Consider the following 115,343-nt stretch of genomic DNA (forward strand, 5'->3'; position numbering starts at 1 on the left):
CGCACTTTTTGCGTTGGCATATCCATTTCAGCCCCGATTTCTTCCGGAATTGGTTCACGACCAAGATCTTGGAGCATTTGCCGTTGAATCCGGATCAGTTTATTGATTGTTTCAACCATGTGAACCGGAATCCGAATCGTCCGTGCTTGATCCGCAATTGCCCGCGTAATAGCTTGCCGGATCCACCAGGTTGCATAGGTTGAGAACTTGAATCCTTTGCGGTAATCGAATTTTTCAACCGCCTTCATCAATCCCATGTTTCCTTCTTGAATTAAATCAAGAAATGACATTCCACGGCCTACATATCGTTTAGCAATTGAAACAACCAACCGTAAGTTGGCTTCTGCCAATTTCTTTTTCGCTTCTTCATCACCCTGTTCAATCTTTAAAGCCAAATCGATTTCTTCGTCAGCGGTTAACAAGTCTACCCGACCAATTTCCTTTAAATACATCCGAACCGGATCATTGATCTTAACGCCAGATGGAGCTGAAACGTCCTTTTTCGCTTCTTCAGCAGTATGATTAGCTGCTTTCAAACTGGCCTTGCTTGGTTCACCATCTTCATCAACGACCGAAACTCCAGCATCTTCGACCCGTTCGATCAACTTATCCATTTGATCAGCATCAAGGTGCATCGGTTCAGCAATCCGTTTGCTTAATTCATCATATTGAATTTGGCCTTTTTTCTTATATTCTTTAATTAAAGCATTAACTTCTTTTTTAAATGTCTTTTCATCAAATGCTGGTTCTTCAGCTTGAGCTTTCTTTTTTGCAGGCATTCTCAATTCCTCCTATTGGTCTCCTGATTTCATTAAATCTTTCTGCCGCAAAAGATTCGTTTTTTCCATAATTAATGACATTAGATTATCGCTATCATTCATCCGTTTGGCTTTCTTGATTTTTTCATCAAGACGGTTAATTTTCTCCTCAAGCGGGTACTCATTCATAATTAACGAAATACAATCTTCAATTTCTTGATCAGTTGCCATTCCCTGATACTCTTCCATCAAAAGCTCAGTTGCCAGTGAATGTAATTGATCATCGCTTACCATTTCCAAAAATTTTGCATCATCAAATTCTTCATCATGATTAAAATACTCTTCAGCTAACAAATAAAGGGTTTGGTAACTTTGATGAATGAAATTAAAATCTTCAAGTTCGCGGACCTTAAACCACACATCGCGTTCATGCAGCATCCGATAGAGCAATAACCGTTCAGCTCGTTCAACGCGCGAATACTTCGGTTTTTCAAAAGACTCGGTAACTGTTGTGATTGTCTTTTGATAATTGGCAAATTCCGATTCCGGTGTTTGTTGATTAGTCTTTTCACGTGTCTGTTGTTCAGCCATCAGCGATTGTAATTGACTTTCAAGGTTGCGGTATTCAACGCCAAACTTTGATGCCAACCGGTTCAAGTACAAGTCACGTTCGATTGGATCCTTGACCGTTACCAGTTCCTTCAAAATATCAGAAATATATGCTAACTGGTCGTTTTCATTTTCAAGATTCCGATTGCGTGCATAAAAGTGCATGAAAAAACTTAATGGTGTTTCATGCTGATTTTTCACAATTTCACGAAACTTTTCTTCACCGTACTTTTTAACGACTTCATCCGGATCAAGTTTATCCGGTAAACTAACGACTTCCAGATCAAACCGGTCACTTGGACGAATGATTTCTAATGCGCGTTTCGTCGCGTTTTGCCCGGGATCATCGCCGTCATAGCAAATTGAAAGCTTTCGCGCCTGATGCGCTAGAATTCCAATTTGTTCATCCGTTAAACTCGTTCCCATTGACGCAACGCCATTCTTAACTCCAGCGCGATATGCCGCTAAAACATCCATAAATCCTTCAAAAAGAATTACCGATTTTGTTTGGCGAATCGTTGCCTTCGCCTTATCCAAATTAAAGAGAACCCGTCGTTTATTAAAAATCGGCGTTTCAGGCGAGTTCAAATATTTAGGAACCGTCTTATCTTCAGTGTGCATTGCTCTTCCTGAAAAAGCAATTGGATGCCCATTGGCATCGTTAATCGGGAACATTACTCGGTCTTTAAAACGGTCGTTTAAATTATCAACCGGAGTGTCAGCGTTGGCCGATCGCTCAACAAATAATCCAGATTTACGTAAAACCTGATAGTTAATTTGTTTTTCCTTTACAAAATTTTTCAAAATATCCGTCGTCGGTGCAAATCCTAGATTAAACTCATTGATCATGTCATCTTGCAATCCCCGCTGATGCAAGTAATCCAACGCCTCCTGCCCCAACTCTGTATTTACCAAAATATGGTGATATAACTGGGTTGCTTGGGCATATAAGCTAATAATTTTTCCATTTTCAGATGACTCCGTTGCATTTAACGTGCCAAGTTGCGTGTACTTTGGATCAAGGGTGATTCCACTCATTTCCGCAACTTTTTGAAAAGCTTCCGGGAAGGTTAAACCTTCTGTTTCCATCACAAATTTAAAAACATTGCCACCTCGATGACATGAAAAACAATTAAAAATTTGTTTTTGTTCATTAACCGAAAACGATGGTGTTGTTTCCGGATGGAAAGGACAAAAGCCGAACCAGTTTTTGCCGGACTTATGCAACTGCACTTTCTGACTAACAATATCCAAGATATTGACCTCTGACCGCACCTGATCGATCAGCTCTGGTGGAATCCGCATTTTGACCTCTCCTCTCTAAAAAAGGGTAAAAAACACCCGCTGTTTATAGTCAAATAAAATGATACCGCGAATTGTTACAAGTTGCAAATTTAAAGCATTTCTGTACAAAAAAATTCCAATGGCCATCGCCATCGGAATTTCAAATTTAATGATCAATTCACTATTTGACGTTCAAATTATCCAATTCACCAAAGTCTTTCGTCAAATCAGCAATTTGCTTTAATTGCAAGAGCCGGTTTTGCTTTACATCTTCATCCTTTGCCATGATCATGGTTGAATCGAAGTAATCGGTGATTGGATCTTTCAATGAAGCTAATTGACTGAACTTTTCTTCCAAGTCAGCTTGTTCAAAGGCCGTTGCTACTTTCTTAACAGCTTCTGCAAGTTTCTTTTCAGATTCATTTTCAAATAATTCAGTTTTCAAAATAGCATCATCTTCAAAGTTCGGAGCCTTCTTGGCCATCCGGCCGACCCGGGTCAAGGCTTCGATCGTTTCCTTAAAGTCATCGTCTTCAAGGTGCTTACCAAGGATCTTAGCGGCTTCTTCAATGTCAACAAATGCATTTTCAGGGTTAGCAACCACCGTATCAAGCACATCATGACGGAGTTGCTTATCGCCATTCATGATTTGAGCAAGCCGATCGATGATAAATTGTTGCATATCTTTTTGTTCATCGCCTGGCATGATGTTCTTATATAAATCTGGGCGATCGTTCATTGCATTTTCAATAAACTTCAACATCATTGGAACAGATAACTTCCAGTTGCGAGCAAGGGCAATGCGAACGATTCCTAAAGCTTGACGCCGCAATGCATATGGATCATTTGAACCACTTGGAATCATTCCAGCAGCGAAGAATGCTTGGATACTATCGATCTTATCTGCAATTGATAATACTGCTCCAACCTTTGTAGCTGGTAGTTCGCCTTCCGCACTGGTTGGCATGTATTCCTCACGGATTGCAGCTGCGACATTGTCATTTTCGCCTTGCAAGCGGGCATAGATTTCACCCATGACCCCTTGCAATTCAGCAAATTCACCAACCATGCCGGTTACCAAGTCAAACTTGTAAATTTGTGCTGCCCGATCTAAATCAGCTAATTCTTGGTCATTTAAGCCAACAAACTTTCCAATTTGACTTGCAAGCAAACGCACCCGCGCCATCTTTTCGTAAATTGTACCGATTTTATCGTGGAACATAACCTTCTTCAAGCGTTCAACGTAATCCGCAATTGATTGTTTTTGATCTTCTTCATAGAAGAACTTCGCATCTTCAAGCCGAGCGGTTAACACCTTTTCGTTCCCTTGAACGACGTTTTCTAAGTATTCCGTGTTTCCATTCCGAACTGAAACAAAGTTTGGCAATAATTTGCCATTTTGATCAGTTACATAGAAGAACCGTTGGTGATCCTTCATTGAAGTGATCAAAACTTGGTCTGGAACACTTAAGTATTTTTCATCAAATGATCCGGCAAAAACTGTAGGATATTCGACTAAGTTATTAACTTCTTCAAGCAAATCTTCGTCAATCACGATCTTCCAATTATTCTTTTGAGCAAGATCATTGATCTGCTTGCGAATCATCGATTTTCGTTCAGTTGCATCAACAATTACTTTTTCTGACCGCAATGCTTCAACATAATCATCAGCATTCTTCAGTTCAACTGGTTTTCCAAGGAATCGGTGACCTTGAGAAACGTTACCGCTTTCGATGTTCAAAATCTTGAATGGAATAACTTGATCGTCTAACATCGCAACAATCCACCGAATTGGGCGAACATATTGGAAATCGTTGGTTCCCCACCGCATCATTGTTGGAAATTTCAAATCCATTGCAACGTCTCGCATGCCCTGCATTACGTCGGCAGCAGCCTTTCCTTCAATAAACTTCTTAACATAAACATATTCTGTACCTTTAAGTTCTTTGAAGAAGATATCATCAACTGAAACGCCTTGGCCACGAGCAAATCCTTGGGCAGCCTTTGACCAGTTACCATCCTTATCATAGGCAATCTTTTTAGCAGGACCCTTAGCCTCTTCTTGAATGTCTGGTTGTTTGTCAGCCAATCCAGTAACCTCGATCGTCAACCGCCGCGGGGTTGAATATGTTTGGACTTCATCAAAATCCATCCGTTGCTCTTTCAAGAATTTTTCTGTTTTTTCAACTAATTGGGCTGCGCTTGGAGTGACAACATGCGCTGGAATTTCTTCCAAGCCAATTTCCATTAAAAATGTATGTGACATGTTATTTATCCTCCTTCAATAATTTTTGACGTAATTCTTCATCCTTGATCAATGGGAAGCCTAACTTCTTCCGTTCTTCAACGAAGACCTTTGCAATCGCTTTTGCCATATTCCGGATCCGCGCAAGGTAACCGGCCCGTTCCGTTACTGAAACGGCTCCGCGAGCATCCAATAAGTTAAATGTGTGACTGCATTTCAAAATGTAATCATATGCGGGGTGAACAAGCCCTTCCTTGATCAACCGCTTAGCTTCCTTTTCATACGTATCAAAAGCATCTAAAAGCATTTCTTGGTTGCTTTCCTCAAAGGCATATTTTGAGTGTTCATATTCAGGTTCCTTGAAAATGTCACCATACTTTACGCCATCAGCCCATTCCAAATCAAAGACTGAATTAACGTCTTGAATGTATGATGATAACCGTTCAAGTCCGTATGTAACTTCTGAAGCAACTGGTTTAACTTCAAGACCGCCGACTTGTTGGAAGTATGTAAATTGGGTAACTTCCATCCCGTCAAGCCAAACTTCCCAACCAACACCGGCGCATCCCATTGAGGGATTTTCCCAGTTATCTTCAACAAATCGAATATCGTGTTCTTTAGGTTCGATTCCTAATGCCCGCAAACTATCCAAGTATAAGTCTTGAATATTATCTGGATTTGGTTTCATCAAAACTTGGAATTGGTGGTGTTGATATAACCGGTTGGGGTTTTCACCATACCGTCCATCAGCTGGCCGGCGTGATGGTTCAACATACGCAACGTTCCATGGTTCTGGTCCGATTGCCCGTAAGAATGTATATGGACTCATCGTTCCAGCACCTTTTTCAGTGTCATACGATTGCATGATCATGCAACCCTGCTTTGCCCAAAATTGTTGCAAAGTTAAAATAATATCTTGCATTGATAACTTCTTTGCCATTTCAATGCTCCTCCATTCAAAATTTTGAAGAAACGAATCAGCGCACAAAAAGTCCCTATGTAACGCCAATCCGGTTACATAGGGACGACTTCTTCAAATCGCGGTTCCACCCTATTTCTAGGAGATCCTAGCAGCTTAATTCGTAAGAAACTCCGAAAATGCCAATCATTAAAGTTCGCATGTCTGCTTTCACCTGCCAGACTCGCTGTCTTTTGAACTTAAACGACCCTTTCTCATCAATGCTTCTCTTATATTCTGTGGCTATCATAGTCTAATTCCGATAGCTTGTCAAATCTTACTTACAGAACATTAAAACTGCTTCATAAATAATTGGTCCTAAAAGCGCAGGTAAGAAATTTGCGACTTTAAAATGTTTAATCTCTAAAATATCACATGCCAACGCAACAATCAAAAGCGAACCAACCGCACTGATTTCGTTAATTGTACTTGCATTTAATAACGGTTGAATAAATGCTGCACAGCCGTAAATGATTGCTTCATAAAGGAAAACAAACGGTCCCGAAAGAAGAACGCTATAACCAAAAATTGCACCGTAAACAAGTGAAGTAATCAGGTCTAGAATAACTTTAAAAAGCATCAAACTTGTTTTCCCAGCAAGGGCAACATTTAACGGTCCAACGATTGACATCGAACCAACACATTCGATCATAAAAACGGTAATAAAGCCTTCCGCGAAATGCGGATCGGAAGTTTTAAACTTCGTTTTCATCCAATTCCCAAAATGATTGAACTTACCATCAATATCAAGCCAAACTCCAATTACTGAGCCAATTACCAGGCTGACTAGCATCAATAATGGTTTTTTAGTTACAATTGCACCTTGAATTCCAATTATTCCAACACATAAGGTTGCAATCTCCATCATCGAATTGATTTGTTTATCCGATAAAAAACGTTGTAGCGGTTTACTTAATAATCCGCCGACCGTAATTCCAACTAAATCCAGAAAAACATAAAACATTTATTTCACCTAAATCATTTTTTATTTCTTAACAATTATCAAATTAACTACAGATAAATGTCAAGTTAATTTCCAATTAGTGAGTAAAACCATATGTTTTTTTCTTTTGTACATCATCATGATGTGTCAAAACATGTGCATTATCCAGTTCTTTCAAACATGCTTTGAAATCTTCAATAAATTCAATGGCAACGTTCATTCCCAAATCTGCGCGGCAAACAATGCGTTGAACAATTAAATTATTTAAATTATCAGGCATTGGATAAGTTGGAACTTGCCAGCCGCGCATCCGTAAACGATCTGACAAATCATATAAATTCCATTGTTGTGCCTGATCATCTTTTAATGCATAGCATAAAATTGGAAGATGCTGAGCATCATTGACGACCTTAAACCGACCAGTCTTCTTAATTTCTTTTATAATATATTTTGCAACTTCATGTGTCCGCATATGAATTTCACGATAACCTTCAAATCCATAACGTACAAAATTATAATACTGTCCAATAATTTGTGATGCACTGCGTGAAAAATTAATTGCCATCGTTGGCATTTCACCACCAAGATAACTTACATTAAAAATTAAATCTTTAGGAACAAATTTTTCATCACGCCATAAAACCCATCCGATTCCTGGATATACTAAACCATACTTATGACCAGATGAATTAATTGAGACCACATTTTTCAATTTAAAGTCCCACTCAATCTCCGGCTCAACAAATGGTGTGTAAAAGCCACCGGAAGCAGCGTCAACATGAATATACACTTTGTAATCCGTATGTTTATTATATTCTTCGACCAAGTCATTTAATTTCTTGATATTGTCGTACCGACCTGTATAGGTAATTCCCATAATTCCAACAATTCCAATCGTATATTCATCAACATAATCCATAACTTTATCCATATTTAACGAAAGGTTATCTTCATCAAGCGGAACTTCCCGTAACTCTATATCCCAATATGTACAAAACTTTTCCCAGCAAACCTGATAGCTTGAGGAAATTACTAAATTAGGCTTATGTGCATTTAAATCAAGTCCTAATTTCTCTGCCCGTTGACGCCAAGCAAACTTCATTGCTAAACCACCAAGCATACATGCTTCAGATGAACCAACCGTTGACGTTCCAAGATAATTGCCATCTTTTGGAGCATGCCATAAGTCAGCTAAAATATTAACACACCGATTTTCGATTTCTGTGGTTCGCGGGTATTCCGATTTATCGATTGCATTCTTTTCAAGTGTTTCAGCCATTAACTTCGTTGCTTCTGGCTCCATGTAAGTCTGACAAAAAGTTGCTAAATTTTGGCGCGCATTCCCCTCATCTTCTAGTTCATCTTTAACCATTCGGTATGCAACATCCGCTTGCATTGATTTAGAAGCAAGTTTATATTTGGGTAAATCTGCATCCTCATTTGGATTTCCAAAAATTGGATCTAAATACTTTGATTCTTCCTGATTTTTCTTTCCAAATAACATAAAATATTCCTCCTACTTTTTTAGATTACGCTTTAATTTTACATCATGTTCTGTTAAAAATTCACCTCGTCCGATTGGATGAATAAATCGGCTAACATCGTCACTACGAACATGGCGCAACTTGAATTGATGATTGGGCTCGCCAAAACGATGACGCAACGCATAAATTACAAATGGAATAATGACTGCAGTCACAAAACTTATGATCAGCACAACTTGATATTTCCGTCCCTGAAGTGGTGTCAATGATGCCGGTGTAACAAACGAAACGATCAGTGCGAAAATCGACAATGCCAGCCCCGAAAAAGCAAGGATCGTTTTTCCAATTTTACCGCCTGGTGCATTATATGTGCGTTTTTTATTTGAATAATGATAAATCAATATAAAATAACTAATAAAAATTAAAATATAACATAATAAATAAATTACAACAGTCAACGAAACGGCCGCTAAAAATGAAACATTGTCCGCTCCACCACCAAATGTTAAAATTGCATCCCAACAAGTCACAATTATTCCTTGGACAATCAAAACCGGAACAGGAACTCCATCCGAATTTAACTTTCGAAAAGTAGCCGGCAACATTCCTTTTTGCGCGGCCACATACATTCCTTTAGATGGACCGATGATCCATGATGCAATTTCAGCTGCCACACCAAAGGCAATCAAAAATGCCATAAGCTTTACCAACCATGTCATTTGGTTTGTAAAATGCTGTATCAAAGAATTAAAAGCCTGAATTACTCCCGCGCTTAACGACAGGTCTTTTTGCGGTACAACCATTGCAACACTTAATCCGCCTGTCCCGTCAAGGAAAATTGTTAAAAATACAAGCATAATAATAACTAGCGGATAATTCCGTTGTGGATTCTTTAATTCATTAACGTGTGGTGCTGAAGCCTCAATCCCGCCAAAGGCTAAGATAAACGAAGAGGCAACCACTAATGTTGATAATTGAGTAAAATTAGGAATCAAAGCATGCCAACTAATTGTAATTTGATTTTGACCGCCTTTTAGAAGGTACAAAACTGCTAATCCTAAGAAAATAACTGACGGAATTAAAATTCCTGCAACAAATCCAATTTGTGCAATTTTGGCTGTTCTTTTGGTTCCTTTAAGTTGCGTAATCGTTAATCCCCAAAAAATTATCAAAACGCCAATAAATTTAATTAATAGATTGCTGTTAAGTGCTGACCAGTTTAACATATACGCTAAAGCCCCAAGAACAAAATAACTCATTGTAACAAAGCTAACGGTCACTTGAAACCATTCAAAAAAGATGGCGGCAAACCCCCATCGCTGGCCTAGCGCGTTACTAACCCAGCCATAGACGCCACCATCTTCCCAACCTTTCACACTTGCCATTTCTGCTGCAGCCAGTGAAATTGGCAAGAACCAAAAAATTCCGAAAATGATTACAAAAAATAATAAATGTAATTTAGCCGTTGCAAAGGTCGGGTACTCGTAAACCGTTAGTACCATCAATGCTGTTAACGAAAGAAAATCAAACAGCGATAATTTTCGACTTTTTCTCATATTAAAATACTTCCCCTAGTACTTAATTATTTCTTTATCTTTAGATATTTATTGTAATATTCTTCTAGCACTTCATTGATTTTTTCAGCAATGATTCGATAAGATTTTCTTGGTAGATTGGCCTCTGAGACCCGAATGATTCCTGGCTGAGTTCCAAAACCTACCCCATCCATTAAAACTACTCCATTATTTTCAGAAAGCTTCATTAAAAAATCTATTTGAGCAAACGACTTCACAAAATACTTTCGAAACTGTTTACCATATTTCTCTTCAGCAAGTTTATAAATATCAATTAATGTGTAATACTTTGCATTGGTTCGCGAATTATCGGCTTCAATTCCTAGTCCTTTCACTAAGTCAGTGTACCGCCGGTTAACAACATAGCGACATTCATCAATATAAGAATCGGTTGAGCCATTTGCATATACTAAGTGAGTCAATGCAAAAAGTACTTCCATCATTTGTTGCGGGGTTGATAACCCAGAAGTATGATAAAGCCCAATTGAACGACTATCAGCAGCAATTCGTTCAATAAATGGAAGTTCACTAGGATTAGTTTCAACAATTCGATAACGATTATTGACTTCCTTTTGTTCTGCCGGTGGCAATTCATGAATCAAACGATCAAAAATGTTATTTTCATTCATCGCAAGTAATCCTAACCGCCAACCAGTTGCACCGTAAAGCTTTGAAAACGAATAAATTAATAACGTATTTTGAGGAGCAACACTATAAACTGTTTGAAAACCGTCAACGAATGTTCCATAGACATCATCAGTAATAATCATTAAGTTAGGATTTTCCTTTATAACCTCACGAATCTTGTCTAAAATGTCATCGCCAAATGCTCGTGAAGCCGGATTAGTTGGATTAACGATAAATAATGCCTTAATTGAAGGATCCTTTAATTTATCCAATTCATCTGGATTAACTTTCCAATCGTTATCCGGATCAGCTTGAAGTTTAACTTCAACTAATTCGTAATCGTTTAACTTTGGAATTTGCAAGTATGGCGTAAAAATCGGTGTATTAATTGCAATTTTATCACCCGGTTTGATCAAATGATTTTCAGCCAATGAGTGGAAAAGATATACAATCGCGGCCGTCCCACCTTCTGTTGCTAATAATTTAGTTGAGTCTGCAAGTTGAACGCCATTATACAATGTTGATTCAAGGTACTTATTTAAAATAATTTCAGTATTTTTCAAAATTCGATTTGGCGTTGGGTAAGTATTTCCCATAATCCCGTTTGTTAATTCGGCGACAAAGTCATCCAAATCCAAGTTTAGCTTTTGTGAAACATAGTCTAAAATATCTAAAATAAATTGATCATTTTTATGCAATTGCGGATCAAGAAAATCTTTTAACCGCTCAGTAATTCCTTTCTTTTCAATAAATCCAGCTAAATCACGGCGATCAATTGTCCGTTGAGATTCACCAACTCCAAATTCCGTTAGGCGCGCAAATGCTAATCGCGCTTTAGTATTGATCCAATTCGGATTTCCCTTTCCTGCATTCAAAAATTTATGATTATTTTTCTTTGCTAATTTGAGCATTAGACTACTGATTTCAAAAGCCCCGAGTTTTTCTAAAGCTTTTTCTTGGCCAGCATCCATATTAATATCTATCCCTTCTGCCTTTTTAAATACATATGACGATTATACCAGTATTCAAAATAAAATAAATAATTTTCAATCACTTTTATCTTTAAGAATTTTATCCCATGATTCCATTTGATCAATAAACTTTTTTGCTTTGACATAAACCCCGACTTGGCTATTATAAATTTCATCTAGTGCACGTCGCAAATTTCTTTTTGTCACTTTCTTTAAATTAATTGAATTTAATTTTGTCAAGTCAACAACACTAAATTGTCGCAAAAAATAAATCGTTCGCTTATCCAAATGCAGTCGGTGCTCATCCAAAGGCCAATGCTTCTGACAAAGCAATCCACCATATATTTCAGAATAATCAAACGGAAGAACATCTCTGCCGCAAACTGCACATGCCTGCCAGTTCGGCTGAACCCCAAAACATCCAAGCAACTTAACTTCAATAATATTGGTAATAATTGCCGGATCATAGTCTTCATCAATTAATTGTAACGCAGTGGCAATTTGAGTAAACCATAAGCTCGCCAAGTTTGGCTGATTGCCAAATGCTTGGCGAGCTAATCCAAGAATATATGAAGCGTAGGCGTTAAGCTCAATATTTTGCGAAATTTCCTGGTACTGCGCAACTTCCTTCGTCGTCGTAATGAATGACAATCCATCATCATTGATTTTTCCAATATAAGTTCCGTGAGTAAACGGTAAAATTGCCGCTTGCATTCGAAAACCGCGTTTCCGCGCTCCGCGAACAAAAAACGTCTTAAAGCCAAAGCGGTCAGTTAAAATCGTCACTAACATGTCGCGTTCACGATAATCTTGCCGACTGACAACGATTCCTGTAAACTCTTCATCTGAATAACTTCCCACTGATTCACCTGCTTACTATTTCAAAAGTAAAATAACTCCACCAATAGCAACGACCACAATTGCAACGGCAAACCATTTCTCAAACCGGGTGAAAATCGGTTCTCCAGGAGCCTGTTCTTTTCGTGCCTTGATAAACAACGGAATTCCAATTACATATGCAATAAACGCAATTGTCACGTAATTGATTCCCGCTGAAATTCCCATGATCAAAGTAAACAAAGCAGCCAAAATTCCAGTTACTAATGCACTGATTCGGCCCTTTTGACCTGGATAATTTGCTTGCTTAATTGAAAGCTTAATCAAATATAATGCACTAATAAAATATGGTGGAACCGTCATCGTTGCTACGATCGTATACGCCATTTGGAAAGCGTTACTAGCAAAATGGGACAATAAAATGATCAGTTGCATCACAACTGTCGCTACAAAAAGCGAGAAGACCGGAACATGCTTCTTATTTTCCTTTGCGAAAATCTTCGGAAATGCTCCATCCTTTGCAGCAGCAAATGGCATTTCGGCTAACATCATCGTCCATGATAACCAGCATGACAAAACTGAAACGATCAACCCGGCTGCAATAATCAGCCGGCCTGCTGAACAGTGCATTGCCAATGTCAATAATTGAGCTGTTGATGGTGATACCATCCGGGCAATTTCACCATAGGATAAAAGTCCTAACGGCAACAACGAAACAATAATATACAATACAAGGCACATAAAGTAGCCGATCGCCGTTGCCCGCTTAACTTCAAGCTGTGATTTGGCCCGGTCTGATAAAACGACTGCCCCTTCAATTCCACCGAACGCCCAAAGCGTAACGGTCATAGTTCTCAAAACTTGGTGCGGGATGCTTCCCAGCGATTGATCATGCAACGCAGGAATTAATTGCGATGCACTGAAGTTAGTTGTAAATGTGACCCATTTAAAATGGATTGCCAATGCAACGATAATCAATGCAATTACTGCCATCCGGACAACCGTTCCAACAACCGTTACCCAACCGGCTTGTTCAATCCCGTATGCAATAATAAACGTCATTCCCCATAAAATAATCGTTGCGCCAATCACTGACGGCCAATTATTTCCGCCGCTAAACTTTTCCGGGAAGAAATAATTCAGCGTACTCATAATTAAAACCGCATATGCAACGTTTGAGAAACATTCACAGATCCAGTAACCCCATGAAACAAAAAAACCTGTAAATTTTCCAAAACCAGCTTCACCGTATTTATACAATCCAGTCGTCAAATCTGGTTTCAATTCAGTCAACTTCAAAAACATTGAGGTTACAAACCACATTCCAATTCCGACAACGATCCAGGCAATAATTTGGGCTTTTGCCCCCGCAACCGATGCCATATTTTTCGGTAAATCAAAAATTCCGCCCCCAAGCATCGCACTCAAAACGACACTTGCCAGGCTTAATAATCCGAGTTTCTTTGTTTTGTTGTTTTTCATTTAACTTCGTCCATTCTTTCAAATTTTTCTTTCTGATTCATTATTTTTCAATTTTACGCATCCGTGGATGTCGATGGGCGAAAATAAGTTGTTTTGTTTGAATTTGTTGAAGAAAAATTTTCATGTCATCCACGGTCCTTTCAATACTTTATTTCAAATTATACCAATTATTAATCAAGATTACACCTATTAATTTCGAAACCAGCCGAATTATTAACCTTCATCTCGCAGTTATGCTAGACTTATTCGATAGAAAACAACAATTATTGGAGTGAATTAAATGACTTATCTGTTATACGGAATCTTAATTATTATTGGTTTGATTACTGGCGGAATCACCAGTCTTGTTGGTGCTAGCGCAGTTACGCTAATTGTGCCGACCCTTTCAATGCTTTTCCACGTTGATGTTCACACGGCCATTGGAACCAGTCTTTTCGTTGATATTGTGACCTCAATCGTTGTATCGTACAATTACTACCGAAAAGGCCACGTTGAACTAAAATCTGGACTTTGGATTGCGGTTGCATCAATTATCGGAGCTCAAATTGGAGCAAATATTGCCAATCAAACAAAAGGAGTTACCCTTTCCGGACTTTTCGGTGTGTTACTAATCTTCTCCGGCATCAGTCAACTGCGCAAAACTAAAAAAGGAAAACAAAAACCAAAGAAAAAAATCAATTTCAAACATCAATGGACTGAAATTCTAACCGCAATCCTAATTGGTATCGGCATTGGAATTATCAGCGGGATTTTCGGTGCTGGCGGTGGTGTAATGATTCTCCTTGCCTTAGTTATCATTCTTGGATACCCAATGCATACCGCGGTTGGAACATCGACCTTAATTATGGCCATCACAGCTTTCTCATCTGACGTTGGATATTTTACTCATGGGCACATTAATTTTCTTTACGGAGTCTTACTGGCAATCGGAGCTGTCATCGGTGGGATGCTCGGATCAAAATATGCCAACAAGATTAATGACCAAAAGTTGGCTGTTTTCCTCGATCTTTTCTTCATCATTATTGGAATTATCATGCTTTTACAAATGGTAGGTTAATCCAATGAAACAAATTACATCTGATCTCTATTTAATAAAAATGGCTCAAACAAATCCATGTGCCCCACAAGTTAATGTTTATTTTTTGAAAAATGAAAAACTGTTAATTGATGCAGGCCCTAATAATTACCCATGTTATTTAAAATTAAAGCAAAACTTGGAAAACATTGGGATCGATCTCAAACAGATATCTGTGGTTGTAACTCATCACCATCCAGATCATGTAGGATTGTTAAAATACTTTCCTAAAGAAATTACGGTCTATGCTAGTCCAGAAATTCGATACTACGGAACATCCGCATATTTGAATGCGATTGATGAGCAAATCCGTCAGCTACAAATTCTTGGTATTCCAGCGCATGCCATTGACCAGGTAAAGTCTCAACTTCAACAACGATTTTTACCTTTCTTGGAAACCATTAATTTTGAAGATTTAAATCGACTACCTGTTTCTTCCATTCGGATTCACCGTTTATGTGGTCATTCACCGGCCGATATTGTTTTCCAAAAAGATAATTGCTTTTTTGGCGGTGATCTGATTTTAAAAGGCATTTACTTTAACATTCTTTTAGACATTAATCCGGTTAATCAAAAGTTATGCCTTTTAAACCAAGAATACAAACAGAGTATCAAGAAGATTTTAACGACATTTAAAGTCCAAACATGGTATCCGGGCCATGGCGACCCAATGAATTTTTCAAGTTTAATTAAGATTAATAAAAAATATCAAAAACTTAGTCAGTTGATTCATCAGCGAATTGTTCAATCTTTTTCATCTTCTGATTATGACTTAGCAATGCGTGAAATTTACAGTTACTTTCCGCATTTAAACGATTATTTTTATTTATCTGACATTTTAACGGTCCTTAAATAAAAACACGACACTTAGCACATTTATTTTATGACTCAATTATGCAGATATAGCAAAGAGACTGTGGCTTATATCACAGTCTCTTTATTTATAGCGGATATTCTTGTTTAATTTTAAAATAGCTGCCGCGAATCGTCCCAGCCAATTTGGAGTGCATCTTAGCAAATTTAAACTTGCCTTCAAATTCTTCTAGAATCTCCATGTGATCGCTTAGTTTAAAGCCAACTGCCCGCTTTTGCGGATCAACTAAATCATACATTACATTGATTGATAACCCATTTTGGTAAAACACATATAAGTGACGAACCCGTTCAATCGTAAAATCGGCCACTTCAAGTGGTTTGGATTTAAATTTTAAATCTCGTTCAGCAACGATTTGATCCATCATTTGAACTACATCTGGGCGTTCAGATGCCGGAAAAGTAATAAATTTCGTTTTAAAATGATTCCAGTAATACCGGGCTTCATTAGCCCGCAATCCAGCAAGTTCTGTAGCATATGGTGAGCTTTCCAAACCCGAAGGAGTAACATTTTTGAAATCAATTTCCATCATTTTTTACCTCCATAATTAAATATTAACTAAATTAATTTGCCTTTTAGTTAAGAAATAAGTGTCCGCAAATAACTGAAGCCGTTTTCTTATACTTTAGATTCAATTACTATTACAATAAACTTGTAAAGAGAATTTTACAAATAAACTAATTGTAAGGGGTTATCACTTATGGATTACGCAAAAGCAGAAGCAAAGTTACTGACGAAAATCAATGATCAAATTGAAAAACTTGATATCAACTTATCTAAAATGGGAAGTGCTGAGAATAAACTTATCCACTTTGCTGACCAAGAAAAAGCACTGCATGATCTGCACAACATTATTCGTGACGGAAAGAAAATCGACCGCGTTGAAGAACATGCTGAAAAACAATCCGAAAAAGAAGCTCAAAATTGGATTAACGACGAAAACAGCACCGTTAATAAAATTGAACGCAAAGTTGATGATTTAATTGGGACGCTTTCAAATGTCAGCGACGATGATTCAAAAATCAAAAGTTATGTCGAACAAAAGAAAGTTATTGGCGATATCAAGTCAATTATTAAAGAATTTGATAAGTAATTGAAAATTAACGAGATTGTGACATTTGTTGCAATCTCGTTTTTTATATTTCTGACCATTTAATTTCTAATAAATAAATTTCGGGAATGAATCTTCCCCACTATCCGTTTTAATCGTGCGCTTGGTTACACATCAACATCGAATACGTTCCATACGCGTTTAGAAAATCATCAATCATCACGATTGCTTGAGTGTTCAACTCTTTTGCCCAGTAAAAATGAAAGGTTTCAGTTTGCAAAGCAGTAAACAAACATGGATATTTACTTGAAAAATCACATAGAAACCCTGTCATCGTTCATTGGTTAACAACACAAATGATTATCTGCTTTTTCATTATAAATCACTTCACGAGTAAGTTAATCGGCATAATTATTGTAATAGGGCCTGGACAACCTTAACCGAGATGAGCAATCAAAAAATCGACAATCCGTTTTGTTGAAAGAAAAATCGTTTCTTGATCATTAATCCCGTTTATATTCTTTTGAGATCGATTTGGCACCTTACCTACGTCACGTAACGTTTTAAAACCTTAAGTTGGCTTCCACGCATCAAGATAATTCGAATAAATTCTAAGAATTCGTCCTCGCCGAACTGCATAATACTTTATTCTTTCTTACCTCGCATTCTTATTTTATTATAAACAAAACATACGTTTGATAATAACATACAAAAAAAGCTGATTAATATCAGCTTTTACTCTTCATTTTCATTTAATAAAGCTTGCTTCAGCGCCTTTGTCTTGCTTAACGAAAAGACTTCCTCATCACCATTTTTAAAGTAGATCACACGCATTTTATAATCAACGCGTTCGATATTTTTAGGATTAACCAATAGTGAACGCGAAACTTTCAACAAGCCTGTTTTCTTCTCTAAATTAGCAATGTTATCGAAAAATTCATATTGCCCATCTTGAGTAACTAAAATTACCCGATGGGCTTTATCTGATGAAGTAATATAAATAATTTTCTTTTCTTCAAAGTTTAATACTTGATTACCGATTGAAAATGAGTACATTTTGTCATTTTCAAGAGCTTTTTTCTCGATCCGTTCATATGCTAAATTCAGCGTATTAACGATTTCGATGCGCATTTGCTCATATCCCATATCTTTTGTGATAAATCCAAGCGGTTCAACCTGGCGTTGAAGAGTCAGCGGTGCCATTTCCGTATGCGTTGTTACAAAAATAATCTTTCCGCTAATATCGTGATTCCGAACCCATTGGGCCAAATCAATTCCATTTATGTCTGATCCAAGGTCAATATCAAAAAAATAAACGCCCTTTTCAATTGAATTATCCTTAATATAGTCTTCAACCGCATGCGGATCAGATGACTTAAATGCTAACTGATATTGATTTGGATGAAACATATTAAAATCATTGATAACCGAAGTTAAATTTGCTAACTGTTCGGAATTATCTTCACAAAGAATAATTGGATACTCCATGCTTTCAAATACGCTCCTCTTCATTTCTAATTCAAATGACAAAGGCTATTGTACAAAATAATTTATAAGAAAAGATTAAGACTTTTAAAATTCTTGAACTAAAAAGGGATGACAAACTGTAAAAAGCAAGCGTAATAATAGCAGCATATGAAGTTGTAGCTCATTTATTTTGAAAACCAGTTGTGTGTAAATCAAAAAGAGGTTATGACGTTCATGTCACAATCTCCTTTTAATTAGACTGATATCAAAATTTTTCTGTTATCCTTTGCCTTCTCCAGTTTCATCTTTTAAAATACATTCAGCATGCATTACATTCCCTTGCGTTTCAGTATCTAAAACAAATGAGCCGTTTGAATAGCGATCACTTAGCGAATGATCGGCAGGATCAATTGAAACGATTTCGTTATGATCAGTGATTACATAAATTTCTTGACCCGGTTTGATCGTAACAACCGCTGCAACGCGGTGCGGATTGCGTTTTAATTCGCGCAAAACTTGAACTCCACGCCGTGCTCGGGTCGTTTGTGGAATTTCGCTGACCTTCATTTGCTTAAATGCTCCGCGATGAGTAATGATGCCGATTACTGCATCATTATTTACTAACTTAACTGCGCTCAAATAATCATCTCGTAGATCCATGTTCTTAACCCCAGCAGCCTTAGCTCCTAAAATAGAAACTTCGCTCAAGTCATAACGCAAACCATAACCACCGTGAGTAATTGCAAGAACCTGCCGTGGCTGGTCATCGTTAACAAATTCAACGGTCAAAACTTCATCCGTTGGGGTCTTTAATTTGATATACATGCTGGCTCGTGAACGATATGTTCGCCCTGGTTGCAAGTCAGATAACTTAGTCTGTTTGATCAAGCCTTCCTTAGTTGCAATTACAAACTTACCATTGGCTTTCAGGAATTTCAAAACTTCAACGTGTAAAACGAACTCATCTGCATCCAACCCAATCGTTTGGGAAAGATGTTCACCCGTATCTTTCCAGCGCATTTCCGTAATTTCGTGGACCGGTCGATAAATCATATTTCCTTTGTTTGTAAACATTAAAACGTGACTTAAAGTATTAACTTTCCCTTGGAAAACAGGCTGATCTTCATCACGCAACCCATTATCTTGTTCACCTGAAGCTGTGTATGACCGGATCGACGAACGCTTGACATAGCCCTGCTTTGAAATCAAGACCATTACGTCTTCTTCAGCAACCGTAACCTTGGTGTCGATCTTCAATTCTGAAATTTCATCCTGTATTTCGGTCAACCGCGCAGAACCATACTTTTTAGCCACTTCTTGTAATTCAGTTTTAATAACCCCATCAAGTTCTTGCGGGTCGTTCAAGATTTGTTGGAACCGCGTAATCTTTTGAGTTAATTCAGCGGCTTCCTTTTCTAACGCTGTCACGTCAGTGTTGGTTAAGCGATACAATTGCAACGAAACGATCGCTTCCGCTTGTTTTTCAGTGAAATCATACTTTGAAACTAAATTATCCTTTGCATCCTTCTTATTTTCGGAATGCCGAATTGTATGGATCACTTCATCAAGAATCGACAAGGCTTTGATCAATCCATCAACGATGTGTTTCCGTGCCTGAGCTTTATCAAGGTCAAACTTGGTCCGGCGACCAGTGACTTCCCGTTGATGATCAACGTAGGCACTTAAAATTTGCTTCAAGCCGACATGTTCCGGCCGCTTATTATTGATTGCCACCATGTTGAAGTTATACGAAATTTGCAAGTCAGTGTTTTTAAACAGATAATTTAAAATTCCTTGAGCTTGCGCATTCCGCTTTAACTCGATCACGATTCGCAACCCTTCACGGTCACTTTCATCCCGGACTTCAGCGATTCCTTCAACCTTCTTCAAAAGGCGAATTTCATCGATTTTCTTGACTAACAATGACTTATTGACTTCATATGGAATCTCAGTGATAACGATTTGTTGCTTGCTACCTTTAATTTTTTCGATCGAAGTCCGTGAACGAAGAACCACTCGTCCCCGGCCCGTCCGATAAGCCTTTTTAATCCCATCAATTCCTTGCAAAATTCCCCCCGTTGGAAAATCAGGGCCCTTAACGAATTGCATCAGATCTTCAAGGGTTGCATCGGGATGATCCATTAAATAGATCGTTGCCTGAATCGTTTCGGTGAGATTGTGAGTTGGAATTTCAGTTGCATAACCGGCAGAAATACCGGTTGCCCCATTAACCAATAAGTTTGGAAAACGCGCTGGCAAAACAGTTGGTTCATATTCGGTATCATCGAAGTTCAAAACCATTTCAACGGTATCTTTATCAATGTCTTTCAACATTTCAGATGCAATTTCAGATAATCGTGCTTCGGTATAACGCATTGCAGCCGCCGGATCACCGTCCATTGAACCGTTATTTCCGTTCATTTCAATTAACGGTTCTCGCAATTTCCAGTCTTGACTTAACCGAACTAAGGCTTCGTAAATTGAAGAATCACCATGCGGATGGAAATTTCCCATAACATTTCCAACCGACTTTGCTGACTTGCGGAAAGCTTTGTCATAGGTATTTCCATCTTCATTCATTGCATATAGGATTCGGCGCTGAACCGGCTTCAAGCCATCCCGAATATCAGGCAGTGCCCGTTCTTGGATGATATATTTTGAATATCGGCCAAATCGTTCACCCATAACCGCTTCAAGCGATAATTCCTGAATGTTACTTTGTTTACTCAAATGCTAATCCTCCTTTTCACCTGGATTGTTAAGAAAATCATCATCAAAAAGTGACTCTGAATAGTATTCTGCTTCCTTAGCCGAATCTGCATTTCCAGTTCCGTGAGCTCCCTCAGCAGCAACCGTATCTAACAGACTGCCATCTTCTTCAAGTGAAAACTTAACGTTGCGTTCAATCCACTTCCGTCGGGGTTCAACTTTATCACCCATCAGCGTAGTTACCCGCTTTTCGGCAACTGCTTCATCGTCGATCTTCACCCGTACTAAAGTCCGGGTTTCAGGGTTCATGGTCGTTTCCCATAACTGATCAGCATTCATTTCACCAAGTCCCTTAAACCGTTGCAACGTATAGCCTTTACCGAATTCTTTCGTTACCTGTTGTAATTCATCTTCTGTCCATGCATATTGAACCTTTAACTTCTTCTTAATTTTCTTTTGCAACTTATACAATGGCGGCAACGCAATGTATACCCGGCCAGCATTGATCAACGGTCGCATGTACTTATAGAAGAATGTCAGCAATAGCGTTTGAATGTGCGCTCCATCGGTATCCGCATCGGTCATAATAATGATTTTATCGTAATTGGCATCTTCAAGTTTGAAATCAGCACCAACGCCTGCCCCAATCGTATAAATCATTGTATTGATTTCTTCATTTTTAACAATATCTTGCAACTTGGCCTTTTCAGTATTCAAAACCTTGCCTCGAAGCGGAAGAATTGCTTGGAACTTACGGTCACGACCTTGTTTAGCTGAACCGCCGGCAGAATCCCCTTCGACAAGAAATAATTCATTCTTCTTCGCATTTTTCGATTGAGCAGGCGTCAGTTTTCCTGAAAGCAATTGATCTTTTTTCCGTCGTTTCTTTCCGTTCCGACTTTCATCCCGCGCTTTCCGCGCCGCTTCACGGGCATCCCGCGCTTTCATTGCTTTCCGAACAAGATCTTGGGCAAATTCCCCATTTTCCATCAAGTAGTATTGCAATTGTTCATTGACAACACCATCGACGATTGACCGGGCTTCGGGAGTTCCTAATTTTCCCTTCGTCTGGCCTTCAAATTGCAATAACTCTTCTGGAATCCGAACCGAAACGATTGCTGAGAGGCCTTCGCGAACATCACTGCCGTCCAAGTTCCGCGCACGTTCCTTTAACAATCCCACTTTGCGGGCATATTCATTAAATGCCTTTGTCCACGCCAATTTCATCCCGGCTTCATGAGTTCCGCCATCCTTCGTCCGCACGTTGTTAACAAACGACATGATCGTTTCTGAATAGCCGTCATTGTATTGGGCCGCAACTTCAACTTCAACGCCGTCCTTTGATCCTTCAAAGTACATGACATCGCCTAACGTATCCTTATCTTCATTTAAGTACGCAACGAATTCTTTGATTCCTTCTTCGAAATGGAAAATATCCTGTTCCCCGCCGTCGCGTTCGTCCGTTAACGTGATCTTAACGCCCTTCAATAAGAAAGCTGATTCACGCAATCGTTCAGCAAGCGTATCATAATTGTAATGGGTCGTTGAAAAAATCGTTGGATCCGGTTTGAAAGTAACGGTTGTCCCGCTTTTCTTTGAAGTTTTACCGATCTTTCGCAAAGTTCCAACTGGTTGACCGCCATTAACGAAGTCTTCTTCGTATTCGACTCCATCACGCACCGTATTGACCGTTAACTTTTCTGACAACGCGTTAACAACCGAAGCCCCAACACCATGTAACCCACCGGATGTCTTATATTCGCCTTGACCAAACTTTCCGCCGGCATGCAAAACGGTAAAAATAACTTCGACAGTTGGGATCCCCATTTCATGCATTCCAACCGGCATTCCCCGACCATAATCTGAAACGGTAATCGATTCATCAGCATGGATCGTCACATCGATTTCTTTTCCGTATCCTGACAATGCTTCGTCAACCGCATTATCAACGATTTCGTAAACTAAGTGGTGCAGCCCCCGTGAATCAGTTGAACCAATGTACATTCCGGGACGTTTCCGAACAGCTTCAAGTCCCTTTAAAACTTGAATCGAGTCGTCGCCATAGTTATTATTTGCCATGCGTTTCAACCTTTCTTTAATGGTTTCAGTTTTTTTAATCTTCAAATTCTAATAAATTGTTAAATTGACACGCTAAAAATTATAGCACATTCGCTGTCATTCCGGGATACTGATTCAAATTCTAATTTTTCATTTTTTATTAAGATAATTGTTTTCAACATAATTGCTGGACGTGTTGGAAAGTGTTAAAATCGAGATTGATATTCTTAAAAGGAGGTTACCGAATGAGCTGGAAAATTCCTGTAATGCTCGTAATTGGATACCTTTTAGGTTCGATTCCTTCGGGAGTGCTGATCGGTAAGATTTTTTATGGTAAAGATGTCCGTGATTACGGCAGCGGAAACATGGGCACAACTAATACTTTCCGAGTTTTAGGTAAAAAAGCCGGAATCGTTGTTCTATTAATGGATTCATTAAAGGGGACCCTTGCGGCATTACTACCGTACTTCTTTCATTCAAATGCCAATCCAATGCTGATTGCTCTTTCAGCGATCATTGGTCACGTTTTCCCAATCTTTGCCGGTTTCAAAGGAGGAAAAGCCGTTGCAACCAGTGCGGGAGCCCTGTTAATTTATAATTGGAAATTCTTCCTTTTAGCATGGGCAATTTTCTTAATTACAATTTTACTTACAAGTATGGTTAGCATGGCAAGCATGGTTGGCTTTACGATCATTACCATCGTTTCATTCTTCTTTGGCGATCCAGTCTTGATCGGCGTGGCAATTGTCCTGACAATTTTTGTTTTCATTCGTCACTGGAAAAATATCGAACGCATCAAAAATGGAACGGAAAACATGGTTCCGTTTGGCCTTGGATATTGGTTGCGTCAACGCAAAGAAAAGGAAAAATAAAATAAATAATTACATAAAAAGCGGTTGTGTTATTTAGCACAACCGCTTTTGTTGTCTTTAAAAGACATCAACTTCATATTCAGTTTTAAATGTTTGATGAGCTCCCAAATGATTATTAGCAAATTTATGCTTAAAGTCTTGGTCTGAATCAACCGTATCAGCAATACTCCACCATGGTTCAAGACAAACATATTGACCTTCTTGCGGATAACATGACCATACACCAACATACTTCGCGTCCTCAGTCTTTAATTGAACTCCATGCCGCTGATCGTTATCGGTTAGCGTTATCGTTGTTGGTTCTTCTCCAAGATCTAAAATAACCGCATCATCTTTGAAACGTTCACGACTCACTTCAATTTCAGATGTCCGTTCTTCTTTCAAATGATCAATATCAGCATACGAGCCATTCAACGGGATAACGTTCCGAACCGTTTGCGGTTTGAGCTTAACAACATAGTCATCATAAAAATGATTCCTATCCATTGGAACTTTGAAAGCTGGATGACCGCCGATTCCAAACCACATTTCTTCATCAGCCGGGTTTTCAACTTCATAGCCAACTTGAATTCCATTATTCGTTAATTTAAATGTTAATCTTAAAATAAAATCATACGGATATAGCTGTTTCGTTTGAACGGATGAATGCAATTCTAAGATAACCTGATCATCTTCAACTTTTAAAACATCAAAATCCATATCACGTGCAAACCCATGCTGGCCCATATGATATTCCTTACCGTCAACCTTATAAGTGTCATCCTTTAATCGTCCAACCGTTGGGAAAAGAACCGGAGCGTGTCGTCCCCAATACTTTACGTCGCCACTCCACATATATTCTTTTCCGTTTGTTTTATTAATTAAACTAACTAATTCCGCACCATGTTCATTGATGGTTGCTGCCATCTTTTGGTTTTCGATCATAATTGCCATTTTTTAGCCTCCGCCTTAATTACAGAATGTAGCGTGACAAATCTTTATCAGCTGCAATTGATCCAATCTTGTCTTCAACATATGATTCAGTGATTGTAATTTCACCCATTTGCATATCTGGGCCTTCATAAAGCAAATCTTCAAGCAGTTTTTCCAAAATCGTATGCAACCTCCGGGCTCCAATATTTTCATTTTCATGGTTAACGCGGTATGCAATTTCAGCAATCTTTTCAATTGCTTCGATCGTGAAGGTTACTGAAATGTTATCCGTTCCAATCAGTGCAATATATTGCTTGATTAAAGCATTCTTCGGTTCCGTTAGAATCTTCACGAAATCTTCCTTCTTCAATTCGTCAAGTTCAACCCGAATTGGGAACCGTCCTTGAAGTTCAGCAATCAAATCGCTTGGTTTACTTTCCGCAAATGCCCCGGAACCAATAAACAAAATATGATCGGTTTTTACAATTCCGTATTTTGTTTTAATTTGTGAGCCTTCAACAATTGGCAAAATGTCCCGCTGAACCCCTTCACGTGAAACTTCACCGCTATTTTGTTTACCCGTTGATGCAATCTTATCAATCTCATCAATGAAAATAATGCCGGAATTTTCAGCCCGTTTAATTGCCGCAGCCCCAATATCAGCTGAATCAACTAACTTTTCAGATTCCTCACGAATAAAAACTTCCCGGGCTTCCTTAACAGGTAAAGTCCGCTTTACCCGTTTTTTCGGCATCATTGAACCAAGATCATTCAAATCGATTCCCATTTGACCAAGCATGCCTGATTCATTATTAAACTGTTGCCGTGGATCATCCATTTCGATCGTGACTTCTTGATTTTCTAAGAGGCCGCGTTGAAGTTGATCCTTAACATTCATCCGTTTGCCTTGCGTTTCAGCATCAACCGGTTCTTCCTTAGTTGGATCTTCAAAGTTTGGTAACTTACCTTGTTGTAGATCCTGCATCATCTTCATGAAATCGGCCTGTTGATTTTGCCGCTTTTCCTTTCGCCGTGCTGGAACAATAATCTTTGCTAAGCGTTCGTTAGCTTTTTGCACTGCCTGACTGCGAACCCGTGCGTACATTTCATCCTGTTCCATCTTGTATGAAACTTCAACAAGGTCTCGCACCATTGATTCAACATCTCGACCTACATAACCGACTTCCGTAAATTTTGTTGCTTCTACCTTAACAAACGGCGCATTAACGATTTTAGCAAGCCGCCGTGCAATTTCAGTTTTCCCGACCCCAGTTGGTCCAATCATCAACAGGTTCTTCGGTTTGATTTCTTCTTGCATTTCGGCGTTTAATTGCATCCGCCGGTAACGATTCCGTAACGCAACCGCAACGGCTTTTTTAGCTTGCTTTTGCCCGATAATATACTTATCAAGTTCACTCACAATTTGACTTGGGGTCTTTTCGCTTGTTTCCATTCTAATTCCTCTATTCTTCTGGTTCTTCAACAATTACATTGTGGTTCGTAAAGATATCGATATCCGCTGCGATATCAAGGGCAGCATGTGCAATTTCAGCTGCTGACATCTCTGGTGAATACTTTGTCATTGCAATTGCCGCTGCCTGAGCAAAATTACCACCAGAACCAATTGCAAGAACATCATCATCCGGTTCAATAACTTCACCGCCACCAGAAACGATCAATAAGTTATCTTTGTCACTTACGATCAACATTGCTTCAAGTTTTTGAAGAGTTTGATCTGACCGCCATTCTTGCGCAAGTTCTACGGCTGCGCGTTTCAAATCGTTAAATTCATTCAGTTTCTTTTCAAACCGTTCTTCAAGATTAATTGCATCAGCAACTCCGCCAGCAAATCCAACGGCAACCTTATTATCATAGATTCGTCGAACTTTCCGCGCCTGTCCCTTTGCAATTACCTTTTCACCAAGTGTTACTTGACCGTCACCTGCAATTGCAGTCTTTCCGTTATGCTTCACAGCACAAATTGTTGTCATCGTAACTCCTCCTTATTCTTTATTATTTTTCAGTTCATATTTTTATTTATAACAGATATTTTCAACTAATGGTCAAATTTAGTCAAGAATAAATCAATCACCACTGATACCAGTATTTTAACAAATTCCCTTCAAAAAAGCGATTTACAGATTTTTTCACTAAAAAAGAGGTCCCGATGGTCTATCGAAACCTCTTTTAAATTTACTTTTCAATTGGTTCTTCATAATCACCATTTGGACATACAACTTGCCGGCCTTTCCGGCTTTTCTTGTATACCAAATAATGACCGTCTTTCGGACAATTACGTCCAACTGGCATATCCCATGAAACGAAATCACAGTCTGGATACCGTGAACATCCATAAAAAATCCGATTCTTCTTCGATTTCCGTTCAAGAATCTCGCCTTGCTTACATTTCGGACATTTAACTCCAATTTCCTTTGTAATGGCTTTTGTATTTCGACATTCGGGGAAACGACTGCAAGCATAAAACTTACCATAACGGCCCATCTTAATAACCATTGGTGCGCCGCAAATTTCGCAATTAAACCCGGCTGGCTCATCTTTAATTCGAACCTTTTCAATTTTAGCTGAAGCGCTATTGAGTTCCTTTTCAAATGGCTTGTAGAATTCATCAACCACCTTAACCCATTGACGTTTTCCTTCTTCAATTTCGTCCAATTGATCTTCCAAATCAGCCGTGAAATCAATATTCAAAATATCAGGGAAACATTCCTTGATCATTTGATTTACAATTTCACCTAGTTCAGTCGGTTCAAACTTCCGTGCAACTAATTTTACATAATACCGTTTTTGAATGGTATTTAAAGTTGGCGCATAGGTTGATGGTCGGCCAACACCGTTGCTTTCCAACGTCTTGATCAAAGTTGCTTCAGTATATCGTGCAGGTGGCAACGTGAAGTGCTGATTAGGTTGATTCTTAACCATTTTAACTTCTTCGCCAACTGCTAGATCAGGCAACTTATTATCCTTCTTTGAAGCATCTTGATAAACCTTTGTAAATCCTTGGAACTTCATTTGCGAACCATTTGCCCGGTAAATAATTCCATTTTGCTCAAGGTCAATCCGTGCGGTATCGTAAACTGCCGGAGTCATTTGACTTGCAACAAATCGTGACCAGATCAATGAATAAAGTTTCATTTGGTCCGGAGTTAGATACTTCTTAAGGGACGCAGGAGTTCGCATTACAGAAGACGGCCGAATCGCTTCGTGAGCATCCTGAGCCCCTTCCGGTAATTTACCAACTCGCGGTTTAAGGGCTGCATATTCTGCACCGTACTCATCATGAATAAACTTTGAGGCTTCATGCTTAGCAACGGCTGAGATTCGAGTTGAATCCGTCCGCATGTAAGTAATTAATCCGACGGACCCGCCACGTCCAATATTGATTCCTTCATATAACTGTTGTGCAACCATCATTGTCTTTGACGTTCTAAACTTCAAAGAGTTGTTTGCAACCTGTTGCATCGTTGACGTCGTAAACGGCAATGGTGGTTGTCGCCGCCGTTCCTTCTTCTCAACATTTGCAACCGTAAACGGCTTCTTTGAATCAAGGTCAGCCAGAATTGCTTGCACTTCATTGTTATTTTTCGGTTTGATCTTCTTACCGTTCTTACCATAAAAATCAGCATTAAACTTTGAACGTCCCTTTTGGAATTGACCATCAATTGTCCAGTATTCTTCCGGAACGAACTTTTTAATTTCTTCTTCCCGTTTAATGATTAAATTCAAGGCAATCGATTGCACCCGACCTGCAGACAGACCTTTTTTGATCTTGGCCCATAAAATCGGAGAAATCGAATATCCAACTAATCGGTCAAGCACCCGCCGCGCTTGTTGAGCATCAACCAAATTCATATCGATTGATCGCGGAGTTTTAAACGCGTTTTTAACTGTATCCTTAGTAATTTCATTAAATACAACCCGATTTTTATCCCGCGGATCAAGTCCTAACAAGTATGAAAGGTGCCATGCAATTGCTTCCCCTTCACGGTCCGGGTCAGATGCAAGGTACACATGGTTTGCTTTCTTAGCTTCTTTGCGAAGTTCTTTAATAACATCGCCTTTACCACGAATTGAAATATAGTGTGGTTCATAGTCATTTTCAATGTCGATTCCCATTTTACTTTTAGGTAAATCACGAATATGGCCTAAACTTGCCATTACCTTATATCGCGATCCTAAGTACTTTTGAATCGTTTTAGCCTTTGATGGCGATTCCACAATCACTAAATTCTTTTTAACTTTTCTCGTGGTTTTCTTTTTCGTTTTTCGACCTGTTTTTTTCGTTTTGGCTGCAGGCATCCAACCACTCCTTAACATTCTCTAAAATCGGTATACATGTTAGGACAAACGAATAAACCTTGTCAAGTTATTGTATTAAAAATTCTTCGAGAATGTCTTGACTTTCCAAAATTGGTTTTGCTCCTTCACGAATTAAAAGATTGCACCCCCGTGAGAGTATCGCGTTGATTTTCCCGGGAACTGCTAAAACATTGCGGTTCTCTTGCAATGCAAGATTTGCCGTAATTAAACTACCGCTGCGCTCCTTAGCTTCTGTAACCATTAATGAATCACATAAGCCCGCAATGATCCGATTTCGTTCTGGGAAATGCCAGGCTCGTGGTTCTTCATCATAAACATATTCCGAAATCACTAAATGATTTTGCATCATTTCGTGCTGAAGTTCCTGATTGCATCGCGGGTAAACTCGGTTCATTCCTGTCCCAATCACTCCCACCGTATACCCGCCAGAATTAATCGTTAGCCGGTGGCACAAACTGTCAACTCCTTGAGCCAATCCGCTGATCGTTATAATTTTATTTTGAACAATTGATGGAATCAGTCCCTGCAATACCTCATTTGAATATGAACTATGCTGACGAGCTCCGACAATTGCCAACATTTTTTTCTGAAGTAATTCAAGGTTTCCCCGATAGAACAAAACAAGCGGCGGATGATAAATTTCACGCAACTTTGGCGGATAAGCTTGGTCAAAAATCGTAATAAATTTTGAAAATGCTAAGGTTCGTTGCAAAAGATCTGTAGTTTCCTTTGAAAAGATCCGCATGTACACATCACTTGCAATTGCATATTTTTTGTCCATAATTTGAATCAAATCATTTAAATTTGGAATCCGTTTATTTCGCTTAATAAATTGATAAATTTTAAATTCCGTTGCCAATCCGATTCCAATACATGCCCGCACCCGTAAAATAAATTCTTCAAATGACATAAGAAAACTCCTTTCACGTCCATCTACTATTAGCTACGCAAAAAGAGTTTAATTTTATTTAAATTTACTTACAGGTTCAAATGATTTGCGATGGATCGGAGTGATTCCAAGTTTCTTCAACCCTGCAAGATGAAGTGCCGTTCCATAACCAACATTATGCGCAAAATCATATCCCGGATAAATTCGATCATAAAACCGCATTAAATGATCACGAAATTCTTTCGCAACAATACTGGCAGCCGAAACCGATGCCGATTTGGCGTCCCCTTTGATCAACTTTAGCTGCGGAATTGAAGTATCGATCTCCATTGCATCAATGATTAACTGTTGGGGGATAACTTGAAGATTTTGAACTGCTTGCAACATTGCCTTTCGCGTTGCTTGATAAATATTCAATTCATCAATTTCAGCGGCATCTGCGATTCCAATTCCAACCGCAACAGCCTGTTCAAGAATCACTTGATACAGTTTTTCTCGTTTCTTTTCAGAAAGCTGTTTTGAATCATTCACATCAATAACATGAAAATCATGCGGTAAAACCACTGCTGCTGAAACAACTGGCCCAGCCAATGGTCCACGACCGACCTCATCAATGCCGGCAAGCAAATCGATTCCCTGATTCCAAAATGAATGTTCATACTGTAATCGTTGTTCAAACGCTGCTTCTTTTTCACGTTCCCGTTTTTTCCGACGAAAATAGCTTTGAAGTGCTTGTTGAACTCCTTTGCGCGGGTCATCTTTCAATTCATCAATGAAACTTTCAGTCGGATTTTCATTTAATTGTGCTTTAATTTCACTAATTTTCATTTGAATCTTCCTGGTTTTCACCGGGCAACCGGTCAAGCGTATATCGCCCGAGTTTATTCTTTCGAATTTCAAAGATCAGCCGTTCACTTGCCCGGTCATAATCTTCTTTAAAGCCCATCTTCTTGGTCAAATTCAGCAACAAATTAACGGTCGTATCATGAATTTCATCTTTGGTTAAATGATAACGGTCCATAAGTTCTGAAGGATGATTTTCAACAAAGTACTCCAATGCATATAATGCAACATCATCTTTAGCATACAACGTGTCCTTAATTGCTCCGGTCAAAGCCAATTTTTTACCAACTAACGGATCTTCAAATTTCGGCCACAAAATCCCAGGAGTGTCAAGCAATTGCAACGTCTTTCCTGCCTTTAACCACTGTTGTGCCTTGGTTACCCCAGGTTTATTCCCTGTTTGGGCAATATTCTTTTTAACAAGGTGGTTAAGCAACGTTGATTTCCCAACATTGGGAATTCCAATACACATTACTTTGACCCGCTGGTTGATAATTCCTTTTTCTTGCCGTCGAGCCAACTTATCAGCCATAACCTCTTTGATTTTCTTTTCAATAATTTTCAATGATCCTTGATTACTATTGATTGCAATTGCCGGTTGTCCATGGTCTTCATAATACTTGACCCATTCACGATTTAACTTCGGATCAGCCAAATCCGCTTTCGTTAAGACTCGAATTGTCAATTTATTTTGTAAAATTTCTTCAAGTTGCGGATTACGAGATGATTCCGGCAACCGTGCATCAACCAATTCAAGCACAATGTCAACGAGTTTCAAGTTTTCCTTTACTTGCCGAACCGCTCTCGCCATATGTCCGGGATACCATTGAATTACTGTCATATCATTCTCCTTAATTATCCATTTTATCTGTATATCCTTGCCAAACTTGATCAAAAATACTCATCGAAGGCAAGTAAGATGCATTCATTTCTAGGTAATCCGATACTTCATGATAATCATCTGTTTGTTTCGGAAATCCTTGATCGTAAAACGCATCATTAGCAAACTGCGTGATCTCGTCATGCTTATTTGGATCGCGCAGAGACATTAAATACCGATAAAAACTTTGCCGTCGCATATTTTCCTCCTATTTGTTTGGAATTAGAACTGAAAAATCGATTTGATTATTGTCAAGATCCATTTTATTTGCTTTAATTCGTAACCCATCCTTCGCCGTAAGTTTATCAAGTCTAAGTGTGATCACTTTTTGAGTTGAATTGATTGCCACAATTCCCTTCAAGTCATAATTCTTCTTGATATAACTTAAAACAAATGCTGGCGGAGCATTCAAAGATCCGACTCCCACAGATTTGATCTTTAATCGAATATTTCCATTTGAATCTAAACTTGGTTTTGCATACACAGAAAAGGTGATCTTCTTTCCCAAAACACTTGTTGTTCCCATCAAGACAGCTGATTTATTCAAAATAAAACGATACTTGATGCCGCTTCCTTTTTCAACATTTCGAAGCAAATAATTAATCGCTGCGCTGAAATTTTGTTCATTCATCGTCACGTTAACCTTGGAATAGTCCTTAGAATCAACTTTAACAACTTGAGGTTCGCTTTCCTGTTGGGTACTTGGAACCATAACTTTTAATGTAATGAAGACTACAAAACTTAACACCGCAACAAGTAAAATTGTAAATGCCCATTTCCACGGGTTAAATTCACATTTTGATGCCGCTTGATCCGTTCTTTTCATTCTTTTACCTCTTTGTCGTTTCTGAATTGAGCCATGTTGTTCGATGAGCCATCATAACCTTATATAACTGGTCAGTCATATACCGGTATCCTTTCAAATCAGGATGAAAATGATCGTTAGACGAAAGATATACATTTTTTTCATGATGATCATTTAATGTTTGCTCAATTTCTTGACTAGACAGATTTTCAAGATTCATTTTGCTTTGTTTTTTCAATTCAGTTTGATTTTTTCCTAAATACTGCCCCTGCGATAAACGTTGGTTGACATTTACAAAGTATACGCGCGGTTGAGCGGTCACCATTTTTTTAGTCAATTCAACCCATTGATCAGTATATTTTTGAAGAGCAGTCACCGTTGGAAAATAGACATAAAATGGATTATAGACACTGATCACAAAAATCGGTACCGCTGGATTATAATGTCGAACAGTTTGCATTAAAGATTCAACTTTTTGCTGGTACTGTTTTTCCCTTTGAGGCATAATCGATGAAAGTTTATTGTTAAACAAAAGCTGAAAATTATTTTGCAAAACCTGCATCAAATCATTTCCACCAAACGTCATCGTAATGACATCTGCTTCGCTAACTTGTTTTTGCATTGCGGGATCATTTTCTAACCGTGCCTGAATCTGATCCGTTCGATCCCCAGTCTTTCCGTAATTATGAGTTGTGACTTTCACGTCATAATTTTTTTGCAATTTTTGTTTGATTAAATAAACATATCCACCACGATTCGTTGGATCTTGCTGACCAAACGTTAACGAATCGCCTAAACCGACAAGACTAATTTTTTGAGAATGGGCCTTACGGGTTTGACGAGAAATCGATTTTGATACGGTTGATTCATTTTTTAAATGACCTGAACGCGAAGCAAGAAAAAAACCGCTGCCAATCAAGAATGCTAAACAACATACTCCGAGAATATACCGAATTATCTTCTTTCCGTTAATCCGCACAAAATCACTCTTTCAATTAATTGTAATATACATTTATCAATAAAATTCAGCCACGTAATTTTGGACGATAACATTGCTAAATCAACAAATTGAATATTACATTTTATTTCGTTTATACGTTATAAACTCATACTTTAATTTTGAATCATCAAAACATTGATCTTCGACTTTTTCAAAGTTTGCATAGTCAATTGCCGGCATTTGAGTATCCGTTTGAAAATTATCTTTAACAATTGTTTGATATAGGATATCGACCTGATCACGGTATAGTTTAAACAACGTTGCCCCGCCAATAACCACATTCAGTTGGTTCTTATCTTGAGTTGCAAGCCATTCATCCAGTTCTTCTTTCGAATGAACAACCTTCACGTTAGGATCAGAAATATTCAAATTTGAATGCGTCAACACGATATGCCTTCTCCCAGGTAAAATTCCCGGTAAGCTTTCAAACGTTTTTCGTCCCATGATCATTGGATGATTCATTGTTTTTTCTTTAAACCGTTTCAAATCAGCTGCTAAATGCCATGGGAGATGACCATCAACGCCAATCCCACCAGTTAGATCTTCTGCCCAAATATATGCTAACATCGTCCGTCAATCTCCTTAAACAGCAACTGGCGCCTTAATTGCCGGTTCTGGATGATAGTCAAGGACCTTAATGTCATCCATTTCAAAATCTTCAATGTGTTTCTTTTCAGGATTCAACCACAATGTTGGTGCCTTGTGCGGTGTCCGGTTAATTTGTTCTTTAACCTGATCAAAGTGATTACGGTAAATATGTGCATCACCTAACGTATGAACAAAGTCCCCAACTTCAAGACCCGTTTCTCGTGCAATCAAATGCGTTAATAATGCATAACTTGCAATGTTAAATGGTACTCCTAGGAACGTATCACCGCTTCGTTGATACAACTGACAGCTTAATTTACCATCAACCACATAAAATTGGAATAAAGTGTGGCATGGCGGTAACGCACTTGACGGAACATCTTCCGGATTCCATGCCGTTACAATCAATCGCCGTGAATTTGGATTCGTTTTGATTTGTTCAATTACGTTTTTAATTTGATCGATCGTACCGCCGCGACGAGTCTGCCAATGCCGCCATTGAGCACCATAAACATTTCCTAAATTTCCATATTTAGCAGCAAATTCATCGTCATCGAGAATTCGTTGACAGAAATCTTTTTTTACTTCACGATAAACCTTTTTGAATTCTGGGTCTGATTGAGAACGCAATCCAAAATCAGTCATATCTGGGCCTTGGTATTCATCACTTTCAATCCAGTTTTTAAAAGCCCATTCATCCCAAATATGGTTTTTATGTTGAAGAAGAAAACGAATGTTAGTATCTCCTCTTAAAAACCAAAGCAATTCACTCTTGATTCGATTAAAAGCAACTTTTTTCGTTGTCAGCAATGGAAAACCTTTACTCAAATCAAATCGCATTTGATAGCCAAAAAGACTTTTAGTCCCCGTTCCGGTCCGGTCATCTTTCATATGGCCGTGGTCTAAAATATCACGAATCAATTGCAAGTATGGTTCTTCGACAATTTCTGTCATTTTTCATTCTCCTTTGCTCTAATCAATATATTGTGCTAATTCTTCCCAACGTTCCATTTTTGCCATTGATTTTTCATCAAGGTCATCAATTTCGCGTTGTAAATCACCAAGTTTAGTATAATTCGTTCCCGGCGTATTTTCCATCTCATGTTGAAGTTCAGAACGCTTTTCATCAAGCTCGTCAATTTCCTTCTCAAGTTTCTCATACTCAAGCCGTTCGGCATACGTTAACTTGATCTTTTTCTTTGGTGCATCAATCTTCTTCGATTGAATTTCACAATTTTTCTTTGAATCTTTGACCGGTTTTCTCTTTGACGAAGACTGAACGTTTACTAGATAATCAGTAAATTTTCCTGAATAGCGATCGATTTTTGCATTTCCTTCAAAAATATAAAGCTGATCAGCAACTTTATCAAGGAAATACCGGTCGTGTGAAACAGTAATTACCGTTCCGTCAAAGTTCTCAAGATAATCTTCTAAAACCGTTAACGTTCCAATATCCAAATCATTTGTCGGTTCATCGAGTAATAAAACATTCGGTTGCTGCATCAAAAGTTTCAGCAAATACAACCGTCGTTTTTCACCACCGGATAGCTTTCGAATCAATGTTCCATGCATAAATCTTGGGAAAAGGAATTGTTCCAGCAGTTGCGTTGTGCTGATTCGTTCGCCTTCCTTATTAACAACACTTTGACCAACTTCATTCAAATAATTGATCATGCGTTTATCGTCCGGAATTGGTTCAGTTTGCTGCTGGTAATATGCGATTCGGACGGTTTCGCCAGTGATCAGCTCACCTTGATCCAATGGAATTTTATTAGCAAGAATATTTAATAAGCTCGACTTTCCGGCACCATTCAAGCCCGTAATTCCAATTCGATCGCCCGCGTTGATCATCATATTAAAATCTTTAATAATTTGATGTGATCCTAACTTAGCAGACGCATCTTTTAATTCAAGGACTTTCTTCCCCAGGCGTTTTGATCCTAAATTAATTTGAACGTTTTGATCAACTTGTACCTTATGATCAACTGATTTCTGTAACTCGTTAAAGTGATTGATCCGTGCTTGCTGCTTGGTCGTCCGAGCCTTTGCACCCGTTCGCATCCATGCTAATTCTTTTTTATACAACTGCTGTGTTTTATGTTCTTGAACCAGTTCACGCTCGACCCGTTCAGCTTTTTGATGAACATAGTCTTCATAGTTGCCTTCATACGCATACAACGTTCCAAATGAAAGTTCCATGATCTGGGTTGCTACTTGATCAAGGAAATACCGGTCGTGGGTAACAACTAAAAGCGCACCCTTATATGAAGCAAGGTATTTTTCAAGCCAACTGATCGAATCAAAATCCAAGTGGTTTGTTGGTTCATCAAGAATCAAAAGATCTGGTGCCTGAATCAAAACTTGGGCTAAGCCGACCCGCTTCTTTTGGCCACCTGATAACGTGCCGATTTTTTGATTTAAATCTTTAATCTGCAGCTGCGTCAAAATTGTTTTGACTTCGCTATCCGCATTCCACGCATCTTCTTGATTCATCTTTTTTTCAGCTTGATCATACCGTCGCTGCAACTTCTCATCTTCAGGGTGTTCAGCATATTTCGCTACCGCATCTTCATACTGCCGAATCGTTTGAAAAACAGGAGCTGCCCCATCAAAAACCGCATCCATAATCGTCTTAGTTTCATCAAGATCCGGTGTCTGCTTTAAATATCCGATTCGATAATCATTTGGCATAATCAATTCACCATGGTCCGCAGGATCGATGCCAGCAACTGCGTTTAATAAAGTCGTCTTCCCCGATCCATTCGTCCCAATCAATCCGATTCGATCATGCTCATTGATAATAAAATTAGCATCCTTAAACAAGATCTTTTCGCCGTACGTTTTCGTTAAATGTTCAACCCTTAAAGTCTGCATTCAACTCACACTTTCTACATAAAATTTTCACGAACAAACGCCAATAATTGATCATGGTCGTTTGCTAATTTACCATCTAAAATTTGGTCCTTAATTGCCGTTAAAGCCTTACCAAATTGCGGTCCCGGTTTCATTCCGAGCTCCTTGATCAAGGCTGAACCATCCACTGCAATGTCGGCATTACCCTTAATTGGTAATTCTTCATATGCAGTCTTGATTGCTTCGTCCGTAACCGTTGACTGATTCAAAATCTTAAGAATATGGTTTGCTGCTAACGTTAACTCTTTTCCCGTTTCAAATAAAACATGCGGATCAGTCAGTCCTGACTGACATTCAAGCGCTGTTTGGGCTAATTCGACCTGATTGATCAAATCATTTGATGATTTCCAATCCCGCATCAATTTGGCAGTCTTTTGCGGTTTCAAGCTAAACATGTGTCCCATTAAGACCCAACATTCAATTTCTGAGTCAAGGTGTAACTGGTCAAGCTTGCTCATGGCTATTAATCCATCTTTATAATCAGCAAAATCTGGACAATACTGATACAGTCCCGTTGAAATAAATTTTTGAATTCCAAGTTGCGGCCGTTGACCTAGCAATGTCTTGATCCATTCAACGTGAATTCGTTCAACCGCAATTTTTTCAAGTAAATGAGCATTGTCTTCAATTGCCTTTTCAGTTTCGCTTTCAAGGTTAAAATCCAACTGGCTCATAAAACGAATACTACGCATCATCCGTAATGCATCTTCGTGATACCGTTCATGCGGATTACCAACTGCCCGAATGATTTTATTTTTCAAATCGTCAAGACCATGGAAAAGATCAACGACATTTCCATCGGCATCCATCGCCAACGCATTGATCGTTAAATCACGTCGTTTTAAATCTTCGTCTAATGAACGAACAAAGGTTACATGATCTGGCCGCCGAAAATCTTGATACGTTGATTCAGTCCGGAAAGTGGTTACTTCATAACCTTCCCCATGATCAAGAACCATAACTGTCCCATGTTCAATTCCAGTATCAACTGTCCGGTTGAAAATCTCCTTAATTTCTGCTGGATAAGCACTGCTTGTGATATCCACATCATGAAGTGGAATACCAAGAAGCGTATCCCGAACACAACCGCCAACAAAGTAAGCTTCAAAGCCGGCCTTTTCAATCGTTTTTAAAACTGGAATGGCATTGACAAATTCGTTTGGAAACTTAGTAATTTTCACAGTTATCATCTCTCATTGTAATTTCTAATTTTCATTTTACCAAATCAATTAGACTGTGACTATTAAATAATATTCTTAATAAATGATTGCTTTTAATAAATCTTAATCCGCATTGGTAGCATCCCATCCTATTTTCTGATACTCTTTAAATAGTAATGTTTTTAGGAGGTGGAAAGGGTTTGACACGAAATAAAAATCAACGAGTTCGATTGATCGACTTTTTAATGATTACGATTGGAACAGCGCTTTACGCATTTGGTTTTGTAACGGTCAATATCGCTGATCGATTAGCGGAAGGTGGAATTGCTGGGATTACTTTATTACTAAAATTTTTAGTTGGCGTTAACCCTGCTTTTTCAACAATTTTGATCAATATTCCGCTTTTAATCATCGGTTATCGTTATTTGGGAAAACGTTCTTTAATTTATACAATTTATGGAACACTAGCCCTTTCATTTTGGATTTGGTTATGGCAATTGCTCCCGGTTTCATTAAACGTTCACCATGATTTATTTATTGCAGCGATTCTTGCCGGCATCATCGGCGGTTTCGGATTGGGCTTAGTTTATCGCTTTAATGGAACGACAGGTGGAACTGATATCATTGCCCGAATCTTTGAAAAGAAAAAAGGCGCTCCCATGGGTCAATCTCTATTTGCCCTTGATGTCTGCGTTTTAGTTGCATCATTGACTTACATTGATCTACGGCGTATGATGTATACTTTAGTTTGTTCTTTTGTTTTCTCACGGGTCGTTAACTTTATTCAAGACGGTGGATACTCGGCTCGTGGAATCATTATTATGACCCAACATCCAGATAAAATTTCAAATGAAATCATGAAAACGATGGATCGCGGCGTGACGTATTTACAAACTCAAGGAGCCTATTCGAAAAAAGAAGGCAAAGCCCTTTATTGTGTTGTTAGTCAAAGTGAAGTTACCGAAGTTAAACGGATCATCGCAAAATATGATAAACGCGCTTTTGTCTCAATTCTTGATGTCAATGAAGTCATCGGCGAAGGCTTCACGTATGATAAAATCAATTAATTAAACTAAGGAAGGTACGATATTGATTGTATCTTCCTTTTTTTGTTATACTTTTTGTAGTTAAAATAACAATTTATACTTGAGGAGACAAAAATGGATTTCCCATATAAGGAGCGCTTTATCAATTATCTAAAAAGTAATCGTTTACTTGCTGATTCAACGGTCAAAGATCTAACTGAAGATGTACAGCGTTTGTTCAATTATCTGCGCGAAAATAACCCGACATACCAATCATCTGCCGATTTAAATCAAATCACTGAACTTGAGATTAAAGAATATCTTAGTTGGCTTCAGATCCAACGCCAAATTAAAAATTCAACTTACAATAAAATCCTGACCCATTTAAACAGCTACTTTATTTTTCTTTTTCAAAACGGATTAGCAACAACCCTCCCAACGGTTGGAATGAAAGGAATGAAAAAGGGAAAATCGACACCGCCTGCGAGTGCAACCATTAATTGGACGAAGAAGCTTCCTGATTACCTTGCAAATGAACAGCTAGCATATTACACCCGAATGATATTGCTTTTAACGGCCCATTACTTCACAACTGCCGAATTCATCCAGCCTGACTTTTATCAGCTACTTCCAGAAGTTGACTGGCAACCGTTTGAAACGGAATTTTTAAAACATTTTGCAAAAGAACATGAAGTTGCTGTCAACCGTCAGCATTCACAGGATATTTTTCTTAAAGAACGAATCAATCTTACAAATCCGACTCTTAGTCTTGCTGGATTACATAAAATATTAAAAAAAGACCAACCCAAAGTTGATCTCCCATTAAAGCCATCGGTTCTTTACCAAAATGCAATTTTAAATTACATTCACCATCATCAAAATCTTTCAGATGAACGATTGATGCATGACTTGCGGCTTTCACGCGAATCATTAAATTATTATCGGGGATTATAAAGAAAGTGCGGTAAATTTCCGCACTTTCTTTTTTTAATCCATTAATTCTTCTTGCAACTCAACCATTTCACCGTCATTTGGTTCATGGATAAGATAACGATTGACACAATCCAGTGCCAGATCCCGTAATCCGGCCGTTCGGAAGAATTGCGCTGCGTCGCGTAAAAAGTCATCTGAGTCGCCAAGATCCTTCAGCGCTGCGCGATAATCATCAATTGCATGGTCATAATCTTCCAATGCAGCATATGATTGCCCGCGTAACCAATAAAACGAAGGATCAACTTCATTATTCTGAAGATAGTCATTCAACAGCTTGATATTTTCTTCATGTCGCCGTTGTGCTACAAATAATCGGCTTAATGAAGAAACAATCGTTGGGTTATCAGGATCTTGCTGTAACGCAGTTGTCAGATAACGTTCAGCCTGATCATCTTTCCCAAGTTTTTGGGCAATTTCTGCCGCTTTAACGTACAACTCCAAGTTGAATTCGTCAACACCCATCCCTTCTTGTAAGGTGATTAAGGCATCGTTCAGTTTTCCTTGTTGCTCATATGCTTCAGCAAGTGCTGGATAAAGCGTTGCGTAATCCGAAGAAGTTTCCTTTAAATCATTCAATTCTTTAATTGCATCGTCATATTGGCCGAGTTTTAGCTTCGTAAAAGCCCGCTGGAACCGTGTATCGTCATCCAGATCTTCATCATGAATTTGTTCCAGGTAGCCTAACGCCTGCTCAAACTTTCCACTTTCCGCATATGAAATCCCCAATCGCTGAACCAAATTCACCCGTGAAAGTTCAGTAATTCCCTGTTTGATCAATCCAAGATACAGCCGAATTGCTTTTTGGTATTCTTTAGTATCAAAATATAATTCAGCTAACGCAAACTGGATGACTGGTTCATCTGGTGCCAATTCATATGCCCGTAAAAGCTTTTGTTCGCTGACATCAAACATCCCTTGAGTTTGATACAAATCAGCGGCAACCAAAAGACTTTCAAGGTAAGCATCTGAATCCGGCTTGATTTGTGCAAGATAATTTAATGCTTCATCATCATTACCTTCGCCAATCGCAATATCCGCTAATGATGTTCGAAATTCATCAGCATCCGGATGGCGTTCAAGCAGCTTCTCGTACGCGCGTTTTGCCCATTTAGTGAATCCTAATGAATACAGTTCCTCTGCAAGGCTGTACACCATGTCATCGCTATCTTTGCGCAATGACCATCCAAATTCTTTATGTGCCTCATCAATTTGACCTTTACTAATTAAATCGAGTGTTTTTTCTGCAAATGTCATTCAGATTTGCTCGCCTTTCTTTTGAAATCGTTAACGTAAACATACTTTAACAAAATAAAAAGGTTGTGACAACAATTCGTCACAACCCTTAAAATTCATTTACAGGAAGATTATTTAACAGCATCCTTAAGAGCCTTACCTGGCTTAAATGCTGGAACCTTGCTTGCAGGAATTTGAATTTCTGCACCTGTTTGTGGGTTACGGCCTTTCCGAGCAGCACGGTTACGTACTTCGAAGTTACCAAAACCGATTAATTGAACTTTTTCACCGTTTGCTAAAAAGTCTTGGATTGAACCAAATACTGCATCAACTGCTGTAGTTGCGTCCTTCTTTGTTAAACCTGTCTTTTCAGCAACCTTTTCGATTAATTGTGCTTTGTTTGCCATGTGTTTCCACCTCCTCGAATAGATAACAGTTGTACAACTTGTTATTGAATATCAAATTAATGATTGACACAATGACTAACAAATCATTGCTCAATAATTAAGATAGCATACAAAACCTAATATAACAAGCCTTTTCAGTGTAAATTAAACAAAATTAGAATGTTTGTAATCGTTTGATTGTTAATCTATTTACGTCGCCGAATAATTAAATGAATCGGTGTCCCGGTAAAGTCAAATGACGCCCGAATCTGGTTTTCAAGGAACCGTTCATATGAGAAGTGCATCAAATCCGGATCATTGACAAAGACAACAAATGTCGGCGGTTTAACTGAAACTTGGGTTGCATAGTAAATTCGCAACCGTTTACCGTTGTCAGTTGGAGTTGGATTTTGAGCAATCGCATCCAAGATCACTTCATTCAAGACAGATGATGAAATCCTCCGTTCATGGTTGATATTAACCTTCTTGATCAATGCCGGCAACGTATTCAACCGTTGATGCGTTTTCGCTGAAACAAAAACAATCGGGGCGTAACTCAAATATTGGAATTCCTGCCGAATAGCCTTTTCAAAGTCCGCCATTGAGTGACTATTCTTCTTCAAGGTATCCCACTTATTAACGACAATAATTACCCCACGACCGGCTTCATGCGCATACCCGGCAACGTGCTTATCCTGTTCACGAATTCCTTCTTCGGCATTCAGCACAACACAAACTACATCTGAACGATCAATGGCTTGCATTGCCCGCAAAACAGAATACTTTTCAGTATTCTCATAAACCTTGCCTTTTTTTCGAATCCCTGCTGTATCGATCATCGTATATTCCGTTCCGTCTTCTGTTTGGAACTTCGTATCGATCGCATCCCTAGTCGTTCCTTCGATATTTGAAACAATCACCCGGTTTTCGCCAAGCATTGCATTCACCAATGAAGACTTACCAACATTTGGCCGCCCAATAAAGCTAAATTTAATACTTTGATCTTCATCTTGACCAGCATTTTCAGGGAAGGCATTGATGACCTTATCTAACAGGTCACCGATTCCAATTCCGTGAACTCCAGAAATCGGCATTGGATCACCGAATCCTAATGAGTAAAAATCATAAATTTCATTCCGCATTTCGGGATTGTCAACCTTATTAACTGCCAAAAAGACAGGTTTATCAGTCTTATAGAGAATCTTCGCAACCTTTTCATCGGCATCCGTCACGCCTTCGCGGGCACTCACAACAAAAATAATTACATCGGCTTCATCGATCGCAATTTCAGCTTGTTCGGTAATTTGAGTAATAAACGGTTCATCACCAATATCAATCCCACCAGTATCAATCATATTAAACTTTTTACCAAGCCATTCGCAGTGCGTGTAAATTCGATCACGGGTGACACCAGGCGTATCTTCAACGATTGAAATTCGTTCACCTGCAACCCGGTTAAAAATTGTTGATTTACCGACATTTGGCCGACCGACAATTGCAACTACTGGATTTGCCATTTAATTCCCTCCATTCTGAAAAAATTAAAAAAACAAAAGATGACCTAAAAGTCATGCTTTTAGGCCATCAATTAAGAATTTAAATTAAATTATTTTTGGTCTTTTAATTCGTCACCAATAATGTCGCCTAAAGTAAATCCTGTTTCTTCTTCTGGGATTTCAACTTTCTTAGCATTATTGTTATTCTTCTTTGGGGCTGATTTTTCAGCTGCTGGCTTTTCTTGTAAAGCTTTAATTGACAATGCCAAACGGTGAGCTGCTGGATCAACGCTAAGAACCTTAACTTTAACTTCTTGACCTGGTTCTAAGACTTCGTTTGGAGTTGCAATGTGCTTGTGTGAGATTTGTGAAATATGAACTAAACCTTCAACGCCAGGCATAACTTCAACGAATGCCCCAAAGCTTGTTAAACGCTTAACTGTTCCGTCAAGAACGTCACCTTCAGCAATCTTTTCGCCAACTTCGTCCCATGGTTGTGGTAATGTTTGCTTGATTGATAATGAAATCCGACCGTGTTCTTCATCAACATCAAGAACCTTAACTTTCACATCTTGACCGACCTTCAAAACATCTGATGGCTTGTTTACGTGATCGTATGAAATTTCTGAAACGTGAACTAAACCGTCAACGCCACCAAGATCAATAAATGCACCAAAGTTTGTTAAGCGAGCAACTTTGCCTTCAACGGTTTCGCCAACAGTTAACTTGTCCATTGCTTCTTTCCGTTGAGCTTCACGTTCTTCTTTAGCTGCTTCCTTGTGTGATAAGATCAAACGGTTTTCACTTGGTTCGATTTCAACGATTTGTAACTTGAGTTCTTGACCCTTGTATTGGTTCAAGTCTTCAACGTAACGATCTGAAATCATTGAAGCTGGGATAAATCCACGAACACCAGCATCAACAACTAAACCACCCTTAACAACTTGAGTTACAGGTGCCGTAATTGTTTCACCATTTTCAAATTTCTTTTCAATATCATCCCAAACTTTACGAGCTTGTAAACGACGTTGTGACAATAAGAAGCTGCCGCCTTCTTTGTCGGAACCAATCTTAGAAATAACAACTAAGTCTAACATGTCGCCGACACTTACTTTATCTTCAAGTTCGTCTGCCTTAACACCTAATTCACGGGCAGGAACGACACCTTCGACACCTGTTCCTTCAATACCAACGATAACTTGCTTATTTTCATCAAATGCCAAAACTTCGCCTTTAACAACGTCGCCGACATTTACCTCCTTAACGCTGTTTAAAGCTTCTAATAAATCCTTGTTTTCTGATTCACTCATGGACAATGTCCTCCTTAACGACTAACTCTGAAGTTTATTTTAACGTATATTTATAAATATTTCCAGTATTATTAATGATTTTAATATTAATTTGTCTTTTGGTCGATAATTTCTAAAATCTTATCGACGACTTGATCAATGGTCAACGACGTTGTGTCAACCAAAACCGCATCTTTTGCTTGAATTAATGGTGAGATTTCGCGGTGTGAGTCCTTGTAATCCCGTTCTTCAATTTCCTTTTCAAGAACATCAAGCGGCGTATCGATTCCCTTTATTTGGTTCTCCTTAAACCGGCGCACTGCCCGTTCATGAACACTGGCAACTAAGAAAATCTTCACTTCAGCATTTGGTAAAACCGTTGTTCCGATATCCCGGCCGTCCATTACGATTCCGCCGGCTTCCGCAATTTCTTGTTGCCGTTTAGTTAATTCAGCTCGCACACTTGGTTGTGCAGATACCAATGAAACGTTATTGGTAATTTCAGGAGTCCGAATTGCTTGGGTAACTTCTTCGTCGTTCACAAAGACCCGTTGTTCAGGTTCAGCCGGAACGAACCGGATTTGAATCGTTTTAAGCAATTCCTTCAATGCCTGGTCATCATCCAGTTTAACGTGATTCTTTAACGCTGCAAAAGTTACTGAACGGTACATTGCTCCTGTATCACAGTAAATAAAATGTAATTTCTTCGCAACAATCTTTGCAACGGTACTTTTTCCTGCCGATGCCGGCCCGTCAATTGCTACTTGAATTTTCTTCATTAAATAAACCTCCTGATGTTTCTTTCAAAAAAATTGAGGTCGCGACCTTCGTCTGACCTCGAATTAAATTATTATTTGACCCGAACTTGTTGTCCTGGCTTAAGTTCTGTTCCAGCAAGTCCTGGATTCAATTGCAATAATTGTTGAACGGTTAATCCGTTATTAACAGCTACCCGGTAAATTCCTTGACCAGCGCCAACCGTTGCATACCCATTGCCGTTACCTTGTTGATTGTTGGTTTGACCTTGAGTCTGATTTTGTTGTCCCTGGTTTGTGGTATTTTGTTGGGTTTGATTTGCTTGAACTTGGTTGTTATTACCTTGCTGAACATTCGTTTGCTGTTGATTATTATTTTGTTGCTGTGCAGGTTGACTTACGACTGAGCTAGCTTTCTTTTCATCCTTTTTCTTGTCATCCCTCTTTGATGACTTCTTTATAACTTTCTTGGATGAGGATTTCTTCTTTTTCTTTGATGAAGATACAACTTCGATTTTATCGCTGTGCGTTGTATGTTGCTTAGCCGTTTTCTGCGATAAAAAATAAAGACCTACCACACCAATAATGATAATAATAAACACGACCAGCAATGACGTCGTTAACGCCGTATTTTTCTTAGTATTTTGACGTCTTGCAGTCCGTGATAAGTTGCCTTGTTCATCTTTTTCTTCTTCAAAAGTATTTTCCCAAGGCTTCTTTACATGGTCATTTGACTTTTTCTGACTCAAAATTACACCCCATATCTAAAACGTGTCCTCAAATATCTTACCACATCTCAAAATAATTTTACCATACTAAATTTATTTTTCTTGCGCAAATAATTCTGCAAGAACCTGATGATAATTCTGCATTTTGAGTGCGGATTTCAGCTCCGCCTGTTTCTTTTTTTCTAATCCGAGCATAGCAACATCCACCGGTCCACTTTGGCAACACTTTTCATTATGATGAACCGTTCGATTTTCCTTAAATGCATCCAAAATGAATTGCCGTTTGCATTGTTCAGTATGGATATAAGCAATCATCTGATTGAGTGCTGCCGATTTATCTTGTCGATGCTTTGTAAAAAAGCTTTCAAGTCGTGGAAGTGAAATTTGGGTATTAATGAACGCCTTCAAAAATTGATGATTTTCATCTTGAAGGTCTTTCAATAGTTCCGGGTGATGATAATAATAGTCGATTTCATTTTTTTGCGGGGCCGAATCGATCTGCATTGTATATTGCAAGCTTTCATCTCCCGGAACATACAATAAGATTGCAATACTTTGCTGCCCATCACGCCCGGCACGTCCAATTTCCTGAACATAACTTTCAAGATCCGCCGGCAAATGATAATGGATCACATATCGGATATCTTTTTTATTCACACCCATTCCAAATGCACTCGTCGCACAGATCACATCTAGCTGATTTTCAATAAATTGATGCTGAATTGAAAACCGATCTTCCAAGTTTAAATCTGCATGATACGCTGCAACCCGCAAATTTGTTTTCCGCGTTAAAAGTTCAACAATTTCATCCGCTTTTTTCTTACTTGAAAAATAAATCAACCCCGGTCCTTGAATCGTGGTCACTAATTCAAGCAGCCGATCATTTTTTGCCATTTCCGATTCAACTTCTTCAACGTTCAAAAAGATATTCGGTCGGTCGATCGAATACCGAATCACTTGCGAATCATCTTCAAACCGCAGTTGCTTTTTGATCGTCATCTCAACCTCATGCGTTGCGGTTGCGGTCAAAGCCAACGTTAACGGTTGCCCAAGCAGCTGCCGAATCTTTCCTAAAATCAAATAATCCGGCCGGAAATCCGGTCCCCACTTTGCAATGCAGTGGGCCTCATCAACTACCAACAACCCAATTGGCAACCGCCGAAGTTGGTTAAAAATCAACTCATTTTGCAAAATTTCTGGCGAAGCAAAAATAAACTGGTAATTCGCTAAATTATGCAACACAAAATCCCGTTCCTGTCCCGTTAATTTTGAAGTCAGCGCTACTACTTGAGAAATTCTGTTATATTTCATTTGTTCAACCTGGTCTTGCATTAATGAAATCAGCGGTGAAATGACCAAAACCCGTTGGTGAGTGAACTTCCCATAAAGCTGATAGCAAAGTGACTTCCCGGTTCCTGTTGGTAAAATCGCCAGAGTGGAATGGCCTTCAACCAAGCTCATTAAGGTTTCAGCTTGACCGGGTTTAAAATTCTCAAAGCCGAATTCTTGTTTTAAGACTTGCTGTAATTTCGTTTTAATTTCAATTTCATTCATTGCATTCACCATGAGTTTTCATAATTGCATAAAGCCGAAATTTCAAAAACGGCATTTCAAAGCCCTGTTGCTGTAATTCAGCATACCGCCACTGGTCAATATCGGGTTCAGCATAGACCCTTGACAAAATCTTCAAGTCAGATTCACTTAAAACTTTTTCGTACGGAAAATCCGGCTGGAAAATTGCCAATACTTGTAAATGTTCCTCAATCGTACTGCGCCGTAACCGCCGTATTTGAATAATTTGATCAACCGTTTTTCCATCGTTAAATAACATCGCAGTTTGATGAATCGTCGGCGTTAATGCACCGGGTAAGGCAGTGATTTGAACAAGTTGACCAATTTTAAGGTTTGACCGTGCCTGAATAAAGGCTGCTAATTGTAATGCCAGATCCCGCCACGTCCATGAAACCTCTAACGGACTAATTCCAAGCTGGGAGGCAATCTGACCATCTGACAATCCATTTTGGGTATGTCCAACTAATTTAGCGGTAAAAAGATCAGCTTTAGCAGGATCACATTGATCTAAGAATTGCGTAAGACATTCTGAAATTTCAGCCGCTAGCATTTCAAAAGTGTTAACTTGCAACCAACTTTTAATTACGAACTGCGCCTTTAAGTTCTGATTCGCAACGTAATAGTTTGAATTGTGATAACGATACTCCGAAGCAACCTGAACCATCAATAATAAAATTGCTTGCCATAACTGATAATCAAATTTTTGATTTAATTCCGGATGGTCCACAAATGAATATCTTGTTCGATGAGTCGCAATTACTTCCTGTCCTTGAGAAGTCAATTGCAATCCCTGGGCTGAAGATTGTAACCATTTTTGGGCAATCAACTCATCGATCACATCATTAAATTTTTTAACATCAAATCGCGGAACGGCGTTTAAATAATCCAAATAGTGGTACCGTAATCCCCAAAACAATACTGATCCGGTCCGCTTATTCGTTAAAATTTGCCGTAAAACGGTTGCTTTTCGCGGCTGCCGCTGATCAAAAAAATGCAAAAGATGCCAATCAGCCACTATGTTGCCTCCCTTCGTCATTATGAATATCAAAATTATAGCATTTTTAACAGGCGATTTGCTTTTCAAGGCATAATAAAAAGACCGTTAACCGGTCTTTTTAGAATCAATTAATGAACACTTTCCTTAATTTCGGAACCAACAAAGTTGTTAAACCGCCAATCACGATCCCTTTGATCAAGTTAAACGGTACAACTCCTAGTAAGACTAATTTAACAAGCGGAATGGTGATTTTCATTCCGAGAACCTTAATGTATAATGGCGTAATGACCCAATAATTAGCAGCAGCCATGATCACCGTCATCACTAATGTTGCAACCGCAATTGCTCGAACATAATGCTGGATACCCGCTTTTGAAAAATAATTAAAGATTTCGATAAAGACAACTAATGCAATTGCATCCGCCAAAACACCAATCAAGTTACTAATTGACATTCCTGCCAAAATCAAATGCAAAAGTTCCTTAATTAGCAGTGCAATATAACCATCTTTACGTCCAAAAATCAAAAATGCTAATAAAATTGGAATTCCAGAAAAATCCAACGTCATGTACGGAACAATTGGAATGATCGGAATTGCAATATACATCAAAAGATATGCCATCGCCCCTAAAAGGGCCGCAATCGTTAAATTTCGCCATGATTTCTTCATAAAAAAATCCTCCTAAATCAAATTTAGAAGGAGATACATGCAAACAACCTGACACCGCTGCCAGTTGCAAATCTTTTTGTATCTTCTTCCATCCAGACTTTACTGTCGGTACCGGAATTTCACCGGTTCGATCCTTTCGGAGTAGCGGACTATCACCGCCGGTCGGGAATCACACCCTGCCCTGAAGACATTTCAGATTATTATTTAGTTTAAGTTAATTCTAATTTTAAATTTTCTAATTGTCAAAAGTTAAAATCGTTTTCCTTCGACTAATTTTTCAAGGCTGCGAATTTCGTTATGTGATAACGGTCGAAATTGGCCTGCCGTTAATCCATCAAGTGTTAAGAAACCATACTTTTCACGTTTCAGCTTTTTCACCGGGTGACCAACTTTTTCAAGCATCAATTTTACTTGGTGATACCGGCCTTCATGAATCGTTAATGACACAATTGCCGTGTCACTGCGTCTATCACTTGATAAAATTTTCGCCTTAGCCGGTGCAGACTTATGCTTAGCATCCAACTTCACCCCTAAACGCAAATGTTTTAGGTCGTCATTCGTTGGAATTCCCTTCACCTTTGCTACATAGGTCTTTTCAATTTTGTATCGCGGATGCATCAACATATTGGCTAATTTACCGTCATTCGTCATGATCAATAATCCGGAAGTATCGTAATCTAACCGACCAACTGGATACAGTCGAACCGGAATGTCGCTAAAATAATCTGTAACGACTTTCCGCCCCTTATCATCTTTGACAGCTGAAATCACTCCACGCGGTTTATAGAAAAGAAAATATTCCTTTGTCTCCGCCTGTTCAATTAGCTTGCCATTGACTTCAACTGCGTCGTTACCCGTTACCTTCATTCCTAATTGAGTGACAACTTTCCCGTTGACCTTCACCTTGCCGTCCAAAATCATCTTTTCGCTTGCTCGCCGTGAAGCAACGCCAGCTTGAGCCATTACCTTTTGCAATCGTTCTGCCATTATTCTTCCTCCTTTCCAATCGTCTTTTCAAATAATTCCATTAAATCATTTGGATCATTTTCATCATCATTTGATTCATCAGCTTCGTTCTCTGGAAGCGGCGGTAATTCATCTAATGACTTGATACCAAAATGATCAAGAAATTTTTCTGTCGTTGAGTATAAAATCGGACGTCCTGGAACATCCAAGCGACCGTCTTCTTTAATTAATTCCAACGCTATCAACTTTTGAATCATCCCGCTCGCCTTGACACCGCGAATCGCTTCAATATCAATTCGGGTAATTGGTTGCTTATAAGCAATGATCGATAGCGTTTCGATTGCTGCTTGGGAAAGTGTGGTGGTTGCCGGAGCTTCAAAATAGCTTTTGATCAACGGGGCAAACGCCTTTTTAGTCGTAAATTTAACCGTTTCGCCAGTCTGAACCAATTCAAAACTGCAATTTTTATCAGTATTATACTTTTTCTCCAGTAATTTTAACTGTTCATTGATCGCCGGTTTTAACAATCCTGTTAAATGAGCAAGATTGGTAATCGAAATGCCCTCATTTCCGCTTACAAAAATCAGACTTTCAACTTTTGCTTGGTTTGACAGCATTCTTCGTTCCTCTTTCTAAAATAATTGGTCCTAACTGAGTCGTTTGACTAACAGTCACTTCGCCCCGTTTGGTTAATTCAAGCAGTGCCAGAAAAGTTGTTACCAGCTGTTCAACTTCGATTTGATCACCAAATAGGCTTTGAAATTCAAGTGGTTGCGCTGCTTGCTGCATTCGGTGTTGCACCCGTTTGATTTCGCCTTTAATGGTGTATTTTTCAGTTTCAAGTTTTCGCCGAACCGGTTTAGCAATTTTCCGCTGAGCAATTATTCGGGCAAACGCATGTTGCAATATTTCCGTTGATAACTCTTCATCTGACAACTTACCAAGTTTAGCATCTGCCGGAATGGCTGCCTGCTCACGTGAATATTGCTTTTGCCGCTCAATTGCAAGAACCTGCAACTGAGCTCCGGCATCCTGAAATGTTTGGTGAAGAATCAATTGCTGAACTAACTCTTCCCGCGGATCCTCATAATCTTCTTTAAATTCTTCTACTTGTTCCTGTTCGGTTGGCAGCAACATTTTACTCTTAATGTTCAAGAGCATTGCCGCCATAACCAAATACTCCCCAGCAACATCGAGCTGCAACGTCTGCATTTGATGTAAGTAATCGATGTACTGGGCAGTAATTTCAGCCATTGGAATGTCATTGATATCCATCTTATTTTGCCGAATCAAATGCAATAACAAATCCAACGGGCCTTCAAATTTTTTAACTTTAAACGTTAATTGATGATCGTTATTCGTGTTTGCTTTCATTTTGGTGTTCCCATTTTGCAATAATTGAAGCAACATCGAGGCTTCCCATCATCTTACAATCTGGATATTGATGAGCGACTTCATCTAACACTTGATTATATGCGATTTGGCTTCGCTCTGACGGTGACAGTGCAATTTGTCGAATCACGACAATCTCGTCACTGACTTCGACCCCGACGATTCCGCTAAAATCCCCATTTTCGTTACGCCATAAATAAAGAACCCGACTATCGTCATCCTGATACCAGGAAATTTCAGCTTCAAGGCGGTTAACGTCCTTTAATCCAGGAATAAAGGACAACAGCCCCATCGCAATTTTCTTATAGCCGCTCTTATACTTAACTAACATTTTAAATCTCCTATAAATGCTTTCCTCTTATGCAAGGATATAACCTTTTTACGTTAATGTACCATATTTCAATCTGAATGACAAAAAGGTTAATTTTAATCATTCAAAATCAGTAGGCCGTCTTCTTGGTGAACAAGGCCGGCCTTCATCAAGTGACCAACTGCTCGTTTAAAGGCTCCTTTACTGATTCCAAAATATGCTTTGATCTCATCCGGACTGCTCTTATCCGTATATGGCAATACGTGAGCTTGGGAATGCTGCAAAGCTGCTAAAATCATTTGCGCATCGTCACTAATTGCTTCAAATGCCCGCGGCTTTAATGATAAATTCAATTCACCGCGATCATTGACACCGATCACCCGCGCATTGACCACTTCACCCAACCGCGGTTCAACTTCCCGTTCAGACGGATGAATAAATCCTAACTGGTAATCATTTGTAATGACATGGGTTCCCGTAATCTTTAACATGTAAACCGTTGCGGTCACATCTTTATTTTTCATTGAAGTATCCGCCTTATCACTGACTCCATGAAACATTGAATCAGTTGCAAGTTTGCCCCAAATGCGGCCTTTATCGTCAACTGATAATGCAACCATTAATCGATCGCCTTTTGCTGGCCAAAGTTCAGCCATTGCCGGCATATCATCCATTGAAACGACAACGTCTTTATTCGGCAAACCAATGTTGACAAAGACACCCAAATTGCGTTGAACCTTAACAACCGTTCCCCAAGCATACTTATCAATCCCGCTTTTCGGTGGATTCTTCGTTAATTGAAGTTCATGATTTTCATTTTCATAGGCCCAACCAGAGATTTTTGATCCCATCTTCGGCATTTTGATCAGTTCATTTTTATCCAATTTAAATGTCAAGCCATCAATTTGCGCAAAAACAAATTCATCATTTTCATCCGTTACTGTTGCCGTAACGTTCTGTGCCATAATATCCTTTAACATATCTTCACCTTTTTACCTATAAACTTAAATGCAACAATGAAATAATTACAAAGGTAATCCCACTCGCAATTACTGGTCCCGCAGCGATTCCCTTAAAAAGAACCACTCCAAGAATCGTTCCGAATACCAACGCAACCGTGACCTGCGGCGAAACTGATAACTGGTTGACCCCCCATTTTGAAAGGATTGCAACTAAGATTCCACATCCAATCGCAACCCAGCCGCCAGGTGACTTAAAAACATCAATTAAATCTCTGAACCCAATTTGACCAGTCGCAATCGGAATTAAAATTGAAATTGAAATAATCGTAACACCCCAGTTGATTCCTTTACTATGGATCGTTTCCATCCATTTTTGAGCAAACGGCAATAATTTCAATAACATAACAACCAGCGTTGCAAAGATCAATGAATTATTCTTTCCCAAAATCGCCACTGCTAAAATTAATGCTAAAAATAGCCAACTTTCCATCGTTAATTCCTCGTTTCAAAATCTAATACCCCCTATTCTACCGGAATTAACGTTTTTTTTCAAAATTGCTTGAGATAAAAAAAACTTCACTCCGTATCTGGAGTGAAGATCAGGTTGATATTCTTTCACTCACCTACTAGAATGAAAGCTCCTTCATCAACCATTTTTAGTTTAACTCCTTGATAATCATGATGCAAATAATTTGATTTGTAGTTATTGCTAATTAACTTTGCAATTTCTTTTATTCAGTCTATATCGTATAACCAAACACTCTTCCTCCAATATATTGTGTTTGAAGCATAGATATAAGCCATATATTGTGTTATCATTTAAACAGTTACTGATATGAAAGTGGGGAGAATAATGAATAAAACTTATATGATTTCTTACAATTTAAAATCACGTAACCGGAAATATTTTGATATTCTTCGACTAATTCAAAATTTAAACGGCAGTAATATCCATTTACAAGAATCCTTATGGCTTGTAAAAACCAATGAAACTCCAGAAACAATGTATGAAAAGTTCTATCAGATTCTCGATAACTATGACTCACTCTTCATCTGCGAACTCATGCCTAATTATCAAGGATTAGCATCCCCTGCCGATTGGAATTTTATTGAAAAGTATACCTTTAACTAAATAATTTAGCCTTAAATAAAATTTATTAGCATTCATTATTGAAGATAGTAAAAGTTACTGATATAATACTATCTGTTACGGAGAGTTGGCAGAGTGGTAATGCAGCGGACTCGAAATCCGCCGAACCGGCTATAACCGGCGCGCAGGTTCAAATCCTGTACTCTCCTTATTAATGAATCTTATCCTTTATTGAAACACCGTAAATCGTTGATTTTACGGTGTTTTTATTTTGCTTAATTCATATGTTTTCGTATGTTTTGATAGTTTTGTTGCACACTTGTTGCACACATTGCACAATATTAAATGTGTTTTCCTTCTATGTGTAAATAACAAAAACAGAACATACCAACTAAGGATGTCCTGTGTATTTTACTTATCTAACTTTAGCTCAACAACAAACGGATATTTTAATTCCATTACCAATCCAACTTCTTTATAAAATTCATCATTGCAGCTATCATCAATTTTTCCATATGTATTTTGGAATTGAGTACATTTAAAACGCTCTTTAAATGTTTTAACTTGTCCGTTTGCTAACAAAGTTTTATATGGACCAATGTTCATTTTCTTTTCTTCTGGAAGCATTATATATTTATTAACATAATATGCTTGATATGTTTTACGTTTGGAAGAAAACGTTGATATAACATTATCATCTATATTAAAGACTCCTTTAGGAGATTCATAATATTTCGCAATATTATTATCATATCCTTTTCCCGGATCTTTTGCCTTCGGTTTAATTGAACAAACAACGTACACTTTATCAGTTGGTTTTAAATTCCAAACCTGTTCGATAGATTTTTTATCTATTTTGGCAGCCCATAAACTATATCCTGCTTTTTCTATTTCATCCAGTTTCCTACTTAATATGGTTTTTACATCTTCTTTATCATGTTGACCTATAACACTGTAAAAAATATTATTGATTTTATCTAACAATCGAAAATCTCCTTTCATAATTTAATTTCATAAATTCTTTTATAATTTTTGTCATCTGAACTTTTTTAAAAAATTTCCAATAATCGTTCTTAAATCTTACATAATTCGTTTCCTCTTAATTAAATATTTTTATCGTGACATAATTGTATTATTCATACATCTATTATCATAGAGGCTATTCTATCAAATTTCTCACCAAATAAAAAAGCTAGTAAAATACTAATAAATCATGTAATTTCCTCAATCCCACTTCCGCCCTTTATTATACTCAAGCTTCGCCTTCATCACATCCATCGGGTCAACATCTAAACGATCACACATGTAAAACAGATAAATTAACGTATCCGCAATTTCACCCTTTAAATGCGTCTTTTCATCTTCACTTAACTCATCATTTGTCTTTTTCCATTGAAAAATTTCTAGAATTTCCGCAGCTTCAATGTTTACTGACTTGGCTAAATTAGGTAAAGTTTGTCCCTTATCCCATCCGCGGGAATTTCTGAAATCAATCAGTTCTTGCATTAATTTTTGGTAATCCATGGTAAAAAATCTCCTTTATTTGTTAATAATCTTTTTCAATCTCTCTGATAAAAAGCGTTTTTAACTAAGCAATTAGAAAGGTGCATTGTAGCATTTTAAATTATTCACTATTGAAATCCATTAAATCCTATCAGTCTTCCGCGTTTCTTCATCTCGATCACTATTTTAAGTGCCAACGTTATGAAGCTGGCTAAACAAATTGTTCTTATTAATAAAATCGCATGAAAAGCATTTACTAAGAAAACCACCGGAATTCCTCCAAAAACAACTATAACCCCCAACGTAATAAATGTATCATTTATTACATACAGTATTCGTGGTACCGCACGATAAATTACAATTTCTTTATCACTTGAAGCTTTTACATATAATCTAATTTTTCTTCCAAGTTGATCAGCAAATTTCTTAGCACTAATCGGATTTCCTTTATCATCACATGGCCAAAAATAATCACCATTATCAAGGTAAAGTGTTTCCTTTGAATCATTTAACTTCAACTCTTTTTTAATAGCATCCACTAAATTATTTAATTGCTCTTCTGTCAATCTGCTCCTCCTTAATTGCTCATTACCTGCATTTCTTTGCGTGCTTAATCAGCGCATCCGCCCAACTATACGGATGATTGTTACTTAAATCATTAGTCCTTTCGATTTCAACATGCACTTTAATCACAAATTCCATTCTTTACGTTCCTTCCACTAATCAGTTTAACTAACAAAAAAACGCCTAGAGATATCCTCCAGACGTCAATGAAGAATATCGCTATACACTGGAGCACGTTGCCTTCGCGAAAGGTACGTTGCTGCTGGGTCATCGTGTGTATTCACTGTGCCAGCTCTTTATATTCCTAGCCGTTCAATTGTCAAGTGTAATTTTACTTGACTTGATTAGTCTTTGTCAATCAAATTTGAATAATATTAATAAATTAATTTATTAAAAAAGGTCGCACCCCGTCGAGTGCGACCTTTAACTCGCTCAGCTTAACTCACAACGTCTTGCAACTTAAACCAACCGATTATTATTTTATCTGAACTCTATCTTAGAGAGTGCTTGAAGCACCACGGTAGATTGCGCCACGACGGCTGTCTACTGTGACTGTTTCGCCTTCCTTGATAGCTTCTGTTGCGTTTTCGGCACCAACAACAACTGGAATACCCATTGAGATACCAACAACAGCTGCATGTGATGTTAAACCACCGTTTTCAACAACTAATGCTGATGCCTTTTCGATTGCTGGTAAGTAGTCTTTGTCAGTTGTCTTTGTTACAAGAACGCAACCTTCTTCAGCTTTCTTGTTAGCTTCGTCTGCTGACTTAGCAATTACGGCTTTACCGATAACTGTTTCTTCGCCAACCCCTTGGCCCTTAACTAATGCAGAACCAACTAATTGGATCTTCATAATGTTTGTTGTACCTTTTTCGCCAACAGGAACACCGGCAACGATTAAGATTAAATCGCCTTCCTTAGCAAGGCCAGCCTTCTTAGCTTCTTCTGTAGCTAACTTGAACATTTCATCTGTTGTAGCTGGTTTTTCAGCAACAACTGGGTATACGCCCCAGTTAACCATCAAGCCACGACGTGTACGATCGTCGAATGTTACGGCTAAGATGTCTGCATCTGGACGATACTTCGAAATCATCTTAGCTGTGTAACCTGATTCCGTAGCAGCAACAATTGTCTTGATGCCTAAGTTTTCAACTGCTTCAGCAGCTGCACGACCAATAGCTTCTGTAACGTCTGTCTTGTCGAAGTCGTTGATTGAGAAGTTCTTGTATTGACGTAATGCATTTTCAGCCTTAACGTCGATCCGTGCCATTGTTGCAACAGCTTCTACAGGGTAATCACCATTTGCTGATTCACCTGAAAGCATTGTTGCGTCTGTACCATCGAATACAGCGTTAGCAACGTCTGATGCTTCGGCACGTGTTGGACGTGGGTTTTCAATCATTGAGTCAAGCATTTGTGTAGCTGTGATAACTGGCTTACCTGCAGCGTTGCACTTCTTGATTAATGACTTTTGTACCAAAGGAACATTTTCAGGTGGAATTTCAACACCCATGTCACCACGAGCAATCATCAAACCATCTGATACCTTTAAGATTTCATCAAAGTTGTCAATACCTTCTTGTGATTCGATCTTAGGGAAGACTTGAACGTGTTCCATGTGCTTTTCTTCAAGTAATTCACGGATATCTAAAATATCTTGTGGCTTACGTACGAATGAAGCAGCGATGTAGTTGATTTCGTGATCCAAACCGAAGCGGATATCACTTGAGTCTTTTTCAGTGATTCCTGGTAAGTTGATTGATACGCCAGGAGCGTTTACCCCTTTACGTGAACCTAACACGCCTTCGTTCAATACTTTACATACTAATTCGCGGTTTGCTTCATCTTTCTTTTCGATTTGCATGTCGATCAAACCATCATCGAACAATACGTGACCGCCTTCGTGAACGTCATCGTAAAGTCCTGGGTATGTAACAGCAATCTTTTCCTTTGTACCTTCGATTGAATCATCCATTGAGATCCGAACTTCATCGCCGATGTGGAATGAAATCTTGCCATCTTTTTGAACAGTTGTCCGGATTTCAGCACCCTTTGTATCAAGCAAGATACCAACTGTCTTACCAGTCTTCTTTTCAGCTTCATGAACAAGGTTTAAACGACCTAAGTGTTCTTCATGGTCACCGTGTGAGAAGTTGAAACGGAATACGTTTGCGCCAGCTTCGATTAACTTAACAATTGTATCTAAATCGTTACTTGCTGGTCCAAGTGTACTAACAATCTTTGTTTTTTTCATGAGTTAGTTCTCCTTCTATCAAATTAGAATCTTAAACGATCATTCAAGTCAAGCAGTGAGACATCCGTCTTGTGCTTGTGATTCTCCAATGTGTCAATGATATCTGTGGCAACAAGTTTGTTGTCGTGAATACCAATGGCCAAACCGCCTTTACCTTCAAGCAATAAACGTACGGCATAGTCGCCTAAACGGCTTGCTAATACCCGATCCTTAGCTGTTGGCACACCACCACGTTGGATATGAGCCAATGTTACAGCACGGCTATCAAAGTCACCGTATTGATCTAATTTTTCTTTGAATTCTTGTGCTGACATTACGCCTTCAGCAATAACAATCAAAGCATGGTCCTTGCCGTTTTTTCGGTTTTCTTTGATCTTGTTTGCAATTGCTTCAATATCATAATCACGTTCAGGAATAACGATTGCATCCGCACCTGCAGCAATTCCAGCCCATAATGCGATATCGCCTGCTCCACGACCCATAACTTCAACAACGAATGTCCGTTGGTGTGAAGTTGCAGTGTCGTTGATCCGGTCAAGGGCTTCGGTTGCAACATTTACTGCAGAGTCGAACCCGATCGTAAAGTCTGTCCCTGGAATATCATTATCGATCGTTCCTGGAACCCCGATTGAATTGTAACCGTGCTTTGTAAGTTTTTCAGCACCGTGATATGAACCATCACCGCCGATAACAACTAAAGCATCGATCCCGAATTTCTTAAGTTGTTCAATCCCTTGGAGTTGAACTTCTTCTTGGGCGAATTCTGGGAAACGAGCTGAATAAAGAATTGTACCGCCACGATTGATAATACCGTCTAATTCTTTAGAGTTCATCTTAAAGATGTTACCTTCAACTAACCCTTTGAATCCGTAGTTAATCCCATAAGCTTCGAGACCAGCGCTCATTGCAGAACGAGCAATGGCACGAACAGCAGCGTTCATTCCTTGTGAATCGCCACCGCTTGTAAGAATACCAATGCGTTTCACTTGTTTTCACCTCGAGTAATAAATCTAATAATATACATTCTCCGATTACTATCTTATCACTTTTAAATTTAGTTGTCTTTAAATATTTTCAATTATATTTAAGGATTTTCGAAGGATTTAAGGGTTCCTGCGCACTTGATGGTTTAGACCAATTCATTCATTTTTTATTGAAGAACAACGTTATCCTTCCCAAGTAATTGAACCAATTTTGCCCTGGTTTGTGCTGAATCACTTAACCAGTACTGTTGCTCCATTGTAATTTTTCGTTGCCGCTGTTTTTCGTAAATAATCACCGGAACCGGGCCGTGATTTTGACGCATCGTTTGTAATAATTGTCGCTGCAAAGTTGCGTTCAGCTGATTAACGCGCAAATAATAACAGCGGTCACTAATTTCAGCAGCCCGTTGAATCGTATTTGCGACTAAGTTCAACTTGCCATTGCGTTCTTGAACCTTGCCGGTGATCATTAACACCTCACCCGAATGCAGCAGCCCACCAAATTGAGCAAACTGTTGCGGAAAGACCGTCATTTCAATCTCACCGGTCGGATCACTGACATCAACAAAGGCCATTTGCGTTTGGTTCTTGGTTCGAATCAACTTAACGTGTTTAACATACAAAATCGCCCGCACAAAATTTGTGACCTGAATTCGATTGACCGGAACCGTACGGTAAATTTCAATCAGTTTCCGATATTGATCGATTGGATGACCGGATACATATGTTCCAAGATATTCGGCTTCTTTTTCCAATAGCTCATTAGCAGACAGCCCTTTTTTCGGCGCTGTCTTCTTCGGCATTAACTGTTTCAATAAATCAATGTTGCCGCCGCTTAACTTGATGCCTTCAAGAATTCCCGGCATTTCCGCAAGTAAATGATTACGATTGGAATCAAACGAATCAAATGCCCCGGCATAGATCAAAGCTTCCAACGTTTCTTGATTCAAAAACTTATTATCAATGCGCCGAATGAAATCGACTAAGCCATGGAAATAGCCGTTTGCATTACGCTCATTTAAAAGCGCTTGGATAAAATCGATTCGCAACTTTCGAATACTCCGAAATCCAAAGTAAATTTCATGATTCTTTAAAATAAAGTAAATTTGGCTTTGATTAACGTCTGGTAAATGAACTTGAACACCGCGTTCGCGCGCTTCCATCACGTAATTCCGTGTCTTTTCAGATGCTCCGACAACCGAATTCAAAATTGCCGCATAAAACGCAGCCGGATAATGGCACTTGATATACGCTAATTGAAAAGCTAACTTTGAATATGCCACCGAGTGTGATCGGTTAAAGCCGTAATTCCCAAACCGTTCAATAAATTCGTAAACTTGAACCGCATCCGCTTGAGCGTATCCTTTCCTCATCGCTCCCTGGATAAACTGGCCCCGCATCCGATCAATTACATCTTGTTTCTTCTTACTCATTGCCCGCCGTAACAAATCCGCTTGACCAAGCGTAAAGCCGCCCATTTCTGATGCAACCTGCATGACCTGTTCCTGATAGACAATAATTCCATAAGTAGACTGCAGAATTGGTTTTAAGCGTGGATTCGGGTATGTAATCGGCGCTTGGCTGTTCTTCCGCCGAATAAATTCATCAATATTTTGAATTGGACCTGGACGGAATAACGCATTGGTTGAAACGATATCCTCAAATCTTTGCGGCCGCAACTGTTCCAAAACGTTCCGGATCCCGTTTGATTCAAATTGGAAAATCCCGGCAGTATCTGCCTTTTGAAAAACCTGCAGCGTTTGCGGATCCTCCAGACTAATCTGATGAATATCAAAATTCCGATCAAAATCGCGTTTAACAAAGTGAATCGCATTATCCAGAATCGTTAAATTCCGCAATCCAAGAAAGTCGATTTTCAACAGACCAACCTCTTCGACCTGTTCCTTCGCAAATTGGGTCAAGTAAATTCCTTCACCGCCAATCTGTACCGGAACAAAATTCCGCAAATCATGGTCACTCAAAATTACCCCGGCCGCATGGGTACTATACTGGCGTGGTAATCCTTCAAGGGCCATCGCGGTTTTATAAATTTTTTGATTTAATTTACTATCAGCCAGCATATTGCGTAACGGTTGTGATTGCTGATACGCATTCTTTAATGTAACATTGTGCAGTCGTGGTATCGCCTTTGACCAGTTAGAAACTTCAAATGTATTCTGTCCCATTACTCGACTGACATCGCGAATTACTTGCCGCGCATTCAAGTGGGTAAATGTAATGATTTGGGCCATATGCGTTTGACCGTATTTTTGATGAACGTAGTCAATAATCTCATCCCGTTTTTGATCAGGAATATCCAAATCGATATCCGGCATCTGCGCCCGTTCTTCATTCAAGAACCGTTCAAACAGCAATCCATATTCAATCGGATCAACGTCGGTAATAAATAAGGTATATGAAACCAGCGAACCGGCTGCGGATCCCCGCCCTGGTCCAACCAAAATATCATGTGTGTGAGAGAAATTCGTAACGTCCCACACAATCAAAAAGTAATCATCAAATCCCATCCGGTGAATGACTTTCAGTTCATGGTCAAGCCTTTGTTGATACTCTTGCGGATCAGCATCCGGGATTTGAGCTAATCGTTTCTTCAAACCCGTCTGACAAAGCTGTCGCAGATACGTTGCCGAATCAATTCCATCCGGTGTTTTATAATGCGGTAATTGCGTTGGCAGAAATTCAAGGTTGATTTGAATTTGATCAACCAGGTCACATGCTGTTTGCCAACAGTCTTCAAGACCAGACTGGGCAAATTCTTGGTGCAATTCTTCACTTGATTTAAGGTAGTCTTCACCTTTGATTGGGGATGCAAGCTGTTCCGGCATTAATTTTGCATTTGTTCCAATCGCATTTAAAACTTGCAGATCAAATGCTTCTTCGGGATGAAGGTATTTAACAGGTTCATTTGCGATCAATCGAATTCGAGCCTGATTTTGAAGCTGACGCAAACCGTAAACTAAGTCATCGTCCATTTGCGGGTTAACGCTTAAATAAACATCTTCAGGCCGCCAAAACTGCAATAACTGCTTTACAAAATCTGCCGCGACTTCAAAATCATGATTGCGGATTCCTGCAAAGACCGGTGATTTCTCAGTAATGATCACCTTTAGATCTTGTGTGAGCGCTTGAATTTGATCAAGCGCTAATGGTCCTTCACCTGCTTCATACCCGTCTACCGTCATTTTGGTCGACGAGATCTTCATTAAATTTTGATAGCCGTTCTTATTTTGCGCTAATAAAATTATTTCCTGAGGATCAGTTCCCTTACCGTTCAATTGTAATGTTAATCCGATCAACGGCTTAATTCCGGCTTTTTGGCAGGCATGATAAAAATCAAGCACGCCGTACATTACATTAATATCCGTTAGTGCCAATGCCTGATAACCAAGTTCTTTCCCGCGGTTAACATATTCATCGATTTTTAATGTACTCTGCAACAAACTGTAACTGCTGATCACTTGTAATGGACTAAACATCACAATCGCCTTTCTATCTTTGTTATCCTCATTATATCAGATTCAATAAGATTCTTTTAAAGAACGATTTGAAAAATTTATCAAACTATACTAGACTACAAGTAAAGAGGTGTTGTTAACATGTTAAAACAACTTACAATTCTCTTTTGGTGCGCAATTTATGGTGAAGTATTTGGATACATTATTTCCGCTTTGAACGGTGCTCCGTTCAACTTTGTAACAAGCGGTTTGATCCCAATGATTGCCGGCTGGATCTTAATTAATTTTGTATCGATGTTTCTTAAAGCACCAAACGCCAAAGAAGAAAATAAAAAGTAAAGGCTGCGTTGAATCCGCAACCTTTATTTTTATAAAAAATTACTAAATTATCAAACTAATAAATTGATTTTTAAAATTATTTATGTAAAATAAAAATGCGCAATCGATTACACTAAATTCCTCTCTTATTAACTTTATTTTCCTAAGTATCTCTTCCAGTACTTAATAGATACTTGCTCTTACTCATTAAAAACCTATATAACATAAGAGAGTTATGAGAAGTTCGCAATGAACTTCTTTTTTGTTTGATTTAATTTTCTGATACTTTTAATAACATTCAATCTAATCTTAAATTTAGTACATCAGCATTATTAAATAATTTTTCAACATATTGCATACTTTCTAAAATTTAATAACTCCAACCTTAATCTCATTTTCAATTTAAACGGAAAACAAAAAAAGGATAAGTTTATTACTTATCCTTCTTTCTAAATTAAATTCTAATTATTCCGTCTTTTTATCCTCAGCCTTAAATACTAAATTATCTTTTGCCCCCAAATCTATCGTAACTACACTATGAGGCATTACCTTGCCAGCAATAATCTCCTTAGCCAATGGCGTTTCCACGTGGGTCGTAATGAAACGTTGCAATGGTCGGGCCCCATATGCTGGATCGTAGCCTTCCTTGGCGATCCACTTCCGTGCGTTATCATTGATCTTCAATTCAATTTCTTGTGAACTTAAGCGCGCTGATAACTGGCCGATAAACTTATCAACAATCTTCTCAATGGCGTCAAAGGTCAGTGGACTGAACGTAATAATATCATCAATTCGGTTCAAGAATTCAGGCTTAAAGTGAGCTTGAGCCAGTTTCATGACCTGTTCTTTGGTTTCAGGCGAAATGACGCCGTCTTCCTTAACATTATCCAATAAAATTTCAGATCCGAGATTGGACGTCATAATCAAAATCGTGTTTTTAAAGTCAACCGTCCGCCCTTGACCGTCTGTCAATCGCCCGTCATCTAGGACTTGAAGCAAAATGTTAAAGACGTCCGGATGAGCCTTTTCAATTTCATCAAACAAAACGATCGTGTATGGGTTACGCCGAACCGCTTCAGTCAACTGGCCGCCTTCTTCATAGCCGATATAGCCAGGAGCCGCTCCAACAAGGCGTGATACCGAAGCCTTTTCCATGTATTCACTCATGTCGATCCGCACCATGTGCTTTTCAGAATCAAATAAATTCTCTGCAAGTGCCTTGGCAAGTTCAGTCTTCCCAACCCCGGTTGGTCCAAGGAACATAAATGATCCTAATGGCTTTGATGGATCTTGCAAGCCGGCCCTGGAACGCAAAACGGCATTCGCAACAGCATCTACGGCTTCATCTTGACCAATGACCCGTTTGTGCAAACTATCAGCCAAGTGCAACAGCTTTTCGCGTTCTCCTTGAACTAATTTAGCAACCGGAATCCCTGTTTCTCGACTAACAACTGCTGCAATTTCATTTTCGGTAACGGATTCTTCAACCAACCATTCATCTGGTCGATCTGATTTTTCAAGGTCTTGTAATTCCTTCTCCAATGTTGGAATCGTCCCGTGTTGTAACTTTGCAGCCTTTTCCAAATCATAATTGCTTTCCGCATTTTCCAACTCATGCTTAGCTTTATCCAATTCAGCCTTTTTGTCACTGACCTTTTGAATATCAGTCTTTTCGTTTTCCCACTTCAATTTCAACTGGTTGACCTTTTCACGGGTATCAGCTAATTCCTTTTGAAGTTCTGCCAAGCGTTTCTTCGAAGCACTATCAGTTTCCTTCTTCAACGCTGCCTCTTCAACTTCCTGCCGCATTAATTGACGAGTTGCCTGATCAAGTTCATTTGGCATCGAATTCATTTCCACTTGAATTTCAGCACAGGCTTCGTCGACTAAATCGATAGCCTTATCCGGCAAGTAACGGTCTGTAATATACCGGTTCGATAGTGTTGCGGCTGCCACCAGTGCATTATCATGGATTCGAACTCCATGGTGAATTTCATATCGTTCCTTCAAGCCCCGTAAAATCGAAATGGTGTCTTCAACAGAGGGTTCCTTGACGAGCACCTTTTGGAATCGCCGTTCAAGCGCCTTATCCTTTTCAACGTATTCCCGATATTCGTCCAAGGTCGTTGCGCCAATCAAATGCAGTTCCCCCCGCGCAAGCATCGGCTTCAATAAATTACCGGCATCCATGCTGCCTTCGGTTTTACCAGCGCCAACAATATTATGAATTTCATCAATAAAGAGGATAATTTGGCCTTCACTCTTTTGAACTTCCTTTAATACTGCCTTTAACCGTTCTTCAAATTCACCGCGATATTTCGCCCCTGCAATCAGTGATCCCATATCAAGAGAAAAAATCGTCTTATTCTTTAAATTTTCCGGCACATCGTTTTTGGCAATTCGTTGAGCTAGGCCTTCAACGATCGCCGTTTTCCCAACACCGGGTTCCCCAATCAAGACCGGATTATTTTTGCTTTTCCGTGAAAGGATCCGAATCACATCGCGAATTTCATCATCACGACCGATGATTGGATCTTGTTTGCCACTACGGGCCTGCTTTACTAAATCAACCCCATATTTTTCAAGGGCCTTATATTGTTCTTCTTGATTTTTACTTGTCACGTGCTCACCGCCTCGTAAATCATCAATAATTTCTTTTAATTTTTCCTTTGTAACGCCATGATTTTCAAGAAAAAGTTTAAATGGATTATACTGTAGATCCATTAACGCTAAAATCAATGTATCAATGGCAACAAATTCATCACCAAGTTGCTTTTTCAATTCATCTGCTTTTTGCATTAATTGGAAAAGATTTTGACTTAAAGTCTGACCATATTGAACGTTGCCTTCAATTGAAGAAATTTGATCAATTTCGTGATCAAGTTCTTGATTGACTTCCTTTAAGTTCAATCCTGCCTTTTGATAAATATCTTCGCCTAAATTTCCCGGTTGAACCAGATACTTAAACAAATGCGGAATATCGATTTCCTGATGATGACGGGTAATCGCAATTTGTTGCGCTTCCGCAATCGCATCTTGGACTGCTTGGGTAATACTGTCATTATTCATTTGCTTCACTCCAATCGTTAATGTAGTTAAAATAACTTTCTATGTTAAATTTTGCGAATTTTAATTTCTATGCTATAATCTTACAATTAGTAAGTGATAGGTGGTAGTTTTATGATTTTGAGTTATTTAATACTTGCAATCATTGTTTTTATTGCTGCCCTTGTTCAAAGTACCAGCGGATTTGGCTTTGGAATCATCTTCATGGCCATCATGCCACTGATCTTACCTTACAAGGAATGCAACGTTTTAACCTTAGCGACCGTCCTTTGCTTACAAACTTATACTGTCATTAAGTTTCACCGACACATCAACTATCGGATGGTGATTGTTCCGGCAATTGCCGCTTTGATTTTCGGAAGCATTGGCGTACACTTGATGATCAGTATGAGTGGAACCGCAATGAACTTTGTTTTAGGAATCTTTCTTTGGGGACTTGCATTTTACTTAATTTTTCTTGCAAGCCGAGTTCATCTTAAGAAAAATCCGATTACCGGATTCTTTGCCGGTTCCTTCGGTGGTTTTATGGATGGAATGTTCGCCATTGGGGGACCACCAATGGTTGCCTACTTCGACTCGGTCATGAACGACCCGATCGAATACCAGGCAACTTTGCAGCTTTACTTTATGATCACAACTGTGAATGTCCTATTTAATAATATTATTTGCGGAAACTTCACTGCTAAGTTAGTTGCACCCCTTTCAATTTCAATCGTTTGCTGCTTAATCGGTACAACATTGGGAATGCACTTTACGCAGAAAATTTCGATGAAGCTTGTTCGTAAATTAGCATACACTGTAATGTTACTTGCAGGTGCATATCACATTATCAAAGGATTCATCGGTTAAAAACAATGATTACAAAATGAGGATGTGGCAGAAGTCACATCCTCTTTATTTATCTGCATAATTGAGTTCCAAAACAAACGAACTTCCAAGTAGCTCGGTTTTACTGTTTTGTCACTCCTACCTAAAATTTATCTTTTAACTTGTCAAAGAACCCTTCATTGACTTTTTCATTTGATGCTTTCGCATATAACTTCAAAGCTTCACGCTGACCTTTGTTTAGCTTCTTTGGAATCTGAACATGAACGGTAACTTTTTCATCGCCGTTACCTGAACCACGCAATTTTGGTGCTCCTTTACCTTTCAACCGGAAAGTCGTTCCTGATTGTGTTCCGGCCGGAATAGTTAATTTTACATCGCCATGTACAGTTTTAACTTGAATGTCCGAACCAAGCGTTGCTTGAACAAAACTGATCGGTTGATCAAGGTAGATCTCAGCGCCGTCACGTTTAAATATCTTGCTTGAAGCAACACTAAAGATGATAAACAGATCACCGTAAGGACCACCGTTATATCCAGCCTCACCTTGACCTTGCAAACGCATTTGATTGCCGTCTTCCACTCCAGCAGGAACAGTTACTTCAACCGCATGTTTTTCACTTACCCGGCCAGTTCCATGACATGTTGGGCATTTTTCCTTGATTTCTTTTCCGGTTCCGTGACAAACATCACATTCTTGTTGGGTCATCATACGGCCAAGCGGCGTTTGTCGTTCAACTTGAATAACTCCCCGCCCGTGACATTTTGAACATGTAACCGGCGATGTCCCTGGTTTAGCCCCAGAACCATTACAGTTCTTGCAGACGGCTTCCCGATTGTATTCAATTTCGGTCTTCTTGCCAAAGATTGCTTCTTCAAAAGTCAAATGCATTTCATACTGTAAATCTCGACCTTGCCGTGGAGCATTTTGATTTCGAGCACTGCCGCCCCCAAAAAATGAACCAAAAATATCTTCAAAGCCACCGGCGCCGCCGAAATTACTGAAACCGCCAAAGTCTCCGTAACCACCGGCACCGCCGCTCCCAAATCCTTGATCGCCAGTTGTTCCAAACTGATCGTATTGAGCTTTTTTTTGCGGATCACTTAAAATTTCATAAGCTTCGTTAACATCTTTAAATTTTTCTTCGGCTCCTGGTTCATGGTTCAAATCAGGGTGATATTTCTTTGAAAGTTTTCGATAAGCTTTTTTGATTTCAGCATCAGACGCATCTTTGCTGATACCTAAAACCTCATATGGGTCTTTTTGAGCCATTGTTTTCCTCCAACTTTTTCATAATCTCTGTTTTAACCTACCATTTGTTAAAATAAAAAGTCAAAGACCAAAGCGGACTTTGACTTTTTATCCGATTAAATGACAATTAGTTCTTGTCATCTGGGTCTACTTCTTTAAAGTCCCCATCAACTGTGTTGTCATCGTTATTATCGTTTGATGATGCATTACCGGCATTAGCTGCACCGTCAGCGGCACCACCTTGAGCCTGTTGTGCTTGTTGAGCTTGTTGGTATAACTTAACTGACATATCTTGAATAAGTTTTGTCAAGTCATCCTTCTTAGCTTTCATATCATCAACATTGTTTGCTTCTTGGGCCTTCTTCAAAGCATCGCGAGCATCTTCGATCTTCTTAACTTCATCTTCACCGACTTTGCCTTTGATTTCTTCAAGGGTCTTGTCTGTTTGGAATAATAATTGATCAACTTCGTTCTTAAGATCAACTTCTTCTTTCCGCTTCTTGTCGGCTGCTTCGTTTTCCTTAGCTTCCTTAACCATACGATCAATTTCTTCATCTGATAATCCTGAAGAACTCTTGATGGTGATCTTTTGTTCCTTGTTTGTTCCTAAGTCCTTAGCTGAAACATTTACAATCCCGTTCTTATCGATATCAAATTTAACTTCGATTTGAGGAACACCACGAGGAGCAGCTGGGATATCTGTTAATTGGAAACGACCCAATGTCTTGTTATCAGCAGCCATTGGACGTTCACCTTGTAATACGTGAATATCAACGGCTGGTTGATTATCTGCGGCAGTTGAGAACACTTGTGATTTTGATGTTGGAATTGTTGTATTCCGATCAATCAACTTCGTGAACACACCACCCATTGTTTCGATTCCAAGTGACAATGGTGTAACATCAAGTAAAACAACGTCCTTAACATCACCAGTGATAACTCCACCTTGGATCGCAGCCCCCAAAGCAACAGCTTCATCAGGGTTAACTGATTCATTTGGTGTATGACCAGTTTCGTTCTTAACAAGTTCCTTAACGGCTGGAATCCGAGTTGAACCACCAACTAAGATAACTTCATCAATATCATCGTTTGTTAATCCGGCATCCTTCAAAGCGTTTTGAACTGGAATCCGAGTCTTTTCAACTAAGTCATGCGTCAATTCGTTGAATTTAGCACGGGTCAAAGTTGTTTCCAAGTGTAATGGACCGCTTTCGCCAGCAGCGATAAATGGTAATGAAATTTGAGCTGATGTAACGCCTGATAAGTCTTTCTTTGCCTTTTCAGCAGCGTCTTTCAACCGTTGCATTGCCATCTTGTCTTGTGAAAGGTCAATTCCATTATCCTTCTTGAAGTTTTCGATCAACCAATTCATGATGGCGTTATCGAAGTCATCCCCACCAAGATGGGTGTCACCGTTTGTTGAAAGAACTTGGAATACTCCATCACCTAATTCAAGGATTGAAACATCAAACGTCCCACCACCAAGGTCGTAAACCAAGATTTTTTCATCTTTGTCAGTCTTGTCCAAACCATAAGCTAAGGCTGCGGCAGTTGGTTCGTTGACGATCCGTTCAACTTTCAAACCTGCAATCTTTCCAGCATCTTTTGTTGCTTGCCGTTGAGCATCGTTAAAATATGCAGGAACAGTGATAACAGCTTGAGTTACCTTTTCGCCAAGGTATGACTCAGCGTAATCCTTGATGTACTGAAGAATCATTGCTGAAATCTCTTGTGGAGTGTAATCCTTACCATCAACGGTTACCTTGTAACCTTCTTCACCCATATGACGCTTGATTGATGAAATCGTATTCGGATTTGTAATTGCTTGCCGCTTTGCAACTTCACCAACTTGAGTTTCACCATCTTTGAATGATACAACTGAAGGTGTTGTCCGATTTCCTTCAGGATTTGTAATAATCTTTGCTTCTTTACCTTCAAGAACAGCAACTGCTGAGTTTGTTGTTCCTAAGTCAATTCCAATAATCTTTGACATTCTAATTAAACCTCTTTCTATTTATTTTATTATTGTGCGACAACGACCATTGCTGGACGTAAAACACGATCTTTGAGCATATAACCATCTTGGTAAACTTCAACGACGGTTTCAGCTTTTTGTCCCTTTTCAACGGGAACACTTTTAACTGCTTGGTGTTTCGTTGGATCAAATGGCTGATTCAATGCTTCGATTTTTGTAATTTCATTATCTTTTAAGGCCTTTTCCATGTCCTTAGCAACCATTTCAATTCCGTGTTTCAATTGAGCTGAAGCTTCATCTTCAACTTCAATTTGTAATGCTCGATTAAGATTATCCATCACTGGCAAAATTTCAGTTGCAAGTTTCTGACCTTCATATTTCAATAATTGAGCTTGTTCATTTTTGAACCGCTTTGTCATATTTTGCATTTCAGCTTCGGCACGAAGATATTTATCTTCCACTTCATCGCACTTAGCTTGCAGATCAGCAAGTTGCTGTTCCAAATCTGATTGGTTATCAGTTTGTTCATTTGACTCAGCATTTAAATCTTCGACCGCCTTCTTTGAAACATGCTTTTGCTCTTTTTCATCAACATTTAAGTCTTCAGCAGCCTTCTTATTTGTCCGCTTTTCTTCTTTCTTAACCAAATCAACACCCCTTTTCCTATTCGTTAAAATTTCGGTAGTAATTGATTAACCGCTTTGATAATTCATCCCGGAACGTATCCAACATTCCGATCACCTGCGAATAATGCATATTCGTTGGTCCAAGAATTGCAATTAACCCATGTCCATGATTACCATCATCGTAAGTTGCAGATACTAAACTGTAATTCAATGCTGAATCATGATCATCATTGATCTTCACAGCAACATCTTCACCATTGCTTTTAACGAGTTTCCGTAAATCAGTTGGCCGGTCGATCAGTGAATATAACGACTTGACCTTTTCGAGGTCATCATCCTGAACAAAATCCAAAACATTGTGCTTGCCACTGACGTACATGTGTTCGCGCACTGCTTTATCAAGAATATTGCCAAACGTTTCGATAAAATCATTCGAATCGCGCAAATAACTTGAAACTTGCGGAATGGCTTTGATCAAATGTTCTGAAACTTCGCTCAACGGTAATCCGACAACTTCTTCGTTGATCAACCGGATCACCGCTTCAAGCTGATCGCCGTGAATATTTTCAGGAATACTGAATATTTGATTTTCAACGGAACCATCGCTAGTAACCAGTAAAACCATTACCTGCTGATTACCTAATGGAACCAACCGGAAACCTTCGACCACGACGTCATTTGAACAAGGTTTTAATGAAATCGCAACGTAATTCGTCATCTGTGATAACAGCTGAGCGGACAAAGCAACAATATCATCAACCTTCGCAAACTCATTATTCAATGATTTTCGAATCCGACTGACAACGTTACAGTCAAGTTTATCCGGTTCAAGCAAATTATCAACGTAGTAACGATACCCTTCAAGCGACGGAATTCTTCCTGAACTTGAATGCTGTTTCATAATAAAACCTTGACGTTCAAGTGCGGCCATCTCATTCCGAATGGTGGCTGAACTTACGTGAATTGGCAATTGTTCTTGCAACTTTTTAGACCCAATCGGCTGCCCGACATCCGTGTAATTCTGAATAATGGCTTTCAGAATTGACAATTGTCTATCTGTTAACATGTACAATCACCTCTTTAGCACTTAACACCCTCAAGTGCTAAGTCAATTATATATTACATAATATCTGTACCTGCGTCAAGGGTTTTACCCACTTTTTTAGCAGATTAATCAATCGAGTGCTAATTGTTTAAAACCTTTTGTAAAATACTCCTGGGCATCGATCTTATCCTGCTTCAACTGCGCAATCAACTGGTCAACTGATTCAAATTTAACCGATGCGCGCAAGTATTGATCCCACTCGACTTCAACTTCTTTGCCATAAATCATTTGGTTAAAATCAAAAAGATTAATCTCGATTGTTAACGGATTATTACCAAACGTTTCATTGTGACTAACTGAACACATTCCTTGATACCACTGACCGTCAACTTTAACCCGAACGGCATACACGCCGATTCCAGGAATCCATTGATCATTTGCGGGCTGAATATTCAATGTTGGAAATCCAAGTTCGCGTCCACGGGCTTTACCGTGAACGACTTTCCCCGGAAAGTTGAACCGGTAACCCAACAGTTGGTTGACCTTTTGAATGTCGCCATGATCAAGGGCCGTCTTGATCTGCGTTGTCCCGATTTTTTCAGCATTCAACGCTTGCCGATCAACAGTCACAACATCAAACCGATCTTGTGCAAACTGCGGTAAAGCCTCCATGTTTGCCACGTCTGGTTTACCATATGTGTAGTCAAACCCGGCAACAACAACCTTGGCTCGTAAACCTACCATGAAATGATCAACAAAGTTCTGTGGTGAAAGTTGAGCCATTGTTTGATCAAAACATGCAACATATGCAATTTCGACTCCTTGCTGTTCAAACAACTTTAAACGATGATCAAGCGGAGTAACATACTTAACCGTTTCCGGGTCAATATCTTGAAAGTAAATTTTCGGAAAACGATCAAATGTCATAATTGCAAGTTTTAAATGACGTTGAACCGCTATTTTCTTAGCTTGTTGAATGACCGCTTGATGACCACGATGAACACCGTCAAAAAAACCCATTGCAAGCACGACATCCTCATTCGGAATTTTTTGCAAATCAAGCGGTTCAGAAATTTCAATCACTTGCATGTTTTTATCCTTCCTCAGTTAAATCAATCATTTGTTCTGGGCGGTATACCTTTTTAGCTGCATCATACTTGTATAATGCGCGCGTTTTCCCACTAAAGTTCAGAACTAACAATGGGACATCCGTATGCATGTATTTCGCTTGAAGAAAACCGCCGTTTTTTACGATTTTCCACTGAAAGTCCGTTAATTCAGCTTGCGGATATTTGCGGAAAGCAAAGCCGACCGGGAAAAGTACCTTTTGCAAATTCTCCCCATGATCCTTTAATTTTTGCAACTCCGCCAATGAAATTGTCTGGTCAAGCGTGAAACCACCGCTTTGAAGACGGGTCAAGTCTGACATCACTGCAGCCACACCAAGCTTCTTTCCTAAATCAACGGCCAGAGTTCGGACATAGGTCCCCTTTGAACATTCCACTTCAAACTTAACTTTTTGTAATCCCGTTGCCGTATTAAATTCACTTGGGGCTGTCAGTTTAAAAGACTTGATCGTGGCTTTGCGTTGCGGCCGTTCAACTTCTTCGCCAGCCCGAGCATATTCATACAACCTTTTGCCATGAACTTTAACGGCCGAATACATTGGCGGAATTTGGATAATTTCACCCGTCATTGAATCCATCATTTGCTGAATCTGATCATCATTAAATGGTTGCTTTAATGGCGTTTCTTCAACTTTTTCACCATCGAGATCTTCGGTAGTCGTTGCAAACCCCAACGTGACTTCACCATGATATTTCTTTCCGGACTGCATTAAATAATTAACAGTTTTCGTGCCTTTACCAATACATATTGGCAAGACGCCATCGACATTCGGATCAAGAGTGCCACTATGCCCGACCTTCCGCGTTTGAAAGATTCCACGGCACTTCATTACGGCATCGTTGCTGGTCATCCCACGATCCTTGTAAAGTGGTAAAATTCCGTCCATTTGTTCACTTCCTCTTTCTATACCAAAAAGGGTGCGACCAAACCACCTCGAATTCCATGGTTTCGTCACACCTTCTTACTTAAAACTTATCTTGTTGGTGAAGCTTGTTCAACAATTCATCAATGTGGTCACCATACCGCACTGATTCGTCCTGTTCAAATTTAATTTCAGGAGTGACATAGATACTTAAGCGGTGGCCTAATTCACGCCGAATCAAGCCCGTTGCCTTATCTAAGCCCCGTTGTGTTTTTTCTGCATCTGAAGCTAAATCTGAAAGAATACTGTAATAAATCGTTGCATGTTGCAAATCACCAGTTACTTCGACGCCAGTAATTGTAACCCCTTGAACTCGCGGATCACGTACACGTTTTTGCAAAATATCATTGACCTCACGCTGAATTTCTTGAGCAAGTCGGCCAACTCGTACTTGTTGTGCCATTTTACCAGCCTCCCTTAATCTTATTCAACTGGAACCTCTTCCATTACATATGCTTCAAGTTGATCGCCAACTTTAATATCGTTATACTTTTCAATCATTAAACCACATTCGTAGCCGGCCTTAACTTGTTTAACATCATCCTTGAAACGTTTCAAACTTGCAAGTTTTCCATCATAAATAACCACGCCGTTTCGGATGACCCGCACGCCGCTATCGCGTTGGATGTAACCATCGATGACGTATGCTCCACCAATCGTTCCCAACTTCGATACCTTATAAGTTTCACGGATTTCAACTTGACCAGTAACCTTTTCTTGATATTCTGGTTCAAGCATCCCTTTCATCGCCGTTTCAACTTCATCGATTGCCTTGTAAATAACATTGTGCAACCGAATATCAACGCCATCCGCATCGGCTTGTTGCTTAGCAAGCGGTGTTGGCCGCACGTTAAACCCAATGATAATCGCATTTGAAGCTTCGGCTAAAGTAATATCACTTTCATTAATTGCCCCAACGGCTTGGTGAATAATATTGACCCGCACGCCTTCAACGTCGATCTTTTGGAAACTTTGAGCAAGAGCTTCTACGGAACCTTGAACATCAGCTTTGATGATCAAATCAACTTCCTTCATTTCGCCTTCTTTAATTGTATCAAACAAGTTGTCCAATGTAACGTGCGTTGTTTTATTCCGTTCCTTGATCAATGCTTGTTCAGCCCGCTTTTCACCGGCTGCCCGCGCCGTCTTCTCATCATTGAATGTTACGAACCGGTCACCTGAATCAGGAACATCATTTAACCCAGTAATTTCAACCGGTGTACCTGGTTTTGCTTTGCGAACATCCTTACCGCGATCATTCGTCATTGTCCGAACCCGACCAAAGGTATTACCGACAACGATTGGATCACCAACATGTAGTGTTCCTTGTTGAACTAGCAATGAAGCAACGGAACCTTTACCTTTATCAAGCCGAGCTTCAATTACTGAGCCGGCACCATGTTGCTTCGGGTTAGCTTTTAATTCCATCATTTCAGCTTGAAGCAAGATCATGTCAAGCAATTCATCGATGTTTTGACCTAACTTAGCTGAAATTTCAACGAAGATCGTGTCACCACCCCAGTCTTCAGGGATCAAGCCATATTCAGTCAATTGTTCCATAACGTGGTTTGGATTTGCACCGGGCTTATCAATCTTGTTAACCGCAACAATGATTGGAACTCCAGCTGCTTGTGAGTGGTGGATTGCTTCAATTGTTTGCGGCATCACTCCATCATCAGCTGCAACGACTAAAACGGTAATATCGGTAATATCAGCACCGCGAGCCCGCATGTTAGTGAAAGCTGCGTGTCCTGGAGTATCCAAGAAAGTGATCGTCTTGCCATCATGCTTGATTTGATAAGCCCCGATGTGCTGTGTGATTCCTCCGGCTTCACCCGCAGTAATGTGTGAATGCCGTAAATGGTCAAGCAAGGTTGTTTTCCCATGATCAACGTGCCCCATGATCGTAACAACTGGTGGCCGTGCTTCAAGATGTTTGTGGTTCTTTTCTTCGTCTTCAAAGAACTTATCGATATCTGAAACATCGACTTCGACTTTTTCTTCAGCCTTAATACCGTAATCATCAGCTAAGATTTCAATCGTATCTTTATCAAGGGATTGGTTTTGGTTGACCATTACACCCATCATAAAGAGCTTCTTAATAATTTCAGCTGGTTCACGGTGGATCTTCTTCGCAATATCAGCAACACTCATGCCGACCGTGTAAACAAGCGTTTCTGGTAACGGCTTGTTCTTGCGTTGCGGAACTGGGTTCTTCTTTTGATTCCGCCGGTCTTGACGCCGTTCCTTTTTGCTCTTTTTTTTGTTCTTTTTATTAAACTTGTTGCGTTGGAAATCATTGCTGTTATTGAAGCCACCATTGCGTTTGTTTTTCTTGTTAAACTTCTTGTTGTTACTGAAATGATTTCCATTTTCAACATTATCATGATCATGTGATTGAGCCTTCACATGGTTATTATTTTGGTTTGAATGATTATTTGTTGGACGTTGATTTTTGAAGTTCTTGTTCTTCTGATCATTGCGTCCGTGATTTTGATTTGTATGATTTTGTTTCATTTTATTATTGTTATTATGAGAACCTCTAGTTTGAACCGACTTTGAATCAGTCTTCTTAGCTGGTTGTGCTTGATTTCTTTGCGGCTTTTGACCTTTGCCTAAGCTCTTTTTAACCATTTTTTCTTCATTTTCATCAAGCATTGACATGTGATTGCCAACCTTGATGCCATTCTTCTTCGCAGCAGCAATCACTTCTTTACTGCTGACATCTAATTCATGTGCGATTTGATATATTCTCTTTTTACTCATATGCAAATCCCTCCATTTCGCGTATTTCAAATCATTACGTTTTCACGCGAAATGGGATCCGCATTATTCAGAAAACAATAATGATTTTAACTTCTTTCCAAAACCGGAATCTGTAACTGCAATGATCGAACGCACTTGTCCAATCGCAACACTTAGCTCTGCGCGCGTAAAATTCGTTGCTAATGGAACATGATAACTCTGACATTTATCAGAGAACTTTTTTTGCGTTGTTTGTCCACAATCCGCGGCTAAAAAGACGACCTGTACTTGATGCTTTCGAATTTTCTTCAAAACTAAATCTTCGCCAGTCGTGATTTTGCGCGCTCGTTGCGCTAGTCCAAGCAGATCTAAAACTTGCTTTTTATTCATGACCAAACAATTTAATCCGTGCGACCTTGTGATCAACGTAAGCAATTAATTCATCATAAAAATCATCGCTGATCTTAATTCCAAATGCCTTGTCAAATATCTTTTCTTCCTTGGCTTGCTTTGCAACATCAACATCGAGATGGATGTATGCGCCACGACCATTTTGCTTGCCTGTCGGATCGATTGCAACTTCGTTTTCCTTATTCTTAACAACCCGAACAAGCTCCTTTTTAGGAAGCATTTCGCCAGTTACAATATCTTTTCTCATCGGAATTTTCCGTTGACGTTGTGCCATTTTTTAAACCTCTTATTCTTCTGAACCTTCGTCAGTTGGTTCGGTTTCAACTGATTCTTCTTCAACAGCTGGTTCAACTGGTTCTGCAATCGTCTTATCTTCTAAGTTTTCTTCTGCAGCATCGGTTTCTGACTTAATGTCAATCTTATAACCAGTCAACCGGGCAGCCAACCGAACATTTTGACCACGTTTTCCGATTGCAAGTGAAAGTTGGTCGTCAGGAACAACAACGATGCAGTCATGTTCATTTTCAGGATCAAACCGAACTGCTAATACATCAGCAGGATTCAATGCATTGGCAATAAAGGTTGCCGGATCTTCATCCCACTTAACGATGTCCATATTTTCACCCTTTAATTCGTTAACAATCTTTTGAACCCGTTCGCCCCGTGGTCCAACACAGGTCCCAACCGGATCCAAGTTGTCGATCGTTGCCCGGACAGCAACCTTGGCGCGATCGCCAGCTTCCCGGGCAATTGAAACAATTTCAACTTCACCGTTATAAATTTCAGGAACTTCTTGTTCAAATAATCGTCTTAACAAGTCAGGGTGTGATCGGCTAACAAAAACTTGCGGGCCCTTTGAGCTATTTTCGACTTTATAAATGTAAACTTTGATCTTGTCGTGTGACTTGTATTCTTCACCTTGAATTTGGTCCTTGCGTGACAAAACGGCTTCAACTTTACCTAAGTTAACATAGATAAAGTGGTTATCGCGCCGTTCAACTTCACCCGTAACGATTTCATTTTCATACTTAATGTATTCATTATAGATGACGTTATGTTCTTCTTCACGTACCCGTTGCATGATGACTTGCTTTGCAGTTTGAGCGGCGATCCGACCAAAGTCTTTTGGCGTAACTTCGAATCGAATTTGGTCGCCAATTTCATATGCTTTGTTTAATTGCAATGCGTCATCCAAGCTAACTTCCAACCGGGAATCAAAGACTTCATTCACAACATCCTTAACCGCATATACGTGAATGTCGCCCTTCTTTTCATCAAACTCAACTTCAACGTTTTGAGCTTGGCCGTAATTCCGCTTATATGCAGAAACCAATGCATTTTCCAATGCTTCAATAACAACTTCACGCTTAACGCCTTTTTCCTTTTCAAGAACGTCTAACGCAGTTAGTAATTCCTTACTCATGAAAATTTCTCCTTAGTATATTTGATTAAAACTTAATTGCTAAACGAGCTTTCGCAATTTTATTCCGAGGAATCGTAATTGTTTTGGTCCGTGTTTTATCTTGATATTTGATCGTCAATTCATCGGCTGACAAATTCGTCATCGTTCCTTCATATATTTTACTGCCTTCAAACGGCTGATACAAAGAAACGTGAATGTATTTACCAAGCGCCCGTTGATAATCTTTTTCCTTTTTCAAAGGACGTTCGGCACCCGGTGATGAAACTTCAAGATAGTATGCTTGCGGAATTGGGTCCGGGTCGCAATTATCAAGCTTTTCGCTTAATTGATCACTGACCATTGCACATTCATCAATCGTAATTCCTTCCGGCTTATCGATGAACACGCGCAAGTACCAACTTTTACCTTCTTTTACAAATTCAACGTCCACCAATTCAAAATGATGGTCGTCTAAAATCGGTGTAACTAAATCAGTTACAGTTTCTACTACACTGCTCACTCAATATCCTCCTCGTTTTGCTAAATAACTCCATTCATCAAAAAGAGTGAGCATCGCTGCTCACTCTTACCGAGTTATTAAAATACAACAAGTAGTGTAACAGATTATTTGGAATTTTTCAAATTATTAGGAATTTTGCTTTTTTCATATTTCCAACATAGTGCCAAAATTAACCAAGTAATTAATGAAACAATAATTCCTGCTGTTAATAATGGTGGCCAGAATGACAATTCGATATGATGTTTTCCTTTTGGAACCTTAATTGCTACAAAAGTATTAAACGCCTTATACGTCTTTACCTTTTGTCCGTCAACTCTGGCTGTCCATCCTTTATTATAAGGAATCGATGTCATCATCACATCTTTTTTTCCGCCAGGCATATCAATCGTTCCACATAACTGAAGCTTTCCGTTATATGTAAGTTGTAATTGGTTGTTCATAACGGAACGCATCGTTTTTTCAAAATTTGAAATATTAAATTTATATGCAATTAAATCGTTTAGGCTAACTGGTTTCCCATTATACGGTGAAATTTTGACTTTTATTATACTTCCAGGAGAATTTGCACAAACGTTGAACAACATCGGTTGAGAGCCATTTCCAACACCTGGAACACCATTTTCATTAACTGTTACAACTGCATTCCATAAAATATCAGTTGTTAATTGAACATAGTACGGTTCAGCTGAAACGTTCTCTAAAATTAATTCATACGATGATGACTCATTTTTATTGATTGTCTGTAACAACCCTGTTTGTCCGCCTTTAAGTGAACAGTTTTCCAATTTAACTTGATAGTTAACGGGTTCAAAAAACGTTTCATCTGATCCAACAATCTTATTTAACAGATATGATTGATCATCTGCAGTAAAATCGCTAGATGGAAATTTATCAGCTGAAATAACATCCTTACTGGCAGCAAATCCCAATGATAATGCTAAAAGATTTTGATAAATCTTTACTCCATTTAACTTTTTTACTGGAGTATAGAATGAAATGTCTGGGCGATATGATGAAGGAGGTGTCATATCATTTGAATTTGCTAAATTACTAAATTGATCCACTGGTGCCATAAAGTACTTTACACCCATAACAGAGTCAACTAATAAATCCCCCCTCAACATAGCTTTCCTTTCCTAAATAATTAGTTGTCCCATTGAATTCATAAATCCAGTAACTGCCGTATTTTGAGTAGATGTAAATCCAGACATTCCACGATAGCCTACATTAATTGAATCATTTTCACTTCTTTGGAAAGTTTTTCCAATTCGGTAAAAATCTGTTGATTTTTCACGATTACTAATCCAAGTAATATCATGATCAAGGTTTGCAACAAAGTCAGTATATGTATTTGCTTGAGCAAATCCAATTGATTTTAACGATTGATAGCCATTATATCCACACTCTCCTATCATTAAAAATAATAATAGAAGTTCAGCAATTTCGGTAAGGTGGATTTCCTTAAATTTTTTATTATGACATTCTAATATCCATACTATGACTCCAAAAGTCAAAATCATAAATATCAGGGTCGCAATCATGTTAGGAACGGTTAAATAATCCAACTTTTTACTATGTTTTATAAAAACAAAGATCCAACAAAGAATAGGAATAAAGAAAGCTATCATCAATTGATAAAGCCTTGGTTTTCCTAATTTACTTAATCCTCTAAGTGCTAATAAAATCATCCATGTAGTTACTATATAACTAAAACGGTATGTATAATCAACAGGTGCCTGAAATGCATGCCACAAAATATCTAATGGTTGCCAGCACATGGCAAAAAACATAAATGCCGATACCAACGTTGCCGCAATCTTTTCTTTCCAAGAAATTTTTTAGATAAAAAGTAAAAAATAACTCCAAATAAAATCACTGCACCAACAAATAAGTTTGGAGGTCCACCTTGAACTTGGCCATCATTAAAAGCTCCAATTATAAATTTAGTTAGCATCTTCCATGGAGCATATTCAAATGTTGCTTGAATTGAACGTTGAGTGTACACTCCCTTACTCCTTGTAATATCAAAAAAAGTAGGAAGCAATAAAAAGCTAACAGATCCAGCTGCTAATATTGAGCTAATTCCAAATCTAGTAAATCTCTTTCCAAAATTTTTCCAGCCATTCCACTTACGTACAGCCGTCCAAGCAAAATATAATACAACAAAGATACATATCATATATCCCATATAAAAATTGATAAATAAAATCAATGCTAAAAATAATGTATAGTAAAATGATTTATTTTCATCAAAAAGCTTTTCAATTCCATATAATATAAACGGTAGAAATATCAAAGCATCAAGCCACATCAAATTTAGTTGGTTAGCTATTATCCATCCCATCAATGAATAGCATACTGTTGCTACTGGAATCCATCTTGGGTTAATCCAATCTGTTTTTTCTAAAAAATATCCAATAGCAAAACCTGCACATCCATATTTAATTAGAGTTAAAAGTAAAATTCCAATTGGTAAAATACTTTTATTAAAAAATAACATAATCAAATTAAATGGGCTTAATAAATAGTATGCCCATAATCCAATGGTTTCACCACCAATTCCATTCGTAAAAGAATATAATAATTGAGAAGGATGGTGAAGTAAGGTATCTCGATAAAAAGCAAAAAAGTCGATATATTGCTCTCCCATATCCCAAGTTAAAATTGAAGAATTTCCAAATGGAGTCATTTTTAAAAGAGCAAAAACAACTAACATTACAATAAACGGTAATCCAAAATATATGCTTCGTTTAATAATTCTTTCTCTATTGTTTCCAAGCATCTTTTTAATAGAATCACTCTTGTTTTTAATGTCCATTACACCTTACTCCTGTTTATGAATTTCTTCTATTTTAATGTTGCTTAAAAATTTTAATATTGAAAATTATACATACAATAATTGAAATCAACCACGCAATCCGCGCTAATAATGTATATCCATATTTAACTTCAATCTTATTACTGCCATCTACCAAATTAACTTGAGTTGCTCCATCAGCATCTGAAGGCTGTGCTGCTTGATGAACCCCATTAACAGTTACCTTTTCACCTGGGAAAAAGTAAACAGGTAAAATGGCTGTCGTTGAACCATCAGAATCATAACTGAATTTCATATTATATGAATCAGACATTTTATGTTTTACATGTTGCCAATTATCGTTTGCATATATTTTATAGTCACTTATATATCCTGCATCTCCATTAGATTTTGCTGGATAATAATCACCTAATCCATTAAAATCTGCTTTTTTTGTAATTTGACTCAAATAAAAGTGACTATTTGATCCTACATGATAGCCATCCATCTGATTTACACCAGTCATTGTCCCCCAATGAGCAAATAAAACTCCTAAAATTAAAACATTAAATAGCTTAATTGACTTACTCTGCGAATAATTTATTTGATAATCCTTAACTAACTCACTTGCTGCAACTGGGAAAAGAAGCGATGCCATTGTAATAAATCTCCATGGAAATTGTAATAAACCAAACATATTCTGAAAAACATCCCATGGGAAAAGTGATGTTGTAATAAATGTAAAGAAAACCGCCGCAAACAATACATCTTTAAAAAATCCTTTAATTTTCTTCAAATTCAAAATAATTACAACAAATAAAATTAGAAATACTGGATTAAAGACATCTCTACTACCCGCGATGTTATTTAATGACCAATCAAGTAATTGACGTGGAATTAACGAACATACATATAAATTCATCGGTCCTGGCCCATTTACTTTAACAGTTAACATCGTTTGTAACATTGGAACAAGAAAACCTAGTCCTAGTACAATGCTCATCCCTGTTGCCTTAAGTAATGCAATAAAACGTTGCTTATTCATTTGTTTTTTCACTAAATTTAAACAAATAAAAAATAAGACTAATAATGCAGCAATTACTAAAGATAAAACATGAGTATAAACAAGTAACGTCATTCCAATAACAAGAGTTTTCCAGTGTGGAGTCTTTTCATAGAAAATTTGGAAAATTCCCAACAAGACAAGTGGGAAGAAAGTCATTGAAATAACTTCTCCCATATCTACTCGAAAATAAATATCTGAAGTACGGCAAATAGCAAAAGTATATAATATAGCCGCAAAAATCGATGGAAGCGTTGTTTGTTTCATACGTTTTACACATTGATATGTAATTTCAAGAGTTGCAAATGTTATTAAGAGAAAATAAATATAATAACCGCCAACCAAACTTCCAGTTAATTTGATTAACAAATACATTGGGTAAATAGTTCCCCAAGGATACATTAAATTAACAGCAGACGCATTATGTTGAAAATATTTAAAATTAATCGGTGATTTCCAAATATTTTCAAGACTCATGACTCTTGAAAAATTAAATTGGCCATCAATATCTGCTTTAATAATTGGCTGTCCTTTTGTATTAAAGAAAAATATTAAATAACAAAAGCTTAAAATTATAAAAAATATAATTCTAATTAAGTTACGTTTTACATTATCGTTTAATTTAAATGATGTAGAAATATTCTTTTTATTATTCTCCTGCACCAATATTTCCTCCTTAACATATTAATTATTTGTTATAAAATACAGTGTAACTATGTCCATTAACATTCATTTTTATGTAAGATAATGATTTTAAATAGTCATAATTATCAACGTCTTTTGTTTGAACTATGTAAGCAGATTTTCCAGATTGAAGTTGTTGTGGAAGATCTGTATGATACTTTTGTAACGAATCCATATCGTTGGGGTTTGGATCTTCTAAGCATCGCATAAACGAATCACAGTCAAATGGAATACCATAATAATTATCTACATTTAATTTATTAAGTTTTGAAATAAAATTTCTTGATTCTTTAAAATTAATAATATATCCAGGAAACTGATTTATTGTTAATTCCTTATTCAAATAATCTGTAAAATAATAATTTGTAAATATTCCTGTTGAAATGAAAATTATACCTATTGTAATTGCTTTAATGATAAATTTTTTCTTTAAATTCAATAATTTTCCAAGTCCTAATCCTGACCATATACTCAAAACAACTATTATAATTGACCAGTGATTAAAGTTGGGGAGTACAAGTAATAAGATAGGTACTAACATCAATGATAACAAAATTAAATTCTTTGAGAATTTGTCTTCTTTATTATTTTTTCTTCCAAATAATCCTATAACCGCTAAAACAAACATTAATAGATGGATGATCGAATAATTAGGAATGCTAGAATGAAACATTAAATCGTTTCCCGTTACTAATTGTTTCAAGCTATCAAATGTGTTGTTTACTATATTGTCAATTATATTTCCTTTGAAGGTAATCATTGAACTTCCTGCACGCGTTGCCCCAAGAGCCCCAACAGAAAACCATAAAATCTTAAATGGTTTAACACCACAAAATTGAACAAGTAAATAACAAATTATTGGAATTAATAAAATAAAGCTAACCAAAATACTTGCTATGATATCTTTCTGATTAAAATTCTTACATTTAAGTTGAATATAAATAACACATGCAAATAAGAAAGGTAAAATTATCCATAATCCTACATAACAATATGAAAGTAAAGCAATCAAAAATAGTGAAATGTAACCGTATATTTTTTTATGTTCTGATACTGATATAAAAATACATCCTAAAATTGAAATAAAAAATGGCACAACAATACTGCAGTCTAATGCCCATCTTCCATACATTAATAACCATTCACAAGTCGTTAATGAGATAGTGATACCAACTACATAATTGGAATTTATCTTTATCCTTAGTAGTGAATATATTAAGAATATGACACTGAAAATAGTTAAAAAAGCCATTGGAAATCGAAATGCTGCTAAATTCATCCCGAAAGCTTTCATAAAAGGAATTGCTAAATGTCCATATAAAACAGATTGTCCTCCAGAAGATAATGAATATACTGGATTATGCATTAAATGTGAATCGATTCCATAATGAGCCAATGCCCAAGAATCATACATCGCAAAAGATTCATCACCAAAGAATCCAGGAATTTTTCCTAATAGAACTAATTCAAATACAGTGAAAAAAATTAAACATCCACCAATTACAATTTTTTGAATAGTATTTATATCACTTTTAACAACGATATAAATAATCCCTAAAACGAAGAATAAAATACTTAAGGTTATAATTCCACTCATTCCTACTCCTCTTCCTTTTAACTAAAACTTATCCGAATAATCATCTTCCTCAATCGTAAATCTTGGACGACCTTTTACCTCAGAATAAATCTTACCAATATATTCTCCAATCACACTGATACAAATCATTTGAACTCCACCAAGAACCCAGATTGAAATCATCATTGATGACCAACCAGCAACAACATGCCCGAAACAACGCTGAATAAAAGTATAAATCATTAAAATAATTCCAATAAAGACAACACCAATTCCTAAGCCCATAATCAATTTAATAGGAACTGTTGAAAACGAAGTGATTCCGTCTAACGCAAACTTGATCATTTTCTTTAATGGATATTTTGATTCGCCGGCGAAACGCTCTTTTCGCGCGTAGTAAACCTTAGCTGATGGAAAGCCAACCATTGGTACCATTCCACGCAGGAACAAGTTTCGTTCTTTAAATTGAAGCAATGTTTCGACTGCTCGCTTACTCATTAACCGATAATCAGCGGAATTTGGAACCATATTAACCCCTAACTTCTTCATCAAATCATAGAATACAAGCGCCGTCTTTCGCTTGAATGCTGTATCGGTATCACGATTGTTCCGTACACCGTAGACAATGTCCTTCCCCTCATGGTACTTTCGAACCATCTTTGGAATGGCATTGATATCATCCTGAAGATCAGCATCAATTGTAATCATCATATCTGAATAGTTAACTGCCGTTGTTAAGCCAGCAACTAGTGCATTTTGGTGACCAAAGTTCCGGCTGAACTTGATTCCAGCAATATAATCATGTTGTTCTTCAAACTTTTGAATTAAACTCCATGTTTTATCCTTGCTACCATCATCGACAAACAAAATTTTACTGTTATCAGCAACTTTTCGTTCATCAATCATATTTTCAAGAACTTCCCCAAGCTCTTTAACAGTTTCTGGTAATACTGCCTCTTCGTTGTAACATGGGACAATAATCGTTAATATTTTTTCTTTTCTCATTACTTGACCTTTCAATACAGTAATTATTGTACAGAAAAAGATTATGAAATTTTATTTCAAAAATAAATTCTTTTTTATCTTCACAAAAAAAGCAACTTCTCTATACAGCGAAATTGCTTAAATATCAATATCAGTTAACTAATATAAATTTTAAAAAAATTTTGATTAAACGTCAAATACTTTTCGCTAGATCAATATTGATTTTTCATAAATCAAAAAAGGTGAGACACCCTTCAGTATTCCACCATCTTACAGCTATTTACTTCTGCTGAATCTGTTAAAGACAAATGAAATTGCATTAAAAATCAAAATTCTGACATAATCGATCAACGAACAAATGATGAAAATCAACGGGCACACAATTACCGCTATAATCAAGTAATGTTTTACATTTGGAACCAATAAAGCTGGCATTTTAAGCCACTTAAGCCAAATCATTTGCTCCATGATTGGATTATCGTGAATCAGATAAACGCCAAAGGTGGTTGCCGCAATTGCGTTGATCAACCGGTTGTGGCCGAGATGTATATTCTTGAAAAGCAAAATGATTCCCGTTGCCATTAAAACAATTGAAGGACTGAATTGTCCTGCAATATTGATAAAGCTATTGTGATAGAACTGTTGATTATGCGTCGTTGCGCCCATGTAGTCATAGTAAAAGATCACGGCTGCCATCAAAATAGCCCCAGCAATTGTCAAGAATGTTCCTAAAAGACATTCATGCTTCGTACCATAAAGACGGATATAACCGCCAATAAGATAATACAAAATAAAGACAACCAATTGACCATACCAGCCATAACTTCCAAAATTCGGAATCAGTGTTGGAACCAGCGTAAACGTAATGGCAATGATGATGATCAAATTCCGGTATTGCTGGCGGGTAATATTATGTAATGCAACGTTGATGTACGGATAAACCAAATATAATAAGATGTATTCACTTACAAACCAGCAACTATTATAGAAAAGCGGTAAGAACGTTTGTTGAAGAACAATCGTATTCTTGGGATTTACCCATTTAAAGTGCACGGCAACAAAGTAAATGATGATTGAGTAAAGATAAACTTGAACGATTAACATCAAAATCTTTTTGAAAGATTTCTTCCCGTTGATCGAAGAATTTACTAAAAAATACCCTGAAATCATTACGAAGATTCCAACAGCAACCTTTCCCAGCGTTGCGACCATCTGACCCGTAAAGGTTGTTAACCAAACATTGGTAGCAACTGGCGTCCAGCCACCAATACTTGTATTATTATTCAACAATCCGTGAACAACTGAATGGTGGAAGATAATGAAAAGCATTGCGATAATTCTCAATAATTCAAAGTTCGAATTTCTCTCTTTCTTTAATCCCACAATTACACCTCTAATTATTTATGTATCAGTACCTAATTTAATGAAAGATTGACTAAAGGTCAAATATTTTTAATAATTTTATCTCATCAAAAAAATGGAACGCAACACTACGCTCCACCGTACAATCATTAATTTGATATTTTTATTTTATCCTTAATTATTCATAAATCAAGCTTGATTTAAATTTTTTATGGATATTTAAGGTTTTATGGCGTTACCACTTTTTCTTTATTGCATGGCGGTTTCTTTCAAGATTCTTAGAAGTTAAAATGCTGCTAATTAAATCCTTAATCTTATTCGGCAAATCTTCCCAAAGAAAATCAACCAGAACGATATAGCTCATCCATAAATCTAAAATCAATTCAATTAATTCACATCCCCACTCAATTAACTGATTTAAAGCCGTACTTTGATTTTTACTATACACTCCACTACTTAAAGGTCAGCAAACTTAGAATTTATAGATCTTTAACCTCTTCTTAATTCCTAAATAGTAGAATCTTACTTCATATACTAGAAGTTTAACAAAAATAATTCAAAACGCCAAAGTATCCCAAAAGAGAAATGTGTACTCAGCTTTAAATAACGTAATTGACGTTAGAGTCCAATCACGATGATTAACTGTTTATAATAATTCTACCATCCGATATTAAGAGAATCATTATACGCTTTAAGAGGTCAATATATTTTTTATTAAGATTCAGCATTATATAATTTGTTACATTATGAAAAAATTACATCTAACTATATAATTAATTTTATATTTAAAACTAAATATGTCGGAAATAATATAATTTTAAAATAACTTTTCTTTCAAATCCTTTTTCAACCGTGAACATGCCTCTTCCAATTCTTTAAAATTTTCTTTTGTGAGAAAATATAGATTTCCATTTACTGAATCTTCATTTTTTAGACTAATTTTAAAGTCTCCTATTGGTCCTCCTAAAGGGACTCTACTTATTGGATTTATTTTTCCAATTATCGATATTTTTTCAATATTTTCAAAATTGATTTTTTTCACTTTACATCTAAATATTTTAAATACACGTGTAATTATAAACTTATTTTCAAAATCTATAATTAACACCGGTTTTTTCCTAAGATATAGAAAACGATAAAAATAAATAATAAAAACAAATACCCAAAATAAAATCCAAAAAGATTTAGCATTTCCGTTCCAAAAAAAATATATAAATCCCAATATACTTAAAAGCATGAGCAGCCATATAACATTAGATTGAATCGCTTCAAACCTATTTTTCATTTAGAATCCCCCCTAGATCTTTTGTAACATCCGTAATTACAAAAATAGCCCTCATCATCGCTATTACAGGCTATTCATTCTATTTTTATTCATCTGTTAAACGTTTCAGTAAATAACAATAAAAATTATATGTATGTAAATTAGTTATCAATTAACATTTAACTCTGATTTTAAACGATTAATCACTGATTTTAATTCTTTAGAACTTCTACATGTCATTAGATTTAATGATATAGAAATAATATTATTACCCTTAGTTAAGTCATACGGCAATCCTTCACAAGTTGTCTTTGTCTTAACCAAAAGAACAGCAAATTTAAGACTTATCAAATGAGTACTCAATCCTTTAATATCTACATCAGCAATATCATCAAAACTTATCTTCTTTGCATCTCCTGCTTTAACATTCCCCGCCATTCCATTCAACTCATAGTTGAAAGTTTTACGAAAAGAAATAATCCCATGGTCAAAATCAATTTTTAAAGGCGAACTAATTACCGCACGGAAAGAAACAACTACACAAACCAAAAGTCCTAAAAGTGCAAGTCCTATTACATTTATCAATGTAAAATGAAGAAAAAACTTAATAATAAGTAAAATAGGTAAACAACTAAAAAGACATATATAACACATAAAGAAAAACCACTTGATTGAAGACTCTTCAGCAATAAATGTATCTTTTTTCAAAACAAATACTCCCTCACTAAAATTATCAAAACATTTAGTATTATTTAATATCTAATTCTGATTTTAGACGTTGAATTGCATCATCTAAATCCTTTATGCTTTTGCTAGTAGGAAAATATAAATTAGCGGATACAGTCATTCTATCATTAATCATCATTCCTGTTTTCTCATGCGGTTTTTTGACATCAATATTAATCATTCGATATATTCCTTCTCGACTAACAGAAATTTTCAAAATTTCATCAAAACGAATATCAATAGTTCGCTTACTAAACAAAACCGGATTTTTTACAGTAATTGTTTTTTGATTAAAATCAAACGCCAATACAGATTTTGCAAATAAAAACCAGATGCATATTCCCAGTGAAACAACTAATCCTAAACCAATACCAATTACAGCAATCCACATACAAATTTGAAACACTAAATTTGGAATAGCAGATCTGTTAGAATAACAAAACCAAAATACAATTATCATTGCAATAAATGTAACTAACCACTTAAAAATTGATTGATGAACTTTATATTTATTTTCCATTTAAATTCCTCCTAGACCCTTATATAACCGTAGAATTGTATCAAATCCAAAAATAAATAGCAAATATGATTGCTATTGTCGCCTATATCAATACGTGCAGTTTCTGCTTGTTGTTAATTAAAAACAACTATCGTTTTCCCCCCCCAAGTATTAATCCGGTTACTAAAAATGAGTATGTTCGATACAACCGATTAACAATTCTTCATCTTTTTTATTGAGGTCTGACCGTTCCAGCATATCTTGCACTTTATCGATTGCATATTGTCTTTTATCAGGCAACTTCCAAAAAATGAATATCGACATAATTATTATTTCTTAGCTTCATGGCGCTTTAACAACCACACCACAATAAACTCAATGTTTTAAAAATTACATCGATTTATGACAAAACGTATTCAAAATCGTATTCACTTTTCGTATCTTACTCAAACTTAAAGCTGGAAGATTAATTTGAAATCAAAATAAAAAAGCCTATGAACGTTAAATTCATAGACTTCATTCTCTATCTAAAACATATTATCAAACAAACTCAACTGATTTTCATCCGGCAAATCATCCAAAACATGTTGTTCGTTCATAAATTCAATGATTGATTGGGAAACCTTTCCGCGTTTAGCTAAGTCTTCCTTTGAGAGGAAGGCCTTTTCTTCTCGCGCCGCGATAATTTGTTTAGCAACGTTCAATCCTAATCCTGGAATGGCTGAGAACGGTGCCAGCAAAGTCTTCCCGTCTTCCATGATCAACCAATCGGAAGCATCCGACTTATTGATGTCAACCATCTTAAACTTGAAGCCGCGTTCGAGCATTTCGTTCGCAATTTCAAGTACCGTCAACAGGTTCTTTTCCTTTGTTGAGGCATCCATTCCCTTATCGTTGATCTCTTTCATCGCATTCTTAACAGCTTCTTTCCCGTGAGCCATTGCGACCAAATCAAAGTCATCTGCTCGAACAGAGAAATACGCAGCGTAGTAGATGATTGGGAAGTAAACCTTAAAGTACGCGATCCGCAGTGCCATCAAAACGTAAGCCGCAGCGTGCGCCTTTGGGAACATATACTTGATTTTTAAACATGATCCAATGTACCAATCAGGTACATCAGCTTCACGCATTTCCTTTTGCCAATCATCCGGAATTCCGCGCCCTTTCCGCACGTGTTCCATGATTTGAAATGACGTTTCTGAATTTACGCCAAAGTGGATCAAATCCATCATGATATCGTCACGACATCCGATAATTTCACTCATCTTTGCCGTGCCGTTTTCAATCAATTCTTCGGCGTTTCCTAACCAAACATCTGTCCCGTGAGAAAGGCCTGAAATCTTCAACAATTCTGCAAAGGTTGCGGGATGCGTCTTTTCAAGCATTCCCCGAACAAACCGCGTTCCGAATTCAGGAACCCCTAACGTTCCGGTCTTTGATTGAATTTGTTCCGGCGTAACACCTAAAACATCTGTTCCTGAGAACAAGGACATGACCCCTGGATCATCAGTTGGAATCGACTTCGGATCGATTCCGGAAAGATCTTGCAGCATCCGAATCATCGTTGGGTCATCATGCCCCAGAATATCAAGTTTTAAAATATTATCATGAATCGAGTGAAAATCAAAGTGAGTCGTTCGCCATGGAGCATTTAGGTCATCCGCCGGGTATTGAATCGGTGAAAAATCATAAATTTCCATGTTATCCGGAACAACTAGAATTCCAGCCGGGTGCTGCCCTGTCGTTCGTTTAACCCCAGTAGCTCCTTTTGCTAAACGGTCAACTTCAGCTCCGCGGAAGGATTGCTCTGTATCGCGCTCATATGCTTTAACATAGCCATAAGCTGTTTTATCCGCAACCGTGCCAATTGTTCCGGCGCGGTACACGTTGTTTTCGCCGAACAAAACCTTCGTGTAATTGTGACCAATTGGTTGATAGTCACCGGAGAAATTCAAATCAATATCTGGAACTTTGTTTCCTTTAAATCCAAGGAACGTTTCAAAGGGAATTTCTTGGCCATCCTTAATCAATGGCGTGCCACATTCAGGACAATCTTTATCAGGCAAATCATACCCCGAACCGTATTCACCCTTTGTGAAAAATTCCGAATACTTGCATTGTGGACACCGATAATGCGGTGGCAACGGATTAACTTCGGTGATTCCAGTCATAGTGGCAACAAAACTTGAACCAACGGACCCCCGGGAACCTACCAAGTACCCGTCCTTATTTGATTTAAATACCAGTTTTTGGGCAATCAAGTAAATAACCGCAAACCCGTTCCCAATAATGGACTTCAATTCCTTATCAAGCCGGGCTTGAACTAATTCCGGCAACGGATCGCCGTACCATTCATGCGCTTTATTCATTGCTAATTCGCGAATTTGATCATTCGCTCCCGGCATATTGGGCGTATACAATTTATCCTTAACCGGTGAAATCTCATCGCACATTGCCGCAACCTTATTCGGATTGTCAACAACGATTTCTTTGGCCGTATCTTCGCCTAAGAAATTAAAGGCCTCAAGCATTTCATCCGTTGTGCGGAAATGCGCGTCCGGCAACTTCCGTAACCGATTCAACGGATTAGCTCCGCCTTGCGAGTGAATCAAAATTTTACGGTAAATCGCATCTTCCTTGTTCATGAAGTGCACATCGCCCGTGGCCGCAATCGGAATATTCAACTCATGGGCCAGCTTAACCATATCAGCAATAATCTCTTCAAGGTTGTGTTCATCCTTAACCAGTTCCTGTTCAATTAACGGTGCATAAATGGCTTTCGGTTGAACTTCAAGGTAGTCGTAATACTTGGCCTTCTCTTTAGCAACGCCGTATCCCTTTTGCATCATCGCCGTAAAGACTTCACCATCTGCACATGCTGAACCAACTAACAAGCCTTCGCGGTACTTATCCAACACTGACCGTGGAATCCGTGCAACGCGGTAGAAGTACTTCGTCATTCCGTCTGACATCAACTTGAAAAGGTTCTTCAATCCGGCTTGCGTTTGCGCCAGGATCGTTGCATGAAATGGGTGTTCATGCTTGTATGCATCATTTTGTCCCATGTATTGGTTGAACTGATCATGGAACTGGATATCATACCGTTCTCCCGCGTCCTTCAACATTGCATAATAAATATACCCGGTTGCTTCGGCATCATAAATTGCCCGGTGGTGATGCTCTAGGTTAACATCCAACTTCTTTGCCAAGGTATTTAACCGAAATCCCTTCATTTCAGGATACAGGAAACGCGCTAACGGCAACGTATCGACCCACGGTTCACTGATCAGTGGCAGACCATGCCGTTCGTAACCGGTATTCATAAAGTCGACGTCAAACGTTGCGTTATGTCCGACGATCACACAGCCCTTGCAGAAGTCTTGGAACATCTTGAAGACTTCTTCTTCCGACTTTGAACCGCGGACCATATCATCCGTAATACTTGTTAAGTTGATCGTTGTTTCTGAAAGCGGATGGCCCGGATCAATAAATTGCTCAAATTTATCAATTACCGTTCCATTTTTCATCTTAACCGCTGCCAATTCAATGACTTTGTTGTAACGCGCAGATAATCCGGTCGTTTCAGTATCAAAAACAACATAAGTTGCATCCTTTAAATTCACATGCTGTTCGTTGTAAGCAATTGGAGTGCCATCTTCAACGATATCAGCTTCAACTCCATATAAAATTTTAACGTCATTTTTCTTTCCAGCGGTATGAGCTTCTGGAAAGGCTTGCAGACCGCCATGATCCGTAACCGCAATTGCCTTTTGGCCCCACTTAGCAGCTTGCGCCACGTAATCTGAAATACTGTTGGTGGCATCCATTTGACTCATGTTGGTGTGCAGGTGCAATTCGACCCGCTTCTGATCTTCCGGCGCAGTATCCTGGCGTTCCTCGTGATGAACTTCCATAATGTCATATGCATTAATCGTCAAATCCCGCATGTAAGTATCTTCCTGAACACTCCCGCGCGCCTTGATCCATTTACCCGGTTTCAAGGCATCAAACAATGCCTCATCATTTTCATCACGCGAAAACTTCTTGATAACGAACGATGAACTATAGTCCGTAACTTTCAGAATTAGCAGTTTACGTTCTGAACGTAATTGTCGAATTTCACAGTCAAAAATATAGCCTTGAACAACTACTGATCGTTCTTCTTCATTAATATCGGCCATTTGCCGGACCGGAATGTCGTCAGCAATCTTCCGGCCAATTATAACCGGCCCGTCAATTGAAGCGGCCTTCTTCGCAACTTTCTTCCTTTTCTCACTTTGCTTTTGAATCGCTGCCATTGCTTTTTGAGCCAATTCAGCATCGCTTTTTGCCTTGCGTTCCTTAAATTCGTTGATTTTTTCTTGAGATTTGGAGTCATCAACGATCGTCGCAAACGTCATCTTCGGGAATCCCAACCGTTGATATTCTTCTTCAATCGGTCCAAGAGCTTTAGTCGTCAAAAAGTCCTTAATGATTTCATTTTCTGCAACGATCATTGGCCGTTTATGATCCAGATATGGCACTTTGCCGCGAAAAACCTCATGGATCATTGGTGAATGAACTTCACTGTGAGTCACCGCCCATTCCCAGTAATCAGCTAAATTGTGATCCGTGACCTTGGGATCCTCCGTTTCAACAATCAACCGGGTTGCGGCAATTTCCTTAAAAGCAGCGGCAACATGGTTCGCTAAATCCTGATAGGCATTAAACGGTAAGATATCATTGACCTTTAAATGAAAATCCCACCGGTGCGAATTCACATGAACTTCAACTTGGTCGATGGCTGCATCCTTGAATGCTTCTTGAAATTCCGCATCCGGTTGCCAGTCAACCTGTTCAAGCAACTTTTCAAATAATTCTTGTTTACTAAGTGCCACGCTTTTAGTCCTCCCTCGTATTTATGTGCTTGTTCTATCATAACAAAAATAAGACCGGGACAAAAGGACCCAGTCTTATCTTTCTTCAGTTTTTACTAGTTTGTTACGGTTAAAAAATTAATCGACATTCTTCAATAAAATTGCAAGGGAATCAACTAATTCGTCAACCTTAACTTCAACCGTTTCGCCAGATTTCCGCAATTTGATTTCAACAATACCGTCATCGGCCTTCTTACCTACTGTGATCCGAACCGGCAAGCCCATCAAGTCTGAATCAGCAAACTTAACACCGGCCCGTTCCTTCCGATCATCAAGCAAGACTTGGTAGCCAGCATCTTGCAACAGTTTTTCAATCTCTTCGGCTAATGTCCGTTGTATTTCGTTCTTCACGTTAACTGGAACAACGTGGATATCGAATGGTGCAATGCTGCGTGGCCAAATCATTCCATTCTCATCATGGTTTTGTTCAATGATTGCTGAAAGCAACCGTGAAATTCCGATTCCATAGCAGCCCATAATCATTGGAATTGAACGCCCGTTAGCATCTAAGACGTTGGCGCCCATCTTCTCTGAGTAACGCGTTCCTAATTTAAAGATGTGGCCGATTTCGATTCCGCGGGTAAACTTTAACTTGCCTTCGCCGTCTGGAGAAGCGTCGCCTTCGCGAACCGTCCGTAAATCAACGAATTGATCAACCTTAAAGTCACGGTTAAGGTTAACGTTAATGTAGTGATAACCGTCTTCGTTGGCACCGGCACTGGCATTGACCATACCTTCAACGTCAAGGTCAGCATATACTTTCAATTTTTCATCAATTCCGACGGGTCCTAATGAACCAAAGCTTGCCCCTAAGTACTTTTGAGCTTCTTCTTCAACGGCTGGTCGTAAACTGTCAGCCCCTAAGAAACTCTTTAACTTCGTTTCGTTTAATTCATCGTTGCCACGCATCAAAACTACGATTGGTTCATCATCAGCGACAAACAGTAACGTCTTGATTTCATCTTGCGAATCAACGCCTAAGAATTCAGCAACTTCATCAATTGTCTTCACATTCGGCGTTTCAACCTTCTTTAATTCTTGCGGTGTTTCGTGTGACTTTTGAACCGTCCGTAAGTTTGTTGCCTTTTCAATGTTTGCAGCGTAGTCACTGCTATCAGAATAAACCACAGTGTCTTCCCCGATTGGAGCAATTGCCATAAATTCGTGGGAATCCTTTCCACCCATTGTTCCTGAATCAGCAATGATTTCACGGAATGTCAAACCAACGCGGTTAAAAATGTTCCGGTAAGCATTTCCCATGTCATTGAATACTTGATCAAGACTTTCGCGATCAGCATGGAATGAGTAGCCGTCCTTCATGATAAATTCGCGGCCCCGCAATAAACCAAACCGTGGCCGGTTCTCATCGCGGTACTTTGGTTGAATTTGGTATAAAACCAATGGCAATTTCTTATATGATTTAACTGAATCCTTCACAACTTCTGTGAAGGTTTCTTCATGGGTTGGGCCTAAGATAAAGTCACGATCGTGGCGATCCTTTAACTTGAATAATGTTTGACCATAGGTGTCATACCGGCCGGATTCTTGCCATAATTCGGCTGGAATCACGGCTGGTGCAAGCATTTCAACAGCCCCAATCTTATCCATTTCTTCGCGAACGATTGCTTCAATTTTTTGTAAAACGCGGTTCGCTAATGGTAAATATGTATACATTCCGGCAGAAATTTGTTTAATGTAACCGCCCCGCAGCATCAGTTGGTGACTGACTGCTTCTGCATCACTCGGGACTTCCTTCATTGTCGGAATCAACATCCGTGTTTGTTTCATTAATATCCCTCTTCTTTCGAACAATTTATTTTAATTCTAAGTCTACCATAATCTTTTAAAAGAAGTAACGGCGAATATCATTCCAGGTGACCAGAACCATTAAGATCATCAAGAACGCAAACCCGATCATCGTAATGACAACTTCCTTATTCGGATCCATTGGCTTCTTCCGAATCCCCTCAATAATATTCAATAAAATTTTCCCACCATCAAGGGCTGGAATCGGCAAAAGATTCATAATTCCTAAGTTGACGGATAACAAGCCCATCAAGTTGATGACGGTAATTGTACCGTGATGAGCAGCTTGAGCCGTCATCGAGTACATTGCAACCGGACCACCCAAGTCATTCAGACTGAAGCCGTGGGTAATCATGTGCCCAATTGCACTAAAGACTAACATAATAATATTCCACGTTTGGGTAAATCCAAATACAAGAATCGCCCCAATTGAGTGGTCGTTTTTAATTTTTTCAGTAATTCCAATTTGGCCAGTCTTTTGCCCATTTTGTTTAACCGTCTTCGGTGTTAATTGGATCTCTTTAGTTTTCTTAGCTTGTTTAACCTTTAACGTGGTCTCCTTACCACCACGACTACCAAGATCATTTACAAGGTCGTGCCAATTTGAAACTTGATGACCATCAATTGCGACGATTTGGTCACCAGCCTTTAATCCAGCCTTCGCAGCAACTGAGTTCTTTTGAACCGTTCCAATCACATTTGAATTTGTTGGAATCTGAACGCCGCCTTGAAGCATCGCAACCAAGCCAAAAGCAATGATTGCCAAAACAAAGTTATTAAACGGACCGGCAACATTCGTAAAGATTCGTTTCGGAACACTGACGGATTGATATTGAACGTCTAACGGTGCAACCTGAATTTCAGTTCCATCTTCTTCAGTGATCATTGCATCACGTTTAACATCGAACCGTTTAACCTGACTTTCATCACCGTTTTCGTATCCTTCGATCCACATTCCCTTTTGCAGATCCCAGTCAGTCACAACCAACGGCAAGCCGCCCTTTAACATTTTCTTTTGACTGGTGTTAATCTTAATGACCTGATCCTGCTTATCAAGCAACAGCGTGATTGGCGAACCCTTTTTTAGTGATTCTTCATCATCTTCAAGGCCGGCCATCCGCACGTAACCGCCTAACGGCAAAAGCCGCCATGTATACGTTGTTCCATTTTTATGATATGCAAAAAGCTTTGGTCCCATTCCGATTGAAAATTCACGCACCAAAATCCCTGATTTTTTGGCTGCATAAAAGTGACCAAATTCGTGAACAAACACCAGCACACCAAAAACAATCACAAACGCAATAATTGTTACAATCATTGTTTTGGGTTTACCCCCTTCTTTTTAAAATTAAATCAAACCGGCAAAGTGCATTAACGGTAAAACAAATAATAATGAGTCAAACCGGTCAAGAATGCCGCCGTGCCCTGGAAGGATCTTGCCTGAATCCTTAACACCATAATGCCGTTTAAATGCTGATTCAATCAAATCGCCAAATTGACCCCCAACTGAAAATACAAGGGTCAAAACAAGCATTAATGCGAAATTGTACTTGAAGTATGGCTTCATAAAGAAGATATATGCCCCCACAATAACAACTGCAGCAAGCGTCCCGCCAATCGAGCCTTCCCATGTTTTATTCGGACTGATCTTCGGGGCTAATTTATGCTTTCCAATTTTTCGACCAATCAGGTATGCGCCGCTATCAGTGATCCAAACGATTAGTAACGCGTACAGAAGCATCCATAAACTTTCTGTCCGCGCCTGAATCATAAAGTGAAAGCCGAAACCGGCATAGACTGCTCCTAATACAAGCGCACCAGCATCATCAAAATTGAACATGTTCTTTGAAATCACGCTGAATGCTAACAAGCACAGTAAGAAAACAAAGAAAAGATCCATGTAGTTTTCACCCTTCGGCAAAAATTTCAACCATGTTCGCGGAACCAGTAAACTGGCGATTGCAAAATAACTAATAAATGCCGCTGGTGAAACGACAAATAATTTTTTCATTGAAACAAATTCAGTCATTGCAACGATTCCCATTGCAACAACTAAAATATTAAATGGTGTTCCGCCAATAATTAAAAGCGGAATAAAAATAATTAAAGCAATAATTGCGGTTGTCACGCGTTGCTTCATTTCGATTTTCCTCCCTTAGTATCCTTTACGCCACCGAAACGCCGGTCACGTTGTTGGAATTCATAAATATCATGGACCAAATCATCTGGTTGATATTCCGGCCATAATTTGTCAGTAAAGACTAATTCGCTATATGCAATTTGCCATAACAAGAAGTTTGAAATTCGTTCTTCACCGCTTGTTCGGATCAGCAAATCTGGATCATTGTATGGCGCAACTTCTTCCGTCATCAAGGACTTCGAAATCACATCTTCATTGATATCATCAACGGCTAAATCGCCATTTTGAATTTCGGTGGCAATCTTCTTTACCCCCGTGATGATTTCAGCTCGACTGCCATAATTTAAGGCAAAGTTCAACACCATCCCGGTATTGTCTTTCGTTTGTTCGATTGCATCATTGACCGCCTTTTGCGTTTTGGGTGGTAAGTATTCCGTGTAACCCATCACGTTGACCCGGACATTGTTTTTGATCAATTCCGGAACAAACGTATCGAAAAATTTAACCGGCAGATCCATCAAAAAGCTGACTTCGCTTTCCGGACGCTTCCAATTTTCGGTTGAAAAGGCATAGAGAGTCAGTACTTTGACTCCTAAGTCACTTGCAGCTTTTGTAATATCCTTAACAACTTCCATTCCGCGTTTATGACCGGCAACCCGCGGTAATCCACGCCGTTGAGCCCATCGGCCATTTCCATCCATAATAATGGCAATGTGTTGCGGCATCTTTGCAGGATCTAAGTTAACTTCTTCAGTCTCGCCTGCCGTCGTGTTTTTAAATAAATTCTTAAACATTGTTCTTCTCCATTCACTGATGACAATAAAAAAGGGTAAAAACAGCCCCTGTCTGTTTTACCCCAAATCTGTTGATCTTAGCCTTCAAGAATTTCCTTTTCCTTGTCAGCAACAATTTCGTCAACCTTTTTTACTGCTTCATCAGTAACCTGTTGTGCTTGATCTTCTAAATCATGTAATTCATCTTCTGACATTTCGCCGTCTTTTTCAGCCTTCTTCAAAGCTTCGCGAATGTCCCGCCGAGCATGGCGAACTGAGCCCTTGGCCTTTTCGCCAACGGCTTTAACTTCTTTTGCTAATTCCTTCCGGCGTTCTTCAGTCAATTGCGGAATAACTAACCGAATAACGGTTCCGTCATTGACCGGATTTAACCCAAGATCTGAAGCCAATAATGCATGTTCAATATCATCCAATGATGACTTATCATATGGTGAAATCAACAATACCCGGGCTTCAGGAATTGAAATTTGGGCAATTTGATTCAATGGCGTTGGTGCGCCATAATAATCAACCGTTACTCGGTTAAGCAAGCTGGCATTTGCCCGGCCGGCCCGAATACCGCCAAGCTCGTGTTGCAAGGCTTCTTCAGCCTTAACCATCTTTTCTTGGCCTTCTTTAATAATTTCATTTGTAATCTTCATGATTATTTTCCTTCCACGGTTGTTCCAATATTTTCACCTTGAACAACTTTCTTGATATTTCCACGTTTATTCATGTTGAAGACAACCAACGGAATGTCATTATCCATTGATAATGTTGAAGCCGTTGAGTCCATGACATGAAGCCCCTTGTTGATGATGTCTAAGTGGGTCAATGTTTCAAACTTGATTGCACTTGCATCCTTCTTCGGGTCAGCTGAATAAATCCCGTCGACCCCGTTCTTTGCCATTAAGATGACATCAGCGTTAATTTCTGATGCTCGCAAAGCAGCGGTTGTATCCGTTGAGAAGTATGGTGAACCAGTTCCGGCAGCAAAGATTACGATCCGGCCTTTTTCAAGGTGGCGAACAGCTTTCCGCCGAATATATGGTTCAGCAACTTGTCGCATTTCAATTGCGGTTTGAACGCGGGTCGGAACGCCAAGTGATTCCAAGGTATCTTGCAATGCCAATGCGTTCATTACCGTTCCAAGCATTCCAATGTAGTCTGCTTGAGCCCGTTCAATTCCAAGTTGTTCACCGGTAACCCCACGCCACATGTTACCACCACCGACAACGATGGCAATTTCAACGCCAAGGTCGTGAACATCCTTGATTTCTTCAGCAACTTTCCGGATTTCAGGCGGGTTGATTCCCTTGCCTGCATCCCCTGCTAAAGCTTCGCCACTCAATTTTAATACGACACGTTTATACTTAATAGCCATGTGGATCCTCCTACTTGATTGAAAATGATACATTCATGTAATTAATCTCAATATATTCTATCATATTACAATCAATGTTACAAAAGGAGATTATTCATTTAGAAGTCGTCACTTTTTAGTGTTGATGAGCAATCAATTCGATCACATCATTTGATGAAATTCCGTTGAAAAACTTGTTCAAATCAAATGACCGCAACACCTTAGTGATCGCATCAACCTCGTATGGCCTACTAATCAGGGCCTTTTCCAACTGGTGGACATCTTCAACGCCAAAGAAATCACCATAAATTTTCGCCATTTTAATTTTACCGTCTTGAACTTCAAAACGGGCATCAATCGTTCCGGCGTCAAAGTGCTTCCGCTTTTTAACCGTAAAGGCTGGTGATTGCCCAAATGCCCAATCCCAGTCTCGGTATCGATTAGTTTCAATTCGGTGAATGGCTTGCTGATCCTTTGCCGTTAATTGATATTCATTGACTTGCGCCTGACTCAGGTCATCAACGTGATAAATGCGCTTAATCAGTTCATCCCGAAAACCAGCTGTATCAAGTGTCTGAAATTCCGGATTCAAATATGGTTTTATGTTTGTTACCCGACTGCGAACTGATTTAATTCCCTTTGATTCAATTTTATCTTTAGGAACTTTTAATGCTCCTGCAACTGCGTCTGTGTCAACATCAAACATCAATGTTCCATGACAAAACGTCTTTCCGTTACGAGTATACATTGCGTTGCCGGAAAATTTTTTACCATCAATAACAATATCGTTCCGTCCATTAACTTCTGCACCGGTAGCTCCCATCTCATGCAGCGCATTAACGATTGGTTGGACTAAAGTTTTAAATTCACCAAAACGTTGATGATTAGCTGGAACAATAAAACTAAAGCACAAATTACCTAAATCTTGATACATTGCGCCCCCGCCTGATAGCCGTCGCGTGATTGTAATTCCATGTTGTCGACAATAATCTTCATTAATCTCTTCCATTGTATTTTGATTACGTCCCACAATAATACATGGTTTTTCAATGTAAAAAAGCATAAACGGAGGAATCATGACATTAGAATTCATTAAATATTCTTCCGTCGCAAGATTAGTCCGAATATCCCGAGTTTGCATTGCTAAATACTGCATTTCATCATCTCCACTTCAAAAAGAGGTTGCAACCGTTACAGTTTCAGCCTCTTAAATCATTAATTATTAAATATTTGTTGGGTATCCAATTGCGATATCTGCGGCATCCCATATCGCTTCACTTAACGTTGGATGCGGATGGATCGTCAACGCCAAATCATCAATCGTATTGCCTGATTCAATTGCTAGTGTTAGCTCACTAATCATATCAGCAGCATCTCCCCCAACAATTTGGGCACCAACAAGGATTCCATCGCTTTTAGTATATACTAACCGAACAAAGCCATCCGTTGTATTCATTGAAATTGCACGTCCATTTGCTAAAAATGGAAATTGCGCAGTTTCAACGGCTAATCCTTGTTGAGCAGCTTCCTTTGCTGTCAACCCAGTTGTTGCCAGTGGGATGTCCGTATAACATACAGCTGGCATTGCATGATAATCAACCGTCGTCTTCTTTCCAGCAATTGCCTCAGCAGCAACTTTTCCTTCGTATTCAGCTTTATGAGCAAGTGAAAATCCCGGAACCACATCCCCAATCGCATAAACATTTGGAACCGTTGTTCTTCCTTGGTTATCAACATTAATCAATCCATGCGAATCCAACTGAATTCCAGCATGTTGTAATCCAATATCCTTTGTATTTGGACGTCTTCCTACCGACACTAAACAATAATCTGCAACTAACTGTTTTTCTTCACCATTTACTTCAAAAGTAACTTTTACGCTTTGATCGTCCTGTTCTGCTTTCTTTGCAACTGCATTGGTATAAATATCAACCCCTTGAGAACTAAAGTGTTTCTGAATTACTCGCACCATATCAGTTTCATAGTTTGAAAGAATTTGTCCAGTTCCTTCAATAATTGAAACATGAGCCCCAAGGTTAGCGTAAGCAGACGCTAACTCACATCCAATATATCCACCGCCTACAACCACTAGATGCTTAGGGATTTGTTTTAAGTTAAGCGCACCAGTAGAGTCAATTACTCGTCCTTCATACTTAAAATTAGGAATTTCTACCGGATGACTTCCGGTTGCAATAATCAAATTTTTAAAAGTATAGGTTTGAGCCTGGTCATCTTTAATAACGCGTAAAGTATGATCATTCTTAATATATGCACTTCCCCAAATAACATCAATATGATGTTTTTTGAATAGACTAGCAACTCCACCCGTTAACTTATCAACAACACTTTGTTTCCAAATCTGAGTTTGATGAAAGTCAAGTTGTGCAGCCGTTACTTGCAATCCCATTTTTTGTGAATTCATTGCACTTTGATAATGATGGGCGGCTTCAACCAATGCCTTTGACGGAATACATCCTATATTCAAACATACTCCACCGATAAATTCACGTTCAATAACCGTTACTTTTTGGCCAAGTTCAGCTGCCCGAATTGCGGCAACATATCCCCCTGGGCCACTTCCAATCACAACAGTATCTAAATCAATCGCAAAATCTCCAACTACCATTATTATCCCTCCATTAATAAGAGTTCAGGATTATTTAACAATTCTTTAAGTCGATTAAGTGCTTTCTGAGCCGTTGCACCATCAATTGCACGATGGTCAACTGAAAGCGAAAGTTTCAACACTTTACCGATTTTAATATTTTCAGGATCAGTTGGGTCAACAATTGGCTGAGATGTAATCTTGCCAATTCCTAAAATTGCAACTTCCGGACGATAAATAATTGGAGTGAAGTAGCCTCCGCCAATTGAGCCGATATTTGTAATTGCAATCGTTCCATTTTGAGTAACCGTAGGATCTAAACTACCATCAGCAATCTTTTGCGTATGATCTTTAATTTGCTTTGCAATTTCAAACATACTTATTTGATCGGCATTTTTAATATTAGGCATAAATAAACCACGATCAGTATCAGTTGCAATTCCAATATTAATATCATCTTTATATATGATTTCGTGCTGATCCATATCAAGTGATGCATTAAAAATCGGAAATTCTTTTGCCACAATTGCCAAAGCTTTAACGATATATGGCATAAATGTCAGATGCACACCTTTATCAGCTGCCATTGCCTTAAACTTATTACGATGATTCCATAATTGATCGACAACTACTTCATCAAATAAAGTAACATGCGGAATTTCTTGAACCGATTGACTAACTAACTTAGCAGTTGCTAACCGAACCGAACTCATCTTTTCACGATGCATGCCACCAAAACCATTTTGCTTTGCCCCTGCAATAGATGATGTTTCCCGTAAATCTTGTTGTGGAACAATTTTTTTAGAATTTTCACCTTGACTACTTAAGAATAGATCGACATCAGCCTTGATAATTTGCCCATGATTCCCTGTTCCTTTAATTTGTGTTAAGTCAACCCGTTTTTCACGCGCATAAGCCCGGACAGATGGCATTGCTAATACTGGTAAACTGTGATCTTGAGGTACCCGTTTTGATGGATTGACTTGTAATTTGACATCTGAAACTTCGGAATCACCAACTAACTTATCTTCTTTTGCTTTAGTTGGCTCACTCATCGTTGATGAAGTTACTGGCTTTGCATCCTTGGGAACAGCACTTTCGGTCTCAATTTCAATTAGTGGATCACCGACACTTGCAGTATCCCCTTCATGAACAATAATCTGTTTAACTTTCCCAGTCACTGGCGAAGTAAGATCTTCAACTGATTTGTCATTTTCAATTTGAACTAAATCAGCATCTTTTTCAATTGAATCGCCCTCATGAACATACCACTTTCCAATTGTTCCTTCGGCCATTCCTTCGCCGACATCCGGAAGTTTAAATGCATAAACACTCATTAATTTTTCCTCCTAAAAATTAACAATTTCCTTTGCCTTTGTAATAATATCATTTTTATTTGGTAACCAACGCTCTTCAGCTTCACTAAAAGATGTTACCGTATCTGGCGCGCTCACACGAGCTACAGGTGCATCTAAACTTAAAATTGCTTTTTCAGCAATTAACGATGCTACTTGATTTCCAATTCCCGCCATATTTTGTGCTTCTTGAACAATAACAACTTTCCCAGTTTTTTTGACACTTTCAAGAATTGTTTTTTCATCCAGCGGTGAAACTGTTCTTAAATCAACCACTTCCGCATTAATGCCATCTTTTGCTAATTCCTTAGCTGCTTTTAGGCACTCCTGAACCATATAACCATATGAAATTAAAGTGATGTCGGTCCCTTCTCGTTTAATATCAGCTTTATCAAGTGGAAGCGTGTACTCTTGTTCCGGAACTTCTTCTCGCATTGACCGATAAAGTTTCATATGCTCAAGAAAAACAACCGGGTCATCTGACCGAATTGATGAAATCAATAACCCTTTGGCATCGTATGGCGAACCTGGGATCACCACTCTTAATCCTGGAACTTGACTGACAATTCCTTCAAGACTATCAGAGTGCATTTCTGGAGTATGAACACCTCCACCAAAAGTTGAACGAATCGTAATTGGCATCTTTTTGGTTCCACCTGTCCGATAATATTCCCGGGCAATCTGGCCAACAATTTCGTCCATTGCTTCATATAAGAAACCGAAAAATTGAATTTCCGGGACCGGTCGGAATCCCTCATAGGCAAGTCCAGCCGCTAACCCAGCAATTGCTGATTCTGCAAGTGGGGTATCAAATACTTGATCTTCACCAACATCTGCCTGTAATCCATCAGTTGCACGGAAAACCCCACCATTTTTTCCAACATCTTCCCCAAAAACCAAAACTTTTGGATCGCGTTTTAATTCTTGATCAAGAGCTTGATTAACTGCCTTGACCATCGTTAATTGTGTCATATTATTTTCCCTCCTTTTCACATTCATCAATTTTTGCTTGAACTGACTCTGGAATTTCTGAATAAGTCAATTTATAAAAATCACTAACTTTTTGTTTGGGCGCATCTTCAGCTTTTTCAATTGCAGCGTCAATTTCATTATTTACCGCTGTTTCCCAATCCTTTTCCATTCCTTCATTCCATAATCCTTGATGATCTAAATATGTTCTGAGACGAATTAATGGATCTTTTTTACGCCATTCTGTTTCTTCTTCAGCGGTCCGGTAACGTTTAGGATCATCACCTGATAAAGTATGCGGACCATAGCGATATGTTAAAGTTTCAATTAAAACTGGTCCATTACCAGCAACTGCCCATTCACGGGCTGCCTTGGCAATGGTATAAACTGCTAAAGCATCCATTCCATCGACTTGAATTCCTGGAATTCCTGCTGCTATTCCTTTTTGTGCTAAAGTTACCGCTGCTGTCTGCTTGCGTCGCGGAACTGAAATCGCATAGCCGTTATTTTGAACAAAAAATAATGCTGGAACTTTAAATTCACCTGCAAAATTGATTCCCTCATAAAAATCACCTTCAGATGTTCCACCATCTCCAGTATATGTATAAGCAACAGTTGGTGACTTTTTCTTTTTTAATCCTAAAGCAACGCCCGCTGTTTGAACAGTCGCAGATGCTACAATAATTTGAGGTGTAGTAGCTTGAACATCATCAGGAATTTGACCACCCATATAGTGTCCAATCGACCATAAAAAGGCCCGATCCAGTGGAAAACCATGTTGAACTAATTGTGGGATATCACGATATGCTGGTAAAAGAAAATCTTCTTTTTGCATCGCATAATTTGAACCCATTTGACTTGCTTCTTCACCAGCCGTTGGAGCATAAAATCCTAAGCGACCTTGGCGATTTAATTTTGTTGAACGTTCATTTAAAATTCGTTCCCATAACATTTTTTTAAACAAATCAACTAGTTGTTCATCCGTTAAATCCGGGAATAAATTTTGATTAACAATTTCACCTTTTTCATTCATCACTTGAATTGGTTTTATATTTGGTTGATTCATATAATCATTAAAATTAATTTTTGTCATTTATGTCCCCTCCTTATAAGACCACTAAATTATATCATTTATGCCCTTTATTTTACTTAATTTAGCGCCATTTGTTAATTAATATAGCATTCTAGATTTTATTGATTATTTTAATGTCTCGGAATTTTTTAATAATAAACTAATTTAAAAAAGAAATTATTCGAATTAATTTTATTCTTTTATCATTTTTAGAAAAAACAATCATGAATTGTATTAAAATAGTTTAGTATATTAAATTGGAAAGGAAGATTTGATGCTCAAAGAGTTTAAAGAATTTATTGCACGGGGAAACGTAATGGACTTAGCTGTTGGAGTCATTGTAGGATCCGCATTTACAGCTATTGTTAAATCTTTAGTTTCTAATATTATTAATCCATTGATTGGAATTTTTGCCGGAAAAATTGATTTTTCATCAATCATTTTTACGGTCGGCGCAGCCCACTTCCGGATTGGAACGTTTTTAAATTCTGTTATTAATTTTTTGATTATTTCATTCGTAATCTTCATTATGGTTAAATTTGTTAATAAATTTGCTAAGAATAAAGAAGATGAAAAGAAAAGAGAAGCGGCAGAGCTTTCTAATGAAGCTAAATATCTAAAAGAAATTGTTGAATTACTTGAAGAAGAACGCTTACAGGACTCTGAAAATAAGAGAGAAAAAGATACAAAAACAACTGTAAAAGAGTAACTTTTTTTACTAAATCTAACCCTAGATGAGGTACAACATGGGTACAAGATAGGTACAACATAGGTACAAGATTTGAGGAGCTATTTTAGCTCCTTTTTTTTTTAATACATAAAAAAGAACTCTACCTATTATATATACTCTATATAACAAAAAACCCCTACTCAATAATGAGTAAGGGAAAATGTGGTTAATAGTGTGTCATTAAAAAAATTAGGGATAAGATTAAATCCTTACAGTTTTATTTTACCCTTATTTTTAATAAGTAATCATTATTTTTAAATAATTTTTTAAATAGAAAAACCCCTACCAAAATGGCAAGGGTTTAATAAATCATTAATTGATATTCATTAATAGTTTAATGTTTCTCCAACGAAAATCAAGTTAGCATTGTTAATTCCATTCTTTTGAGCTAAGTACGAAACTGAAACACCTAACTTATTAGAAATACCACTTAAAGTATCACCATAAGTAACTTTATATGCTCTTGTTGAAACATAGCCTTTTACTTTCAACCGTTCTCCTACATAAATATAGTTTGGATTTGATATACCATTCAAACTAGCAAGCGATTGATATGAAGTACCAAACTTATTAGCAATCCCTGAAAGAGTATCTCCTGATTTAACTACATAAGTTGTAGCACTATTAGAAGTATTATTAGCTACTGTGTTATCCCCTTTAATTTTAATTACTTGGTTAGGATAGATAACATATGGACTAGCGATATTATTAAGGCGTGCTAAGTCTTGATAAGTAGTATTAAATCTAGTAGCAATACTGCTTAATGTATCTCCACTCTTAACTGTATAAGTCTTAGTATCATTAATAACTTTCTTATCTTCTTTAGCCTCTTGAATAACAGGAGTTGTAGTTACAGGTTTATTAGCATTTCCATTCTTATAACCGTTCTTTGTGATACCTAATAAATCAATATCATAATCTAAGGCTACACTGTTAGCTCCTGAACCGTGGTCTGAAAATTGCCATATGCACACACCATTATCACTAGGAAAGTATTCCATAGGAGCAGGATAAATACCATTCCTATAAGGATAACCTGCTATCCAAAAACTATTAGGATATGTAGCAATAATTCTATTCATATCAAAATGTGCATGAGCGTAACCTTGATAAGAATAAAACACTGGAGTATATCCTGCATTCTTAACTGTTGTCATAGCGTCTAAAACAGCATTAGTATTACCATTAATATCATTTCCATATCCTGCTTCACAATCTAAAGCAATAATAGAACCTTTTGGAACTGTACTATTAATAGTAGGTAAGAATGTATTAACAGCTTTCTTTGCTAAATAACTGTTATTCCCTGTTTGTAACCAGATATAAGTATGAGCTCTCTTATTTTGCATTAAAGCACTCTTAACCTGATTAGTATAAGTTGATTGAGTATAGGAAGAACCATCTTCATACATTCCACCTACTTGAGCAATGGTAAACTCATCATCATTCCTTACAAACTGAGCTGTATTACCTTGATACTTAGATAAGTCAGTACCATAACTTCTAACATTGTCAGCACTAGCAACACCAATACTAATAGCAGACACAAAGGCAAGTATTCCTAATGCTAACCGTTTAATATTTTCCTTTAGCATAAAATGCACCTCCTTTTTCTATAACGAATGAAAAAAAAGGCAATAAAAAAGAGAGCCTTTATAGCTCTCTCTCTCTTTAAATTATTTTTTAGGAATAAAAGTAACTGTTCCGTTGCCTTCCATTACTCCAAGTAACCCTAGAATAGTAAGTACAGTATTAATAGCTCCTACTATATCCCCAATATCTCCTGTAAAGTGAATACCGAAAATAGCTAACACTTGTTGTATTAACACTAATAACAAACTAATAAGGCTTGCAATAATCTTTCCATTCAATGTTCCATCTGAATTAAATATGATACCCTTAATCTTTTTCATCATCATATATCCCCTCTTTAGTCTCCAATATGATTAATCGTCTTTCATGTTGGTTTAAAGTAGTGTTATTTCGATTCAAATCTTCCCTTAAACTCTCTACTGTGTTATTAAGGGTAGTTACTGTATCGTTCAGTTTCTCGAAAGTCTTTTGATTAGCTTCACTTTCTTCTAAATAGGCAGAGTGGAAAGCCCACTTGAAACCTTTGATTAAGATTGTTAAAACTGTACCACTAATAGTAATAATGGCTACCCAATCTTCTAAAGATAAACCTAAAAATGTCATCTACAACACCCCCTAACTTTCTATAACTTTTACATGTTGTGTAAAGTGAAGATTATAATTTTGATTGTTCCAATTTAAAGAACTTGTATTGTTTCCGAAAGGATTCCAATAAAATAGCTTTTTATGTCCCTCGTCATTTTCATACTCAAAAGCAAAATTAGTATATGGAATATTTTCATTAGTTAAAGTAAAGTTATGGCTTGGTGTTACCATTCCATTAAGATGATAGCCTTTCATAGATTGTAAAAACTTGAGTTCAGCTGCCCCTAACTTACTCATTGTGATACTTCCATCTGATTTATGATATTGGTAAGCTCCCCAACAATCGTCCATATCTGCGTCTACTGGGTCAGGATTTGTATTCCCTGAATAGATAATTATAGGGTCTACTCCTAAATAATCTTGGATAATGATTTGTCTTATCATCGTATCTCTAGAATATTGAAAAGCCCAACTACCACTAAAAGGGTGTCCCCAATCTTCACTAGGGTATCCAAACTCTGAGATAGCCATTGGTATTTGATTAATGTTACTCCATTTACTTCTATCAAAACCTAATAAGTACAATTCAGGAATAAAATTATCATTATATCTCTCACAATAAGGGTGGAATGATACCCAATCAGGTAAAGAAGAGTAAGAATTAAGTTTAGTATTGTAACAGTCTAATACATGCTGTAAATCTGGAGCTTGAGGATACTCAATACTGCATAAATCAATGAACTTAACACCACGCTTTTTACACTCTTCAAATAGTTTCATATTAAATGTAAGGTATCTATCAATAATGGTATCGTTTGTTTGAGCTTGCTGTTGGTCGCTTGTAGCAAACTTACCATCTGCTTCATTCCAAGCCTCTACTATAAAATCAGTAATACCATCATCTAAAAATCTATCCATTATATGAGCATAAGCATTAACCGCTTGGTCTACTAATTCATCAGCGTTATCATCTAATAAATGATTTTTAATCTGTTGCGGATAAGCTCCAATAATACCTGTCATTCCTAAGTTTTGAATTGTATGATAAGTAGTTAATCTCCACGGGTTATCAGTACCATTAAATTCATCTGTTTGTAAGTTAAAAGCGGGTCTTATATACTTCATTCCTGCCATTTGAGCAAAGTTTAAAGCTCTTTCAACTTGAGTCATAACCCATGGAGAAGTTGTATTATTATGAAAAACATTTATTCCCATTTTATCTAATAATTTCTTGGTCATTAGCAATACCTCCTACATTACAAACCAGCCTTCCATATTAACGGTACATGTTCCGCTAGGAACAGGAATTACTTGGTCTCCATTATGGTTATAGTGGAGTTGTAAAGTTCCTAAAGTTTGTACATAACGCTTTCCAGAATCTCCTACTAACTGATACATACATGGAGTACCAGAGCATTCATACATTGTATTGTATTGACTCTGTTCCATTCCTCCATATTGTTTCTGAACGTCTTGAGGTATATCAAATAGTTTAGTTCCCCAAGTATTAGCAATACTTGCGTCTTTAAAACGGGAATGAATACGAAACCAAAAAATTGATTGACCATTAATTTGAGTTACACAATATTTATTCCAACCAATATCTCCAGTAGTATTATTGTTATTCCAACCGCACCAAACACCGCTATCTCCTGCATTCATGTAAGGAGTTAAATCTAACCAACCTGTACCTGTTACATAGTCTCCTACTGTACCTTCTGGACCTTGTTCCCCTTGTTGTCCTGCTACACCTTGTAAACCTTGCATACCCATAGCTCCAGTAGCAAGATTAAAGTTAAGAGTTGCACTATTTTCATTACCTGAATTAGATATACCAACAGGTCCATTATCAGAAACATAAATTGGTGTATTAGTACCATTAGCATTATCATTACTTCCAACTGAGCAACATACTCTAGCATAACTAGCATTATCTGGAGCTGTTTTAGTCATTACAAAAGGAAAACTAATATTCTTTTCTTCATCATAAGTTAATGCTGTTTTGTTGGTATCATACCAGACAATTCTAAGCGCTTGATTACCTGATAAACTAGGAATATTAGCAGGCATTGAAATACTATAATTATCATGAGCATTCACACTAAAATAATCAGTATAAATATCTGTACTATTAGCATGTTCTCCATCTGGTAAGATATAACCTTTGCTAAAAGTTTTTCCGATTGAAGAATAAGCTAACCATGGATTATAGCTAGTAACATTACCAACATTAACAGTAGCATTTGTACCTGTGTCTCCTTTATCTCCTTTTGGTCCTTGAATACCTTGAGGAATTGCAAAATCAAGAACAGCATCTACATCATTACCTGAGTTAGTTACCTTAGCTTGTTCTCCTGCGTCTAATGTTGTTGTAGTACCAACTGTGATTGAACTAGCTCCTCCTGCTGGTCCTCTTTCCCCTTGTGGTCCTTGTTCCCCTGTGTCTCCTTTTGGTCCTTGAGGTCCTTGAGGTCCAATTTCTCCTTGAGGACCTTGTTTAACCGTTGCAACATAATTATCAAAGTTATCTTTTAAGGCTTGAGATTGTTGTTGCATGTATTGATTAGCTTGTTCCTTAAAATCGTCTAAGCTAATCAGATTAAGTTGTTGTCCTGTGATATTAAGAGCATTAGCTGATAGCGTAAAGCTAACAAAACCATCATCAGGGAAAATCAAAGTATTATCATTATCTACATTAACAGCTAATTCAACTTGATATGTTCCTTGTACAAGTCCTTTTAAATCTGCTGTATCAAATTGGAAAATTAAGCCATTATAAGTTGTTGTAGCTGTAATTGTTTTAACTAAACCAAAATCATTTTTAATTCTGAATTGTGCTGTTTGGTTTTCTTCTAGTTGTACTGGGGCTTGGTTATTAGTTGCTGTAAATTGAACCATTGTCCCAGTATCACCTAATTTAATCGTTGTATCATCATTTAATAGAGATAAACTTTTCATAGTGAGTTCCTCCTTATTTTGTAATCTGTTTTTATAACGATTAACAAAAAAGACTAGGTATAAAACCTAGCCTTTAAAATCTATTTAGTTTTCATGATTTCTTCTTTTTGTTCTTCTGTAATCCATTGAACAGATACAAACAAATCTAAATCTTGTTCCGTATAATAACCTTGTTCATAGAAACTTTTTATCATCTCGTACATAGTTAGCCCTCCTTATTAGCTGCTGTTAAGCCATTAACTGTTGCTTGTAGGGTTGCAACTTGTTTTGTCAGCATACTAATTTGTGCTGAGCTTGTCTTTTGCTGTTGTGCCATTTGTACAGTTAATTGAGCAACTTGAGCATCAACACTCATAGTATCTGAGTTTAAATCATTTTTTTGTAAATATTCTTGAGCTTTTTGGTTACTTGCTTCCAGTGTGTTAGAAACAAGATTACCTTCATCATCTAAAATCATTGGTGTGTAACATGGTCTAGGAAGTTCTTTTAATTCTCCCTTTTGAAGTTGGTAATTATCATTAACTGGAACTACTTCAAAACCTGTTGCACTATCAGCTTTATAACGAAAAATATCCATTAATAACTACCTCCTTAGAATATCGCTGTAAAACGAACATAACCTTTACCTGAAACTCCAGATACATTATCGAGGTATAAATTACCTGACCCATCAACATGGAAATTAATACTTCCTGCTTGTCCGTTCATGAATATTGCTACTGACGTACCAGGGTTATTAACAAACATGTCGGTATTAAAGTTAGCAATCGGTTTACCAACATCTGAGGTATCTAAGTTCAGGGCAAAACGCATAATGTACATAGGGAAATCTACACCGCAACCGATATTAATTCGAGTAGCCCAAAGCCACCAAGTTCTGTTACGGTCGCTAGGATTATTTGCGTTCCCAGTAGCATTAAGTAACATGTTATCGCTTGCTGGTAAATTAACAGCGTTCAATAATTGACTAGCTCTGAAATCGCCAAAATCAGTTGTATTAGGCAACGATACTTGACCTGTTGCTGTAAGGTTTCCTGTTGTTTCACCATTGCTGGTAATATCTCCTGAAACTGAAAGACTACCTCCAACACTAGCACCATTAGCAATTTCAGCACTATCAGCGGTAATTCCACCGTTAAAGTGTTGTTTATTCGTCCAAGTATTTTCTTGTTGTAAACACTTTGTAAATTGACTAGCAACATAGCCTTCTGCGTCTGCTACATATTGGTTCATTAATGCTTTAAGTTGGTCTGCGCTTTCAGAAAGATTGTTTAAAGTCTTTAATTCAGAATTAATTTCAGCTTCTACTTTAGCTTTCCAGTTTTGGTATTCAGAATCATATGGTTCAATACCCTTATTCAAATCAATAGCTAAGTTAGTAGCACTTTCCGTAACATTAAAGAATTGGAAAGGACTTTTAAGAACTTCTCCTGTATTTGAATTAGTGATAGTAAATTGGAAACGATATGGACCAACTGCTTGGAACATTCCTAAAGGTAAAGCAAAGTTTACAAAAGCAGGAGATGAAGTATTTAATTTTCCAGTAACACTAAAGCCTGTTGTCATGTCTGGGTATTTACCGTCCATAGAAATCGTAAAGCCGTTTAATTGGAGTGGTTGTCCTCCTCTTACGAATTGCAAAGGAATTATCTTATTTGATTCGTCAACAGTTGCATTAAAAGCGTCAGTTAAATCAAAGAAATACTTTCCCGGTTGGTCAATGTCGATTTTGAAATATTGTAATTTTCCGTTCTTATATACTGCATTACCACTTTCAACAGCGTTCACTTCTTGATAATCAGCACCAAGAACATTATTTAATAAATCATCAGCCATTATTTTTAGCCTCCTTAATTGTTAATCTGTATCTATAACGGAACTAAAAAAAGACTAGGAAAATTCCTAGTCTTAATTAGTTATCCTACTTGGTCTACTTGACCTTTTATCCAACTAAAATTATCTCTTACCCATTTCCAAAAGTTATTTACTTCTAACTGGTTAAAGTCAATTCCTGTTGGTAGTGTTGGTGGAATACAAGTATAGTCATAATCTGTAACTCTGTAATCATCTACCATCTTTGGTATTTGTTCTAATAGTATCTTTGCATTATTAATAAATTGTCTGTATGCTAATCTATTTACCTCACTATAATTAGTAGCGTTTAATTTGAATGTTAATGGTTCTAAAAAGCTGTTATCTGAGTTATTCCATTCAGTGATAAAGTTATTAACCACTACATAGTTGTTTCTATTGGTTGGATAAAAGCTATTTATATCCCCGTCCCAAAGATTAATAATTGATAAATCAGTTGTTGGTTTATCAGGTTCATCAGGTGTAGTAGGTTTATCATTACTTGGAGGAGTTACTGGGGTATTAGGTGTACTTGGTGTACTATCTTCTTCAAACTTAATATCTCCTATATATAATGGTGTGTA

At 38.1% G+C, this 115,343-nt stretch carries 100 protein-coding genes, 1 tRNA gene, 2 pseudogenes and 1 riboswitch (1 of these 104 running past the window's edge); of the genes and pseudogenes, 11 read left to right on the forward strand and 92 right to left on the reverse strand.

The features are described 5' to 3' along the window. The 10 genes from FC64_RS03630 to FC64_RS03675 all read right to left on the reverse strand — a co-directional run. A partial coding sequence (locus FC64_RS03630; protein ID WP_057906593.1) for a sigma-70 family RNA polymerase sigma factor occupies nucleotides 1–779 on the reverse strand: 779 nt, incomplete at its 3' end. A 12-nt stretch (nucleotides 780–791) separates the two neighbouring features. Beyond that, nucleotides 792–2,672 (reverse strand): DNA primase, encoded by a 1,881-nt coding sequence (gene dnaG / locus FC64_RS03635; RefSeq protein ID WP_057906594.1) that lies wholly within the window; start codon nucleotides 2,670–2,672, stop codon nucleotides 792–794. Nucleotides 2,673–2,832: 160 nt separating this feature from the next. Further along, nucleotides 2,833–4,917 (reverse strand): glycine--tRNA ligase subunit beta, encoded by a 2,085-nt coding sequence (glyS, locus tag FC64_RS03640; RefSeq protein ID WP_057906595.1) that lies wholly within the window; start codon nucleotides 4,915–4,917, stop codon nucleotides 2,833–2,835. A 1-nt stretch (nucleotide 4,918) separates the two neighbouring features. After that, a complete protein-coding gene (glyQ, locus tag FC64_RS03645; protein ID WP_057827435.1) occupies nucleotides 4,919–5,836 on the reverse strand; it encodes a glycine--tRNA ligase subunit alpha in 918 nt (305 codons plus the stop codon). Nucleotides 5,837–6,131: 295 nt separating this feature from the next. Then, nucleotides 6,132–6,818, reverse strand: coding sequence for a DUF554 domain-containing protein (locus FC64_RS03650; protein WP_057906596.1), 687 nt, complete (start codon nucleotides 6,816–6,818; stop codon nucleotides 6,132–6,134). Nucleotides 6,819–6,894: 76 nt separating this feature from the next. After that, complete coding sequence (gene gad / locus FC64_RS03655) at nucleotides 6,895–8,301, reverse strand: glutamate decarboxylase (RefSeq protein WP_057906597.1); 1,407 nt, start codon at nucleotides 8,299–8,301, stop codon at nucleotides 6,895–6,897. Nucleotides 8,302–8,313: 12 nt separating this feature from the next. Further along, nucleotides 8,314–9,837 carry a glutamate/gamma-aminobutyrate antiporter gene (gene gadC, locus FC64_RS03660; RefSeq protein WP_057906598.1) on the reverse strand — a complete coding sequence of 508 codons (1,524 nt, stop codon included), beginning with the start codon at nucleotides 9,835–9,837 and terminating at the stop codon, nucleotides 8,314–8,316. Nucleotides 9,838–9,863: 26 nt separating this feature from the next. Further along, complete coding sequence (locus FC64_RS03665) at nucleotides 9,864–11,453, reverse strand: bifunctional aspartate transaminase/aspartate 4-decarboxylase (RefSeq protein WP_057906599.1); 1,590 nt, start codon at nucleotides 11,451–11,453, stop codon at nucleotides 9,864–9,866. 75 nt (nucleotides 11,454–11,528) lie between these two features. Further along, nucleotides 11,529–12,314, reverse strand: coding sequence for a DNA repair protein RecO (gene recO / locus FC64_RS03670; protein WP_057906600.1), 786 nt, complete (start codon nucleotides 12,312–12,314; stop codon nucleotides 11,529–11,531). 15 nt (nucleotides 12,315–12,329) lie between these two features. Further along, nucleotides 12,330–13,772, reverse strand: a complete 1,443-nt coding sequence (locus FC64_RS03675) for a basic amino acid/polyamine antiporter (RefSeq protein WP_057906601.1) — start codon at nucleotides 13,770–13,772, stop codon at nucleotides 12,330–12,332. Nucleotides 13,773–14,052: 280 nt separating this feature from the next. Here FC64_RS03675 and FC64_RS03680 point away from each other — a divergent pair, with 280 nt between their 5' ends. Together FC64_RS03680 and FC64_RS03685 are read left to right on the forward strand one after the other, a co-directional pair. Further along, entirely contained in the window at nucleotides 14,053–14,829 is a 777-nt protein-coding gene (locus FC64_RS03680; protein ID WP_057906602.1) for a sulfite exporter TauE/SafE family protein, read from the forward strand. Nucleotides 14,830–14,833: 4 nt separating this feature from the next. Next, complete coding sequence (locus tag FC64_RS03685; protein WP_057906603.1) at nucleotides 14,834–15,703, forward strand: MBL fold metallo-hydrolase; 870 nt, start codon at nucleotides 14,834–14,836, stop codon at nucleotides 15,701–15,703. Between the two features lie 85 nt (nucleotides 15,704–15,788). On the opposite strand, the gene FC64_RS03690 is transcribed toward FC64_RS03685, so the two are convergent. Then, nucleotides 15,789–16,253 carry a hypothetical protein gene (locus FC64_RS03690; protein ID WP_057906604.1) on the reverse strand — a complete coding sequence of 155 codons (465 nt, stop codon included), beginning with the start codon at nucleotides 16,251–16,253 and terminating at the stop codon, nucleotides 15,789–15,791. A 168-nt stretch (nucleotides 16,254–16,421) separates the two neighbouring features. On the opposite strand from FC64_RS03690, the gene FC64_RS03695 reads away from it, so the two are divergent. Beyond that, nucleotides 16,422–16,814, forward strand: a complete 393-nt coding sequence (locus tag FC64_RS03695; RefSeq protein ID WP_057906605.1) for a hypothetical protein — start codon at nucleotides 16,422–16,424, stop codon at nucleotides 16,812–16,814. A 529-nt stretch (nucleotides 16,815–17,343) separates the two neighbouring features. On the opposite strand, the gene FC64_RS07545 is transcribed toward FC64_RS03695, so the two are convergent. The 4 genes from FC64_RS07545 to parE form a co-directional block, all read right to left on the reverse strand. Further along, nucleotides 17,344–17,421 carry a ribonuclease H1 domain-containing protein gene (locus tag FC64_RS07545; RefSeq protein WP_202987260.1) on the reverse strand — a complete coding sequence of 26 codons (78 nt, stop codon included), beginning with the start codon at nucleotides 17,419–17,421 and terminating at the stop codon, nucleotides 17,344–17,346. 86 nt (nucleotides 17,422–17,507) lie between these two features. Next, entirely contained in the window at nucleotides 17,508–18,260 is a 753-nt protein-coding gene (locus FC64_RS03700; protein WP_057906606.1) for a LytR/AlgR family response regulator transcription factor, read from the reverse strand. Nucleotides 18,261–18,518: 258 nt separating this feature from the next. After that, the gene (gene parC, locus FC64_RS03705; RefSeq protein WP_057906717.1) at nucleotides 18,519–20,924 is read right to left on the reverse strand and encodes a DNA topoisomerase IV subunit A; all 2,406 of its coding nucleotides are present in this window, start codon (nucleotides 20,922–20,924) and stop codon (nucleotides 18,519–18,521) included. 48 nt (nucleotides 20,925–20,972) lie between these two features. Further along, a complete protein-coding gene (gene parE, locus FC64_RS03710) occupies nucleotides 20,973–23,027 on the reverse strand; it encodes a DNA topoisomerase IV subunit B (protein WP_057906607.1) in 2,055 nt (684 codons plus the stop codon). A gap of 224 nt (nucleotides 23,028–23,251) precedes the next feature. Between parE and plsY the strand changes: the two genes are divergently transcribed. Then, the gene (gene plsY, locus FC64_RS03715; protein WP_057906608.1) at nucleotides 23,252–23,878 is read left to right on the forward strand and encodes a glycerol-3-phosphate 1-O-acyltransferase PlsY; all 627 of its coding nucleotides are present in this window, start codon (nucleotides 23,252–23,254) and stop codon (nucleotides 23,876–23,878) included. 57 nt (nucleotides 23,879–23,935) lie between these two features. Here plsY and FC64_RS03720 read toward each other — a convergent pair whose 3' ends face one another. From FC64_RS03720 to FC64_RS03785, 14 genes are all read right to left on the reverse strand, one after another. Further along, nucleotides 23,936–24,811, reverse strand: coding sequence for an aldose 1-epimerase family protein (locus FC64_RS03720; RefSeq protein ID WP_057906609.1), 876 nt, complete (start codon nucleotides 24,809–24,811; stop codon nucleotides 23,936–23,938). 19 nt (nucleotides 24,812–24,830) lie between these two features. After that, nucleotides 24,831–26,243 carry an ATP-dependent protease ATPase subunit HslU gene (hslU, locus tag FC64_RS03725; RefSeq protein ID WP_057906610.1) on the reverse strand — a complete coding sequence of 471 codons (1,413 nt, stop codon included), beginning with the start codon at nucleotides 26,241–26,243 and terminating at the stop codon, nucleotides 24,831–24,833. Nucleotides 26,244–26,253: 10 nt separating this feature from the next. After that, entirely contained in the window at nucleotides 26,254–26,781 is a 528-nt protein-coding gene (gene hslV, locus FC64_RS03730) for an HslVU peptidase proteolytic subunit (RefSeq protein ID WP_057827418.1), read from the reverse strand. Nucleotides 26,782–26,983: 202 nt separating this feature from the next. Beyond that, a complete protein-coding gene (gene topA / locus FC64_RS03735) occupies nucleotides 26,984–29,107 on the reverse strand; it encodes a type I DNA topoisomerase (RefSeq protein ID WP_057906611.1) in 2,124 nt (707 codons plus the stop codon). A 67-nt stretch (nucleotides 29,108–29,174) separates the two neighbouring features. Beyond that, a complete protein-coding gene (dprA, locus tag FC64_RS03740; protein ID WP_057906612.1) occupies nucleotides 29,175–30,038 on the reverse strand; it encodes a DNA-processing protein DprA in 864 nt (287 codons plus the stop codon). Nucleotides 30,039–30,092: 54 nt separating this feature from the next. Then, nucleotides 30,093–30,845, reverse strand: a complete 753-nt coding sequence (locus FC64_RS03745) for a ribonuclease HII (protein WP_057906613.1) — start codon at nucleotides 30,843–30,845, stop codon at nucleotides 30,093–30,095. Then, the gene (ylqF, locus tag FC64_RS03750; RefSeq protein ID WP_057906614.1) at nucleotides 30,835–31,701 is read right to left on the reverse strand and encodes a ribosome biogenesis GTPase YlqF; all 867 of its coding nucleotides are present in this window, start codon (nucleotides 31,699–31,701) and stop codon (nucleotides 30,835–30,837) included. Before ylqF ends, FC64_RS03745 begins: the two co-directional genes overlap by 11 nt. Before the next feature lie 10 nt (nucleotides 31,702–31,711). Beyond that, nucleotides 31,712–31,939: a YozE family protein gene (locus FC64_RS03755; RefSeq protein WP_057906615.1), complete on the reverse strand. Its 228-nt coding sequence runs from the start codon at nucleotides 31,937–31,939 to the stop codon at nucleotides 31,712–31,714. Nucleotides 31,940–31,948: 9 nt separating this feature from the next. Next, the gene (locus FC64_RS03760) at nucleotides 31,949–32,566 is read right to left on the reverse strand and encodes a YpmS family protein (protein WP_057906616.1); all 618 of its coding nucleotides are present in this window, start codon (nucleotides 32,564–32,566) and stop codon (nucleotides 31,949–31,951) included. 4 nt (nucleotides 32,567–32,570) lie between these two features. Next, nucleotides 32,571–33,524 carry a GDSL-type esterase/lipase family protein gene (locus FC64_RS03765; protein ID WP_057906617.1) on the reverse strand — a complete coding sequence of 318 codons (954 nt, stop codon included), beginning with the start codon at nucleotides 33,522–33,524 and terminating at the stop codon, nucleotides 32,571–32,573. Nucleotides 33,525–33,620: 96 nt separating this feature from the next. After that, on the reverse strand, nucleotides 33,621–34,112 hold the full coding sequence (locus tag FC64_RS03770) for a dihydrofolate reductase (protein ID WP_057906618.1): 492 nt from the start codon (nucleotides 34,110–34,112) through the stop codon (nucleotides 33,621–33,623). 15 nt (nucleotides 34,113–34,127) lie between these two features. Continuing rightward, nucleotides 34,128–35,087, reverse strand: a complete 960-nt coding sequence (locus FC64_RS03775; protein ID WP_057906619.1) for a thymidylate synthase — start codon at nucleotides 35,085–35,087, stop codon at nucleotides 34,128–34,130. An 18-nt stretch (nucleotides 35,088–35,105) separates the two neighbouring features. Continuing rightward, nucleotides 35,106–37,007 (reverse strand): ABC-F family ATP-binding cassette domain-containing protein, encoded by a 1,902-nt coding sequence (locus tag FC64_RS03780; protein WP_057906620.1) that lies wholly within the window; start codon nucleotides 37,005–37,007, stop codon nucleotides 35,106–35,108. A 14-nt stretch (nucleotides 37,008–37,021) separates the two neighbouring features. Further along, nucleotides 37,022–38,227, reverse strand: a complete 1,206-nt coding sequence (locus tag FC64_RS03785) for a CCA tRNA nucleotidyltransferase (RefSeq protein WP_057906621.1) — start codon at nucleotides 38,225–38,227, stop codon at nucleotides 37,022–37,024. Between the two features lie 224 nt (nucleotides 38,228–38,451). Between FC64_RS03785 and FC64_RS03790 the strand changes: the two genes are divergently transcribed. Together FC64_RS03790 and FC64_RS03795 are read left to right on the forward strand one after the other, a co-directional pair. Continuing rightward, the gene (locus FC64_RS03790; protein ID WP_338033957.1) at nucleotides 38,452–39,273 is read left to right on the forward strand and encodes a YitT family protein; all 822 of its coding nucleotides are present in this window, start codon (nucleotides 38,452–38,454) and stop codon (nucleotides 39,271–39,273) included. A gap of 93 nt (nucleotides 39,274–39,366) precedes the next feature. Next, the gene (locus tag FC64_RS03795) at nucleotides 39,367–40,185 is read left to right on the forward strand and encodes a site-specific integrase (protein WP_057906623.1); all 819 of its coding nucleotides are present in this window, start codon (nucleotides 39,367–39,369) and stop codon (nucleotides 40,183–40,185) included. A gap of 33 nt (nucleotides 40,186–40,218) precedes the next feature. Here the strand turns inward: FC64_RS03795 and FC64_RS03800 are convergent, their stop codons facing one another. From FC64_RS03800 to FC64_RS03870, 15 genes are all read right to left on the reverse strand, one after another. Continuing rightward, nucleotides 40,219–41,478, reverse strand: coding sequence for a tetratricopeptide repeat protein (locus FC64_RS03800; RefSeq protein WP_057906624.1), 1,260 nt, complete (start codon nucleotides 41,476–41,478; stop codon nucleotides 40,219–40,221). Between the two features lie 110 nt (nucleotides 41,479–41,588). Continuing rightward, complete coding sequence (locus FC64_RS03805) at nucleotides 41,589–41,864, reverse strand: HU family DNA-binding protein (RefSeq protein ID WP_057827404.1); 276 nt, start codon at nucleotides 41,862–41,864, stop codon at nucleotides 41,589–41,591. Between the two features lie 185 nt (nucleotides 41,865–42,049). After that, nucleotides 42,050–43,360, reverse strand: coding sequence for a ribosome biogenesis GTPase Der (der, locus tag FC64_RS03810; protein WP_057906625.1), 1,311 nt, complete (start codon nucleotides 43,358–43,360; stop codon nucleotides 42,050–42,052). 89 nt (nucleotides 43,361–43,449) lie between these two features. Further along, nucleotides 43,450–44,649, reverse strand: a complete 1,200-nt coding sequence (rpsA, locus tag FC64_RS03815; protein WP_057827402.1) for a 30S ribosomal protein S1 — start codon at nucleotides 44,647–44,649, stop codon at nucleotides 43,450–43,452. 86 nt (nucleotides 44,650–44,735) lie between these two features. Beyond that, on the reverse strand, nucleotides 44,736–45,407 hold the full coding sequence (cmk, locus tag FC64_RS03820; protein ID WP_057906626.1) for a (d)CMP kinase: 672 nt from the start codon (nucleotides 45,405–45,407) through the stop codon (nucleotides 44,736–44,738). A gap of 71 nt (nucleotides 45,408–45,478) precedes the next feature. After that, entirely contained in the window at nucleotides 45,479–46,132 is a 654-nt protein-coding gene (locus tag FC64_RS03825; protein ID WP_057906627.1) for a LysM peptidoglycan-binding domain-containing protein, read from the reverse strand. Nucleotides 46,133–46,204: 72 nt separating this feature from the next. Then, a complete protein-coding gene (locus FC64_RS03830) occupies nucleotides 46,205–47,665 on the reverse strand; it encodes a RecQ family ATP-dependent DNA helicase (protein WP_081035638.1) in 1,461 nt (486 codons plus the stop codon). Then, on the reverse strand, nucleotides 47,658–48,698 hold the full coding sequence (locus tag FC64_RS03835) for a helix-turn-helix domain-containing protein (RefSeq protein WP_057906628.1): 1,041 nt from the start codon (nucleotides 48,696–48,698) through the stop codon (nucleotides 47,658–47,660). Before FC64_RS03835 ends, FC64_RS03830 begins: the two co-directional genes overlap by 8 nt. 106 nt (nucleotides 48,699–48,804) lie before the next feature. After that, nucleotides 48,805–49,350 (reverse strand): ECF transporter S component, encoded by a 546-nt coding sequence (locus FC64_RS03840; protein ID WP_057906629.1) that lies wholly within the window; start codon nucleotides 49,348–49,350, stop codon nucleotides 48,805–48,807. Nucleotides 49,351–49,426: 76 nt separating this feature from the next. Then, nucleotides 49,427–49,543: riboswitch (FMN riboswitch) on the reverse strand. A 56-nt stretch (nucleotides 49,544–49,599) separates the two neighbouring features. Next, nucleotides 49,600–50,337: a pseudouridine synthase gene (locus FC64_RS03845; protein ID WP_057906630.1), complete on the reverse strand. Its 738-nt coding sequence runs from the start codon at nucleotides 50,335–50,337 to the stop codon at nucleotides 49,600–49,602. Continuing rightward, nucleotides 50,337–50,933 carry an SMC-Scp complex subunit ScpB gene (gene scpB, locus FC64_RS03850; RefSeq protein ID WP_057906631.1) on the reverse strand — a complete coding sequence of 199 codons (597 nt, stop codon included), beginning with the start codon at nucleotides 50,931–50,933 and terminating at the stop codon, nucleotides 50,337–50,339. Before scpB ends, FC64_RS03845 begins: the two co-directional genes overlap by 1 nt. Beyond that, complete coding sequence (locus tag FC64_RS03855; protein ID WP_235804836.1) at nucleotides 50,908–51,726, reverse strand: segregation and condensation protein A; 819 nt, start codon at nucleotides 51,724–51,726, stop codon at nucleotides 50,908–50,910. The genes scpB and FC64_RS03855 overlap by 26 nt, the downstream gene beginning before the upstream one ends. Then, the gene (locus tag FC64_RS03860; RefSeq protein WP_057906633.1) at nucleotides 51,671–52,039 is read right to left on the reverse strand and encodes a hypothetical protein; all 369 of its coding nucleotides are present in this window, start codon (nucleotides 52,037–52,039) and stop codon (nucleotides 51,671–51,673) included. The genes FC64_RS03855 and FC64_RS03860 overlap by 56 nt, the downstream gene beginning before the upstream one ends. Nucleotides 52,040–52,134: 95 nt before the next feature. Then, on the reverse strand, nucleotides 52,135–52,998 hold the full coding sequence (locus FC64_RS03865) for a CvfB family protein (protein ID WP_057906634.1): 864 nt from the start codon (nucleotides 52,996–52,998) through the stop codon (nucleotides 52,135–52,137). 16 nt (nucleotides 52,999–53,014) lie between these two features. Beyond that, a complete protein-coding gene (locus FC64_RS03870; protein WP_057906635.1) occupies nucleotides 53,015–53,470 on the reverse strand; it encodes a DUF441 domain-containing protein in 456 nt (151 codons plus the stop codon). A 363-nt stretch (nucleotides 53,471–53,833) separates the two neighbouring features. On the opposite strand from FC64_RS03870, the gene FC64_RS03875 reads away from it, so the two are divergent. Further along, nucleotides 53,834–54,112 carry a hypothetical protein gene (locus tag FC64_RS03875; RefSeq protein ID WP_057906636.1) on the forward strand — a complete coding sequence of 93 codons (279 nt, stop codon included), beginning with the start codon at nucleotides 53,834–53,836 and terminating at the stop codon, nucleotides 54,110–54,112. A gap of 79 nt (nucleotides 54,113–54,191) precedes the next feature. Further along, nucleotides 54,192–54,279, forward strand: a tRNA-Ser gene (locus FC64_RS03880). Nucleotides 54,280–54,481: 202 nt separating this feature from the next. On the opposite strand, the gene FC64_RS03885 is transcribed toward FC64_RS03880, so the two are convergent. The 6 genes from FC64_RS03885 to dnaE form a co-directional block, all read right to left on the reverse strand. Next, nucleotides 54,482–55,054, reverse strand: coding sequence for a hypothetical protein (locus FC64_RS03885; protein WP_057906637.1), 573 nt, complete (start codon nucleotides 55,052–55,054; stop codon nucleotides 54,482–54,484). 240 nt (nucleotides 55,055–55,294) lie between these two features. Then, complete coding sequence (locus tag FC64_RS03890) at nucleotides 55,295–55,594, reverse strand: nucleotide pyrophosphohydrolase (RefSeq protein ID WP_057906638.1); 300 nt, start codon at nucleotides 55,592–55,594, stop codon at nucleotides 55,295–55,297. Nucleotides 55,595–55,701: 107 nt separating this feature from the next. Next, nucleotides 55,702–56,139 carry a hypothetical protein gene (locus FC64_RS03895; protein ID WP_057906639.1) on the reverse strand — a complete coding sequence of 146 codons (438 nt, stop codon included), beginning with the start codon at nucleotides 56,137–56,139 and terminating at the stop codon, nucleotides 55,702–55,704. 494 nt (nucleotides 56,140–56,633) lie between these two features. Continuing rightward, on the reverse strand, nucleotides 56,634–58,394 hold the full coding sequence (pyk, locus tag FC64_RS03900; protein ID WP_057906640.1) for a pyruvate kinase: 1,761 nt from the start codon (nucleotides 58,392–58,394) through the stop codon (nucleotides 56,634–56,636). A gap of 23 nt (nucleotides 58,395–58,417) precedes the next feature. Continuing rightward, a complete protein-coding gene (gene pfkA / locus FC64_RS03905; RefSeq protein WP_057906641.1) occupies nucleotides 58,418–59,380 on the reverse strand; it encodes a 6-phosphofructokinase in 963 nt (320 codons plus the stop codon). A 164-nt stretch (nucleotides 59,381–59,544) separates the two neighbouring features. Further along, a complete protein-coding gene (gene dnaE / locus FC64_RS03910; protein WP_057906642.1) occupies nucleotides 59,545–62,874 on the reverse strand; it encodes a DNA polymerase III subunit alpha in 3,330 nt (1,109 codons plus the stop codon). A 120-nt stretch (nucleotides 62,875–62,994) separates the two neighbouring features. Between dnaE and FC64_RS03915 the strand changes: the two genes are divergently transcribed. After that, nucleotides 62,995–63,192 carry a YjzD family protein gene (locus FC64_RS03915; protein ID WP_057906643.1) on the forward strand — a complete coding sequence of 66 codons (198 nt, stop codon included), beginning with the start codon at nucleotides 62,995–62,997 and terminating at the stop codon, nucleotides 63,190–63,192. A gap of 444 nt (nucleotides 63,193–63,636) precedes the next feature. On the opposite strand, the gene clpB is transcribed toward FC64_RS03915, so the two are convergent. Continuing rightward, a complete protein-coding gene (gene clpB / locus FC64_RS03920; RefSeq protein WP_057906644.1) occupies nucleotides 63,637–66,240 on the reverse strand; it encodes an ATP-dependent chaperone ClpB in 2,604 nt (867 codons plus the stop codon). A gap of 111 nt (nucleotides 66,241–66,351) precedes the next feature. Between clpB and FC64_RS03925 the strand changes: the two genes are divergently transcribed. Further along, complete coding sequence (locus FC64_RS03925; protein WP_057906645.1) at nucleotides 66,352–67,086, forward strand: sulfite exporter TauE/SafE family protein; 735 nt, start codon at nucleotides 66,352–66,354, stop codon at nucleotides 67,084–67,086. Between the two features lie 121 nt (nucleotides 67,087–67,207). Here the strand turns inward: FC64_RS03925 and dnaJ are convergent, their stop codons facing one another. The 32 genes and pseudogenes from dnaJ to pdhA all read right to left on the reverse strand — a co-directional run bounded on the left by dnaJ (nucleotide 67,208) and on the right by pdhA (nucleotide 107,063). Next, the gene (gene dnaJ / locus FC64_RS03930) at nucleotides 67,208–68,335 is read right to left on the reverse strand and encodes a molecular chaperone DnaJ (RefSeq protein ID WP_057906646.1); all 1,128 of its coding nucleotides are present in this window, start codon (nucleotides 68,333–68,335) and stop codon (nucleotides 67,208–67,210) included. Nucleotides 68,336–68,441: 106 nt separating this feature from the next. Continuing rightward, the gene (gene dnaK, locus FC64_RS03935; RefSeq protein ID WP_057906647.1) at nucleotides 68,442–70,307 is read right to left on the reverse strand and encodes a molecular chaperone DnaK; all 1,866 of its coding nucleotides are present in this window, start codon (nucleotides 70,305–70,307) and stop codon (nucleotides 68,442–68,444) included. Nucleotides 70,308–70,336: 29 nt separating this feature from the next. After that, complete coding sequence (grpE, locus tag FC64_RS03940; RefSeq protein WP_057906648.1) at nucleotides 70,337–70,936, reverse strand: nucleotide exchange factor GrpE; 600 nt, start codon at nucleotides 70,934–70,936, stop codon at nucleotides 70,337–70,339. A gap of 16 nt (nucleotides 70,937–70,952) precedes the next feature. Continuing rightward, entirely contained in the window at nucleotides 70,953–71,981 is a 1,029-nt protein-coding gene (gene hrcA, locus FC64_RS03945) for a heat-inducible transcriptional repressor HrcA (protein ID WP_057906649.1), read from the reverse strand. A 108-nt stretch (nucleotides 71,982–72,089) separates the two neighbouring features. Beyond that, nucleotides 72,090–73,049 (reverse strand): riboflavin biosynthesis protein RibF, encoded by a 960-nt coding sequence (gene ribF / locus FC64_RS03950; RefSeq protein ID WP_057906650.1) that lies wholly within the window; start codon nucleotides 73,047–73,049, stop codon nucleotides 72,090–72,092. A 4-nt stretch (nucleotides 73,050–73,053) separates the two neighbouring features. After that, a complete protein-coding gene (truB, locus tag FC64_RS03955) occupies nucleotides 73,054–73,974 on the reverse strand; it encodes a tRNA pseudouridine(55) synthase TruB (RefSeq protein WP_057906651.1) in 921 nt (306 codons plus the stop codon). Between the two features lie 79 nt (nucleotides 73,975–74,053). Beyond that, nucleotides 74,054–74,413: a 30S ribosome-binding factor RbfA gene (gene rbfA, locus FC64_RS03960; protein ID WP_057827964.1), complete on the reverse strand. Its 360-nt coding sequence runs from the start codon at nucleotides 74,411–74,413 to the stop codon at nucleotides 74,054–74,056. A gap of 20 nt (nucleotides 74,414–74,433) precedes the next feature. Next, nucleotides 74,434–76,776, reverse strand: coding sequence for a translation initiation factor IF-2 (gene infB, locus FC64_RS03965; RefSeq protein WP_057906652.1), 2,343 nt, complete (start codon nucleotides 76,774–76,776; stop codon nucleotides 74,434–74,436). 63 nt (nucleotides 76,777–76,839) lie between these two features. Then, nucleotides 76,840–77,145: a YlxQ-related RNA-binding protein gene (locus FC64_RS03970; protein WP_057906653.1), complete on the reverse strand. Its 306-nt coding sequence runs from the start codon at nucleotides 77,143–77,145 to the stop codon at nucleotides 76,840–76,842. Next, on the reverse strand, nucleotides 77,138–77,440 hold the full coding sequence (gene rnpM / locus FC64_RS03975; protein WP_057906654.1) for an RNase P modulator RnpM: 303 nt from the start codon (nucleotides 77,438–77,440) through the stop codon (nucleotides 77,138–77,140). The genes FC64_RS03970 and rnpM overlap by 8 nt, the downstream gene beginning before the upstream one ends. A 12-nt stretch (nucleotides 77,441–77,452) precedes the next feature. Beyond that, entirely contained in the window at nucleotides 77,453–78,589 is a 1,137-nt protein-coding gene (nusA, locus tag FC64_RS03980) for a transcription termination factor NusA (RefSeq protein ID WP_057906655.1), read from the reverse strand. A 25-nt stretch (nucleotides 78,590–78,614) separates the two neighbouring features. After that, the gene (gene rimP, locus FC64_RS03985) at nucleotides 78,615–79,088 is read right to left on the reverse strand and encodes a ribosome maturation factor RimP (RefSeq protein WP_057906656.1); all 474 of its coding nucleotides are present in this window, start codon (nucleotides 79,086–79,088) and stop codon (nucleotides 78,615–78,617) included. Between the two features lie 104 nt (nucleotides 79,089–79,192). Further along, nucleotides 79,193–81,906 (reverse strand): annotated as a pseudogene (locus FC64_RS07550) (YfhO family protein). 34 nt (nucleotides 81,907–81,940) lie between these two features. Further along, nucleotides 81,941–83,611 (reverse strand): glycosyltransferase family protein, encoded by a 1,671-nt coding sequence (locus tag FC64_RS04005; protein ID WP_057906660.1) that lies wholly within the window; start codon nucleotides 83,609–83,611, stop codon nucleotides 81,941–81,943. A 25-nt stretch (nucleotides 83,612–83,636) separates the two neighbouring features. Next, nucleotides 83,637–85,229 carry an ArnT family glycosyltransferase gene (locus FC64_RS04010; protein ID WP_057906661.1) on the reverse strand — a complete coding sequence of 531 codons (1,593 nt, stop codon included), beginning with the start codon at nucleotides 85,227–85,229 and terminating at the stop codon, nucleotides 83,637–83,639. A 21-nt stretch (nucleotides 85,230–85,250) separates the two neighbouring features. Next, nucleotides 85,251–86,213 (reverse strand): glycosyltransferase family 2 protein, encoded by a 963-nt coding sequence (locus FC64_RS04015; RefSeq protein WP_057906662.1) that lies wholly within the window; start codon nucleotides 86,211–86,213, stop codon nucleotides 85,251–85,253. Between the two features lie 255 nt (nucleotides 86,214–86,468). Beyond that, a complete protein-coding gene (locus FC64_RS04020) occupies nucleotides 86,469–87,575 on the reverse strand; it encodes an acyltransferase (protein ID WP_057906663.1) in 1,107 nt (368 codons plus the stop codon). 796 nt (nucleotides 87,576–88,371) lie between these two features. Further along, the gene (locus FC64_RS04030) at nucleotides 88,372–88,839 is read right to left on the reverse strand and encodes a hypothetical protein (RefSeq protein ID WP_057906665.1); all 468 of its coding nucleotides are present in this window, start codon (nucleotides 88,837–88,839) and stop codon (nucleotides 88,372–88,374) included. A gap of 147 nt (nucleotides 88,840–88,986) precedes the next feature. Then, complete coding sequence (locus FC64_RS04035; protein ID WP_057906666.1) at nucleotides 88,987–89,526, reverse strand: hypothetical protein; 540 nt, start codon at nucleotides 89,524–89,526, stop codon at nucleotides 88,987–88,989. Nucleotides 89,527–89,566: 40 nt separating this feature from the next. Then, entirely contained in the window at nucleotides 89,567–90,064 is a 498-nt protein-coding gene (locus FC64_RS04040; RefSeq protein WP_057906667.1) for a hypothetical protein, read from the reverse strand. 506 nt (nucleotides 90,065–90,570) lie between these two features. Then, the gene (locus tag FC64_RS04045; RefSeq protein WP_057906668.1) at nucleotides 90,571–94,920 is read right to left on the reverse strand and encodes a PolC-type DNA polymerase III; all 4,350 of its coding nucleotides are present in this window, start codon (nucleotides 94,918–94,920) and stop codon (nucleotides 90,571–90,573) included. Between the two features lie 117 nt (nucleotides 94,921–95,037). After that, entirely contained in the window at nucleotides 95,038–96,747 is a 1,710-nt protein-coding gene (locus FC64_RS04050; protein WP_057906669.1) for a proline--tRNA ligase, read from the reverse strand. Nucleotides 96,748–96,802: 55 nt separating this feature from the next. After that, nucleotides 96,803–98,083 (reverse strand): RIP metalloprotease RseP, encoded by a 1,281-nt coding sequence (rseP, locus tag FC64_RS04055; protein WP_057906670.1) that lies wholly within the window; start codon nucleotides 98,081–98,083, stop codon nucleotides 96,803–96,805. 30 nt (nucleotides 98,084–98,113) lie between these two features. Next, nucleotides 98,114–98,905 carry a phosphatidate cytidylyltransferase gene (locus tag FC64_RS04060; RefSeq protein ID WP_057906671.1) on the reverse strand — a complete coding sequence of 264 codons (792 nt, stop codon included), beginning with the start codon at nucleotides 98,903–98,905 and terminating at the stop codon, nucleotides 98,114–98,116. Next, nucleotides 98,902–99,699 carry an isoprenyl transferase gene (locus FC64_RS04065; RefSeq protein ID WP_057906672.1) on the reverse strand — a complete coding sequence of 266 codons (798 nt, stop codon included), beginning with the start codon at nucleotides 99,697–99,699 and terminating at the stop codon, nucleotides 98,902–98,904. Before FC64_RS04065 ends, FC64_RS04060 begins: the two co-directional genes overlap by 4 nt. Before the next feature lie 77 nt (nucleotides 99,700–99,776). After that, the gene (gene frr, locus FC64_RS04070) at nucleotides 99,777–100,340 is read right to left on the reverse strand and encodes a ribosome recycling factor (protein ID WP_057827945.1); all 564 of its coding nucleotides are present in this window, start codon (nucleotides 100,338–100,340) and stop codon (nucleotides 99,777–99,779) included. 2 nt (nucleotides 100,341–100,342) lie between these two features. Then, nucleotides 100,343–101,062, reverse strand: a complete 720-nt coding sequence (gene pyrH / locus FC64_RS04075; protein ID WP_057827944.1) for a UMP kinase — start codon at nucleotides 101,060–101,062, stop codon at nucleotides 100,343–100,345. Between the two features lie 115 nt (nucleotides 101,063–101,177). After that, nucleotides 101,178–102,197, reverse strand: a complete 1,020-nt coding sequence (locus FC64_RS04080) for a lipoate--protein ligase (RefSeq protein WP_057906673.1) — start codon at nucleotides 102,195–102,197, stop codon at nucleotides 101,178–101,180. Between the two features lie 66 nt (nucleotides 102,198–102,263). Next, complete coding sequence (lpdA, locus tag FC64_RS04085; RefSeq protein ID WP_057906674.1) at nucleotides 102,264–103,667, reverse strand: dihydrolipoyl dehydrogenase; 1,404 nt, start codon at nucleotides 103,665–103,667, stop codon at nucleotides 102,264–102,266. A 2-nt stretch (nucleotides 103,668–103,669) separates the two neighbouring features. Then, on the reverse strand, nucleotides 103,670–104,983 hold the full coding sequence (locus tag FC64_RS04090) for a dihydrolipoamide acetyltransferase family protein (protein WP_057906675.1): 1,314 nt from the start codon (nucleotides 104,981–104,983) through the stop codon (nucleotides 103,670–103,672). 12 nt (nucleotides 104,984–104,995) lie between these two features. Continuing rightward, complete coding sequence (locus FC64_RS04095) at nucleotides 104,996–105,973, reverse strand: alpha-ketoacid dehydrogenase subunit beta (protein WP_057906676.1); 978 nt, start codon at nucleotides 105,971–105,973, stop codon at nucleotides 104,996–104,998. A 1-nt stretch (nucleotide 105,974) separates the two neighbouring features. After that, nucleotides 105,975–107,063, reverse strand: coding sequence for a pyruvate dehydrogenase (acetyl-transferring) E1 component subunit alpha (gene pdhA, locus FC64_RS04100; protein WP_057906677.1), 1,089 nt, complete (start codon nucleotides 107,061–107,063; stop codon nucleotides 105,975–105,977). A gap of 253 nt (nucleotides 107,064–107,316) precedes the next feature. On the opposite strand from pdhA, the gene mscL reads away from it, so the two are divergent. Next, nucleotides 107,317–107,751, forward strand: a complete 435-nt coding sequence (mscL, locus tag FC64_RS04105; protein ID WP_057906678.1) for a large-conductance mechanosensitive channel protein MscL — start codon at nucleotides 107,317–107,319, stop codon at nucleotides 107,749–107,751. A gap of 347 nt (nucleotides 107,752–108,098) precedes the next feature. On the opposite strand, the gene FC64_RS04110 is transcribed toward mscL, so the two are convergent. The 9 genes and pseudogenes from FC64_RS04110 to FC64_RS04145 all read right to left on the reverse strand — a co-directional run. Next, nucleotides 108,099–109,367 (reverse strand): LysM peptidoglycan-binding domain-containing protein, encoded by a 1,269-nt coding sequence (locus FC64_RS04110; RefSeq protein WP_057906679.1) that lies wholly within the window; start codon nucleotides 109,365–109,367, stop codon nucleotides 108,099–108,101. 99 nt (nucleotides 109,368–109,466) lie between these two features. Then, nucleotides 109,467–109,685 (reverse strand): annotated as a pseudogene (locus FC64_RS04115) (phage holin); the annotation flags it as partial. Further along, entirely contained in the window at nucleotides 109,672–109,968 is a 297-nt protein-coding gene (locus tag FC64_RS04120; protein ID WP_057906681.1) for a hypothetical protein, read from the reverse strand. The gene FC64_RS04120 and the pseudogene FC64_RS04115, both read right to left, overlap by 14 nt. A 12-nt stretch (nucleotides 109,969–109,980) precedes the next feature. After that, nucleotides 109,981–111,189 carry a hypothetical protein gene (locus FC64_RS04125; protein WP_057906682.1) on the reverse strand — a complete coding sequence of 403 codons (1,209 nt, stop codon included), beginning with the start codon at nucleotides 111,187–111,189 and terminating at the stop codon, nucleotides 109,981–109,983. A gap of 12 nt (nucleotides 111,190–111,201) precedes the next feature. Then, nucleotides 111,202–112,908, reverse strand: a complete 1,707-nt coding sequence (locus FC64_RS07495) for a collagen-like protein (RefSeq protein ID WP_057906683.1) — start codon at nucleotides 112,906–112,908, stop codon at nucleotides 111,202–111,204. Between the two features lie 80 nt (nucleotides 112,909–112,988). After that, complete coding sequence (locus tag FC64_RS07325) at nucleotides 112,989–113,111, reverse strand: XkdX family protein (RefSeq protein WP_081035634.1); 123 nt, start codon at nucleotides 113,109–113,111, stop codon at nucleotides 112,989–112,991. A gap of 2 nt (nucleotides 113,112–113,113) precedes the next feature. Next, nucleotides 113,114–113,485 carry a hypothetical protein gene (locus FC64_RS04135; protein WP_057906684.1) on the reverse strand — a complete coding sequence of 124 codons (372 nt, stop codon included), beginning with the start codon at nucleotides 113,483–113,485 and terminating at the stop codon, nucleotides 113,114–113,116. Nucleotides 113,486–113,499: 14 nt separating this feature from the next. After that, nucleotides 113,500–114,744: a bactofilin family protein gene (locus FC64_RS04140; protein ID WP_057906685.1), complete on the reverse strand. Its 1,245-nt coding sequence runs from the start codon at nucleotides 114,742–114,744 to the stop codon at nucleotides 113,500–113,502. An 80-nt stretch (nucleotides 114,745–114,824) separates the two neighbouring features. Then, nucleotides 114,825–115,343 carry the 3' end of a glycoside hydrolase family protein gene (locus FC64_RS04145; RefSeq protein ID WP_057906686.1) on the reverse strand. Its footprint extends 783 nt past the window's final position, so 519 of the gene's 1,302 nt are visible here — the last part of the coding sequence; its start codon lies beyond the right edge, outside the window; its stop codon occupies nucleotides 114,825–114,827.

Source organism: Ligilactobacillus araffinosus DSM 20653, assembly GCF_001435375.1.
Lineage (GTDB): Bacteria > Bacillota > Bacilli > Lactobacillales > Lactobacillaceae > Ligilactobacillus > Ligilactobacillus araffinosus.

Bases quoted from the DNA above. Each gene is read 5' to 3' on its own strand.
- FC64_RS03865 (WP_057906634.1), bottom strand. From the start codon at position 52,998: ATGTTAAAGGATATTATGGCACAGAACGTTACGGCAACAGTAACGGAT.
- topA (WP_057906611.1), bottom strand. From the start codon at position 29,107: ATGCCTGCAGCCAAAACGAAAAAAACAGGTCGAAAAACGAAAAAGAAA.
- FC64_RS04135 (WP_057906684.1), bottom strand. From the start codon at position 113,485: ATGGATATTTTTCGTTATAAAGCTGATAGTGCAACAGGTTTTGAAGTA.
- FC64_RS04050 (WP_057906669.1), bottom strand. From the start codon at position 96,747: ATGAAACAAACACGGATGTTGATTCCGACAATGAAGGAAGTCCCGAGT.
- FC64_RS03830 (WP_081035638.1), bottom strand. From the start codon at position 47,665: ATGAATGAAATTGAAATTAAAACGAAATTACAGCAAGTCTTAAAACAA.
- FC64_RS03755 (WP_057906615.1), bottom strand. From the start codon at position 31,939: ATGCGACGGCAAAGTTTTTATCGGTATTTAATGTCTCTGCGCGATCCA.
- der (WP_057906625.1), bottom strand. From the start codon at position 43,360: ATGGCAAATCCAGTAGTTGCAATTGTCGGTCGGCCAAATGTCGGTAAA.
- FC64_RS04125 (WP_057906682.1), bottom strand. From the start codon at position 111,189: ATGACCAAGAAATTATTAGATAAAATGGGAATAAATGTTTTTCATAAT.
- FC64_RS04010 (WP_057906661.1), bottom strand. From the start codon at position 85,229: ATGAGTGGAATTATAACCTTAAGTATTTTATTCTTCGTTTTAGGGATT.
- FC64_RS03745 (WP_057906613.1), bottom strand. From the start codon at position 30,845: ATGAAAATTAGTGAAATTAAAGCACAATTAAATGAAAATCCGACTGAA.
- lpdA (WP_057906674.1), bottom strand. From the start codon at position 103,667: ATGGTAGTTGGAGATTTTGCGATTGATTTAGATACTGTTGTGATTGGA.
- FC64_RS03845 (WP_057906630.1), bottom strand. From the start codon at position 50,337: ATGGCAGAACGATTGCAAAAGGTAATGGCTCAAGCTGGCGTTGCTTCA.
- scpB (WP_057906631.1), bottom strand. From the start codon at position 50,933: ATGCTGTCAAACCAAGCAAAAGTTGAAAGTCTGATTTTTGTAAGCGGA.
- FC64_RS03795 (WP_057906623.1), top strand. From the start codon at position 39,367: ATGGATTTCCCATATAAGGAGCGCTTTATCAATTATCTAAAAAGTAAT.
- nusA (WP_057906655.1), bottom strand. From the start codon at position 78,589: ATGAGTAAGGAATTACTAACTGCGTTAGACGTTCTTGAAAAGGAAAAA.
- FC64_RS03650 (WP_057906596.1), bottom strand. From the start codon at position 6,818: ATGTTTTATGTTTTTCTGGATTTAGTTGGAATTACGGTCGGCGGATTA.
- FC64_RS04080 (WP_057906673.1), bottom strand. From the start codon at position 102,197: ATGCAGTATTTAGCAATGCAAACTCGGGATATTCGGACTAATCTTGCG.
- FC64_RS04060 (WP_057906671.1), bottom strand. From the start codon at position 98,905: ATGAAGCAACGCGTGACAACCGCAATTATTGCTTTAATTATTTTTATT.
- rpsA (WP_057827402.1), bottom strand. From the start codon at position 44,649: ATGAGTGAATCAGAAAACAAGGATTTATTAGAAGCTTTAAACAGCGTT.
- parC (WP_057906717.1), bottom strand. From the start codon at position 20,924: ATGGGTGAACGATTTGGCCGATATTCAAAATATATCATCCAAGAACGG.
- rbfA (WP_057827964.1), bottom strand. From the start codon at position 74,413: ATGGCACAACAAGTACGAGTTGGCCGACTTGCTCAAGAAATTCAGCGT.
- FC64_RS03700 (WP_057906606.1), bottom strand. From the start codon at position 18,260: ATGGAGTATCCAATTATTCTTTGTGAAGATAATTCCGAACAGTTAGCA.
- gad (WP_057906597.1), bottom strand. From the start codon at position 8,301: ATGTTATTTGGAAAGAAAAATCAGGAAGAATCAAAGTATTTAGATCCA.
- FC64_RS07325 (WP_081035634.1), bottom strand. From the start codon at position 113,111: ATGTACGAGATGATAAAAAGTTTCTATGAACAAGGTTATTATACGGAA.
- FC64_RS03665 (WP_057906599.1), bottom strand. From the start codon at position 11,453: ATGGATGCTGGCCAAGAAAAAGCTTTAGAAAAACTCGGGGCTTTTGAA.
- FC64_RS03695 (WP_057906605.1), top strand. From the start codon at position 16,422: ATGGATTACGCAAAAGCAGAAGCAAAGTTACTGACGAAAATCAATGAT.
- hslU (WP_057906610.1), bottom strand. From the start codon at position 26,243: ATGGAAACAAGCGAAAAGACCCCAAGTCAAATTGTGAGTGAACTTGAT.
- FC64_RS03770 (WP_057906618.1), bottom strand. From the start codon at position 34,112: ATGTTAGCATATATTTGGGCAGAAGATCTAACTGGTGGGATTGGCGTT.
- rnpM (WP_057906654.1), bottom strand. From the start codon at position 77,440: ATGGCACAACGTCAACGGAAAATTCCGATGAGAAAAGATATTGTAACT.
- FC64_RS04095 (WP_057906676.1), bottom strand. From the start codon at position 105,973: ATGACACAATTAACGATGGTCAAGGCAGTTAATCAAGCTCTTGATCAA.
- dnaJ (WP_057906646.1), bottom strand. From the start codon at position 68,335: ATGGCTCAAAAAGACCCATATGAGGTTTTAGGTATCAGCAAAGATGCG.
- parE (WP_057906607.1), bottom strand. From the start codon at position 23,027: ATGGCAAATAATAACTATGGCGACGACTCGATTCAAGTTTTAAAGGGA.
- truB (WP_057906651.1), bottom strand. From the start codon at position 73,974: ATGGACGGAATTTTACCACTTTACAAGGATCGTGGGATGACCAGCAAC.
- FC64_RS03690 (WP_057906604.1), bottom strand. From the start codon at position 16,253: ATGATGGAAATTGATTTCAAAAATGTTACTCCTTCGGGTTTGGAAAGC.
- dprA (WP_057906612.1), bottom strand. From the start codon at position 30,038: ATGTCATTTGAAGAATTTATTTTACGGGTGCGGGCATGTATTGGAATC.
- pyk (WP_057906640.1), bottom strand. From the start codon at position 58,394: ATGAAAAAAACAAAGATTGTTAGTACACTTGGACCAGCAAGTAACGAT.
- gadC (WP_057906598.1), bottom strand. From the start codon at position 9,837: ATGAGAAAAAGTCGAAAATTATCGCTGTTTGATTTTCTTTCGTTAACA.
- FC64_RS04030 (WP_057906665.1), bottom strand. From the start codon at position 88,839: ATGAAAAATAGGTTTGAAGCGATTCAATCTAATGTTATATGGCTGCTC.
- clpB (WP_057906644.1), bottom strand. From the start codon at position 66,240: ATGAATAATGACAGTATTACCCAAGCAGTCCAAGATGCGATTGCGGAA.
- FC64_RS04015 (WP_057906662.1), bottom strand. From the start codon at position 86,213: ATGAGAAAAGAAAAAATATTAACGATTATTGTCCCATGTTACAACGAA.
- pyrH (WP_057827944.1), bottom strand. From the start codon at position 101,062: ATGGCTATTAAGTATAAACGTGTCGTATTAAAATTGAGTGGCGAAGCT.
- FC64_RS03760 (WP_057906616.1), bottom strand. From the start codon at position 32,566: ATGAAAAGAACGGATCAAGCGGCATCAAAATGTGAATTTAACCCGTGG.
- FC64_RS03780 (WP_057906620.1), bottom strand. From the start codon at position 37,007: ATGCAGACTTTAAGGGTTGAACATTTAACGAAAACGTACGGCGAAAAG.
- infB (WP_057906652.1), bottom strand. From the start codon at position 76,776: ATGAGTAAAAAGAGAATATATCAAATCGCACATGAATTAGATGTCAGC.
- ribF (WP_057906650.1), bottom strand. From the start codon at position 73,049: ATGCAAGTGATTGAAATTTCTGAACCGCTTGATTTGCAAAAAATTCCG.
- FC64_RS03860 (WP_057906633.1), bottom strand. From the start codon at position 52,039: ATGTTAGTTAAGTATAAGAGCGGCTATAAGAAAATTGCGATGGGGCTG.
- FC64_RS04140 (WP_057906685.1), bottom strand. From the start codon at position 114,744: ATGGCTGATGATTTATTAAATAATGTTCTTGGTGCTGATTATCAAGAA.
- FC64_RS03675 (WP_057906601.1), bottom strand. From the start codon at position 13,772: ATGAAAAACAACAAAACAAAGAAACTCGGATTATTAAGCCTGGCAAGT.
- dnaG (WP_057906594.1), bottom strand. From the start codon at position 2,672: ATGCGGATTCCACCAGAGCTGATCGATCAGGTGCGGTCAGAGGTCAAT.
- FC64_RS03890 (WP_057906638.1), bottom strand. From the start codon at position 55,594: ATGGATTACCAAAAATTAATGCAAGAACTGATTGATTTCAGAAATTCC.
- glyQ (WP_057827435.1), bottom strand. From the start codon at position 5,836: ATGGCAAAGAAGTTATCAATGCAAGATATTATTTTAACTTTGCAACAA.
- FC64_RS03685 (WP_057906603.1), top strand. From the start codon at position 14,834: ATGAAACAAATTACATCTGATCTCTATTTAATAAAAATGGCTCAAACA.
- FC64_RS03970 (WP_057906653.1), bottom strand. From the start codon at position 77,145: ATGAATAAAAAGCAAGTTTTAGATCTGCTTGGACTAGCGCAACGAGCG.
- FC64_RS03790 (WP_338033957.1), top strand. From the start codon at position 38,452: ATGATTACGATTGGAACAGCGCTTTACGCATTTGGTTTTGTAACGGTC.
- FC64_RS03800 (WP_057906624.1), bottom strand. From the start codon at position 41,478: ATGACATTTGCAGAAAAAACACTCGATTTAATTAGTAAAGGTCAAATT.
- pdhA (WP_057906677.1), bottom strand. From the start codon at position 107,063: ATGACAAAAATTAATTTTAATGATTATATGAATCAACCAAATATAAAA.
- ylqF (WP_057906614.1), bottom strand. From the start codon at position 31,701: ATGACAGTAATTCAATGGTATCCCGGACATATGGCGAGAGCGGTTCGG.
- mscL (WP_057906678.1), top strand. From the start codon at position 107,317: ATGCTCAAAGAGTTTAAAGAATTTATTGCACGGGGAAACGTAATGGAC.
- FC64_RS03925 (WP_057906645.1), top strand. From the start codon at position 66,352: ATGATTTTGAGTTATTTAATACTTGCAATCATTGTTTTTATTGCTGCC.
- plsY (WP_057906608.1), top strand. From the start codon at position 23,252: ATGAGCTGGAAAATTCCTGTAATGCTCGTAATTGGATACCTTTTAGGT.
- FC64_RS04120 (WP_057906681.1), bottom strand. From the start codon at position 109,968: ATGACATTTTTAGGTTTATCTTTAGAAGATTGGGTAGCCATTATTACT.
- hslV (WP_057827418.1), bottom strand. From the start codon at position 26,781: ATGACAACAATTTGTGCTGTGAAGCATAACGGAAAGACTGCAATTGCA.
- FC64_RS04065 (WP_057906672.1), bottom strand. From the start codon at position 99,699: ATGTTTAAGAATTTATTTAAAAACACGACGGCAGGCGAGACTGAAGAA.
- FC64_RS03720 (WP_057906609.1), bottom strand. From the start codon at position 24,811: ATGGCAATTATGATCGAAAACCAAAAGATGGCAGCAACCATCAATGAA.
- FC64_RS03680 (WP_057906602.1), top strand. From the start codon at position 14,053: ATGACTTATCTGTTATACGGAATCTTAATTATTATTGGTTTGATTACT.
- rseP (WP_057906670.1), bottom strand. From the start codon at position 98,083: ATGATTGTAACAATTATTGCGTTTGTGATTGTTTTTGGTGTGCTGGTG.
- FC64_RS04090 (WP_057906675.1), bottom strand. From the start codon at position 104,983: ATGAGTGTTTATGCATTTAAACTTCCGGATGTCGGCGAAGGAATGGCC.
- glyS (WP_057906595.1), bottom strand. From the start codon at position 4,917: ATGTCACATACATTTTTAATGGAAATTGGCTTGGAAGAAATTCCAGCG.
- FC64_RS03855 (WP_235804836.1), bottom strand. From the start codon at position 51,726: ATGTTGCTTCAATTATTGCAAAATGGGAACACCAAAATGAAAGCAAAC.
- frr (WP_057827945.1), bottom strand. From the start codon at position 100,340: ATGAAGATTACAAATGAAATTATTAAAGAAGGCCAAGAAAAGATGGTT.
- dnaK (WP_057906647.1), bottom strand. From the start codon at position 70,307: ATGTCAAAGATTATTGGAATTGACTTAGGAACAACAAACTCAGCAGTT.
- hrcA (WP_057906649.1), bottom strand. From the start codon at position 71,981: ATGTTAACAGATAGACAATTGTCAATTCTGAAAGCCATTATTCAGAAT.
- FC64_RS04110 (WP_057906679.1), bottom strand. From the start codon at position 109,367: ATGCTAAAGGAAAATATTAAACGGTTAGCATTAGGAATACTTGCCTTT.
- FC64_RS04040 (WP_057906667.1), bottom strand. From the start codon at position 90,064: ATGGAAAATAAATATAAAGTTCATCAATCAATTTTTAAGTGGTTAGTT.
- FC64_RS07495 (WP_057906683.1), bottom strand. From the start codon at position 112,908: ATGAAAAGTTTATCTCTATTAAATGATGATACAACGATTAAATTAGGT.
- cmk (WP_057906626.1), bottom strand. From the start codon at position 45,407: ATGAAGAAAATTCAAGTAGCAATTGACGGGCCGGCATCGGCAGGAAAA.
- FC64_RS03805 (WP_057827404.1), bottom strand. From the start codon at position 41,864: ATGGCAAACAAAGCACAATTAATCGAAAAGGTTGCTGAAAAGACAGGT.
- FC64_RS03775 (WP_057906619.1), bottom strand. From the start codon at position 35,087: ATGACAGAAATTGTCGAAGAACCATACTTGCAATTGATTCGTGATATT.
- dnaE (WP_057906642.1), bottom strand. From the start codon at position 62,874: ATGTTTAGTCCATTACAAGTGATCAGCAGTTACAGTTTGTTGCAGAGT.
- FC64_RS03840 (WP_057906629.1), bottom strand. From the start codon at position 49,350: ATGAAGAAATCATGGCGAAATTTAACGATTGCGGCCCTTTTAGGGGCG.
- FC64_RS03915 (WP_057906643.1), top strand. From the start codon at position 62,995: ATGTTAAAACAACTTACAATTCTCTTTTGGTGCGCAATTTATGGTGAA.
- FC64_RS03870 (WP_057906635.1), bottom strand. From the start codon at position 53,470: ATGGAAAGTTGGCTATTTTTAGCATTAATTTTAGCAGTGGCGATTTTG.
- FC64_RS03875 (WP_057906636.1), top strand. From the start codon at position 53,834: ATGAATAAAACTTATATGATTTCTTACAATTTAAAATCACGTAACCGG.